Genomic DNA, 97,438 nt, shown 5'->3' on the forward strand with positions numbered 1-97,438 from the left:
CGCAGCAGATTGCCATCAGCCTGCATTTCAACGAGATCAAGCAGCGCCATCCTTTCATCGGTCATAGTTCTCCATGGTCGCTCGGACCGGTGGCGCGACATGGCACATTCCTCGTTCAGGTTACCGGCCCCGCAACCCGAACCGGCTTCGAAGATCGACGATGTCCGCCGGCGTCACGCCGGGGCCATGCGCTGTGCTGGGGACTCCGCGCATGGCCGTCTAGCCACCACTGGGGCAGGGACTTTCAGAAATACATTGAAAGACAATTGGATAAAAAGCGAACCCCCGGTCGGAAAGGCCGATGGAAGCGTGTCCGGTATGACTAGCGGCACTACAAACGCCACAACCGTATCAAGACCATGTTCGGCAGGCTCAAGGATTGGAGGCGTGTCGCAACCAGATACCACAGATGCACCATGGTCTTCATGTCAGCAGTTGGATCTGCCGCGACAGTGCTCTTCTGGTTCTGAAAACGATTAATTTGGACCCCGGCAGAGCCTGGCCACCACGTCGATTATTCTTTGTGTGACAGCCTTGAGGTTGGGGGATCGTAATATGGATGATGGCGGGTCTGAAGCCGGAAACGCCGCACAGGTCGGCGCCGGATTTCGCTATCCCCGATCAAATCAGGATTTGTTATCTGTTCCATAACGGGTGGCGCAGGTCGCGTTGCCTTGCGTCGATAGCGTGTTCAGCCGTTGCTGTAAGGCATCGCGTTTGCGTGCCTCGGATGCGGGATCAATCGGCACTCGTTTTCTGACGACATCGGTGCCGCCATAGCAGCCTCCATATCCGAAACCTGCGCCGTAATATCTGCCGCCGTAGCCTCCGGCACAAAAACTGATGCCACTGTTCCGGACCGGCTCGTTCTCCCAAGCGTAACCGCGAGCGATGTTATCCTCGACCTCTTGTAACAGTCGGGAAACATTTCGGTATTCCGCTGTGACCTGACCCTGACAGCGCTGTTCGGGGGTGCCGCAGGCAGTAAGGCCAATCAATGCGGAACAGACAGACACCAGCGCAATGCGGTTCATTCGGCTTCACCCTTTCGTATCCGTTGAGCCTAGCGCAGAAGCAAGCGGGCCGCGAGTCCGGATTGCGGTTCCCCTATCGCCTAGACGGGCGCTATCGTCACTTGCCGGTCAGGGAGTTCCGGCCTATCGGCGTTTGCCGCCGGGTTTTGTGGTCTTGTTGCCACGAGGACCGGTTTGGACCGGAGTATTGGATTGGTTTTCTTCGTACAGCTTGCGCCACCGTTCCAGTCGCGCCGGATCGAGGTTTCCCGCATCGACCGCCGCCTGTACCGCGCAACCGGGCTCGTGGGCGTGGGTGCAGTTTCTGAAGCGGCATTGCGGCGCGAGTTCGGCCACTTCGGCGAATAGCAGGTCCAGCCCGGCGGAAATATCGCTGACATGAAGCGTGCGGATACCGGGCGTATCGATCACCCAACCGCCATGCGGGATCGCGTGAAGCGAGCGGGACGTGGTCGTATGCCGCCCCTTCGCGTCGGATTCCCGGATGGTTCCGGTGAGTTGCGCATCCTTGTCCGATTTGTCGGCCAATGTATTCAGCAGCGAGGATTTGCCCACTCCGGACGACCCGACAAGTGCCACGGTCTGGCCCGCCCCGCACCAAGGCGACAGGATCCGGGCGGCCTCGGGGGATTTTGCGTTCAGCGAGACGACCTCAAGCCCGCGCTGCAAACCGGTCACCTGATTACGGAAAGGTTCCGCATTCTCGACCTTGTCGGCCTTGGTCAGGACGATCACGGGGCGGGTTCCGGCTTCGTTCGCCAACGCAAGATAGCGTTCGAGCCGCGCGGGATTCAGGTCGTCATTGCAGGACGAGACAATGAACAGCGTATCGACATTCGCCGCGATCAATTGTGGAACACGGCTGCCTTCGGTGCGGCGTTGCAGCAGGGTCTTGCGATCCAGCCGCCGTACGAGCAGGTGGCTGTCTGGTTCGGCCAGAACCCAATCGCCAACGGCGTATTCCGCTGTATTGGTCAGGTGGGGCAGGGTCAGCCGCACCGGACCATGTGCGGATTCCGCCGTCATTCTGGCTCGATGGACCGTCGCGATACGCATCCGGTCAAGGCGTGCCTCGTCCGGTTTCAGTTGGTCATCGAAGAACGCCGACCATCCAAGGGTTGTTTCAGGCATGGATGTTTGATCAGGTATATGTCTCACAATGGCCTGAATGGTCGCGCGCCACGTCTGATGCAAGCCTTTCCTGTCGCTGTCGGAAGCCCGGATGCAGAAAAACCCGAGAATTGGTGCGGCATCCCGTGTGGACGGCCGAAAAGGCCGTTGCTAATAGGGCCTCCATCCTGCAACGCGCGCAACAGATAAGATAGGGCATCACCATGCTATGGGGCATCCGCGAGCTTATGAAGCCCGCTTTATCGGTCATAGACATGATCCCGAATGTGCACCGGACGCCCGCATTTGCTGCCTTGCGCAAGGCGGCATTGGACGGACGGACCTCGGGTATGCGGCTGTCGGTCGAGGAAAAAGAACTGGCCTTTTACGACGGGCCGGTGCAACTGGTTTCTCCGATCGGCGCGCGCCTGCTTCGCGCCCTTTATCGGGAAGGCCGGATCAAGCTGAAGAAGCCTGCGGTCGCCAGATTGCCTGCGCTTGATGCCTATATCGCGACCGAGGCCGCATTCCGCGCCGAAGTGGCCCGAATTCTGCTGGATGAAGACCAGAAGCGTGAACGGCTTGCACTGATCATGCAAGACCCCTCTGTCGCGCGACCCGACGAGTTGACCCCCTATCTGGTGGACAAGGTCATCACGGTTCGGCTGGGTCATGGCGTTTACGGCAGTTTGCTGATCGCGGGCCTGATGTGTCACAAGGCGCTGATCCTTACGCCAGAGACGGAAAATCACCAGATTCGTGCCGAGGGTAGGGTGGTGTGTTGGTGGATGGATCAGGACGGCAATCGCCAGGGCGATCCCGAATAGATCCCCTTACGCGCCGATCTGGGCCACGGTCTCGCGATGGAGGGTCGCAAGCAGGTCGGCGGCAGGCATCACGCGGTGCATCGGCGCGCCTTGACCGGCCCATTGCGCGCCAAATCCGGTTTCTCCCTTGGCTTTGGCCGCAACATTCAGGGCTTTCCCCGCGTCATAGGCGATGGGGTAGTCGGGGCGGCCAAGGGCCGTTTCCTCGGCCCATGCGGTGAACCGGTTGCCAAGACAGCGCGCCGGTCGCCCCGAGATAGCGTCGGTCATGATCGTATGTGCTGCTCCGGTGCCTTTCAGTGCCGCGCGATAGGCCGCGTCGGCGCTGGATTCCGGACAGGCGATGAAGGCCGTGCCCAACTGTGCCGCGACGGCGCCCAGATCCAGCGCGGCCCGGATCCCAGACCCGTCCATCATCCCGCCCGCAGCGATCACCGGCAGGTTCTGATGCTGCACCAAAAGCTGTGTCAAAGCCGTTGTGCCCAGCTTGTCGTCGGGGCCGGCGGGGTCGAAGGTACCGCGATGCCCGCCCGCTTCATAGCCTTGCGCAACAATGGCATCGATTCCGGCGCTGGCGATGAGTTCGGCCTCGGGCAGACTGGTAGCTGTGGCCAAAAGCACGCAACCTGCGGCCTTCAATGCATTGATGCGGTCAGCGTCCGGTAAGCCGAAATGAAAGCTGACGATTGCCGGCGCCGTCTCGACCAGAAGTTCCAGCATGTCATCATCCTGTGCGAAGCTTTTATAGATGACATGCAGGTCTTGCGGAGGTTCGGCGTCGAATTCACGAAACAGGGGCCGCATCGCTTCAAGCCAGGCGGCTTCCTTGATCGGGTGGGATTGCGGTTCGGAATGGACGAAGACATTCACGTTGAAGGGCCGCGCGGTCAGCGCGCGCGTAGTCTCTATCATAGCCCGCGCGCCAGCAGCATCTGTTGCTCCCACGCCGATCGAGCCCAACCCACCGGCATCCGACACTGCCGCCGCAAGCGCCGGTGTCGCCACCCCCGCCATAGGGGCTTGAACGATGGGGATCCTTATGCCGAGTTGTTCGAGAAATGCCATGCGATGACGATAGCCTTGCAGTCCGGGGGCGACAAGGCGGCATTATCCAAGCTCATTGACATCAATCCGGCACGGCCCATTGGTGCGTCGCCCGGCTAGCCAGTTCGGGTTGGTCGCAGATCAGCACCAAGCGGTTGTGGTGGTCGGAATACTGAGTCAGCAGGGTGACACCGGCATCGGCCAAGGCCCGCGCTATCTCTCCCAATTGGCCCGGCGTGCCCTGCTTCAGCTTGCGGATCAAAGGGCTGCGCATTGCGATGACCCGAATGCCCGCAGCCTCGGCTGCCTGCATTGCGGCCCTGCCGTCGCGAAACAGATAATGCGCAACGGTGCGGTTGTCGGCCGTGAATACACCGCCACCTTCAAAGGGAATACCGGCGCGGCCCATCACCTCGCCCAGTTCGGCCAAGGCATCAGGACGGTTTTCCAGCGCGAATTCAAGATCGAACATCCTATGCCTTTCCTGTGTGGACCGCGCGGCTATCGACAGGTGCTTCGTCGCGGACACTCATGCCGTAGTCGCGAGAGACCTTGGCAATCCTCAGGCGGTAATCCACGAAGACATGATCGCGCCCTGCGGCCTGCGCAGCGCGATGTTCGGGCAGATTTCTCCATTGCGCGACTGCGGTCTCGTCACGCCAGAAGGATAGGGACAACAACTTGCCGGGTGTCGTGAGGCTTTGAAACCGTTCGATCGAGATGAAGCCGTCGATATTGGCAAGAAGCGGTCGCAGTCGTTCGGCCAGATCAAGATATTCGGGACGCCCGTCGGGGGAAATCTCGACCTCGAAAATCACGGCAATCATTGGCGCACCACTGGCGCAGGGGACAGTTGCCCGGCGGGAGGGTTCTTTCGGAAAATCATATCTTGGCCTTTCATTGTGCGGCACAGATAGAAGATTGGAGCAGCTTGATGGTTCGTCTAGCATCGAACCATGAAAGAGGGTCCGAATATTTCCCGCATCGCCGCGTTGGTTGGCGATCCCGCGCGAGGGTCGATGCTTCTTGCGCTGATGGACGGGCGTGCGCTGACGGCCACCGAACTGTCCGGTCTTGCCGGAATCACCAAACAGACCGCCAGCAGCCATCTGGCAAAACTCGTGGACGGAGAGGTGCTAGTCGTCGAGGCTCAGGGCCGTCACCGGTATTTCTGTCTGGCCGGACCCCATGTCGCGGCCTTGCTAGAGGCGCTCATGGTGTTTTCCAGCGATGCCGCTTTGCCTTTACGCACCGGTCCCAAAGAGCCTGCCTTGCGTAAGGCGCGCGTGTGCTACGACCATCTCGCCGGAGAGATGGGCGTCGCGTTATTCGGGCAGATGCAGGAGGATCACTGGCTGTCCGCTGATCTGGAGCTCACAAGCTGCGGTTGGGAACGTCTGGCTGCCATCGGTGTGACGCGGGATGGGTTGCCGCGCGGCAACCGGCCGCTTTGTCGGGCCTGTCTGGACTGGAGTCAGCGCCGGCATCATCTGGCAGGTGCCATCGGTAAGGCGGTTCTTGACCAGATTTTGGCGCTTGATTGGGCAAGACGATTGCCGATGTCGCGGGTTGTTTCCTTCACGCCCGAAGGTGAGCGGCGCTTCCGGCAGTGGCTGCGATGACGTCCGGGATCGCAAGTTCCGGATTGTCAGGCCCAATCTAGAAGCGGATGGGCGGACAGTTTCCTCCAAGGTCCAACACCGCCTGATCGGGTGTCTCGACGCCAGTCAGGCGAACGCTCAGGTCTAGCCAGCCCAGAATGGCATCGTTGCCTTCGATCCGGACGTCCAGTTTGCAGCGGAAGGTGCGGCCCATCATCGACCAGTCGAACCGGTCCTCGCCCTGCGCAAAATCGGTGATTGTCACCTCGCCCGACGTATTGGGCAGAAAACGGTCGGGACCCGCGCCTCCGCTCAGTGTCGTGGCCCCGCCGACCGCAGCGATAAGGGTATCCGCACCAACTCCTCCGTCCAGTGACCCCATACCTTCCAGATGGTCGTTGCCCGCGCCGCCAGATATCGAGTTGCGGCCTTCGGGATCAATCAGGACGTCGTTTCCGGCCCCGCCATCCAGACTGTCGTCTCCCCGATCGCCGAAAAGCCAGTCGTCGCCATCCTGTCCTTGGATACTATCATTGTCCGGACCGCCATAAAGCAGGTCGGGTCCGGCATGGCCGGCGATGCTGTCATTGCCCTGCATCCCGAATACCAGACCATGCGGGTTGCCGACATTGTTCGTCAGGCGATCCTGATCCGGACTTGCCGATGGCGAAACGGCGAGGGCGTCATTCCCGTCTGTTCCCCATGCCTCGGCTGACGGGGTCTGATCGAGTTTGCGGGACCAGCCCCAATGGGCAAAGGCCGCCGATTCAAGTTCGACGCTGTAACCGTCGCGCGCTCCCTGCCATTGCAGCAGGTCGCTGCCGCGTCCCGTCGGAGGCCACCACGTCCATCCGATACCCTGATCCGCAAACCAAGGCAGCACCCGTGCCATGTTGAAACTTGAAAGCGATCTTTTGGTCTTGCCCGAGGGCGAAAGCGATCCAGAGGCCGTATAAAGCTGGGATTCCGTGATCAGGATGTCGTCGCCGGGTTCGCGTAACATGCCAATGCGGGCACAGATTTGCTTGTCGAAGATCCTGCGTTGTGAATCGGGAAAGGCCGCAGCGACCCATTGCGGATACATATGCACGGACCAGATCAACGCATCGCCTGCCGCCTGCCGGATCAAGGCCTGATCCAGATCACCAAACTGCGCCGAAGCCCCCAACCCTCCGACCAGCAAGCGTTTACCTTGCCAATCAAGCGAACCGATCAGATCGGCAATATGCTGGCTGTAGATTTTTCCCGCTCGAGGGCCTTTGCCATAGGCGATGGGCTCGTTGATCAGTTCCCAGCCAGCGATGGCGTCCAGGATTGCGGTGTTTTCGGGCAACCGGAACCAATCCAGCATGATGCGCCAGTCCTCGCGTACGCGGTTGATTTTCCACGAACCGTCAGGCTGTTCCAATGCGTCGGCCGGACCGAGTTCGCTGGCCGGAAGAATGCGGAGCTTTGGATTCTGGCCGCTGACAAAGCCTCCAGCCAACTCGCCGTCCGAGTTCTGGACGATCAGCCTGTAACCCCGTGCGGCAGCGGCCCGCGCGAAATCCGCCCAGCTTCTTGCTGCCTCGGGGGATCGGGCGGTCGCTGCGTTGAAGTCAAGCCGCAAGACATTGACCTCGGGGAATGATCCCGAAAGCGCGTCCAGAATATCGGTTGTAGTTCCGCCATGCGCGATGGACAGGCCCGCCCCCGATCGCCAACTGACCATCTTGTTGAGACCCGCCCGTGGCGTTGATTTGTCGGGCAGCTCGATCATCAGCAGGCGACCGCTTGCATCGCGTGCGAGATTGCCGGTCAACGGGTCGCTTACAACCGCCAGTTCTTTGGCCCGCTGACGGTTCGGCAGGTTGGATCTGTCAGCCTCGGAAAGTGAATCCGCACGGTTCGAAAGTTTCTGCACGACAAAGCCGCGCGTGGTACTTGGCAGCCTGTGTCCGTCAAGCGTGGTGATCTGATCTGGATCGTTCACCACGCTGGCATATTCGGTCGCAAAAGAGACCGTGTTCCAGCCGGCCATTTCCGAAGCAAAGGCAAGATCGCTGCAGACCATCTGGAAGCATCCAACTTAGGAAGAACAATGCGCGTTGTGACACTAAACTTCAGATGGTCGCACATGTCACGGGCGCATTCTGACACGGTGCCGTGACGAAAAGACGGCTCGAAGCCCAAGTCTTTCCGCCGCGACCCGCAACCGGCGGCGCCAAGAGGTCAGTGTTGTTCCCATCCTGCCTACAGCATCAGATCAGGCGAACGTCCGCTTTCCTCAAGTTGCCAGTTCGCGCTCCATTTGTCGCCCTGGCGGTCCAATGTCAGGTAGTTGCGTTCGGCGACATAGCGCCCTGCCTGACCGGGAATCCGGTCGATACGGATGGGTTTTCCGGCGATGGGTGCATCGCCAAGCGTGGCCAGCGCGCCAAGGAAGCGTGCCCAAAGCCTTGGCGGTGGGCGATGGGCGATGCCCGACGCGACCAGTTGATGCAGCAGGGCATTGCCCTCGAGCGGCATGACGGCCCGCGTGGCCAAATGGATTTCTCCGGAAAGAACGACGACATTCTGACCCGCGCGGCTGATCCCGATCATCAATCGCAGCACCCGTTGCCATTCGTCGCGATGCGCGTGGCTTTGCCATTGATCGCGCAGATCGTCCTCGTATTTCTGCATGCGCGGGAATGTCATCATCAGCGTTTCCAGCAGCGAAAGCCTTGGTCCCAGCAATGGAACGCTGGACATCAGGAAATACCGATCCGTTGAGGATTGGGATGGCTGGCTTTGCATGAAATCCCATCCCAGCGGCCCCATGATCTGCGTTCGTGACCGTTCCGAGCGCAGGTCGGGGGCAACGATCCGGTATCCGGGCATTTCTACCGCCCAGCCCAGATGGCGACCCTGCGGGTCTGCGAAGCGCGCTGGCAAGTCGCCATCCGTTGCCGCTGCCTGAAAGATCAGGAAGGCTTCGCGCGCTGCGCTGAATATCGTCCGCCCCACCGCGGACTGGGTCGCCCTTGGCGGTAGCGAGCCCCATCCGTCGCAGATGTCGTGGTCGTCCCATTGCATGACCGAAGGTACCCGCGCGGCAAGCCATGCGAAATCCGGCGAGGCATACAGCGCGGCATAGCGCTGCAACAGGCGTTCGCGCAGATGGCGGTTCAGATCGTCAAGATTTTCGGGTTCGGTCTGGATATCGCGGGGCCAGTGATCGGTCAGCGGATGCCCGTCGGTCACTTCGTCGGCATAGACCTGATCGCCGCCATGCAGAAGCAGCGCGAAAGGTCGGTCACGGTGTTCAGCGCAAAGCCGCGCCCACATGACATTGCGTTCCGAGCCTTCGCGGTCAAGATCTCCGGTTTCCTCGCCATTACAGGCGACATAGGCAAGTCGCTGATCGTTCTCCAGATCCAGGTTCAGTGTGTAGTCCTGACCGTTCCAATGATATGTCGTCTGGCCGAACGTCACGGTAAATCGGGCACGGAACACGGTCGTGGCATCGTATTCGGCCAGCGGATGGCCGGAAACCGCTCCGGATGTTGTCGTCAGCACCGGAGGTTGCGATCCTTTTGGCAGGATGAACAGGGCGGCAAGGTGGGCCTGTTCGTCTTCGACATGATCCAGAAATAAAATCGGGCCGATGGGGGCGGCAGTGCGGGTCATGTCTTCCTTCCAAATCTGCGTTTGCCGGAGCGGTGTCCGTCATAAGACCCCGCCCGCCATGTCATCGCGGCAAGATCAGGGTGGTCGGACATGTAAGCCGGATTGGCGCCAGCGCAACTGCAAGCGGCATACCTATCGGGCTGACCAGTTGCTCGGGCAGGCGAAACCAGACCGGCGACCGGTTTTGCGGCATTGCGGCTGGAATGGAGGCGCCCGAAGCACGCCATTCTTGACCGGTCGGAAATCGGGACCTACCATCGGCATGTCTGAAACAGGTCAGGCTCGGGAAGGTTGGCCCGGCCCCCGGAAACGGGTCCTTCCGTTGCGTCGCAGCGGCCCAAGACTATCAGGGCGCAAGCATAGTGCGGGTGCCGATAGGAGGGTTTGGACATGAAGCCTGCCATTTCAGTTCTGACGCTTGGTGTCAGCGACCTTACGCAATCCTTGGCATTCTATCGCGATGGGCTTGGACTGCCGACAGAAGGGATCATCGGGCGCGAATTCGAACATGGCGCGGTCGCCTTCTTCGCGCTTTCCGGTGGTTTGAAACTGGCGATCTGGGCGCAGGACGACATCGCGCATGACACGGGATTGCCGAAAACCTCGGCCTGTCCGACCGCATTTACCATCGGGCATAATGTCATGCATCGGGGCGAGGTGGACGATGTGATGGCCACCGCCGAACGTGCCGGAGCCGAAATCGTCAAGAACCCTCAAGACACGTTTTACGGTGGATATGCGGGGTACTTCCGCGATCCGGACGGCCATCTTTGGGAGATCGTGTGGAATCCGGCCATGCTGCCCGACGATGTCTGAGCATTGGTGCGCCATTGGAAAAGGGGCACGTTCTGGTGCCCCTCTGAACTTCCTTTCCTGCGACCTATTTTGCCGCCAGAAGCTCCGGAACGGACAGCAGGATAAATTCGTTATTCGCGGCCTTGCCGATCTCGCGTCCACCCGAATATGGCAGGTTATTGTCATTGGCGACCATGATATGCGTGTCGTCTACCCGCGCCACGTCCTCGATGGTGAAGAAGGGGAAGGTGAAGTTGCCCTCGACGGGTTTCATTCCTTCCAGCGCCTTGCCCTCGGGGTCGGCAATGTCCAGCAGATCGATATGCCCGATCCGGCGGATGTAGCCTTCGGCGTCGATGCTTGAGGTGTCGACCAGTACGATGTTCTTCACCTTCGCGGGCTGCGGGTAACATTGCGACTGGTCTTTTGCGTCGGTCGCGCAGGCGTGTCGGGCATCGCCCTCGCCATTGTCGCGCTCGATGACCAACGCGCGGGTTTCGTCGATGAAGTTGAAATCGCCGATCGCTGTCGCGCCTTCGGCCAAATGGAAGCGGTAGCTGTCACCGGTCCAATCGGCCTTGGCAGTGTCAAAGGTCATCACGCGCAGGAAATTGCCCTCTGGTTGACCAGCCTCGGCCAGCAGGGGCTTTTCCAGCATGCCCCATAGCAGGTTGCTGCCCGGTTGCAGTGCCATGCCCTCGTAGCCGCCAGAGCGCTGAACCTGGAATTGTTTGCCCGGCTGGGCCGGAACGACGACTCCGGCGGTATCGGGGCCGTTCAGTACCTTGCCGTCCAGCTTTGTCTGATGCACCGAGACGATCTTGCCATCCCGGGCGACCCGCAGAATGTAGGGGCCGAACTCGTCGCCGATCCAGATCTCGCCGTCGAGATATTGGATGCTTTCGGGATCGAAATCCGCACCGGTCAGATGGCGGCTGTCGGTTGCCTCGTTGGCGATACGGAACGGAACCTTGTGGTCGGGATCGCGCAGGAAGACCGTTTCATGACGGATGACTTGACCCGTGGCAAAGTCGGGTAGCATGCGGTGGAAGAACAGCATCGCATCGGGGCTGTTGATCTTCGAGCCAAAGCCGTTATCCGTCAGCGTGAACCAACTGCCATCCTCGTCGCGGTTCATTGCAAAGCCGGACATTCCCTGCACGGGTTGGCCAAGGAACGGTACCGAGATTCCCGTTTTGTGGCTGCCATAGGTCTTGCCGACATCACCTTCGACCGACATCGGGGCGTCGTTGCGTTGCGGGCCCGTGAACTTGCCCGATACCCACAAATCCCGAGGAGCGTCCTGCGGCGGCGTAATCATGGTGAAGGCGGGCAGGAAGGCATGGCCGGCCAATGTCGCGGGGAATGTATCTTCGGCCAAAGCGGGCGAGGCCAGAACACAGGCAAGAAGGGCAGGGGAGAAACGCATGATCTATCCTTTGGGAAATTCATCCTGCTTCTGCTAAAGGTCGGAAATGACAAGCATGCTGCGAGTTGATGGCATGCGCGTGACAGCTATGCGGACCCGCGAACTTTGCGCGGTGCCGGATTTGCTACTTGATCTGGTAGGGCACCGTCATCCGTTGATGATGATCGACACCGATACGGCCCTTGATCGGGGGCCATGCCCGTATCGGACAATTGGCGCGCTCGCAGATGCGACACGAGACGCCGATCGGGTCGTATTGGACCGAAGGCGTATCCAGCAGATCGTCGGCATAAACGAAGGCTTCCGCGTTGCTGGTCTCGCAGCCGAATGCCAGGGCATAGGTGGTTTCCTGACCGCGGAACCCGCCCAGTCGCTTTGAAACCTGCAGCGCCAGCGACAGGTACTGCCCGCCATCCGGAGTTTCTGCCATTTGCCGGATGATCCGGCCCTGCGCCTCGAAAGCCTGATGCACGTTCCAGACCGGACAGGCCGCGCCGAAACGGGCGAATTGCAATTTGGTTGCGCTGTGCCGTTTGGTGATGTTGCCAGCCCGGTCAACCCGGGCAAAGAACATCGGGATTCCCTTGCGCCCGGGTCGTTGAAGCGTCGACAGGCGATGGCAGACCTGTTCGATCGAGGCGTTGAACTGCAATGCAAGCAATTCGACGTCGTGCCTGAGCTTTCGCGCTGCATCGGCAAATTCGCCGTAGGGCATCAGCAAAGCGCCAGCGAAATAGTTGTGCAGCCCGATCTTGCAGATCTCGTTGGCTTCGGGGGTGCGGAATCCGGCGGCGGCGCTGATCCGGTCGATGGTATCGCCCGCCTCGACCTGCGCCAGTTGCACGGCCATCTGGAACTGCTGGGTTTGCGCGGGCGCATATTTGTTCAGATGCAGCGTCGATGAGCGCGCGTCGAAGCGGCGCAGCGCGACTTCGTTTTCCTGATATCTGACGCTGATCCGGTGCTGCTGTTCAAGCTTGCGTCGTAGCGCGCCTAGAGGATCTTCGGGCAGTCCCATCTCGGTGGCCAACTGTTCTGCGGCAAGGTCTAGATCGTGGATGTAATTGTCGACGAAGTGGAAGTAGTCCCTGACCTCCTCATAGGGAGTGGCTTCCGACATGCCGCGGGCGAGTTCCTGATCGATGTCGGCTAATCGCTCGGTGCTGCGGCGATAGGCCTGATGGGCAAGGATCAGGGCATGTGCCACACTGGGCGCGTTCTGCACCACCAGTTTCAGATCCTGAGCCGTCGGGGACAGGCTTTCGAACAACGGGTCGGTGAGTGCCTCCGAGAAGGCCGATAGCAGCCGGTCGCCTTCACCGCCCGCGATCTCCGAAACCTTCAGTTGGAACTTGTCGACCAGCGCCAGAAGCACCGTGGCCGAGACGGGGCGGTTATTGCTTTCGATCTGGTTCAAATAGCTGGTCGAGATGCCAAGCCGTTCCGCGAATTGCGATTGGTTCCAATTGCGCGAAACCCGAAGCTCGCGCACAGTCTTACCTATAAAGAGCTTTCCATTTGCCATTTTGCAAATTCACAATTTCATATCCATAATTTTGTAAATTCCCTTGTATACATGTTCAACTCTTTTTGCCGCAAGGCTCAGTTCTTAGGATTCCCCGTGAAGGAGAGGACCAATGGATCGAATTCTTGAGCAACTGGAGCAGCGGCGCGGCGAAGCGCGGCTGGGCGGCGGCACGAAACGGATCGCGGCGCAGCACGCCAAGGGCAAGCTGACCGCGCGCGAGCGGATCGAGGTGCTGCTGGACGAGGGCTCCTTCGAGGAGTTCGACATGTATGTCACCCATCGCGCCACGGATTTCGGCATGGGCCAGCAGAAGGTCGCGGGCGATGGCGTCGTCACCGGCTGGGGCACGATCAACGGCCGTCAGGTCTATGTGTTTTCGCAGGATTTCACCGTTCTGGGCGGATCTCTGTCGGAAACCCACGCGCAAAAGATCTGCAAGATCATGGACATGGCCGTTCGCGTCGGCGCACCGGTGATCGGCCTGAACGATTCCGGCGGCGCGCGCATTCAGGAAGGCGTCGCCAGCCTTGCCGGTTATGCCGAGGTCTTCCGCCGCAATGCCGAGGCCTCGGGCGTGATCCCGCAGATCTCGGTCATCATGGGGCCTTGCGCGGGCGGCGCGGTCTATTCGCCGGCCATGACCGATTTCATCTTCATGGTGCGCGATTCCTCCTACATGTTCGTGACCGGCCCGGACGTGACCAAGACCGTCACGAATGAGATCGTCAGTGCCGAGGAACTGGGCGGCGCGCGCACCCATACGCAGAAATCCTCGGTCGCGGATGCGGCTTATGAAAACGACATCGAGGCGCTGGAAGCGGTGCGCCAGCTGTTCGATTTCCTGCCGCTGAACAACCGCGACAAGGCCCCGACCCGCCCGACGCATGACGATCCCACCCGGATCGAGGCCCGGCTGGACAGCCTGATCCCCGACAGCGCCAACAAGCCCTATGACATGAAGGAACTGATCCTCGCGCTGGCCGATGAGGGGGATTTCTTCGAGATTCAGGAAGCCTTTGCCCGCAATATCATCACCGGCTTTATCCGGCTTGAGGGGCAGACCGTGGGCGTCGTCGCGAACCAGCCGATGGTGCTGGCGGGCTGTCTGGATATCGACAGTTCGCGCAAGGCCGCGCGTTTCGTGCGTTTCTGCGACGCGTTCTCGATCCCGCTGCTGACGCTGGTCGATGTGCCGGGCTTCCTGCCGGGCACGGCGCAGGAATATGGCGGCGTCATCAAGCATGGCGCGAAGCTGCTTTTCGCCTATTCAGAGGCGACCGTGCCGATGGTCACGCTGATCACCCGCAAGGCCTATGGCGGGGCCTATGACGTCATGGCCTCGAAGCATATCGGGGCGGATATCAACTATGCTTGGCCCACCGCCGAGATCGCCGTGATGGGCGCGAAGGGCGCGACCGAGATCATCTACCGCTCGGAACTGGGCGACCCCGAAAAGATCGCCGCCCGCACCGCCGAATATGAGGAACGCTTCGCCAATCCCTTCGTCGCCGCCGAGCGCGGCTTCATCGACGAGGTGATCATGCCGCATTCCTCGCGCCGCCGGATCGCCCGCGCCTTTGCCTCGCTCCGGGGCAAGCAGGTCACGACCCATTGGAAAAAACACGACACGATTCCGCTGTGAGAGCAGGGCAGACCATGTTCAAGAAAATCCTGATCGCCAACCGGGGCGAGATCGCCTGCCGTGTCATCAAGACCGCGCGCCGCATGGGCATCCAGACCGTCGCCGTCTACTCCGACGCCGACCGCGAGGCCCTGCATGTCCGCATGGCGGATGAGGCGGTCCATATCGGCCCGGCGCCCTCGGCCCAGTCCTACATCGTGATCGACAGGATCATGGAGGCGGTCCGCCAGACTGGGGCAGATGCCGTCCATCCGGGCTACGGCTTCCTGTCGGAAAACCCGGCCTTCGCCGCCGCGCTGGAAAAGGCGGGCGTCGCCTTTATCGGGCCGCCGGTCAAGGCGATCGAGGCGATGGGCGACAAGATCACCTCGAAGAAAATCGCGGCCGAGGCGGGCGTCAGCACCGTCCCCGGCCACATGGGCCTGATCGAGGATGCAGACGAGGCGGTGCGGATCGCATCGCAGATCGGCTATCCGGTGATGATCAAGGCCTCGGCCGGTGGCGGCGGCAAGGGCATGCGGATCGCGTGGAACGACGTTGAGGCGCGCGAGGGCTTTCAGGCCTCGAAGAACGAGGCGAAGTCGTCCTTTGGCGATGACCGCATCTTCATCGAGAAATTCGTGACCGAGCCGCGCCATATCGAGATTCAGGTGCTGGCCGACCAGCATGGCACCACGCTTTATCTGGGAGAGCGCGAATGCTCGATCCAGCGCCGCAACCAGAAGGTCATCGAAGAAGCCCCCTCGCCCTTCCTTGATCCGGAAACCCGCAAGGCCATGGGCGAACAGGCGGTGGCACTGGCCAAGGCGGTCGGTTATTTCTCGGCAGGCACGGTCGAATTCATCGTCGATGGCAATCGCAATTTCTATTTCCTTGAAATGAACACGCGGCTGCAGGTCGAGCATCCGGTGACGGAACTCATCACCGGCATCGATCTGGTCGAGCAGATGATCCGCGTCGCTGCGGGCGAAAAGCTGGGCTTCGGGCAGGACGCCGTCAAGCTGAACGGCTGGGCCATCGAGTCCCGGCTTTACGCCGAAGACCCCTATCGCAACTTCCTGCCCTCGATCGGGCGGCTGACGCGCTATCGCCCCCCGGTCGAGGGGAAACGCGCCGATGGCTCGGTCGTGCGCAACGATACCGGCGTCTTTGAGGGCGGCGAGATCTCGATGTATTACGACCCGATGATCGCGAAGCTTTGCACATGGGCCGAGAGCCGCCCCAAGGCGATTGGCGCCATGGCCTCGGCGCTGGACGATTTCGAGGTCGAGGGCTGCGGCAACAACCTGCCCTTCCTGTCCGCCGTGATGCGGCAGGAGCGCTTCCAGTCGGGCCGCCTGACCACCGCCTATATCGCCGAGGAATTCCCCGAGGGGTTCAGCGGCGTCACGCCAGAAGCCGCCGAATACCGCAGCCTTGCGGCCGTCGCGGCGCTGATCAACCAGACCCTGCAATCTCGCGCAGCCGAGATCACCGGCAGGATGGGCCGCCGCAATCCCGGCAAGGACTGGGTCGTGAGCTTCCCCGATGCGGCGCTGGCCCTGACGCTGGAAACCGGAGCGGACGGGATGACCGCGACCTTCAAGGATGGCGAGCAGCTTTCGGTCGCAGGCCGTTGGCTGCCCGGCGACAGCCATGGCAGCTTCGTGGTGGGCAGCGCGCCGATGGGCGTCAAGGTGGACCTGATCGGCTCGGCCATCCGGCTGCGCTGGCAGGGGATCGACACCCGCGTTCATGTCCGCACGCCCCGCATCGCGGAACTTGCCCGGCTGATGCCGGTGAAACTGGCCCCTGACACCTCGAAGATGTTGCTTTGTCCGATGCCGGGGATCATCACCTCGGTCAACGTCACGGCGGGCGAAACGGTCGAAGTGGGTCAGACCCTTGCCACCGTCGAGGCGATGAAGATGGAAAACGCGCTGAAAGCCGAACGCAAGGGCATCGTCAAGCGCGTCGCCGTCAGCGCGGGGCAAAGCCTTGCGGTGGACGAACTGATCATGGAATTCGAATAAGACGGGAAGCAGGCCATGTCCGAAAAAACGCTGAAAGACTGGGAAGCGCTCGCCGCCAAGGAAATCAAGGCCGCGTCTGAGACGCTGAACTGGCAGACGCCCGAGGGGATCGAGGTCAAGCCGCTTTACACCGCCGCGGACCTTCAGGGCGTCGAGCATCTGGACAGCCTGCCCGGTTTCGCGCCCTTCCTGCGCGGTCCCCGCGCGACGATGTATGCGGGCCGACCTTGGACGATCCGGCAATATGCGGGCTTTTCCACCGCCGAGGAATCGAACGCCTTCTACCGGCGCAACCTTGCCGCCGGGCAAAAGGGCCTGTCGGTCGCCTTCGATCTGGCGACCCATCGCGGCTATGACAGCGACCATCCCCGCGTCGAGGGCGATGTCGGCAAGGCGGGCGTCGCCATCGACTCTGTCGAGGACATGAAGATCCTGTTCGACGGCATTCCGCTGAAGGACATGTCCGTGTCCATGACCATGAATGGCGCGGTCATCCCGATCCTTGCCAGCTTCATCGTCGCGGGCGAGGAGCAGGGCTGCCCGCGCGCCGCCCTGTCCGGGACCATCCAGAACGACATCCTCAAGGAGTTCATGGTCCGGAATACCTATATCTACCCGCCCGAGCCCTCGATGCGGATCGTGGCCGACATCATCGAATATACCGCGCGCGAGATGCCGCGTTTCAACTCGATCTCGATCTCTGGCTATCACATGCAGGAAGCGGGCGCGACGCTGGTGCAGGAACTGGCCTTTACCCTTGCCGACGGGCGCGAATATGTCCGCGCGGCCTTGGCCAAGGGGCTGAATGTCGACGAATTCGCGGGGCGGCTGTCGTTCTTCTTCGCCATCGGCATGAACTTCTTCATGGAGGCCGCGAAGCTGCGCGCCGCGCGCCTGCTGTGGTCGCGCATCATGGAAGAGTTCGCGCCGCAAAAGGCGTCCTCGCTGATGCTGCGGACGCATTGCCAGACCTCGGGTGTGTCGCTGCAGGAACAGGACCCCTATAACAATATCATCCGCACGGCTTACGAGGCGCTGTCGGCGGCCCTTGGCGGCACGCAATCGCTGCATACCAATGCGCTGGACGAGGCGATTGCGCTGCCCACCGATTTCTCGGCCCGGATCGCGCGGAACACGCAGCTGATCCTGCAACACGAGACCGGCGTGACCAAGGTGGTCGATCCGCTGGCCGGGTCCTATTACGTCGAAAGCCTGACCAACGAACTGGCCGAAAAGGCATGGGCGCTGATCGAGGAGGTGGAAACGCTGGGCGGCATGACCAAGGCCGTGACCGAGGGCCTGCCCAAGCGCCTGATCGAAGAAGCCGCGACCCGCCGCCAAGCCGCCGTGGACCGGGGCGAAGAAGTCATCGTCGGGGTGAACAAATACCGCCTTGATAACGAAGAACCGATCGACATCCTCGCCATCGACAATACCGCCGTACGCAAGGCGCAGGTCGCGCGCTTGCAGGATGTCCGCCGCCGTCGCGACGCGCTCAAGGTCGCGGAAACGCTGGCAGGACTGGCCGAGGTTGCGCGCAGCGGTCAGGGCAACCTGTTGGCCGCAGCGGTCGAGGCCGCCCGCGCCCGCGCCACGGTGGGCGAGATCTCGGACGCAATGCGCGGGGCCTTTGGCGATCACGCCGCCGTGCCGCAGGTCGTCGGCGGGATCTATGGCCCGGCCTATGACAAAGACCCGGAATATAGCACCGTCGTCAGCCGGCTTGACAGCTACAGCAGCGCCGCCGGAAAGCCCAAGGTGATGGTCGCGAAGCTCGGTCAGGACGGGCATGATCGCGGCGCCAAGGTGATCGCATCGGCCTTTGGCGACATTGGGTTCGACGTGGTCGCGGGCCCGCTGTTCCAGACCCCGGATGAGGCGGCAGAGCTTGCCATCCGCGAACAGGTGCAGGTGGTCGGCATGTCCTCGCTGGCGGCGGGACACAAGACGCTGGCCCCGCAACTGATCGAGGCCTTGAAGCGCAAGGGCGCGCCCAATGTCATCGTCGTGGTGGGCGGCGTCATCCCGCGTCAGGACTATGATTTTCTTCTGGAAAATGGCGTCTCGGCGGTCTTCGGCCCCGGCACCAATGTGCTCGACGCCGCCAACAAGGTGCTTGACCTTCTCGAAGGCAAGCGCCGTAACGACTGAGGACTATCATGATAAAGCGCGTCAACCACATCGCCATTGCGGTTCCCGATCTGGAACTCGCCGCCGAGACGTATCGCCGCCTTGGCGTTACCGTCTCGGAGCCACAGGTCTTGCCCGAACATGGGGTTCGTGTCGTTTTCCTTGAATTCGAGAATGTGAAGCTGGAACTGATCGAGACCTATGGCGAGAAATCTCCGGTCGCCAGTTTCATGCGGAAAAACCCGTCGGGCGGCATCCATCATGTCTGCTTCGATGTCGAGGATCTGCAATCTACATCCGAGACGTTGAAGGACGCGGGCATCCGGGTACTTGGCGATGGGCCACCCAAAATCGGCGCGCATGGCAATCCGGTCCTGTTTGCCCATCCCGCGGATCTGTTCGGCGTGCTGACCGAATTCGAGGAACCGCGCTGAGTTGGCCGATGCGCCGCGTTCCGTGTCGCAATGAACGGAACGCGGCGTTCATCCTTCAGGTCTTAGCAATCAACCCGTCCAGCGCGGCCCGCTGTTGCGGTGAGAACTCAAGGCTGGCCGCAGAGATATTGTCGCGCAGGTGTCCACGCGATGACGTGCCGGGAATGACCAGAATATTCGGGCTGCGTGCCAGCAGCCATGCAAGTGCAACCTGTTGCGGACTGGTTGCCATCTCGGCAGCGATTGCGTTCAATCCAGCCGATTGCAGCGGAGAGAAACCGCCAAGCGGGAAATAGGGCACATACGCAATGCCGTCATGTGCCAGCGCGTCGATCATCACGTCATCGGCCCGATGGACAAGGTTGTAATGGTTCTGGACGCAGACCACCGGCGCGATGTCGCGGGCGGTGGCGATCTGTGCCTCGGTCACGGTACTGATGCCGATATGGGCAAGTAGCCCCTGATCTTGCAAATCGCGCATGACCCGCATCGGGGCCGCGATGTCATCCTCGGGGCCTTCCATGCGAAGGTTGACGATCGGCATCCGGTCCAACCCGAGCCGTTCCAGATTTTGCTCGACTGAGCGGCGCAGGAAGTCGGGGCTGCGATCCAGTATCCAGTCCCCCTTGTCGTCCCGCCATGCGCCGATCTTGGTCACAAGAACCAGATCAGACGGGTAGGGATACAGCGCCTGCCGGATGATGCGGTTGGTGTGATAGGGACCGTAATAATCGCTGGTATCGATATGGTTGATTCCCAGTGCGATTGCTTCGCGCAAGACGGCGCGGGCTTCGTCCTCGTCCTTTGGTGGACCGAAAACATGCGGACCGGCAAGCTGCATCGCGCCGTATCCCATGCGGTTCACGGTCAGTTTTGTGCCCGTAAACGTGAACTGGCCAGCCGCCGCTGCCATGAAAGGCTCGGATTGCGTCATCGTGGGTTCCGTTTCCTGTAATCCTGAGAAAGCCAATCTGGCATTGCGGAAGCGATTTGATAATCCGGCCAATGCCGAATGGCGTGACCGGTCTGCCCGTCGATCCGCTATCCGCATCGCCTGAAGGCCTTTCAGTCAAGCAAGCTTGGTGGCCCGTTTTCGACAGAGCTACCAAGCTATTTTTCGAACCGCCGGAGGCTGCCGTCACCCCTTACGATACGTGACAGCCTGTGATGCGGATGCTGATCAGAACGTGTCGACGTGGCTGACGTTGGGCATGCCTGCAATCTGCCACCAGACTCCGCCAAGCACACCACCGATGATGGCCGGTACAAGCCATGCGAATCCGACTGATGACAGCGGCAGAGCATCATAAAACGCTTGCAGATGAGTCGGAACGACGATGCCCATCTTACCGGAAACGGACAGGATCAGATCAACGAAACCCATCAGGATCGCCATCAGCGTGGCACCCTTCCAGACACCGTCATTGGTGAAGAAGCAGGACAGGATGCCCAGAAGGACGATGCAGATGCCCGCCGGATAGAACAGCCGGAAGAAGGGCTCTGCCAGTGCAACGATATGGTCTACGCCGCCAAACGACTGGACCAGCGAGGTCAACGAAACGAACCACACGCCTGCGCGGTAGCTGACGCGGCCCCCGCTCCATTGGACGATGTATTTTGCCAGAACGGCTGTGGCTCCGACGGCTGTGGTCAAGCAGGCCAGAACGACCGCGATTGCCAGCGCGTTGGCCCCGAACCGTCCGGCAAGTTCCGCGACCAGACGGGTCAGGAGGTTGGCTTGCGTCACGTCCGAGCCCAGCACGCCGCTTCCGGTCGCGCCAAGATATTCCAGACCGCCATAGACGAACAAAAGGCCAAAAAACGTCACCACTGCCGCGCCGAACAGGACGGTCTTGAAGCCGGTCTTGTCCGTATAGCCGCGATCCCGGACAGCCTCGATGAAGATGATGCCGAACATCAGTCCGCCAAAAACGTCGCCGGTCTGGTAGCCGGTGATCAGCCCCATGCCGAAGGGGGCAGCGCCTGCCACTCCGGTATCGACCGGCGTACCCAGCGGAGCCAGCACCGACCAGATCACGATGATGCCCAGCAGGCCAAGAAGCAGCGGGGTCAGGATACGTCCGATCCGGTCAATGACATTCGAGCGGTCCAGCGCGAAATAGATCGTGACGGCAAAGAACAGCGGTATGAAGATCCAGACGCAGATATGCGCGTTCAGCGAAGGTGCGAGCGTCATGAATCCGGTCTCGAAGGCGACGCTGGCCGTCCTTGGGACCGCGATCATCCATGCCAGAAAAACCAGCGAGACAAATAGAAGCGCGGAACCGAACCAAGATGCGATCGGCGCGGTCAACCGCTCGACGCTGCCACCGCACAGACCCAGTGCGATCACCGTCAGCACCGGCAAAAGCATACCGGTCAACAGCAGACCACACAGGGCTTTTGCCCAACCTGCACCGGCCACGAAACCGATCTGCGGCGGGAAAATCAGATTCCCCGCACCGAAGAAGACCGCGAACATCGCGAAACCCACGATCAGGCAGTCGCGATAGATCGACCTCGTCCCGATGGTATTACTCATTCTAACCTCGTCAACTCGTCCCTGCTTTCGACAGCCAAGCCGGATGCACCCCAGGGTTGTTCGGGGTGCCGATTTCCGTTGCTGCGCTGCTGGAAACGCGCCTTTTCCTGTTTTGCCTTGCGTTTTGCAACTGTCTTTTGTCCACGCATCCGGCGTCCGCGCGGATTCGGGACGGGGCAAAGCCCTGCTTGTACTTCTGGTGTGATGGGGGCCGCCTGCTGGCCGCGCCTCATGCATATCCGAACTTGGATTTTCGACCCTGATGGATACGTCGCGTAACCTAAGCTGCGGTGGGTTTGTTTTGAACCGTTTAGTTTAGGACATATTGACGCGGAATAGACGGCCCCAAGATTTCTCTCGCCTCGGGCCGACCGATATTTCATCGAAACGTCACCGAACTCTCGTCCTAACGCCACAGTCCGGGCGCAAAGCCTGCGCGACTTCACAGGACGTCGCCACGCCATAATGCGAGAGGGAAAAATGCTAATCAATCGCCGCCATACGCTGGGCCTGTTCGGAGCCGCTGCCGGTTCGCTTATCCTGCCGCGTGGCTTGCGTGCCCAAGGCGCGCGCCGCGAAATCACCATCGCCGTGCAGAAGATCACCAATAACAATACGCTCGACATCTGGAACGAGCAGTCGAATGTCGGCGAGCGCGTCTTCTTCCCGAACCTGTGGGAAGGTCTGATCCTGCGCGACTGGATGGGCAATCAGGGTCCGGTTCCGGGTCTTGCGACCGAATGGAAGCGGCTGGACGATAAGACCATCGAACTGAAACTGCGCCAAGGCGTCCGCTTCCATAACGGCGACGAGCTGACCGCCGATGACGTGGTTTTCTCGTTCTCGGACGAACGTCTGTTCGCCGGCACCGAACCCGCAGGCGGCAAGACGCTTTACGAGGAAAACTTCAAGCCGCAATCCGCCAAGGAGCTGCCCGCGAACATCCCCGGTATCGCGCGTCGGTTGTGGCCCGCCTTGCGTGGCGTCGAGGCGGTCGACAAGTACACCGTGCGTTTCCACAACGCGACGCCGGACGTCACGTTGGAGGGCCGTCTTTATGCCTTTGGCTCGCAGATCGCCAACAAGCGTGCTTGGGACGAAGCCGCGAGCTATGCCGATTGGGCCGCCAAACCCGTCACCACCGGCCCCTATATGGTCGAGGATTATCGTCCCGATGTCTCGCTGACGCTGGTCGCCTTTGACGATTACTGGGGTGGCCGTCCGCCGCTGCAGCGCATCCGCTTTGTCGAAGTCCCCGAGGTCGCCAGTCGCGTGAACGGTCTTCTGTCGGGCGAATATGACTTTGCCTGCGACCTGCCGCCGGACCAGATCGCCACCATCGCGGCGGCTCCGGGGCTTGAGGTGCAATCCTCGACCATCTGGAACCACCGCATCTCGGTCTTCAACAAGCAGAACGAGATCATGGCCGATCCTCTGGTCCGTCGTGCCTTTACCCATTCGATCGACCGCAAGGCGATTGTCGATGCGCTTTGGGGCGGGCAGACCACCATTCCTGCGGGCATGCAGTTCGACTCGTTCAAGACCTCGGACATGTTTGTCGAAGGTTGGGCCGTGCCGGAATACAATCCCGATCTGGCCCGCGACCTGCTGAAGCAAGCGGGCTACAAGGGCGATGCGATCCCTTATCGGCTGTTGAACAACTACTACACCAACCAGACGCCTACCGCGCAAATTCTGGTCGAGATGTGGAAACAGGTCGGTCTGAACGTCGAGATCCAGATGAAGGAAAACTGGGCACAGATCCACGATCCTGAAGGCACCAAGGGCGTGCGCGACTGGTCGGCCTCGAACAACATCAACGATCCTATCACCCCTCTGGTCGTGCAGTTCGGTCCGAACGGCGAAGCACAGCAGAAGCGCGACTTCTGGAATGAGGAAGTGAACCAGCTTTCCGTCGTGCTGGAAACCTCGACCAATCACGGCGACCGCAAGAAAGCCATCGCGCGCATGCTGGAGATCTGCGAGCGCGAGGATCCGGCCTTTACCGTGCTGCACCAGAACGCGGTCTTTACCGGCATGAAGAAGGATCTGAACTGGAAAGCCGCGCCCGCCTTCGCGATGGATTTCCGCGCCACGAACTGGAACGTCTGATTTTCGAAAGGCAGGGCGGGTCAAAGCATCCGCCCTGCTGCATTTCTACCCAGCAAGACAGGAGGGAGCGATGGCATTTGTCTCCATCCGGGACCTGCGGGTCGCCTTTGATGGCGTCCGCGTCCTGCACGGAATTGATCTGGATATCGGCAAAGGCGAGGCTATCGGGCTGGTCGGGGAAAGCGGCTGCGGCAAGTCGGTCACATGGCTTGCGGCGCTTGGACTGTTGCCCGGCAAGGCGCGGGTCGAGGGCTCGGTCACGCTTGACGGCCAGCAGTTGATCGGCGCGCCACGCAGTCAACTGGAACAGATACGCGGTGCGCGTATCGCGATGATCTTTCAGGACCCGTCATCCTCGCTTAATCCGGTACAACGCGTCGGTCGGCAGATCGGCGAGAGCCTGCGCCTGCATCGCGGATTGCGCGGCGCGCAGGCCCGGACCGAGGTGTTGCGCTTGATGGACATGGTCGGCATTCCCGACGCCAAGCGGCGCATCGACCTGTATCCGCATGAGTTTTCAGGCGGCCAGTGCCAGCGCATCATGATCGCTATGGCGCTTGCCGGCCAGCCAGATCTGCTGATCGCGGATGAGCCGACGACCGCGCTGGACGCGACCATTCAGGCCCAGATCCTTGAACTACTGTCGGGTATCCGGCGCGAGACCGGCATGGCGCTGGTCTTTATCAGCCACGATCTGGGCGCGGTTTCGGCGGTGTGTGACCGTGCGGCGGTGATGTATGCCGGTCGGATCGTCGAGACGAACGATATCCGCAGCCTGTTCGCAGCACCCGCCCATCCCTATACGCAAGGCTTGCTGCGGGCCATTCCCGATATCGACGCCAGCCGCGCCCGACTTGTCCCGATCGAGGGCACCGTGCCCGACCCCGCCGCCTTGCCCACGGGTTGCGCCTTCGCGCCGCGATGCCCGCGCAATTCGCAGCTTTGCCAGAACTATGCACCTGACCTGAAGCCGCAATCTGCCGGAGGGGTCGTCTCGTGCTTCTATCCTGTCGAGGCGGATCAAACAGCCATGAGCCAACGGCAGGAGGTATGGGCATGAGCATTTTGCTGGATGTGCGCAATGTCGTCCAAACCTACACCACCGCCAGAACCATGTTCGGCAGAACCAGCGAAATTCGCGCGGTCGATGGCATCGACCTGACAGTCCGTGAAGGCGAGATTCTGGGTATCGTGGGCGAAAGTGGCTCGGGGAAATCGACCTTGGGCCGGATGCTTCTTGGGCTGGAAACCCCAAGCCGAGGCGAAGTGATCTATCGCGGCAATCCGATGCCGCCCCCGCATAGCGTCGAATGGCGCGCGCTGCGGGCCCACATGCAACTGATCTTTCAGGACCCGCTGGCGGCACTGGACCGCCGTATGACTATTGCGCGTCAAATCGCCGAACCGCTCGAGATCCACGGTCTGGCCAAGGGTGATGCCCTGCGCAACCGTGTCGCGGAACTGATGGCCAAGGTTGGTCTGCGCAAGGATCAGGCCAATCGCTATCCGCATGAGCTGTCGGGTGGCCAGCGCCAGCGCGTGGTGATTGCTCGCGCCTTGGCTAGCGCACCGCGTTTTCTGGTCTGCGATGAGCCGGTTTCGGCGTTGGATGTCTCGATCCAGGCTCAGGTCGTGAACCTGCTGCGCGACCTGCAAGAACGAGAGCGGCTGACCATGGTTTTCATCAGCCATGACCTGAAGGTGGTGCGCAATATCTGCGACCGCGTGGCGGTCATGTATCTGGGTCGCGTGGTCGAGGAAGCGCCCTCCGACCAGATCTTCTCGGATCCGCGCCACCCCTATACGCAGGCGCTGGTGTCCTCAATCCCTCGGCCGGGGCAGGGCCTGAGCGGACGGATCGTCCTGTCGGGCGAGCCTCCGAACCCGGCGAACCGACCGACGGGCTGTGCCTTTCATCCACGATGCCGCTTCGCGGATGCGCAATGCGCGGCGACCCAACCCGAACTGCAACGACATGACGGCCATCTGGCAGCCTGCCTGAAGTTCGTCCGCGCCCGGCAATTTGCCGCCTGAGGACCCAATGTTCCGATTCATACTTGCCAAGCTTGTCCGCGCCTTCCTGACAATCCTGCTGGTCGTGACATTCGCTTTCATCGTGCTGCGGATGTCGGGCGATCCGGCGCAGATCATGCTGGGACCGGACGCACCCCAAGACGCCGTTGACGCGTTCCGTGCGCGTTGGGGGTTGGATGATCCGCTGTGGCAGCAATATCTGGCCTATCTTCAGCAGATACTCAGCTTCGACTTCGGAGTCTCGATGCGGGATCAATCGCCCGCGATCAAACTTGTGCTGGAACGTATTCCCGCGACGTTGGCCCTGACTATACCCGCGCTGATCCTGAAACTATGCATCGGGATTCCGGCGGGGGTCTATGCGGCGCTGCACCGCCAATCGGTCGCGGATCGCGGTGTCATCATGGCCTCGATCTTTGGCTTTACCATACCATCATTCGTGTTGGGGTTGGTGCTGGTCCTGATCTTTGCCGTGACGCTGGACTGGCTACCATCGGGCGGTCAGGACAGTTGGCGGCACGCGATCCTGCCCATCGCAACGCTATCCATCGGCGGTATCGGCATTCTGGCCCGTTTCTCGCGCTCGGCCATGATCGAGGTGTTGGGCCAGCCCTATATCCGCACCGCCATGGCCAAGGGCCTGCCGTGGCGTGATGTGGTCTGGCGTCACGCCTTGCCCAACGCTGCCGTCCCGATCGTGACATTGGTCGGCTTCATGGTCGGTTCGCTGATCGCCGGCGCGGTTGTCGTGGAAAGCATCTTCTCATGGCCCGGAGTGGGGCGCCTGATCGTCGTCTCGGTGGCGAACCGCGATCTTGCCGTGGTGCAGTGCCTGCTGCTCGTCATCGCCGCCTCGATGGTGATGGCGAACCTGCTGGTCGATTTTGCCTATGGTCTGCTGGACCCGCGCCTGCGCGCGAAACCCGCCGCGCATTAAGGAGCCGATGATGAGTATTGCACCCGCTGTTCCTGCTCCGCGCATGATCACACGTATCCGCCTGAAAATGCCGATACTTGTCATCATCGCCGTGGGCTGGATCTCGCTGATGGTTCTGACCGCGATCTTCGCCGACCAACTGCGCCCCTACGAAATTACCCGCATGGATCTGATGGCGCGGCTCGCGCCAATGGGGACGCCCGGACATTGGCTGGGCACGGATGAACTGGGTCGCGATGTGCTGACGCGATTGATCCAGTCGATCCGCGTCTCGCTGATGATCGCGTTCGGCGCGACGATCCTGTCGGCGGTCTTCGGCACGACGCTGGGCTTTCTGGCCGCGCAGTTCCGCGGCTGGGTCGAGCATCTGGTCATGGCATTGGCCGATTTTCAGGCCGCGCTTCCCTTCATGATCATGTCGCTGGCCGTGCTGGCCTTTTTCGGCTCGTCGATGATCTTGCTGGTGTGCCTGATGGGTTTTTATGGGTGGGAGCGTTACGCCCGTATCGCGCGCGGGTTGGCCATCTCGGCTTCGGCGCAGGGCTATGCGGCGGCTGTCGTCCAGCTTGGGGCCTCGCCACGCCGGGTCTATCTGAAACATATCCTGCCCAATGTCGCCTCGACCCTGATCGTGTCGATGACGCTGACCTTCCCCGAGATCATCCTGATGGAATCCGGCCTTAGCTTTCTGGGACTGGGTGTGCAACCGCCCCAGACCTCGCTGGGAAACATGGTGGGTTTCGGGCGCGAGTATCTGACCCGTGCGCCGTGGATCATGCTGGCACCGTCCATCGTCATTGTGCTGACGACGCTGAGCATCTCTCTGCTGGGGGATTGGCTGCGCGACCGTCTTGACCCGACTATTCGCTGAAAAGGAAATATAATGTCCCAGATCATGGCCCATCGCGGTGCGCGCGACCTATGGGCGGAAAACTCGGCGCTCGGCTTCCGCGAGGTCGCAAAGCTCGATTTCGATGCCATCGAATTCGACCTTCATTTGACCGATGCCGGTGAGCTGGTGGTTATCCATGACGCCACGCTCGAGCGGACCACGAATGGCGCCGGACCGGTACGCAGCCTGACGCGCGACGGTCGCCGCGCGTTGCGCCTGAAAGGGCCTTCGGGCGCGTTGATTGACGAAGGCATCCCGAGTTTCGACGAGGTACTGGATATCCTTGGACCGCTTCGCGCCGACCTTTATGTCGAGCTGAAAGCCGATGAAAACGGGATGCCCTATCCCGATATGGTTGCGCTGGCTGCCGATGCCTTGCGCCAGCGCGGGTTGCAGGATCGCTCGGTCCTGCACAGTTTCGATATTTCGGTTGTACGTGAGATCAAGAACGTTGCGCCCGAGTTCCGGCGGCTGATCTCGGTCAATCGGGAATGGGCGGCGCGTCAGGGGGGCATCGCTGCGTTCCTTGCCGAAGTCAACGGGTTGGTCGATATCGTCGGCATCCATCACGAGCTTTACGAGGCCGAATTCGACCTGATCCGCAGTCTGCGCCCGCTTGAGGCAACCTCGGTCTGGACGGTCAACGAGCCTGAACTGATCCGCCGCTGGATTGCGCGTGGGCCGGGTTTCATCGTCTCGGATAATCCGGTGCTGCTGCGCGAGTTGATGACCGAAAGCTGCCCTGCATGAGCTATCAGGCAATCCTTTTCGACTGCGACGGCGTGCTTCTGGACAGCGAGCCGCTGGGCTGCGGCGCCTTGGCCGAAGCCCTGACCGCAGCTGGTCACGCCATGACCGCAACCGAGGCGGCGCGGATTTTCTCGGGTAACGGGGCTGCGCAAAGTCAGGCGTGGATGGCTGCGGCAGGGCTCGATGCGACGGTAGTCTTCGCCGATGCAGACCGCCGGTTGTTTGCCATGTTCGACGAACATATCCCGCATATTTCGGGCATCGAGCGTGTCCTGTGGGATTTCGACGTCGCGATGGCGGTCTGCTCGAATTCGGGGGTGGCTCGGCTCGATCGCTCGATTGCGCGGTCGCCGCTATCCCGCCGTTTCGGCCCGCATATCTATTCGGCGGAACATGTCGCCAGGGCCAAGCCCGCGCCCGATCTGGCCCTGTTTGCGGCCGCGCGTCTGGGCATCGCGCCAAAGCAGGCGATTTTCATCGATGACAATCCACACGGCATCCTGTGCGCCCGCGAGGCGGGCTGCCTTGCCGTTGGTTTCGTCGGTCCATCCGAGCATCGGGCGGGCCATGCCGAGCGCCTGCACGAGGCCGGTGCCGATCATGTCGTCCACGGTATGGACGAATTCCACGCGCTGCTTGGCGCATTCTCTCTTCCGGTTTTTGAACGAGCGGTTTGAACATGACTGACCTTCCCTTGCTTGGCGCGGCCCTGCCGGTCGCGGCACTTGAAACCTATCAGGACTTCATCCTGTCCGAGGATCGCGATCTTGAATTGCAGGACTTCGTCAATGCCGACCTTTTGAACGATGGCTGGCAGGCCGTAGCCGATCACGCCAGAACCCTGCTTCAGGGCTACAAGGGCAGGCTGGGGATTCATGGCCCTTTCTGGGGATTGAACATCGCCAATCCCGATGCCGACCTGAGGGCAGTGATTACGGGAAAATACCTTATGGGCTTGCAGGTTTGCGAACATCTGGGCGCGACGCAGATGGTGATCCACTCGCCCTATACGACATGGGACTTCAACAATCTGGACAATTTCGCAGATCGCGAAGCCTATGACCGCGTGCTGGAAAACTGCCACAAGACGCTAGAGCCCGTGGTCCGGCGCGCTGAACAGATCGGCGTGACCATGGTGGTCGAGAATATCGAGGACAAGGACCCGGACATCCGCCGCATTCTGGCCGACAGTTTCGGCTCGGCGGCGATGGCGGTTTCGGTCGATACCGGCCACGCACATTATGCCCATGGCTCGACCGGAGCACCACCGGTCGATTATTTCATCCGTCGCGCCGGTGATCGGTTGCATCATGTCCATCTGCAGGACGCCGACGGCCATGCCGATCGGCATTGGTCGATCGGCGAGGGCAATATCGGCTGGCATGGTGTCTTCCGCGCCCTTGGCGAATTGACCGTCACGCCGCGCCTGATCCTTGAGCTGCGTGACAAGGCGGGAATACTGCCATCGGTCGCGCGATTGAACCAGATGGGTCTTGCCCGCTAATCCGCTTTGGGTTCGACGATCTGACCTTCGCGCACCAGTTGGGCGAATAGCCCGTCCTGTTTCGCAAGCTCGTGGAACGTCCCGCGTTCGACAATGCATCCGCCATCCAGAACCAGAATCTGGTCGGCGGATGCGACCGTCGACAAGCGGTGGGCGATGATCAGCGTGGTGCGGTTGGCCCGCAGCTTGTCGATGGCGCGCTTGATCTTGGCCTCGGTTGCCGGATCAAGCGCCGAGGTCGCTTCGTCAAGGATCAGGATCGGAGCATTTTTCAGCACCGCCCGCGCAATCGCGATGCGCTGGCGTTCTCCTCCGGACAGGGCGTTGCCGCGTTCGCCGATGATGAACTCATAGCCACCCGGCTTGCGCAGGATGAAGCGGTGGGCCTCGGCCAGACGGGCGGCTTGCTCGACCTCGGCATCGCTGGCATCGGGTCGGCCGACGCGGATATTCTCGGCGATCGAGCGGTTGAACAGTCCTGCTTCCTGGAAGACGACGGCGATATTGTCCCGCAATGACGACAGCTTGACGTCGGCGATATCGCTGCCATCGACAAGGATCGCGCCCTGATCGGGTTGGCGCAGCCGTTGCAACAGGGCGAGCGTCGTCGTTTTTCCCGAGCCGGTCGGGCCGACCAGCGCGATGGTCTGGCCGGGCAGGGCGTCGAATGAAAGATCGAACACGCCCTGATCGCTTGCGGGAAAGCGGTAGGTTACGTTGCGATACTCGACCCGACCAAGCACGGGTCCGGCAAGGCTTTGGGCATCGGGTGTGTCGATGACTTCGGCAGGGGCGTCGATCAATTCGAAATAGCTGCGGATAACCGGTGTCGAGCGGAACACCATACCGACGAAATTCGACAGCCGGTCCAGTTGACCGACCATTAGCCCTGCAAAGGCCCCAAAGGATACGATTTCACCCACGGTAATCTCGCCGCGTTGGGCAAGGATCGCTCCGGCGGCAAAGATCACCACCATGGTCACAGTGGCGGCGGCTCGCGTCAGCACCGTCAGCAGGCCCCACCAGGTCAGAACAGGATATTGTGCGGCCAGTAAGCTGGCAGACATCTGGCGCATGGCCTGCATCTCGCGGGCGAAACGGGAATAGCTTTGCACCACGGTCACATTGCCCAGCACATCCCCGACGCGCCCGTAAAGCTTGCCGGAATGGGATTCGACCTGAGCTTGCCCCTCGCGGGTCTTGCGGATGACCAGAATGTTGATCGCAAGATAGATCACCCCTAGCACGGCAAGTATCGCAGCCATGCGCGGGTCGATGCTGATCGCGGTTGGGATCAGCATCAGGATTCCGGCGAGTGCCGTCAGCTGCTCGCGCAGGATGCCCAGCCACAGTCCGAACAGTGCATCGGTTCCGGCAAGGATCGCCCGCACGACCGAGCCGGTCCCTTTCGCCGCGTGATACGAGATCGGCAAGGTGATCGCGCGGCTATAGGCGCTGGCCATCGCAGCCAGCCGCGCCCGATGCGCCAACCGGTCCGAGGAGACCGCCGTGATCGCCGAGGCAAAAATCCCGAACAGCCCGAATGCGGCCCATGTCGCGATCAGGCTGAACGCATCGCTTCCTTTGGCCAGACTGTCGACCATGCGGCCAAAAAGGACCGGCTCGGCCAGTTGGACAACCGCGATGGCGACTCCGGTCGCGGACAGCAGGGCAGCAAGCCATTTCTCGCCGCCAAGCAGGGTGATCGTGCGCCGATAGACCTCGGCTGCGGTCATGCTGCCCTGTGACATCCGCGTTGCTCCTAAGGTTTCGCACGCAAGACTGCGGCAAGAAGCCAAAGGGTCAAGAGGGAATGCTGTCGCATGCGGTCATGGCCTGCCACGGGGATGCCAAGCCACCAGATTTCCAGAAGATCCAAGGTCGGTCCTTGGACAGGGAAAAGCAGCGGATCAGATGATCCGCGCGATCACCGCATCGAACCCGACTGTCGCTCCGGCCTCGGCGACCTGCTCGATCCGGCCCGCTTTCGGAGCCTCGATGCGGGTTTCCATCTTCATCGCCTCGATGACCGCGATGACGTCACCTTGGGCGACCTCGGCTCCGTTCTCGACCTGCCACAGGGTCAGCGTGCCTGCGACGGGGGCGGTGACGCTGTTTGCGTCGACTGCCGAACCCGCAGCTGGGGCTGCGACATCGCCAGTCGGCAGCGCCGAGAGCAGACCCTGCGGCAATCCCAGTTCGTGCCGTTTGCCGTCGATTTCGATGGCGACGCGCAGAAGGCTAGGGCTTTGGGCGGGCGTCACGCGGGGGTGCAGCGCCATTTCTTGCGCCAGCGTTTCGGCGAAATCCGTTTCGATCCAACGGGTATGTACGCGGAAACCATCGTCATCGGCGCGGAAATCGGGCTGCTTCAGCACAGCGCGATGGAAGGGGATGACGCTGGCCACACCTTCGACACAGAATTCGGCCAAGGCGCGGGCAGCACGAGAAATCGCCTCGTCACGGGTGGATCCGGTGACAATCAGCTTCGCCATCATCGAGTCGAAATTGGCCGCAACGATTCCGCCAGTGGCCACCCCGCTATCCATCCGCACCCCCGGTCCACTAGGGGCGTCCCACAAGGTGATGGGGCCGGGTGTGGGCAGAAACCCGCGCGCTGGATCTTCGGCATTGATGCGGAACTCGATCGAGTGACCGCGCGGCGCCGGAGTGCTGTCATCGGCCAGCCGAGCGCCCGTAGCGACGCGGATCATCGCGCGGACAAGGTCGATACCCGTGGTTTCCTCGGTCACGGGATGTTCGACCTGAAGGCGGGTGTTCACTTCAAGGAAAGACAACGTACCGTTTTCGGACAGAAGGAATTCGACGGTTCCCGCCCCGCTATAGCCGGCCTTCGCGCAGATATCGCGGGCGGATTCCAGAATGCGTTGCGTCTGCTCGGGCGACAGGAACGGAGCCGGAGCTTCCTCGACCAGTTTCTGGTTGCGGCGCTGCAATGAACAATCGCGCGTGCCCAGAACCTTGACCGTACCGTGACGGTCGGCCAGAACCTGAGCCTCGATATGTCGGGGGCGGTTCAGGAACTGCTCGACAAAACATTCGCCCCGACCGAAGGCCGAAACAGCTTCGCGCGTGGCGCTGTCGAACAGTTCTTCGACCTCTTCCAGACGCCATGCGACCTTCATGCCGCGTCCGCCACCGCCATGCGCGGCCTTGATCGCCATGGGCAGACCGTGTTCGCGGGCAAAGTCCAGTGCCTCGGGGCCGGTGACGGGGCCAGAACTGCCAGCGACCAATGGCGCGCCGACCGATTCCGCGATGCGCCGGGCCTCGATCTTGTCGCCAAGCGCGTCGATCACGGCGGGATCTGGACCGATCCAGATCAGGCCCGCATCCAGCACGGCTTGGGCGAAATCGGCGCGCTCGGACAGGAAACCATAGCCGGGATGGATCGCGTCCGCTCTGGTTCGGGCTGCGATGGCAAGGATTTTGGACGCGCTCAGATAGGTGTCTGCGGGTTTGTCGCCACCCAAGGCATGGGCTTCATCGGCGGCGCGGACAAACAAGGCATCTCGGTCCGCATCGGCATAGATCGCGATCGCCTCGATGCCTTCGTCGCGGCACGCACGAATGACGCGCAGCGCGATCTCGCCACGGTTGGCAATCAGGATGCGTCGGATAAGGCGCGGGGTCGCGCCGTCAAGAAACAGGGTCATGCGTCGGCCTCGGGAAAGATGGGGGCGAAGGGGGCGGCAGCGACAAAGCGGATGCGTGCGCCCGGAGGAATTTGCGCCGCAAGATCCAGTGCTTCGGGCAGCACGGTTGCGATGACGGGATAGCCACCGGTCAGCGGATGATCGGCAAGGAAGAAAACCGGCTGGCCGGAATGCGGGATCTGGATCGCACCCGTTTCCGTGCCTTCCGAGGGCAGTTCGCGGGTGTCACGGGTCAGCGGTCTGGGGCCTTCCAGCCGCATTCCCACGCGTGAGGATAGCGGCGAAACCGTCCATTCCTGCGTCAGGAACTGATCGACCGTTTCGGAGGGGAACCAATCGGTGCGCGGGCCAAGCCGGACCGGAATTTCGACCAGATCGCCATTCTCGGGCAGTTCTAGTTGCGGGGTAGGTTGGGCATCGACAGCCCCGACAACCGTATTGGCGAGCGGCAGGACCGCACCATTTGTCAGGGGCTCGGGGCCGATATGCGCCAATGTATCACGCGAGGCGCTGCCCATCACGGGGGGCACGTCGAAGCCACCGCGCACGGCCAGATAGCTGCGCATTCCTCGTTGCGGGGGCGGAAGGATCAGGACCTCGGATGCGTCCAGCGCAAAGGGGCGCGACAGGTCGACAGCGGTGTGAATTCCGTCCACCTCGATCTCGGCTCGGTCGGCAGCGCCTTCCAGTGCAATCGTCACCGGCCTGTCCGCGGTCAGCCGCGACGGGCCCAGCGTGATCTCCAGAACCGGCGTCCCCGAGGGGTTGCCGACACGGCGGTTGGCGCGACGCATGCTGCCGATGTCCAATGCCCCCGAGGCCGAAACCCCCTGTCCGCCCTGTCCGGGGCGGCCTTCATCCTGAACCGTGATCGGGAAGGCGGTGGACAGGATTTTCAGCCCCTGCGTGGCGGGCGTCGGTTTCGGTGCGACGGCGCGGGCAGGTGCTGCGGCCTCGACGAAGCGCACGCGCTGGCCCGGAGCAAGCAACGCTGCCGGATCGCGGGACAGGTCGAACATCGGGACATCCGTGCGACCGATCAACTGCCAGCCCCCCGGAGATTCCAGCGGATAGATCCCCGAGAACCGTCCGGCCAAGGCGACCGATCCGGCCGGAATCCGTGTTCGCGGCGACGACCGGCGGGCCACGTCAAAGCGCGGGTCGTCACAAGTCATATAGGCAAAGCCGGGAGCAAAGCCGCAGAACGCCACCTGCCATGTTGCGGCCTGATGCGCGGCAATGACTTCGGGAACGGAAAGCCGCATCAACTGCGCAACCTCGGCCAGATCCTCACCGTCATAGGTCACCGGAAGTTCGATGACGGGCGAGGTGTTCTGCGCGGGCACGGTCCCCGGAGGGGGGCGGCACTTGAGGATCTCGGCAGCCAGCCGTCCATCGGCAGGCGTGCCAAGCTCGGTGCGGACCATCAATGTCCGCGCCGCAGGAATGATTTCCGCGATGCCCGGCACGGGGTTTGCGTTCAGCGCGTCGAACAGAACAAGCGTCTCGGCCAGATCGGGCAGTTCGATCAGCAGGGTGCGCGGTCCGACAGGAAGGAAGGTGACTGTCATACGTGCCACCGGCTGTCGGGAATGTCCGTGACGAACATATGCCCCGGCGCATGCGTGATCGCAAAAGGCACGCGCGACGCCATAACAGCCGCTTGCGGGGTCACGCCGCAGGCCCAGAACACCGGAACCTCGCCGTCGCGGATTTCGACAGGATCGCCGAAATCGGGGCGTGCAAGGTCGGTGATGCCCAGCGAGGCCGGATCGCCGATATGGACCGGTGCGCCGTGGACTCCGGGATAGCGGCCGGTGATCGTGACCGCATCGGCCACGCGATCGGCAGGGATAGGACGCATCGACACGACCATCGGTCCTTGCAACCTGCCCGCCGGACGGCAGGCGCGATTGGTCGAATACATCGGCACGTTGCAGCCCTGCGTGATGTGGCGGATCTCGATTCCGGCTTCGAGAAGCGGAGTTTCGAAGGTAAAGGAGCAGCCGATCAGGAAGGTGACAAGGTCGGGATGCTCTGCCCAAGCGTCGGTGGCGTCGCTGACCTCTTCGGCCAGCTTGCCGTCGCGCCAGATCCGGTAGAGCGGCAGATCGGTGCGCAGATCAGCGCCGGACGCCAGCGCGGTGTCGAAGCGGCCGGCCTCGGTCACGTCAAGGACGGGGCAGGGTTTGGGGTTGCGTTGGGCGTAAAGCAGGAAATCCCACGCCCAGTCCTTGGGCAGCGAAATCATGTTGCATTGGGTGAAACCGGCAGCCATGCCAGCGGTCGGCGCGACCAACCCGTTGCGGCATTCAAGGCGGGCTTGCTGGGGCGTCATGCGAAGCTCCGGATTTCGACGCCGCCAGCCAGCAGAACCTCGCGGACACGGGCCGCCATGGCGACCGCTCCGGGGCTGTCGCCGTGGATGCAGATGCTTTGCGCGTCAAGCTGCAGGATCGAGCCGTCAATCGCCTCGATCACGCCATCGGTCGCAAGGCGCAGCATCCGTTGGGCGACAAGCTCGGGGTCGTGCAGCACGGCTCCTGCCTCGCGGCGCGATACCAGCGTGCCTTGGGGGGTATAGGCGCGGTCGGCGAATGCCTCGGCGACGACGGGCAGACCTGCTGCCTTGGCCCGTTCAAGGATCGGTGCGCCAGCCAGCCCCATCATCACCAGCGTGGGATCGACGGCCAGCATCCCCGCGATGACGGCATCGGCCTGCCGCGCATCACCCGCAATGGTGTTGTACAGCGCGCCATGCGGTTTGACATAGGTGACGCGGGTTCCTGCGGCCTTCGCAAGCCCTTGCAGTGCGCCGATCTGATAGATGACATCGGCGGTCAGTTCCGCCGAAGTCACGTCCATGTTGCGGCGCCCGAACCCGACCCGGTCAGGGTACGAAACATGCGCGCCCACCGCGACACCACGTTCCTTGGCCTGTCCGAGCGTGGTCAGGATGCCCAAGGCATCGCCCGCGTGATAGCCGCAGGCCACATTGGCCGAACTGACGAGTTCCAGCATCGTGGCGTCGTCACCCATGCGCCATGCGCCGTAACTTTCGCCCAGATCGCTGTTCAGGTCGATTTGTGGTGCCATGATGTTTTTCCTTACAGGCCGACGAAGGCGAAGATGGTGCCGATGGATTTATAGCCCATGAACCAGGTCAAGGCGCAGACGGCGGCATTCGCAATCAGCAGCGGCCGGTTATAGCGGTGTCCGCCCATCAGGTCCGCGCGGGCAAAGCCGACATAGGTAAAGATTGTCAGACCGATCGGCAGGATAAGACCGTTGAAACCGCCGACAAACACAAGAATGGCGGCCGGAGGCGTGGTCATGGCGATATAGACCGCCAGCGAAACGGTGATGAAAATGACCGTGGCGATGTCGCGCGCCCGGTCCGACATCGGCTTGAACACCGGCAGGAAACTGACCGAGGTATAGGCCGCCCCGATGACCGAGGTGATTGCCGCAGCCCAGAACACGATACCGAACACGCGCAAACCGATCTGGCCTGCGGCGGTGAAGAAGGCCTGCGCTGCGGGGTTGGCGGCTTTGCTGGACAGATCCAGAGTGACGCCTCCGGCGACGACGCCAAGGATGGCAAGGAACAGGACAAAGCGCATCACGCCGGTTACAGCGATGCCGGTCAGGGCGGCGCGGGTCACGGCGGCCAGATTCTCGGGGCCGGTCAGTCCCTTGTCGATCAGGCGGTGCGCGCCCGAATAGGTGATGTAGCCGCCGACAGTCCCGCCGACAATCGTGGTGATGGTCGCGAAATCGATGGTGTCGGGCAGGATCGTCTGGCGCAATGCCTCGCCGACCGGCGGGTTCGAGATCACCGCGACGAAAAGCGTCAGCGCGATCATGACAAAGCCCAGCACGATGATCATGCGGTCAAGCAGAACCCCCGCACGTTTCGAAAGAAAGATGCCGATCGCCATCAGCGCCGAAATCGCGCCGCCGATCTTCGGATCAAGGCCGATCATCGCGTTCAGGCCAAGTCCCGCGCCAGCGATGTTGCCGACGTTGAAGGCGAGCCCTCCGATAATGACCAGAATGGCCAGCAGGTAGCCTGCGCCGGGGATCGCGGCGTTCGCAGTCTCGGAGGCGCGTTTGCGGGTCAGCGCGGTGATGCGCCAGATATTCAACTGCACCACGAAGTCGATCAGCACCGAAGCAAGGATCGCGAAAGCAAATGCCGCGCCAAGCTTGGCGGTGAATGTGGCTGTCTGGGTGATGAAACCCGGCCCGATGGCCGAGGTCGCCATCAGGAAAATTGCTGCCATGAATGAACCGCGCATTGTCGCGGCACTGGCAGAAGGCAAGTCATTCTTCATCGAAACTCTCTCCCATCGAGGACATGCGGGTCGCAGATCCATGCGGCCACCTCCTCTGGTCCCGCAAGAAGTGAACCTACAGAAAGAACAACATTGTTCAACAATAATGTGGAGAATGTACAATCAAGCGACGCATTGCCGGAAATGGGGGCAGAATGGAATCTTCGGCCCCTTGGAATTAGAGCCTGCAAACGGCTATCTGCTTGGAACAAATTGAAGGATTAAGATGCGCGCCCTAGATTCAGCCACTGGACTAGCCGAACATGTCGCGCTGGCGTTGCGCGACCGGATCATCGGTGGCGCACTGGTTCCCGGACAGCGCCTTTCGGAAGCAAAACTTGCGGCCGAACTGGACATTTCGCGAAACACGTTGCGCGAGGTGTTCCGCTTGCTGACGCGTGACGGGCTTTTGCGGCACGAGCCGAACCGTGGCGTTTTCGTGGCAAGCCCTTCGATGGCGACGATCCTTGATATCTACCGCGTCCGTCGGCTGATCGAGATTCCGGCCCTGACGCAAGCCTGGCCCAAGCATGCTGCCGTGGACCGGATGGAGGCTGCGGTCAGGATTGCCGAGATTGCCCAGAACAAGCCCGACTGGCGCGAGGTGGGCAGCGCCAACATGGAATTTCACACCGCAATCGTCGCGCTGACCGACAGCCCGCGGCTGATGGATTTCTTTGCTCGGATCGTCGCCGAAATGCGCTTGGCTTTCGGCTTGCTCGGCAGTCCCGAAGAGTTGCACGCGCCCTATATCGGTCGCAATCGCGAGATCTTGCAACTGCTGCAAGACGGGCAGGGCGCAAAGGCTGCCGCCCTGCTTGACGATTACCTGACGATATCCGAACGCAACCTCATGTCGGCATTCGCGCGGATTTCACGTGATTGAGGTGTAAGCGGGTTAGGGCGCTGCGGTCGCGGATCGCTTAAGGCTTTGTACCAGACGGACCGCCCGCCGCAGCGCCGTCACCGCCGCGCCTACTGCGACGATCCAAAGGGCGATATGCAGAACCCCGCCATGCCCGGACCAAACCGGTTCGGCGATGCTGATCAAGGCAGCAGCAGTCACCACGGCCATGCGGTGCTGCTTCGCCATCGGACCCGAAAAATCGGCGGCGGTCCCGCAACTCACACCCAGTTGGCGGACATAGGCGGTCAGGAAGGCAAAGCTGACTGCAGCCCAGCCAAGCGCGGGTAAACCCAATCCCAGTCCCACGCCGATCAGGATCAGTAGATCGGCAACACGATCGGGAAACTCGTTCCAGAATCCACCGTCGGGCGAGGCGCGTCCGGCCTCGATCGCGACCATGCCGTCGAACAGATTGCACAGCAGTCGGGTCTGGGTGAAGGCGGCAGCCAAAACCAACAGGATGGCGCGTCCGAAGCCATGGGTTCCCCCTGCAAGCCAGAAACAGCCTCCGGCCAGAAACGCAGCCCCGATGCCCGCCATGGAAATCTGGTTCGGGGTGATCGGGGTCGAGGCCAGCCAGCGGGTGATCCTCGTGGCCCATCTGGTGTCGCGGCTGGCCAGAGGGCGGCGGTTTTTGGTGTCTGCCATGACTTAACCCACATTCCAGAAATAGCGCGTGACGTGAAAGAAGATCGGCGCGGCAAACAGGACCGAGTCCAGCCGGTCGATAAAGCCGCCGTGGCCCGCGATCGAATGCCCCCAATCCTTCACGCCACGGTCGCGTTTGATCGCGGACATGACCAGCCCTCCGGCAAAACCCATCTGGGTGATCAGCAGGCTCATTCCGGCAGCTTGCAGCGGGCTGAAGGGCGTCATCCACCATAGGCAGGTGCCGATCAGCGTGGCCGACAGGCAGCCGCCGATGAAGCCCTCGACCGTTTTGGACGGAGACAGCTTCGGCGCGATCTTGCGCCGACCGATCAGCTTTCCCCATATATATTGCAGGACGTCGCTAAGCTGCACCACGATCACCAGAAACGCGATCAGCAGCACGCCGCGTCCGGTGTAACCCGGAATGTTCAGGTTCAGCAGGGCGGGCACATACGAGACGCAATAGACGCAGATCATCAGCGCCCATTGCATTTCGGCGATGCGGACAAGGTAGTTGCGGGTCTCACCGGACAGGGCAGAGACGATGGGTAGCAGCAGGAAGACGTAGACGGGAATAAACACCGCCGCCAATCCGTACCATTGGGTCCAGACCAGCCAGAACTGGAACGGCAGCACCACGAAAAAGGCGACGGCCAGCGAGTTATGATCGGCGCGGGTGGCGTTGGTCAGTGTCATGAACTCGCGCAGCGCCGCAAACGAGCATAATGCGAACAGGGCGACCACGCCCAACCGCCCCCCCAGAAAGGCCAGCGAAATCGCGATGGTCATGATCCACCACGCGCGGATTCTGGCGTTCAGGTTCTCAATCGCGGAGTTTTCGCCATCGGGCGAATAGCGCCATTGCAAAAGCCATCCCACCAGAGAGGCAAAGACCAGCACACCCCCGATTCCGGCGATGACCGTTAACAGATCCGAACGGGCGTGATCCATCAGGAGGCCTCCGATCTGGGTCGCAGGGCAAGCAGGGCATCGCGCGAACGCATTAGGAATTCGTCCTTTGTCTCATCGTCTTGGACCTTCATCGGTGCGCCGAACACCACTTCGCACATCAGCGGCACGGGAATGAAGGCGCCTTTGGGCAGGACGCGGTTCAGGTTCTCGATCCAGACCGGCACGAACTCGGTCTGGGGCCGCAGACGGGCAAGGTGAAATATCCCGCTTTTGAACGGAAGAAGCGTTGCGTCCGTCAGGTTGCGCGTGCCTTCGGGGAAGATGATCAGCGATGCGCCTTCGTCCAGCGCTTTGGCCATCAGATCGACCGGAGTTTCGGCGCTCTGGGCTCCGCTGCGTTCGATCAGCAATGCGTTGAACACGTCCGAGCCGATATAGCTGCGCAATTTCCCCTTGCGCCAGTAATCGGCCCCCGCGACAGGGCGCGTGACCTGCCGCTGGCGGGGCGGCAAGACCGACCAAATCAAGATAAAATCGCCATGGCTTGCGTGGTTGGAAAAATAGACGCGCTGCTTCAGTGGTTTAGGGTCGAAACCCAGCCACATGGGCCGGACGGCGGTAACGGCATGGGCAAAAAAGGTGATCGCCCGCCCGCAGGCAAATGCCATGATGCTCCGCGCCCGTTGTATCGCCATTTCCTTGCCATTCCCTTCGGGCCGTTTGCCCGCCATTGGTCTATGAAGTGGGCGGGGTTGGTCAATCCTTCGTGCGCAATTTTGTGCCATGTTGGTCGGCCAGTCGCCGCGAACGCTTGGATTGCAGGGCTTTTCCGGTGAGGATTGCCCCGCGATCCGGCCGCGGTCAGGAATTGGTCAATGTGTATCGGACTCGCGCCGGGTTGCCTCTATCGCCGCATTGCTGCAAAGCACCGCTCAGACCATTCGCAGCCAGTCCGGTCCGGACCAAGCCAGCAACAATACAGCCGCAACAACGGTAGGGCTTCTGACGACATGGAACCAATCATCACCCGCCACCGCTTCGAGATCCGTCGTCGCACACTGACGGTGCTGGAAAAGACCTATCTCACGCCGAAGATGATCCGCTTTGTCTTGACCAGCGACGATCTGGCGGATTTCGAAAGTCTCGGGCATGACGACCACGTCAAGCTGTTCCTTGACGTTGGTGGCGAGCAGCCCGAGATGCGGGACTATACTCCGCGTGCGTTCGACCGCGAGGCCCGCACCCTCACGCTGGATTTCGCCGTTCACGTCGCGGGTCCGGCCACGCAATGGGCTATCGACGCTGAAACCGGCGATACGCTGAACATCGGCGGGCCGCGCGGTTCGGCGGTCGTGGCACCTGTCTTTGACTGGTGGCTGCTGATCGGGGACGAAACCGCGCTTCCCGCCATGGGGCGCTGGGTCGAGAACATGGTTTCCGGCACCAAGGTCACCACGCTTGGACTGGTGACCGACGCGGCCGAGGAACAGGTCTGGGTTACGGACGCCGATCATCACGCGAAATGGCTGCACCGCGCCGATGCCGCCGATCCCTCGCCAGTGCTAGACGCGGTTGCTGCCCTTGATCTGCCGCTAGGCAAGGGGTTCGTCTGGATCGCAGCCGAGGCGAATGTCGCCCGCGCGACGCGTGACCACTTCCAAATGGCCCGCAATCATCCTCGCGAATGGATCAAGGCCGCTGGCTACTGGCTGAAAGGCAAAGCCGACGCCCATGAGAGCCTTGACTAGGAACGCCTGATTGATGAACCGGCGGGCGCGGCCAACTGCGCCCGATTAGGGGCGCTGACCCGTGTACGGTGGTGCTTTATAAATCCTTCACCAGTCGCAACGCGTCATAGATTGCCGCATGAGTGTTGCGGGCGGCTACTGCATCCCCGATGCGGTACAGGCTGAAACCGCCTTCGGGATTGGTCGCGACGGTCTGGACTTGTCCCGAGACCAGCGCCTGATAATCCACCTCTCCCAAATTCGTAGATTGGGGTTTCAGGTCGAAATACAGATCATCCAAAGGCCGCGTTCCGTGGTTGACCACAACCTGATCGACAAGCCGTTCGTGCGTCGCGGTCCCGTAATCGCTGCCCAGCGTCGCGCAAAGGCGGTTGCCGTGTCGGGCAACGCCGGTTAGCCGCCATGTGACAGTGAAGGTCGCATCGCGGCTTTGCAACGACCGCATATACGGCACAAGGTTCATGGCCATGACCTCGGGGGCGAAGCTGCGATCGGGGGTGACGATCTCGACCCGCGACCCGCTGGCCGAGATCACGTCGGCGGCCTGCAGTCCCGCATGATCGCCGGCATCGTCGAAAACCAGCACGTCCTTGCCCGGCTTGACGTCGCCCGCAAGGATGTCCCAGGCCGAGCAGACCAGATCGTTGCCCGCATCCAGCACCTCGGTATGCGGCAGTCCACCCGTGGCAATGATGACAATGTCGGGCTGAAGCGCCAGCACCGCGTCCGGCTCGGCATAGGTGTTGAAGCGGAAATCCACGCCGCGTTTCAGGCATTGCTCGTGCCGCCACTGGATGATCGAGAGCATCTCGCGCCGTCGCTCCTGTCGGGCGGTCAGGCGGATCTGGCCTCCGGGTTGGTCGGCTGCCTCAAGGACCGTGACCTTATGCCCCCGTTCGGTGGCAACTCGGGCCGCTTCGATTCCAGCCGGACCGGCGCCGACGATGACCACCCGCTTGCGTGTCGATGCGGGTTGGATCTGCTGTGGCATCGACAGTTCGCGCCCCGTCGCGGGGTTGTGCAGGCACAGCGCCATGCCGCCTTGGTAGATCCGGTCGAGGCAGTAATTCGCGCCGACGCAGGGCCGGATATCTTCCTCGCGGCGTTCGATGATTTTGCGCAGCAGGTGCGGGTCTGCCATATGCGCGCGGGTCATGCCGACCATATCCAGCTTGCCGCTGGCAATGGCGTGCCTCGCCGTCGCGACATCGGGGATTTTGGCCGCGTGAAACGTCGGCATCCGCGTCAGGGCGCGGATCTCGCCCGCGAAATCAAGATGCGGCGCGTTGCGCATCCCTTGGATCGGGATCAGGTCGGTCAGACCCGGATCGGTGTCGATGTGTCCGCGCACGACATTGAGGAAGTCGACCATGCCGCAGTCACGCAACATCCGGCTGACCTCGAATCCTTCGCTCTGTCCCATGCCGCCGGTCATGCATTCATCGCCCGTATAGCGCAGGCCGACGATGAAATCCGCGCCGCAACGCGCCCTGATCGCGCTGAGAACGTCGAAGGTGAAGCGCAAGCGGTTTTCAAGTGATCCGCCATAAGGAGCATCCAGATCGTTTGTGACCGGAGACCAGAATTGCTGTAGCAGGTGGCCGTACGCCTCAAGCTCGATCCCGTCCACACCTGCCGCCTGCATCCGTTCCGCCGCATCGGCAAAATCGGCGATGATGCGGGCGATATCCCAATCCTCGATGCGTTTCGGGAAAGCGCGGTGCGCCGCTTCGCGCTCGTGGCTTGGGGCGACGACCGGCAGCCAATCGGCCTTATCCCAGCGGGTCCGGCGGCCAAGATGCGTCAGCTGGATCATCACCGCCGCGCCGTGGCCGTGGCATTCATCGACCAGTTGGCGCATCCAGCCGACAACTTCGTCCTTCCATGCAAGGATATTGTTGAATGCCGGAGGGCTGTCGCGCGCCACGCTCGCCGAACCTGCCGTCATCGTCAGTGCGACACCCGCCTTGGCCCGCTCGACATGATATGCCCGATACTGGTCCTTGGGCATGCCGTCTTCGGCATAGGCCGGCTCGTGGGCAGTGATCATGACGCGATTGCGCAACGTCAGATGCTTCAACTGGTAGGGTTGCAGAAGCGGGTCGCTGGACATCTTTGCCTCCTGTGCTGATCCGACGATTCCGGAAATGTTCATATGTGTCAAGTTTACATTCATAGGTGAACAATTTCTTGCCCTGCGGTGGTGACGACGCTAGGCTGGTGCAATGAAAACGAGCGATGAGCAGGATAGCGGTTGGCGCGGATCGCCCGAATTGTGGCTGGATGCGGCATATGAAATGCTGGTCGAAGGGGGGATAGATGCCGTCAAGATCCAGCCGCTGGCGAGCAGGCTTCGCCTGTCACGGACTTCCTTTTACTGGTTCTTCAAGGATCGCGATGCCCTGCTCGACGTGCTGGCGCGGATGTGGGTCCAGCGGACGACCGCGCCTCTGGTCGCCGCAACCCAAGCCTATGCCGCAACCCGATCCGAGGCGATGCTGAATGTACTTGCCTGCTTCCTGAGCGACGCGTTTGACTCGCGGCTGGAATTCGCGGTGCGCGGTTGGTCCCTGCGCGATGCAGCGATGCGAGAGCGGTTGCAGGTGGCCGATGCCGAGCGGCTAATGGCGCTGGCACAATTGCTGGTACACTGGGGCCATGATCCGGACGAGGCCGATGTGCGGGCGCGGACGATCTATCTGGTGCAGATCGGTTATATCTCGATGCAGACTCGGGAAAGTCTACAAACGCGGCTTGAGCGGATACCGAATTACGTCGAAATCTATACCGGAACGCGCCCGACCGAGGCCGAACTGGCCCGGTTTCGCGCAGGATTGGAGGGGTTGGCATGAAGATCGGAATTATCGGCGGGACCGGCTGGATAGGATCGGCGCTTGGTTGCGCGCTGATCGAGACCGAAATTTTGTCCGCCTCAGATTTGACGATCCTGAACCGCAGCGGTCCGCGTCCGGATTATTTTGGCCATGACGTCTACTGGGCAAAAGATTGTGGCGATCTGGTTGACAGATCCGAAATTGTCATCGTTTCGGTCAGGCCGCAGGACTGGGCCGATTTGGGGCTTGATCCAAAGGATCGCTTGGTCATCTCGGTCATGGCCGGAGTTCCGATTTCCGCAATCACACCAAGGACGATACGCGCGATCCCGAATGCCGCTGCCGAAATCCGCAAGTCCTACTCTCCATGGGTCGCAGGGCCGGATGTGACCCGTCAGGATCGGCAAACGGTCGGTCGGATCCTTGGGGCCATCGGGAATGCTGACGAATTGACCGACGAGGCCCAGCTTGACCTGATGACTGCACTTCCCGGTGCCGGTCCGGCCTATCCCGCATTGTTGGCGGTCGCGATGATCCGTTTTCTCGAGGACCGTGATGTGCCGAAACCGGTTGCCGAACGCGCGACCCAGGCGGTGATCTGCGAGGCCGCGCAACTACTGTCGGGACGGATGCCGGAGGTCGGCGATATCGTTCAGGCCTATTTGGACTATAATGGCACAACCGCCGCAGGTTTGCGGGAAGCCGAGCGCGCGGGCTTCTCGCGCGCCATCACGGCGGGGCTGAAGGCGGCGACCGAACGGGCCCGCAGTATCGGCACTTGAAACAGGCGCGCTTTGCGGGTGCCTCACCCCGGATAGGTTGGGAACAGTTTCAGCGCGATGGCGCGTTCGGTGATGGTCTTGATAAAGGACTGCACTTTCGGATTGGTGCGCCGCTCGGGTAGGACATAGATCCCCATCACTGCCTTGCGGTCGTCGGCGCTCGGACGGATCTCGATCTGGTGCAACCCCTGACCGGCGAAATAGTCACGCAAAACGGTGCTGTGGATCAGGACCGCGTCAGTCGCCGTGACGAATTCGAGACATGCTTCCAGTGAGTTCGACGTGAACGCATGTCCCAAACGGCTGGCATCGTAACCCTGTCCGCCCGAGACCAGCCGCTTCTGCCGGACATCGACCGGATAGGCCATCGAGGTCGGATAGGCCCGCACCTCGTCCAGATCGCGGATTTCGCCCAACAATGGATGGCCCGGACGGACGAAGTAGCCGTCGGTGGCCGTGCCAAGCGGAATGAAATCGACCTCTAGCCCTTCCTTGAGGCGGTCAATCCGGTGGCCGATGAACAGCGATGTGTCTCCGGCCAGAAGCTGGTCCATACAACGCATCATGTTGCCTATGCTGACATTGATCGGCGCGGCGGGATGGGCCCTGAAGTGCTCGATCACGTAATCCTTAAGCAGCAGAATCCATGTCGAATAGCCGGTGCCGACGCTGATGCCCTCGTCCAGTTCCGCCTTTTGGCGGGCAATGGTCGCCAATGCGTTCGAATGCAGGCGTTCGATAAATACGGCGCTGCTGTAAAGCGTCTCGCCATAGGGGGTCAGTTGCACCCCGCGCGACGAGCGATGGAACAAATCAACCCCAAGGGATTGCTCGAGCCGTTTCAGATTGTAGCTGAGCGCGGGTTGCGAGACATGCAGGACTTCTGCCGCCGCCATCAAGGAGCCTGCCTCGGCCACGGCCACGAATTGCTCAAGTGCCTTGTCCATCGCAACGATCCTTTCCATAAGTAAATTCGATAGAATGGGCAAAATATTGTAGTTGTCCATATGCATCTTGCTGGCTAATCATTCCGAAACGTGAATGGCGGATGGCCATCAGCGCTGCTGGCGTGGGGGCGCCGGTAAACGGAGGATGCAGATACGTCTTGCCCGTCAATGTTCACGAGGCATCCCGCGTATCGTTTTGGGAGGACGAACATGAACACGACCCTGATTGGTCGGCGCCGTTTCCTTGGCGCCGGGTTGGCTGCGGCCAGCCTGCCGCTTATCGCAGGCCCAGCATTTGCCCAAGCGACCAATAACATCCGGATGATCTGGTGGGGTGGCGATGAGCGCGCCCGCCGTACCAATGCGGCGATCGACCTGTTCAAGGCGGCAAATTCCGGCATCGCGATCGACGCCGAATTCATGGGCTGGGATGATTATTGGGCGCGACTGGCAACGCAGGTTGCCGGAGGCAATGCCCCCGATTTCATCCAGATGGATTACCGCTATATGTTCGAATACGCCCGTCGCGGCGCGATCCGGCCCTTGGACGAGTTCCTTGGCAAGGAATTGAACATCGCCGATTTCGGGCAGGTCAATCTGGACAGCTGTTCGGTGGATGGCAAGCTTTACGGCGGCAACGTCGGGGTCAACGCGTTCTCGGTCGTCTTTGACGGCATGGCATGGGAAGAAGCGGGGGTCGAGCCACCGGCATTCGGTACGACATGGGACGAGTTCACCGCAAAATGCGATGCATTCACTGCGGCGAACAAACGTCCCCGTGTCAACGCGACCGCGGATGGAAGCTGTCAGGAAGGCCTGTTCGAGGTCTGGCTGCGCACGCAAGGCAAGGCGCTTTACAATCCCGATGGAACGCTGGGTTATGACGCTGCGGATGCCGGACGCTGGTTTGCCTATTGGACCGAAATGCGCAAATCGAAAGCTTGCGTCTCGGCGGATGTGCAGGCGCTGTACAAGAACTCGCCCGAGACGTCGCCGATCGTCGGCGGGCGTTCGGCAACCGACTTCGCCCATTCCAACCAGTTCGAATCCTATCAGAAACTGATCGCCGCCGATCTGTCCGTGGTTGGTGCGCCGGTGTTGGAAGGTGGCAAGCCCGGCCAGTACCTGAAGCCGTCGCAGATGTTCTCGATCTCGTCGAGTTCGAAAAATCCCGCCCAGACCGCGCAGCTGATCAACTTCCTGATCCGCGAACCGGCTGGTGCGAAGCTGCTGGGTCTGGATCGCGGCGTTCCGGCATCTGCCGAGATCCGCGAGGCGTTGATGCCCGATCTGACCGATACCAGCCGCAAGGTGGTCGAGCTGATCTCGAACCTGACCCCCCATATCGGGCCGCTGCCGCCGTCGCCGCCCAAAGGCGCGGGCGAGATCAACGCGGTCCAGATCCGTATCAGTCAAGAAGTCGGCTTCGAGGCCGTCTCGCCCGAGCAGGGCGGCGCCAATATGGTGGATGAGGCCAACGCTATCCTGAAGCGGGGTTAAGGGATGGCGGCCTACGACACCATGTCCAAACCAGACACCCGCAAGCAGGGTGCGGCTGGCGGCTGGCTGGCGGGGGCGATCCGGCGCAACGGGGCGGGCTATCTGTTCCTTGCGCCTTGGCTCATCGGCTTTTTCTGCCTGACGCTGGGTCCGGCTCTGGCCTCGCTTTACCTGTCCTTCACCAATTTCGATCTGCTGTCCGCGCCCGAGTTCATCGGGGCGCAGAACTATGTCCGCATGGTCACGGCGGACCCGAGGTTCATTGCCTCGATCCGCGTGACGCTGGTTTATGTGGCGTTGTCGGTGCCCTTGAAGCTGGCCTTCGCGCTGGCGGTGGCAATGGTGCTGAATCGCGGGATGCGCGGATTGCCGTTCTATCGCGCGATCTTCTACCTGCCCTCGCTTCTGGGTACGTCGGTCGCCATTGCGGTTCTTTGGCGGCAGCTTTTCGCGGCGGATGGTCTGGTCAACAGTCTGCTCGCCCAGATCGGCATCGAGGGGCCAAGCTGGATCTCGAATCCGAACTACTCGCTTTACACGCTGGTGGTGCTGTCGGTCTGGCAGTTCGGCTCGCCCATGATCATCTTTCTGGCGGGGCTGCGGCAGATCCCGACCGACATGTACGAGGCCGCCAGTCTGGACGGCGCATCGCCGACGCGGCAATTCCTGCGCATCACCCTGCCACTGCTGTCTCCGGTGATCTTCTTCAACTTCGTGATCCAGACCATCGAGGCGTTCAAGGCCTTCACCCCCGCATTTGTTATCTCGGGCGGGTCCGGCGGGCCGATCAACTCGACGTTGTTCTACACGCTCTATCTGTATCAAGAGGCATTCAGCTACTTCCGCATGGGTTACGCCTCGGCGCTGGCATGGGTGCTGGTTGTGATCATCGCGATCTTTACCGCCTTCTCTTTCCTGACGACGAAATACTGGGTGCATTACGATGACTGACACCGTGCACGATATGCCGGGTCGGCGCTCGGCCTATCCCCGGCTGACCGGAGGATTGCGCCATGCCGTCCTGATCGCGATCTCGTTCGTGATGGTCTATCCGATCCTGTGGATGGTTTCGGGCTCTTTGCGCCCCGCGTCGGAGTTGTTTGGGGGCGATGCGGGCCTGATCCCTTCGCAGGTGACGGTGCAGGCCTATCGCGACGGCTGGTTCGGCTTGCAGGTCAATTTCGGGCGCTTCTTCGTCAACTCGTTGATCATCTCGGTGCTGGCGACGGTCGGCAATGTCATCGCGGCGTCTCTGGTCGCCTTTGCCTTTGCGCGGCTGCGTTTCTATGGCCAGAAGTTCTGGTTCGCGCTGATGCTGGGCACGCTGATGCTGCCCTATCACGTCACGCTGATCCCGCAATATGTGCTGTTTCGCGAGTTGGGCTGGGTGAACACCTGGTGGCCGCTGATCCTGCCGAAATATTTCGCCGTGGATGCGTTCTTCATCTTCCTGATGGTGCAGTTCTTCCGCGCGATCCCGCGCGAGCTTGACGAGGCTGCCCGTATGGACGGCTGTAGCGCGTGGCGGATCTATCGCAAGATCATCCTGCCGCTCTCGATGCCGGTGCTGGCCACCGCTGCGATCTTCTCGTTCATCTGGACATGGGAGGATTTCTTCGGCCCGCTGATCTATATCAGCGAGATGAGCCAATACACCGTCCAACTGGGTCTGCGCTCGTTCATCGACTCAAGCGGAACGTCCAGCTGGAACGCTCTTTTCGCGATGTCCGTGCTGTCACTGGTCCCGATCTTCCTGATCTTCCTTTTCTTCCAACGGCTGCTCATCGAGGGCATCGCCACCACCGGCATGAAACGCTGATGCTCTTTGGCCGGTCCGGACCCTCCCCGTCGTTTCGGGGCATGATCCGGACGGCCCAGAAAACCGGAAATGCGAATGGCAACCACTATTGAACTGAACAAGGTCGAAAAGCGCTATGGCGCGCACGACGTGATCCGGGGCATTGACCTGCAGATCAAACCGGGGGCTTTCACGGTCTTCGTCGGTCCGTCGGGCTGCGGAAAGTCCACGCTTCTGCGGATGATTGCCGGACTCGAGACGATTTCGGGTGGTGATCTGGTGATCGACGGTACGCGGGTCAACGACGTCGCCGCCTCGAAGCGCGGGATCGCGATGGTGTTCCAGTCCTATGCGCTTTACCCGCATATGAGCGTCTACAAGAACCTCGCCTTCGGTCTGGAAACGGCAGGCTACAAGCGGGATGAAATCGACCGACGCGTTCGGGCTGCCGCCGAAACATTGCAGATCAGCGACTACCTGCCACGCAAACCCAAGGCGCTATCGGGCGGCCAACGCCAGCGGGTTGCCATCGGACGTTCGATCGTGCGCGATCCCAAGATCTTCCTGTTCGACGAGCCGCTGTCCAACCTCGATGCCGAATTGCGGGTCCAGATGCGGGTCGAGATCACCAAGCTGCATGAGCGGCTGGGCAATACGATGATCTATGTGACCCACGATCAGGTCGAGGCGATGACGATGGCCGATCAGATCGTGGTCCTGCGCGCCGGTCAGGTCATGCAGGCCGGTTCTCCGCTTGAGCTTTACAATTCGCCGGCTAACCAGTTCGTCGCGGGCTTTATCGGCTCGCCCAAGATGAACTTCGTGCCGGTCCGGATCGGCGACGCGACCGGTATCAGCCTGAACGGCCAACGGCTTGACGCTACCCGCCCGCTGGCTGGTGCCATTGGCGATCCCCTGACACTTGGCATCCGCCCCGAGCATATCTCGATCAACGAAGGGGCTGGCCAATCGCTGGGCGAGGCCCATGTCGAACTGGTCGAACATCTTGGCGGCAGCACTGTCCTGCATGCGCGTCCGGCCTTCGGATCAGAGACGCTGACAGTCGTTCTGCCCGGTCAACAACCCTGCCGCAACGGCGACAAAGTCCCCCTTTGGATCGACCCCGCGCGTTGCCACTTCTTCACCCCCGATGGTCAGGCGCTGCGCGGCTAGTTTCGCGCGCTCCGATCCACTGCACCAACCGAAATCCCCGAAACCGGCAAGGTCTCGGCCAGACCAGCATGTCCCGTCGAAAATCAATGTCGCGCGGGCAAGATAACAGGAGAATGAGATGCGCAAGAAATACGCGCTTGTCGGGACCGGCTCCCGCGCCCGGATGTTCTACGAGGCCATCGCCAAGAATTACCGTGACAACGCCGAACTGGTGGCCCTGTGCGATACCAACCAGACGCGGATGGACTATACGAACAAGGTGCTGGAAGACGAATTCCACCTGTCCCGCCTGCCCACCTACAAGGCCGAGGATTTCGGCAAGATGCTGGACGACACCGGCGCCGAGGTCGTGATCGTGACCTCGATCGACCGCACCCATCACCTGTATATCATTGCTGCGCTTGAAGCGGGACGCGACGTCATCACCGAAAAGCCGATGACCACGGATACGGTGAAATGCCAGCAGATCATTGACGCTGTGAAGCGAACGGGGCGCTCGGTCCGGGTGACTTTCAACTACCGCTATGCGCCGCATAATTCGGCGGTTCGCGAGTTGATTTCCTCGGGCGCGATTGGCGAAGTTTTCTCGGTCCATTTCGAATGGCTGCTGGATACCAAGCACGGGGCGGATTATTTTCGGCGCTGGCATCGCGATAAGCGCAACAGCGGTGGCTTGATGGTCCATAAATCGACCCATCATTTCGATCTGGTGAACTTCTGGCTGGAAAGCCAACCCGAAACCGTCTTCGGCATGGGCGACCTGCGCTTCTACGGTCGCGCCAACGCCGAGGAGCGCGGCTTGTTCACGCCCTACACCCGCACCACGGGTGTTGCCGCGGCCAAAGACGATCCTTTCGCGATAGATCTGACCGCAAGCCCCGTGCAGAAAGCCCTTTATTGGGATGCCGAGCACGAGGATGGCTATCAGCGCGACCAGAACGTCTTCGGCGACGGTATCAGCATCGAAGACACGATGCAGGTCATGGTGCGCTACAAGAACCGCTCGGTCATGACCTATTCGCTGAATTCCTATGCCCCGTGGGAAGGCTTCAATGTCAGCTTCAACGGCTCGGGCGGGCGGATCGAACTGATGGTGCGCGAGACCTCTTATATCAATGGCGGGGGTGCCAAGGAACAAGAGGGCGCGGCCGAAGGCATCCAGCTTTATCACTTCCCGCTACATGGCACGCCGCGCGTCGTTCCGGTAGTAATGGGCGAGGGCGGACATGGCGGCGGTGACAACCGCATGTTGGCCGACATCTTCGGAAACTCGAATTCGGGCGGAGCCTATGCGGCGGGATATCGCGACGGCGCGATGTCGATCCTGACCGGCATCGCCGCGAACCGCTCGTTCCAGACCGGATTGCCGGTTCAGGTCTCGGATCTGGTTGATTTGTAAGGCCGGATAGTGGCGACGCCGTTCCTGGGGAGTGGCGTCGCTTGCGCGAAGGTTCGCTATTGACCCCGCACTGCTTGCTGCAATCAGTTTCGGCGATGGGCTAGAGACGGGCGTAAATCTATACTAGGTCCAGCGCTTCGGCAGCAAGTGAAGCACCATGATCCTATTCGAGCACGGACCGGACGGTCGTCCGGCGATCTTCCAAAACCCGCAGTCGGTCATTGTAGCCCGCAATCCGGACGAGGTTCTGTCGGCGCTTGGCCGGATCGAGGCCGCACGCCGGCGGGGATTATGGGTTGCGGGATGGATGGCTTACGAGGCGGGACTGGCGATGGAGCCTCGGCTCAAGCCTTTAGTCCGTCCGACCGATGATCCGCTTCTGGTTTTCGGTGTGTTTGACGGACCCGCTAAGCCCGAGCCTTACGACGTTGAGGATGTCCGGCTTGCCCCGCTCGTCCCAAGGATCAGCGAGGCGGATTATCGCGCTGCCTTTGATCGTGCGCAGGATTATATCGCAGCGGGTGATTGCTATCAGATCAACCTGACCTTTCCGGTTGATACCACGATTCTGACCGGAACGCCGCGCGACCTTTGGGCGGCGCTGACGAAACTGCAGCCCGTCGAATACGGCGCTTTTGCGGATATGGGAGTCGGTCCGGTGATCGTCTCGCGCTCGCCCGAGTTGTTCTTTTCACTCTCGGCGGATGGCCGGATCGAGGCCCGACCGATGAAAGGCACTGCCCCTCGTCACGCCGATCCGGTGCAAGATGTGGCCGCGGCGGCGGAACTGGCAGGTTCCGAAAAGAACCGCGCCGAGAACCTGATGATTGTCGATCTGCTGCGCAACGATATTGCACGGCATGCGCGTGTAGGCTCGGTCCGCGTCCCTGAACTGTTCACGGTGGAAAGCTATGCCACCGTGCATCAGATGACGTCGCGCATCACGGCCGAACTTGCCGATCCGGCAGATTTGGCCAAGCTGATGCAGGCGTTGTTTCCCTGTGGCTCGATCACCGGCGCGCCGAAAATTCGTGCGATGCAAATTATCCACGAATTAGAGCCATTTGCGCGTGGTATTTATTGTGGAACCTTGGGATGGATGGCCCCCGACGCGACGGCTGCCTTTTCGGTCGCCATCCGAACTTTGGCGATTCACGGTAATAACGTCACGTTGAACGTCGGAGGCGGCATCGTCAGCGATTCGACTGCCGAAAACGAATGGGAGGAAGCCCTGTGGAAAGCCCGCTACGTGACGCCGCTGACGGTGCCGACCTTGCCCTGATCGAAACGGCGCGTTGGGACGGCAGCGCCTGCCCGCTGCTGGACCTGCATCTGGCGCGCTTGCAAGCGGGCATACGGGCATTGGGCTGGCGGTTCGACGGCAGCTTCGCCGCCGCCTTCATCGGCCCGCAGGATCGTCCTGCCCGGCTGAGAGTCTTGGTCCGGCAAAACGGGATTGTGCCGACCGAAACATCCGATCTGCCGCCTGCGATCCCAATCTGGCGGGTCGGGATTGCCGAACAGCGTCTGGATTCTGCCGATCCGTGGTTGCGTATCAAATCCACGCGCCGCGCAACCTACGATCAGGCACGTCGAACTCTGTCGACCGGATTGCATGAGGTCATTTTGCTGAACGAGCGCCATGAGGTTTGTGACGGCTCGATTTCGACCGTGTTCTTCGATCGCGGCGAGGGATTGCGCACTCCGCCGCTGACATCAGGGCTATTGCCGGGCGTGTTGCGCGCAAAGTTGATGAGTGAAGGTGTGCCCGAGGAAGTCTTGCTGGCCCAGGACTTGCCCAAGGTGCGGTTGTGGGTCGGCAACGCGCTTCGCGGCCTGCACGAGGCCATTCTGGTACGTTGAACGGCTGGCGTCTGGGCGTCCTGGTGTGCTTGCTATTCGGCCAGTTCTGGTCGGAGGTCGCCTACCAATAGCCCAGAACTTTCCACCATAGCCCGCCAAGGATGGCGAAGATCAGCAACTCTCCGACGCACATCGCGAAGCCGACGCCCCACCATCGGCCCAACGTGACGTAGCCGCTGCCGAAGATGATGGGCGAGGTTCCGGTGGCGTAATGGGTCAGTGTCATCATGATGGCCGAGCCGGAGGCCATCATCAGGATGAACAGGCCATGATAATCGACTGGCACCAGCTGGACTCCGACCGTCAGGAAAGCCAGCATCATGGCCGAGATATGCGCGGTCGTGCTGGCGAAGAAATAGTGCGAGAACACAAAGACCAGCACCAGAAGCGTACCTGCCGCCTGCCAGCCCATACCCGAATTGACGATGGAATCGCGAAGCAGATCCGAGAACCATCCGATGACGCCGACCTTGTTCAACTGTTCGGCCATCATCACCAGCGCTCCGAACCAGATCAGGGTGTCCCATGCGCTTTTCTCGGACAGGACATCGTCCCAACTGATCGTCCCGGTGATCACCAGCGCGAACAGACCGATAAAAGCGGTCACGGTCGGGTCGATGCGGTAGGCCAAGCCGAGGATCATCGCGGGCACGTTGGCCCACAGGAACAGGAGCATGGCGAACACGCCGATCATGACCCACTCACCGCCCTTGAGAGGGCCCATGCGGTTCAGTTCGGATTGGGCAAACTCGACGGCCTCGGGTGTGCGCTTCAGTTCGGGCGGCGAAAGAACCGACAGCGCCAAGGGCATCAGCAACAGGCACACGATTCCGGGCACGAACATCGCCAGTGCCCAAGCGGTCCATGTCAGGTGCAAACTGCCCCCCGTCGCCTGCGAGATGTAATCGACCACCAGCGGGTTCGGAGCGGTCGCCGTGATGAACATGGCTGAAGTGATCGGATTGGAATGCATGTTCACCAGCGCGAGATACGTTCCGATCTTGCCTTGTGTGCCCTTTTCTGGGTCGGAATCGAAGGCCGAGGCGATTGATTTCATGACCGGATGGACGATGCCTCCGCCTCGGGCGGTGTTGCTGGGGGTAAAGGGGGCAAGGACCAGTTCGCAGACCGCCAGCCCGTATCCGATACCAATCGTTCGCCTCCCCAGCATCGCGATGAAGATCAAACCGATACGGCTGCCCAGGCCGGTCTTTTTCAACCCGCGCGAGATCAGGATCGCCACCACGATCAGCCAGATCAACGGGTTCGACAGGCTCGCTAATGCGTCCGAGATCGCTCCGTGCGAGCTGTCCGAGGTCACCTGCGACACGGCCACAAGAACGATCGCCATCAGCGCCATGACGCCGATCGGCATGACCTTGAGGATGATCGCAAGGATCGTGGTCATGAAAATCGCGACCAGTCCCCAGCCGTCTTCGGTCAGTCCTTCCGGACGTGGAAGCAGCAGCAGAACGAACAGGAAGGCGGTGGTGATTGCTGCGGGGATCAGACGAAACGGGATCGCTGTTCGGAAGTAGCGGATAATGGATTGGAAAATGGCGAACATTCTTAACTCGGCCTCCGGAAGACAAGTTCAGAAAAGTTGCCGCCAACTTGTCAGGTTGGCGTATCAGGACATATCGGTTTTTACGGTACGATCGAATTTTGCTGCCAAGACATGGCATTTAGGCCGCAAGCAGCCGGTTGAGCCGTTTTCGGCGTCAAAGCCGGATTCTAGCTGAAGCCCAATGCCGCCGACGCAGCGTGGCTGGCATCCAGCAGCAGCCGCACATATTCGGGTTTCCGGCTTTCATCGAAGCGCACAAGGGGAAAGGCGATGCTGATCGCGGCGACGGATTTTCCGGTATGATCCAGAACCGGCGCGGCCATGCAGCGGACACCTGCCTCGCTTTCCTCGAGTTCTTCGGCATAACCCAAAGCGCGGGCCTGACGAAGTTGGGCGAGCAGGTCTTCGGGATCGGTGATCGTCCGCGGGGCAAGCTTGCGCAGGTCCATTTTCTGCAGGCGTTCGCGGATTTCGTCCTCATCCCGAAAGGCCAGAAGCGCCTTGCCAAGCGAGGTCGAGTGCAGCGGGTTTCGTTTACCCAGAGTGGATTGCATCGACAGATTATAGGCCGAATCGTATTTGTGGATATAGGCGACGCGTTGGTCGAAATCGTCCATGACGCCAAGATTGATCGACTCGCCTGTGGCGCGGGACAGCTTGCCCATCTCGCGGTCGGCGGCGCGAAGCAGGTCTTCCTGACCGCGGAGGGTACGGGCCCCCAGTGCGAATAATTTGAGGGTCAGCCCGTATTTCTCGGTCTCGGGCTCCTGCTCGACATAGCCAAGATCGACCATCGTCTGCAAAAGCCGGTGGGCGGTTGTCTTGGAGGTCATCGCTTTCTGGGCGATGTCCGCAAGGCTTGCCCGCCGCTCGGCGGCAAGGGATTCCAATACGGAAAACACCTTCAGCACGGCGGCGGCGTTCTCGGTCTTTTGCGGGATGTTGGGCATGACGACCGTTCAATAAAATAAGGAACTACATTCTGAAATTATGCTGATGACCTGTCAAGCGGGTCTGGATATTTATGAAAATAACGTAATAATAATATATTATGGTAATTTTGATCATTCGTAACTACCCCATTGATTTTCGGAACGGACTATGTTTCCTTGATTTCCGAAACGCCGTTCCGAAAATTTGAACGGTTGGGAGGAGATCGCCATGCACCCGCTTCTGCGGCAGAAAGACCGCTTCATCGCCCGTGACGAAGTGACCGGCCTTATCGACCGTCTGGCCGACAACCTGATCAACATCACCGACGAGACCGGCGAGTTCCTGCTGCGCCTTGAAGACGGGCGCGTCATCGACACCAAAGGCTGGGCCGGTTGGGAATGGACCCACGGCATCGGTCTGTACGGGTTGCTGAAATACTGGCAACTGACCGGAAGCGACAAGGCCATGTCGATCATCCGCGATTGGTTCGATGCGCGTCTGCGCGAGGGGACGCCGACCAAGAATATCAATACCGTCGCGCCGTTCCTGACGCTTGCCTGCTTGTACGAGCGCGACCGCAACCCGCAATGGGAGCCCTATCTTGATGCATGGGCCGAATGGGTCATGCACGAGATGCCGCGCACCCGCGAAGGCGGCTTGCAGCATATCGTTTACAACAGCGTGAACGATCAGCAGCTTTGGGACGACACGCTGATGATGAGCGTGATGCCTTTGGCCAAGATCGGGGTTGTGCTGAACCGCCCGCATTATGTCGAGGAAGCCAAGTACCAGTTCCTGCTGCATGCGCAGTATCTGGCCGATACGACGACGGGCCTGTGGTACCACGGCTGGACCTTCGACGGGGACCACAACTTTGCCAAGGCGCTTTGGGCGCGCGGCAATAGCTGGATCACCATCGCGATCCCGGAATTCATCGAGTTGTTGGATCTGCCGGAAACCGATCCGGTCCGTCGGCATCTGCAATCGCTTCTGAACCGTCAGGCGGCGACCCTGCGCGACACGCAGGACGAAAGCGGGCTATGGCATACGCTGATTGACGATCCGTCAAGCTATCTGGAAAGCTCGGCCGCGGCCGGTTTTGCCTATGGTCTGCTGAAAGGCGTGCGCAAGCGCTACCTTCCGGCCGAGTTCGGCCCTGTGGCCGAGCGTGCTATTCGCGGCGTGATCGAAAATATCAGTCCCGAGGGCGAGTTACAGAACGTCTCGTTCGGCACGGCCATGGGCAGCGATCTGGACTACTACCGGCAGATCAAGCGTACCTCGATGCCTTACGGGCAGGCGATGGCGATGTTCGCGCTGGCCGAATATCTGCGGAGCTACATCTAGCCCGCGCAATGTCTTCTGGGGAGGTAAAGACATGAATGCACGAATGATCCTTGGCGGCGTCGCCGCAATCGCCTTGATGGCGGGCGCAGCGCATGCCGAGACCCTGCGTTTCGGCTATGCGCAAAACGCCACGCCCACCGTCGAGGCGATGCAGAAATTCGCCGAACTGGTCAGCGCCAAGACCAATGGCGATGTCACCGTCCAGTTTTTCCCGGACGGCCAGCTTGGCGGTGAACGCGAGATGGTCGAGATGGTGCAGGGCGGAGCCTTGGACATGACCAAGGTTTCGGGCGGGCTGCTGGAAAGTTTCGCGCCGATCTACGGCACGTTCACGCTGCCCTATCTGTTCGACGATCAGGTCCATTTCTACAAGGCGATGGACAATGCCGAGATCATGGGTCCGGTCTATGCCTCGACTAGCGACAAGAAGTTCGTTGGCCTGACCTATTTCAACTCGGGTGCGCGGAATTTCTACACCGTCAAGGCTCCGATCGAAAAGGTCGAGGATCTGAAGGGTCTGAAAATCCGCGTTCTGCAAAGTCCGACCGCGATCCGTACCGTCGAACTGCTGGGCGCTACACCGGTGGCGATGGGGCAGGCCGAGGTCTATACCTCGCTGCAACAGGGCGTGCTGGACGGGGCCGAGAACAACGAGTTCGCGCTGACCATCGCCCGTCACGCCGAGGTCGCCAAGCATTACAGCTATGACGGCCACACGCGCATTCCGGATATCCTGCTGATCGGGACCGCGACGCTGGACCGCCTGACCGATGAACAGCGCGCCGCGGTTCAGGAAGCTGCCAAAGAAGCGACCGAATTCCACAAAGGCGTGTGGGATATCTCGGTCGAGGATGCCCGCAAGCAATCCGCCGACCAGTTCGCCGTTCAGTTCCACCAGCCCGATATCGCGCCGTTCCGAGCTGCCGTCGCTCCGATCTATGACGAGCAGTCGCCCGAGGCCAAGGCTCTGGTCACGGCGATCCAGGGGGCCAAGTGATGCAATCATTGCGTCGCGGGCTGGACCTAGTGCTGGGTTTCGTCTGTTGCAGCCTTCTTGCCGGGCTGGTTCTTGTTCTGGCCTGGCAGGTCTTCAGCCGCTACGCAATGAACGCTCCCTCGTCCTATTCCGAGGAAGTCCTGCGCTACGGCGTGATCTGGATGTCGCTTCTGGGCGCGGCCTATGCCACAGGCAAAGGTAGCCATATGAGCGTCGATCTGTTGCGTGACCGCCTGTCCCTTCGGGGCAGGCTGCGGCTTGACGGGCTGATCTCGGTGGCGTTCGTGCTGTTTGCGGGTATCGTCCTTATCTGGGGCGGTATGCGCGGCGTGTCGATCGCCCATGCCCAGACCAGCGCCGTCATGCGTATTCCGATGAGCTGGGTCTATCTGTCGCTGCCGGTTTCCGGAGCCCTGATGGTTCTTTACAGCCTGCTGAACCTCGCCGACCTGAGCCAAGGCAGATCGCATCATGCCGATCTGGAGGCGCAGGCCGAGAAGATGGGAGAATAACCTATGGCCGGTCCTGCCAGCCTTATCCTGATTTCCGTCTTCGGCGTTCTGACCCTGCTGGGTATTCCGCTGGCGATTGCCATCACCGCCGCCGCACTGGCCGCCGTCATGCTGGTTGTGCCGCTGGACATGGCGCTGTTCACCTCGGCGCAAAAGATGCTGGCCAGCCTCGACAGCTTTTCGCTGCTTGCCGTGCCGTTTTTCATCCTGTCCGGGGTGATCATGAACTCGGGCGGGATTGCGGTCCGGTTGGTCGATTTCGCCAAACTGATCGCGGGGCGCATCCCCGGATCGCTGGCGCAGACCAATATCGCGGGCAACATGCTGTTCGGCTCGATCTCGGGCTCGGCCATCGCCGCCTCGACCTCGATCGGGGGCGTCATGGTCCCGATGCAGAAGCGCGAAGGCTATGATCCGGGCTTTGCCGCTGCCGTGAACATCGCCTCGGCCCCGACGGGGATGCTGATCCCGCCATCGACCGCGTTCATCATCTACTCGCTGATTTCCGGCGGCGCCTCGATCGCGGCGCTGTTTCTGGGCGGAGCCGTTGCCGGTGTCGTCTGGGGCGTATCCATGATGATACTTACCGGTTTCATCGCGAAGAAACGCGGCTGGCCCGTCGCCCCTCGGATCGGCCTGTCCGAAGCGATCCAAGTGGTCATCCGCGCCATCCCCAGCCTGATGCTGATCGTCTTTATTCTTGGCGGCATCATGATGGGCGTGGTCACGGCGGTCGAGGCGTCCGGCATCGCGGTGATCTACACCATGCTTCTGGCCTTCGTGATCCACCGCACCATGCCAATCAACGCCCTGCCGCGCTTCCTGATGGAGACGGTCCATATGACCGGAACCATCATGCTGTTGCTGGCGGCATCGGCGGCCCTGAGCTTCGCGATGGCCTTTACCGGCATTCCCGCCGCTGTCACCAGCCTGATCCTGTCGATCTCGGATGACCCGATCATGGTCATGCTGATCGTCAATATCCTGCTGCTGGTGGTTGGCTGCTTCATGGATATGGGGCCAGCGATCCTGATCTTTACCCCGATCCTGCTGCCGATTGCGCAAAAGGTCGGCTACGATCCGGTGCATTTCGGGATCATCATGATCTTCAACCTTGCCATCGGCACGATCACGCCTCCGGTCGGGACGGGGTTGTTCGTCGGCGCAGGTGTGGCGCGGGTCAGAGTGGAAACGGCCGTCAAGGCGCTGGGGCCGTTCTATCTGCTGTTGTTCGCGATCCTGATGCTTGTGACCTATTGGCCCGGTCTGACGATGTGGCTGCCCCGGTATTTCGGTCTGTGAACCAGATGCCCGAACCCCGTCAAGGGTTCGGGCGTTGCAATCTGTCGTCAAGCACCGAAGTTGCAATGGCCCACATCAGAGAACGGTCAGTGCCTTGCGCCGCAGCTTGCCGAAGCCGTCGCGTGGCAGGGCTTCGACAAAACGCCACTCCTTCGGAATCTCCTCGGGACTAAGGTGCTGGCGAGCGAAGGCGACCAGTTCGGTCTCGGCCAGACTTGTCCCGTCGCGGGGAACCACCGCTGCCGTGACCCGTTGGCCCCACTCGCGGTCATCGACGCCAAATACTGCCACATCCGTCAGTTGCGGGTGACGCAGTAAGGACGCCTCGATGGCTTCGGGGTGCAATTTGACGCCACCGCTGTTGATCACGTCATCGCAGCGCCCCGCCAGATACAGGTAGCCGTCCGCATCCAGCCAGCCGAAGTCCCCGATGCTTTGATAGCCGTCGGCATCGCGTCTCGGGGTCGGAGCATCGGGGCCGGTGTAATCGCTACGGCCCTGTGGATCGTCCGGACGCATGAAGATCTCGCCAGGGGTGCCTGTGGGCAGCAAACGGCCCTCGGGCGAGTAGATCCGGATATCTGTTTCGAAGCCTTGCCCGACCGTGCCTCGACGCTGCAACCATTCCGCGCCGCCGATGACCGTCTGGCCGGTATTCTCGCCCGAGCCATACATTTCCGAAACGCGGTCCGGCCCGACGCGGTCGATCCATGCCTGCTTGAGCCAAGCGGGACAGGGCGCGCCGGTATGGTAAAGCATGTGCAGGCTGGACATTGCCGCAGGTTTTTGTGTGTCCGTGTCCAGCATCCGCACCATCATCGTCGGAACCAGCATGACAAAGCCGACGCCATATTCATCAATGGCCCGCAAGGCGCGGTCAGCGTCGAATTTCTCCATCAGGACCAGCGTATTGCCCTCGAACAACCCGTTCTGCGCCCAGGTGAACGGGGCGTTGTGCGACATTGCCCCGCAGACCAGTTGCACCTGATCGGCGCGAAAGCCCAAAGCGGGGGCAATGTTTCCCCAGCTTCTCCCCGGTACCCGCATGAACGGGCGGCTGTCGCACATCAGCTTGGGCAAGCCGGTCGAGCCTCCGGACATGACGATCTTGCCGGGACACGGGATCAGGTCAGGCAGCAATGCAGCGTCCCCAACCTGACCCTGCTCTATCAGCCGTTGCAGAGATATATCCCCGATATCGTCATGTTGCCCGACGATCAACCGCGCCCCGCTGCGTGATTTCAGCGATGCGGCGGCTTGGAGGGTGATCGCGGGGTCCAAGACCAGCGTCGTCGCCCCAAGTCGCCAGATTGCCAATGCAAGGGCCAGATGCTCGACGACATTGCCAAGGGCAAAGCCCACGACCTCGCCTTGTCCGACGCGATGCGCTGACAGGGCGTGGGCAAGGGATTCGACCAGACCGTCCAGCTCGGCCCATGATACCGACCGTTCGGACCCGTCGCGGGCGAGGAAGCGGACGGCTTCGGCCGCGCCGCGCTTGGCGGCGAGGTCACGTAGACGCGCAGAGTAGCTGATCTGGTCGGCGGTCATCGAGGGCTCCTTGGGATCAGATTTCTTCGATCCGGATTTCTTGCGCACCTTCCCAAAGCACCTTGGGTCCGATGGCTGCAAGCTTGTCGAGGTTCGAGGTCAGCGTCATGAAGTGGTTGCCCGCCAATTGACCAAGTTTTGACGCGAAATGCACGCCGCCATAGGCCAGCAGGATCTCGGTTTCGCTGATGCCGCCGGGATAAAGGATGAAATGACCGGGGGCCGGATAGCTGGTGTGGTTTTCGTAGCCCAAGCCGAAATCCTCGTCGCCAAGGGGTACCCAGACGCCCTCGCCGCTCCAGCGGACATGGACCACCTTGCTGGTATAGGGCAGTTGCTTGCGGAAGGCGGCGACGGTTTTCGGAGCTGCGTCTTCGAACTTCGCGTCGAACTCGATACCCGCGATGGTAACTTTCAGATTGGCCATGATTTTTCCTTATTCGATTAGACCGAACATGCGCGGCAGGAACAGCGACACGTCCGAGATGTAGGTGACGGCGAGAAGTACGATGAACATTGCAAGCAGCGGCATCCCCAGCCTGCGGGTGACCTGCATCACTGTGCGGCCCGCCACGCTGGAGGCCACGAACAACGACACCCCGTAGGGCGGCGTCACCGTGCCGATGGCGAAGTTCATGATCACGACCAGCGAGAAGTGGATCGGATCAATCCCAAGCTGATTGGCAATCGGGGCGAGGACAGGGACAAGGATCAGGATTGCGGCAATGGTCTCCATGAACATGCCGACGAATAGCAGAAGCACGTTCACGATCAGCAGGAACACCACCGGACTGCTGGAAACCGAGATCAGCCATTCCCCCAGCATTTGCGGCACCTGAGCGTTGGCGATCAGCCATGAGAACACGCTGGCCGTGCCGATGATCAGCATTACGGCTGCCGAAAGCGAGACCGTCCGCAGGATCAGGGCCGGCAATTGTCTGGGCGTAAGTTCGCGGTAGACGAAGACGCCGATCAGTAGCCCGTAGAACGCCGAGACGGCGGCGGCTTCCGTGGGGGTGAAGGCTCCGCCAAGAATGCCGCCAAGGATCAGAACCGGCATGCCTGCGGCGGGCAGGGCTGCCCAACCGGTGCGGATCAGACGCGACACGGTGAACGGCTCGGTTTCGCGGTAGGTCTCGCCGCCCTTGCGGGCAAAGACATAGGCGCAGACCATCAGCAGGAAAATACACAGAAATCCCGGTACGATCCCCGCGACGAACAACGCGCCGATGGAAACATTCGAGACGACCGCAAGAATGACCATAGTCAGGCTGGGCGGAATGACTTGCGCCAGCGAGCCCGCACAGGCGATCAATGCCGCCCCGAAATCGACATCATAGCCACGGCGGCGCAATTGCGGTTGCATAATCGCCGAGATCGCTGCCGTATCCGCCGAACCAGAGCCGGAAATCGCCGCCAGACCGGCTGCGGCTACGCAGGACACCTGATATAGGCTGCCGACGATCCAACCGATCAGCGCCGAGGCAAAAGCCACGATCCGCCGCGAAATACCACCGGCATCCATAATGACGCCCGCGAAAACGAAGAACGGGATCGCCATCAGTGTAAAGGTGTTCAGTCCAGCGAAAACGCGTTGACTGACGATTGTGACCGGTACGTCGGTCGTCGTGACCAGCGCCAGAACCGCCGAGGCGCCCAGAACGAACACGACCGGCACGCCCATGGCCAACAGGGCGATGAATGCAACTGCAATGACCAGCATCAGATGGCCTCCTCGTCTGTTTCGGCCTGTGGCGGAGGAAAGGGATCGTCCCAGCGCTGGATCACCGACAGGATCAGTTCAAGAACCATGTAGGCCGCGCCGATCGGCAGGCAGGCATACATATATTTCATCGGCATCCGTAGGGACGGCGAGGTCTGGAATTCGCCCAGCTTGAGCAGCGGCAGGCTACCCCAAGCCAGAACCGCAAGGAACGTCCCCGAAACCAGCGCGATCCCGATCAGTGCGACGCGGGCGGCCGGCAAGGACAGTTTTGCGGGCAGGATGTCGATGGCGACATGCTGGCCACGCGACAGCGCGACGCCCGCACCCAGCAGCACCAGCCAGATCTGGCAGAAGGTCGCGATCTCGGCGGCCTGAGCGATCGAGAAGTTCAGAAAATAGCGGCCTGCCACCTGCACCAATACTGCCGCCAGCATCACCGAGAACAGCAAGACAACGAGGGCCGAGACAATGGTGCGCAGCACAAGACAGACGCGCTCAATCGCGGAAATCATGGGAAGCTCGCTTTCATGGCCCGGCAGCTTGCGCGACCGGGCCGATATCCGTGTGGGTTATTGAACCTTGCCGATCAGTTCGAAAAGCTGCTTCTGGGCATCGGACTGGACGTAGTTCTGCTTGATGCCCTCGGCGGCTTCGCGGAACGGTTTGTCATCGGGATGGCTGATGGTGACCCCTGCTGCTTCGATATCGGCGACACGGGCGGCATCGCTATCGCGGTAGGCTGCGCGCTGGAAGCGGCCGGCCTCGAGACCGGCGGCATCTACTGCGGCTTTCACGTCATCGGGTAGTTTCTGATAGGCTGCCTCACCCATGATGACCGGAGCAACCAGCTCCAGCCAACCGATCATGGTCCAGTCGGGAGCGACCTCGTAGAATTTCTGGGCGTAGAAGTTGGTATTCGCGGCTTCGGCCCCGTCGACGACGCCAGTTTCAAGCGCGCCGTAAAGTTCGGTATAGGCCATCGGCGTCGGGTTCGCGCCGAACGCCTTGAACGTATCGACATGCGCAGGGTTCTGCATGGTGCGGATCTTGAGACCATCCAGATCGGACATTTGCGCGATCGGTTTCTTGGTCATGATGTGGCGCGTTCCGGCCGAAAAGAACGTGACAAGGTGGAAGCCCTTGTCCTTCAGGATGTCCTGCACCTCGGCGACGACGGCAGGATCTTCCAGCGCGCGGTCCATTTGTTGCGCGTCCTTGAACAGGAAGGGAAGGCTGAACACCGACAGGTCGGGTGCGAAGTTGGCCAGCGTTTCATTGGCGGTCACTGCCAGATCGACCGTGCCGATTTGCGTGCCTTGAATGCTTTCCATCTCGTCGCCCAAGGTGGCGTTGTCAAAGACCTGTATCGTGGCCTTGCCGCCGCTTTTCTCTTTCAGCAGTTCGTCCATCTTGCGCATGCCGACGCCGTAAGGCTCGTCCGCATTGGCGTTATGGCTGGCTTTGAAGGTGATCTCCTGCGCAAAGGCGGGCGACAGCGGGGTTGCTGCAAGTGCAAGGCACAAAGCTAGGTTTGTCAGTTTCATGGTCGTCTTCCCTGTTGGTTGTTTTCTTGTTCAGTTCAGAAGCTTCAGATCGCCCAGAATGGCGCGAAGCCGGGTCTCGGCCGCTGCGGGCAGGGGCAGGCGTGGCGGGCGTGGATCGCCCATAGGGCGACCGATCATGCGCATCGCTGCCTTTGTCGCCGAAACATAAAGATCGCCCGCCAACGCGTTGATCAGGGGCAGGCTTTCGACATATAGTGCGCGGCCTTTGTCCGGATCGCCGTCAACTGTTTCGGAAAAGGTCCGCGCCGACAGTGCGGGCGCGATGTTCGACATGACCGAGCTGTAACCCTCGGCGCCGGCCAGATAGCTTTCCCACGGATAGTAGCCGGCAAAAACCGTCATCCGGCCCTGACACAGATCCAGCAGTTCGGTCACGCGATGGACGTTTTTCGAGGTGTCCTTGATGTAGCTGATATTGTCGACTTCGCTGAGTTTCGCGACCGTCGCCGCCGACAGATCGACATTGGCGGTGAAGGGGTTGTTGTACAGCATCACCGGGATCGAGATCGCCTCGGCGACCTTGGTGAAATGGCTGATCAACTCAGGCTCGGTCGGTGAGGAATAATAGGGCGGGACCAGCATCACACCGTCTGCGCCCAAAGCTTCGGCCTCTCGGCTGAGCGAGACAGCCTCATCGGTCCATTCGGCAGCCGTTCCGATCAGCACCGGCACACGTCCCGCGGTCTGGTCGATGACGGCTTCCGCGACAGCGGTCCGCTCGTCCCGCGTCAGGGACAGGAACTCTCCGGTGCTGCCCAGCGGGATCAGCCCGTGCACACCCTCGTCAATCTGCCAATCCACATAGCTGCGAAGCGCCGCCAGATCGACCTGACCCTGATCGTCAAAGGGCGTCACGCAGACGGTATAGCTGCCGCGAAATTTCATCCTGTTACCTTCCGGTCGCAATATATCCAAAATGGTTGATTTGAGATTTGATATGATCAGATAATGTGTCAACTGAAACCTGATAGATCGCATCCGCGCATTCAGCCCATAAGGAAGAACGTCATATGCCCTTCATCGAAATAACCGACTCTGGTCCGGCCCAGGAAATACGGGAAATTGCCACCCGGACCATGACCGATAGTCTGTGTCAGTCCTTTGCGATCAAGCCCGAAATCGTCACCTGCTATTATAATTCGGCCCCCGACTATTCCTACGGACATGCCGGAAAACACGGCAAATACGCCGATACTTTCCGCATTTTCATAAAAGTGCATGCCTTTGAGAGATCCGCCTCTGCCAAGGGACAGGCGGCGCGGTTAATGACCCAGGCTGTGGCTGAGGCTTATGGCATCGAGCCCAAGAACATCATCATCTACTTCATGGACCGCGCCCCGCAGGATGCCTTTCATGCCGGGATTCCGTCGGCCTGAGTAGCCGGTCAAGCAAGATCAATAATCGGATAATGGAGATAACATTGGATCAAATCATAACGGATGAGCAGCGCATGGTGCGCGACACCGCCCGCAAGCTCAGCGACGAGGTGATCGCACCCGTAGCCGCCCGAATCGACCATGATGACGTCTTCCCGCGCGACATCTATCTGGCCATGGCCGAATTGGGGCTGTTCGGGGTTGCCCTGCCCGAGGATGCTGGCGGCGCGGGCATGGATGCCGTGACCGCCTGCATCGTGATGGAGGAAATCGCGCGTGGTTCGGGCGCGGTCGGCAACGCCTTCGCCATTCCGGTCGAAGCAGCGCTGTTTCTGAACCATCACGGCTCCGAGCAGCATAAAAAGCTGATTCCCGGCATCCTTGATGGCAGCGTGATTTCGGCGACCGCAGTGACCGAACCCGATCATGGCTCGGATGTCGCCAGTATGAGAACGATTGCCCGACGCGAGGGTGATGAGTTTGTCATCACCGGATCAAAGGCATGGGTCACGTTCGGACAGGTCGCCGATGTGATCATGGTTTTTGCCAAGACCGATCCCGATGACGGTCACAAGGGTATTTCATGCATTCTGGTCGAAACCGATCGCGCTGGCGTACATCGCGGTAAATCCGAAGAATTGTTGGGGATGCACGGTCTGGCCGAATGCATGATCGCCTTTGACAATGTCCGCGTTCCGGTCGGCAATCTGATCGGTCCGGAAAACGGCGCATTCAAGATGGCGATGGAGAATTTCAACTTCTCGCGGCTGATGATGTCGTCGATGGCGCTTGGCATGGCGCAGGCCGCGATGGAGGACGCGATTTCCTACGCACATGACCGCAAGCAATTCGGCAAACCGATCTTCGAGTTTCAGGCCATCCAGTTCATGATTGCGGATATGGCCAAGGATATCGCCGCCGCCCGCTTGCTGATCCATCACGCCGCGAAGCTTTACGATCTGGGCCAGCCCATCGCGCTTGAGGCCGCGCAGGCCAAGTTGTTCACCACCGACATGGCGCAGGTGCATATCTCGAACGCATTGCAGATCCATGGAGGCAATGGCTACTCGCGCGAATTCCGCATCGAACGGCTTTTCCGTGACGTCCGCCTTAGCCAGATCTATGAAGGCACAAATCAGATCCAGCGCATGATCATCGCGCGGCAAGTCGGAAAGATGTACGCATGAACCTGTTTTATGAAGATGTTGAAACGGGTGCGAATTTCCGCACGGGAACGCATCGGATCACCAAGGACGATATCGTCGATTTCTGTCGCCTGACGCGCGATCACCACCCACTTCACACCGACGATGGTTATGCCCGTGAAGCTGGCTTTCCGGGTGTCATCGCGCATGGGCTTTATGGTTTGTCGCTGATGGAGGGGTTGAAGACCGAGTTGCATCTGTATGACGAAAGCTCGATCGCTTCGTTGGGATGGGACAAGGTGCGCTTTCTCAAGCCGCTGCTGGCCGGGGACGAGGTTCATGTCGAAATGGATTTCACGGCCAAGCGTGAAAGCAAGGGCCGCGGTGTGGTGACCGAAGCCATCCGCCTGATGCGCGGAACCGAGACGGTCATCGACGCCGAGCATGTTTCCCTGATCCGCAAGCGGGGTTGATATGGGTGAGCCGTTGGACGTTGCGGAAAACTCGGCCGATCAGGCGACCCGCCTGATCCGCGAAGCCATTCTGTCGGGGCAGATCAGCCCCGGCGAGCGCCTGAAAACGGCCGAACTCGCGCAGCGTCTGGGATTTTCGACCATGCCGCTGCGCGAGGCGTTGCGGAAACTGGAAGGGGAAGGTCTGGTCGAGATCGAACCGAACCGCGGCGCGACCGTACGCAAGCTGGATCGGGCCTATATCTCGGACCTGTTCGAGTTGAACACCGACCTGCGGATCTGCGCCGTCAAGCGTGCCATTCCCCTGCTGACGCTGGAACGCATCCGCTCGCTAGAGGCACTGGCTCAGGAATATCGCGATCATATCGCGGGTGGGCAGGATCTTGAAGCGATCCGCGTTAATCGCGATTTCAACGCCAAGCTGGTCGAATTTGGCGGCAACCGCGAGGCGCTTCGGGTCTTTCTGCGCGGCTGGGATATCATTTTCGCCTTCCGGCGGGGATATGGATACGGCACCGGTCGCCGGCGCGTCATGGCCGAAGAAATGCAGCTTCTGATCGAAGCACTCCGCCGCCACGATGCAGTGGCAGCGGAGGCAATCTTGCGGATGCAGAATGCGGCGATGATGGAGGATCTGGTCTCGCGGATCGCTCCCGAGGTCTAGGCGGTAAAGGCTGCGCTCAACCCGCGATCAATATATGTGCCGATGTCGGTCGTGCCGGTAATCGCGCCATTAGCCATGATGGTTTGGCCGCGCAGAATGGTTCGGACCGGCCAGCCGGTGACCTGCATTCCTTCATACGGGGTGTAGTCGCAGTCGTGATGCATCAGCGACTGCGAGATCGTCACCTGCCGCTGCGGGTCCCATAGGGTCAGGTCGGCATCCGCGCCAATCGCGATGGTGCCTTTTTGCGGATACATCCCGAACAGTTTTGCGGGGTTCGTCGCGGTCAACGCAACGAAGCGCTCGGGGGTGATCCGGCCCTTGACGATTCCTTCGGAAAACAGGATCGGCAGGCGGGTTTCTATTCCCGGTATCCCGTTCGGCACCCAGCGGAACGATGTGCGCGCGCCTTCGACCGATTTTCCCTTTGGATCATCGAAGCGGAAGGGGCAGTGGTCGGACGAGAAGATGTCGAATGTCCCGTCGCGCAGCCCTTCCCAGATGGCTTTCTGGCTGTCGGTATCGCGAGGCGGCGGCGAGCAGACATATTTCGCCCCCTCGAAATCCATGTTCAGACCTTTCAGGTTGTTCGCGGTCAGGGCGATATATTGAGGGCAGGTTTCGGCATATAGCTTGCGCCCGCGCCGTTTGGCCCATTGGATCTGTTCCATCGGCTCGCGACCCGAGACGTGGACGATCATGATCGGAACATCGGTCAATTCGGCATGGCTGATGGCGCGATGGGTGGCTTCGCGCTCGACGCTTTCGGGGCGGCTCTCGGCATGGAAATAGGGGGCGGTGTGACCGGCTTCCTCGAGACGGCGGGTCATATAGCGGATCGCGTCATAGCCTTCGGCATGGACCATGACCATGGCCTTTTCGCGCCGCGCCACATCGAAAACATCCAGAAGCTGGGCGTCGTTCAGAACCATGTCGTCATAGGTCATGAAGACCTTGAACGAAGTGTAGCCGGCTTTCACCAGTGCGGGAAGTTCCTGCCCCAGAACCTGCGGCGTCGGATCGGTGATGATGATATGGAACGAGCAATCGACATGGCATTTGTCCTTGGCTGCGGCATGGTACGCATCGACCACCTCGCGCAGCGACTGGCCTTTCTGCTGCAGGGCAAAGGGCATGACCGTCGTCGTGCCGCCCGCCGCAGCCGAGCGCGTGCCGCTTTCAAACCCGTCCGCCATCACGACATTCGGACCCTGCGGCTGTTCCAGATGAACATGGGCGTCGATACCGCCCGGCATCACCCATAGGCCGGTCGCGTCGATTTCTTCATGTGCGGGGCCGACATCCTCGGCGATGGTGATGATGCGTCCGTTCCGGATGCCGATTTGGGCGATATAGCGGTCGCCAGCGGTGATGATGGTCGCGTTGCGGATGGCCGTATCTAGCATGTGTCGTCCCTTCTGGATTGCGGCGCCCCCAAGATCGGGACGCCGCCATTGGCCTTATTCGGCGGTCATCGCTTTCAGCAAAGCCTGCTGGCCGTCCGTGGTCAGCTGGCTGGCATAAAGCGGCTTCGAGGCCTCGCGGAACGGAGCAGGATCGGGCTGGGTGATCTTGGCTCCGGCAGCCTTGAATTTGTCGACCAGCGGCTGTTCCTGTTCCTCGACAAAGCCCCGCTGCCATTGCGCGGCTTCCTTGCCGGATTCCATCAAAGCGGTCTGGATGTTTTCGGGCAACGCGTCGAAGGCAGATTTCTGCATGACGACGGGGGCCGTCATGTTCAGCCAGCCGACCAGCGCGAAATCCGGTGCGACCTCGTAGAATTTCATCCCGTCATATCCGGTCGAGGCTGCTTCGGCCCCGTCCACGACGCCTGATTGCAAAGCCCCGTAAAGCTCATTGTAGGACATCGGCGTCGGGTTCGCGCCATAGGCACGCCATGCTTCGACGTGGACCGGATTCTGCATCGTGCGGATCTTGAGCCCTGCCAGATCGTCAATCGTTTCGACCGGCTTTTTGGTCATCAGGTGGCGTATCCCCGAGGAATAGACGCCAAGCAATTGGAAACCCGCATTATTGGCCGAGGTCTCCATCATGTCCCAGTTCTGGTCCACTTTCTGGCCCAGCCCTTCGATGGTCGGGAACAGGAAGGGCATATCGAAGACTTTGTAATCCTCGACATAGTTGGACAAAAGCGAGTTCGAGGTCATCGACATATCGACGCTGCCCAGCATCACCCCCTCGATCAATTGGGATTCATCGCCAAGCTGACCGCCCGGAAAGATTTCCAGCGTGGCGGCGCCGCCCGTCTTTTCCTCCAGCAGTTCGCGCATCTTTTGCAGGCCCTTGTCCTGCACCTCGTCGGCGGCGTTGGTATGGCCGATCTTGAACGAGTATTCCTGCGCCGCAATCGGACCTGCGGCCAGTGCAGCAACGAGTGCGATCGAAACAAGCATTCTGTTGGACATCAGTTCTTCTTTCGTTTTCAGTTGATTATCGGATGAAAGTGTCAGGAAGCCACAGCGAGATGGCCGGGACGTAAGTGACCAGAAGTAGCACCGCCAGCATCGAGCCAAGCGGCAGCCAGATCCGGCGCGAGACCTGCTCGATCCGCCGTCCTGCCACGCTGGATGCGACGTAAAGGCAGATGCCATAGGGCGGCGTGATCAGCCCGATGGACAGGTTCAGCGACACGACGATGCCGAAATGGACCGGATCGATGCCGAAGCTTTGCGCGATCGGGCTAAGGATCGGCAGCAGGATCAGGACCGCCGAGATGCTCTCCATGAACATGCCGACGACCAGCAGAAGCAGGTTGACGATCAGAAGGAACACCCACGGGCTTTGGGTCAGGCCTGTCAGCCATGTCTTGAGCATCGCAGGCAGACCCGCCGTGGCGATCACCCATGTAAAGACGCTTGCGGTCGCGACGATGATCAGCACGGTCGCCGACAGGCTGATTGCGCGCAGCATGATGCGGGGCAGGTCGCTCAGGCCGATCTCGCGATAGATGAACATGGTGATGATCAGCGTCGCAAAAAGCGCGACGCAGGCGGCCTCGGTTGCGGTGAAAACGCCTCCGACGATGCCGCCGACCACGATCACCGGAATCAGCAGGCCGGGTCCCGCATCACGCAATCCGCGCCCTAGCCGCGCCAGCGTAAAGGCCTGGGCGTCGCGGTAGACCTCGCCCTGACGGCGACAATAGATCCAGCAGCCGATCATCAGGAAGGCCATGACCATCAGGCCCGGAACCACGCCGCCCAGAAACATAGCGCCGATGGATTGGTTCGAGGTAATGGCGATCACGATCATCACAATCGATGGCGGAATGATCGAGGCGAGAGCGCCCGACGCCGCGATGACCGAAGCCGCAAGGTCGATGTCATAGCGGCGTTTCTTCATCTCGGGGACCATGACGGCACTGATGGCCGCCGTATCCGCCGAGCCCGAGCCCGAAATTGCGGCCAGCCCCGTGCCGGTCACGACAGCGACCATGTAAAGGCTGCCGGTTATCCAGCCGACCAGAGCCTCGGCCAGTGCGACAAAGCGGCGGGCGATGCCGCCTGCCTCCATCAGCAGGCCCGATGCGACAAAAAACGGGATCGCCATCAACGTGAACGAACTGATTCCGCCATAGATCCGTTGGGCAACGATGGAAATCGGCGCATTGGTGGTCAGTTCGATCGCAAGCAGCCCTGCGATTCCAAGCGCCAATACGATCGGAATGCCCGAAACCAGCAACAGCAGAAAACCGGAAAAAGCGATGGCCATGATCAATCCTCCTGCGGTTGGGATGCGAGCGACGGGCGAACGATCCGCGGCAAGGTCGCGATGGCGAACTCGATCAGGAAATAGCCGAACCCGACCGGCAAGGCGGCGTAGGGGATCGCCATCGGCAAACGCAGGGCGGGTGATTTGACCATCAGTCCGATCGAGACCATCGACAGCGAGCCGATGACCACGACGCCCAAGAACCACGCACCCAGCAGGAATGCCGCGCCGTTGAAGATGCGCTGCACCGCCAATGGAGTTTTCAGGATCAGGAAATCGACGCCGACATGCTGGTTGTACCGCATTGCGACACCGGCCCCCAGCAAGGTCAGCCACACCTGCGCAAAGGTTGCTGTCTCTTCGCTGGAGGCGATGGAATAGTTGAAGAAGTAGCGCCCGATGACCTGCGCCAGAATGGCAAATGCCATATAGGCCAGAAGCAGCAGAACCGCGCCGTCAACGACACGTCGCAAGGTCCAAAGCGACAGACTGGCCAGTCGGATCAGACTATGCGGTCTGGAATCCGGGCGGAATGGATCGGTGATAGACGGATTGTGCATCCGGGGTTTCCTTCGACCTGTTGATGGATCGTGGCGCGTTCGCGCTCTGGTTCCTGGGTGCTAGGTTACCGGCAATGCGGGGTTCAAGGAGTCGGACGACTATAAAGAAACTGATAGTTAGTATTCATTGCGCCGTTTCAGCGAATAAACCCCAGATTTCAGTGCTAAGCTGGCTCATCGCAATCCAGCCATATGAGCAGCTTATGATCACGAGCCTGAAAAATGGGCAGAATGAAACCTCAATCGGGCCGATGATCGGAATCGGGCTGTGTATTCTGGGGCGCGCCGAGGCTGTGCCGCTTGCGCGTGGAGCCGGTTTCGATCTTGCGCTGGTCGATATGGAGCACGGAATGCTGGGACTTGAGGCGTTGGGCCAGATCGCAGCGGCTGGCCACATGGCGGGCTTTCCGGTCTGGGCGCGGGTGACCGGACCACGCTCGACCGATCTGGCGCGTGTGCTGGATTGTGGGGCAACCGGCTTGATCGTTCCCCATGTCGATAGTGCGGACGAGGCCCGCCACATCGTTCAGAAATGCCGTTTTGCCCCTTTGGGTGCGCGCAGCATTCCTGCACCGCTACCGACGCTGGATTATCGTCTGCTGCCAGCGGTCGAACTTTGTGAGCAAGCCGGACGGGGCATAACCCTTGCCGCAATGATCGAAAGCGCAGCAGGGCTGGACGAGGTCGAACAGATCGCCGCAGTCGAGGGGATCGATATGCTGGTGATCGGGACCAACGACCTCGCGGACGGGTTGGGGTTGCGCGGCATGTCCGATCACCCGACGGTTCTGGCGGCGTTCCGGCGCATCGCACGAGCGGTGGCAGATCACGGCAAAGCGCTGGGGGTGATGGGCTTGGCCGAGGAATTGGTTACCAGCCATGCCCCCGATGCGGCGCTGATCATTGCGACGAATGACACGAACTTGCTGGTCGAGGGCGGCGCGAAACTGGTCGGGCGGCTACGCCGTTAGTCGAGGGAATTCGACGCGGCGTGCATCTCGTCCAGCTGGGTCCGCACCCGATCCGAGAAAGCCTTGATGAACCTGCGGGATTGGCGTGACAGCGTTTTTGTCTTGAGCGTCACCGCGACAAGGTTGAACAAAAGCTTCGACTGGAAAGGCCGGACGGTCAGGCCGGGACGCAGCGCGGTATGGGCTGATAGTTCGTCCACCACCGCGACGCCCCAACCCTCGCCAACGATACGCGAGGCGGCGTTCATGAAGCGGGTCTCGATCGAGGGGCGATACTCCATGCCGCATTCGTGAAAGCTGTCGGCGATCATCATGCCGACACGATTTGCCGTACGCGGCCCGACCAGAGGATGGCCCGCCAGATCCTTGGGCGTCACCTGCTTCAACTGCGCAAGCGGGTGATCTTCGGGGCAGATGCAAACAGCGCGAAGTTCGGCCACCAGTTCGAAAGCCAGCGCCTGACGGTCATAGGCGGAAATGACGAAAGCCACATCGGCCAGCCCGTTCTCGACCGTTTGCAGCACGCTGTCCAGCGGACGGGTTTCCAGCGAGATCTGGATCTGCGGGTATTGCCGCGCGTAATCGGCGATGGTGCGGGGCAGCACCGCCTCGCTGATCTCGGCGGTCGAAGCGATCCGGACCCGTCCGATGCGACCCATGCGTAGATCGGCGGCGCGCTGGTTCACCGCATCGCGCAGCAGAAACAAGGGCTCGGATTCCTCGAGCAGGATCATCGCCTCTTCGGTCGGGACCAGCCGGTTCGACTGGCGCTCGAACAGGGGAAAACCTAGCACCGTTTCGATGTGACGGATCGTATTCGAGATCGACGGCTGGGACATGCCCAATTGCTCGGCCGCGCCGACGGTCGTGCGGAACTGCACGACGGCGCGCAAGATTTCCAGCTGTCGAAGATTCAGCATGTCGCCCGCGCGCCCCATGATTTCGGACCCTCAGCTACGCGTCAACCGGATCCGGTGAAAGTTTCGGACCTTGTCAGCAAAGGGCCCAAACCCTTTGATAGCGTTGAATTCGGGCGTTTCATAGACCTCGGGGCCGGTGATCGTGTAGATCGCGACATGGCGTGCCCCGCCTTCAAGGCATTTCTCGCGACGGGCATCCAGCCAGCCGGGGCAATCCAGAATCTGCGGCAGGTGGACATTGTCGTACCAGTCGTTGAACGCGGCCTCGTGTTCGGGCGCGATGTCGACAAAGACGATATGTGATTGCAATTCTTGGCTCATAGCGAAAGCTCCAGACAGGGGCGCAGCGCGGACATCAGCGCCGTGCGTTCGACAGGCGAAATCGCGGGCGTCGGCGCGCGGCAGGCGGCATGGGGGATGCGGCCCAGTTCGGCCAGACAGGCCTTGAGGCGGGCGGCTGCCAAATGGCCGGGCGCGGCATAGACCAGCTTGGCAAATTCGAACAAGGCGGTGTGGATTACCAATGCCTTGCGATGGCGCCCTTCGCGCACGGCATGATCCAACGCCACGATCAGTTCTGGCAGGACGGCGGCCAGACTGACCGCGCTGCCGTCGCTGCCGATCAGGAAACAGGGGAACAGATGCTCGTCCCCCGAGGCCATCACGGCAACGTCAGGGCGCATCTCGCGGGTGATGCGGCGCGTCAACTCATAGGCGCGGGTTTCCCAACTGCCTTCCTTGATGCCGACAACACGGTCGATTTCCAACAAAGCGCGCAGCACTTCGGGCGTGTAGGCCAGTTTTCCTGATCCGACCGCGCCTTGGAACAGATAAAGCGGGGCGTCGGTTGCTTCGGCCACGCCCTGATGATGCGCGATGATGGCACGCGGGTCTGCACCAAGCGCCCAAGAGAAGGGCGCAAAGACCATGATCCCGTCCGCCCCTGCTAGCACCGCCGCCCGAGCGTCGGCCGCAGCCTGCGATGTGGATTCTGCGCTGACCGCGGCAAGGATGCGGGCCTTTGGCGCGGTTTCGCGGGCAAGGCCGACCAGTCGGGCCTGCTCGTCGCGCGTCAGGAAGATCCCTTCGCCCGCATGTCCGTTCAATAGAACGCCGTGCAGACCGGGCGTCTGCAGGACATCGGCGAAATGCGCCTGTTGCGCCGCCATATCCAACTGGCCCGAGGCATCCATGGTGCAGATTGTCGCCGCGTAAATTCCGCCATGCATCAGATCACCTCGGCGGCGATAAGTGCTTTGCGCAGGTTCTCGACGATCTCGGCGGATTGCGGTAGCAAAGGTAGGCGCGGGGTCGAGTTCTTGATGACGCCCATCAACTGCAGCCCATCCTTCATGCGCGTGTGCATATCCACGACCGGCGAAGGGCCATAAATGGCACGAACTACGGGATAAAGGCGATCATTGGCCTCCCGCATCTTCGCAAGGTCCATATCTAGCGATGCCTTCCAGAGATCGGCCAAAAGATCGGGCACAAGACTTGCCAGACCCGATAGGATCCCGTCGCCGCCTAGGGCGATCTGTGCGAAGAACCAATGGAAATTCGAAGGCAGGATCGCGACATCCGGCGCAACCGCTTTGATCGCGCGGCGGTTCTCGTCATAGGCCAGCAGCGTGGCCGAACCTTCCTTGATCGCCACCACCTGCGGAATCTGTGCCATTTCGGCCAGAACCTGTGTCGAAAAACCAAAGCCGGACGCGATGGGAAACTGGAAGATCGAGAGCGGCATCTGCAACTCGTTCCCCAGCTTCTCGATGAACTTCACGCCCGCCGATGTGTTCGCGTTGCCGCCACCCAGCGCCTCGGCCGGGAAGATCACGGCGACATCGGCACCGGCTTCGCGTGCCGCCTCGGCCTGTACGATCGCGTCGGGATAGCCGGTCGGAACGACCCCCGCCAACAGGATGCGGTTTGGTCCGATATGGTCGCGGGTACGGCGGATCACCTCGGCGCGTTCGGTCGCGGTCAGGGCGGTCGCCTCTCCGGCATGGCCGTTCACGAAGACGCAATCGGTCGTTTCGGGGCGCGCGCAATGGTCCAGAACCGATGCATATCCGGCCCAGTCGATAGCGCCGGTTTCGTCAAAGGGAAGTACGGTGGCAACGGTAATACCGCCAAGATCCTTGCCGGAAATCATGCTGTGACTTTCTTTCTGGGGAATTTCAGGGTGGCGTCGGCCTTGAGCACTTCGGTGCCGTCTTCGTTTCGGGCGCTGGCCTGCCAGTCGACGGTGCGGTTTTCGGGGTCGATGCCCGAGATCCAGATATCGAAGGTCAAGGTATCGCCGTAGCGGACTGCGCCGGTGAACCAGAAGCAGTCGCGGATCGAGACCCCGACCGTGCCGACCAGTTCCGCTGTCAGGACCGAAGTGCAGATACCCGCAACCAGAATCCCCGGAGCCAGCCTTTCGCCAAAGCGTGTTGTCGAGGCATAGCCCTCATCGACATGGACCGGACCGAAATCTCCGGTCGCGGCGATATACATCGCGCCATCGGCCTCGGTTACGGTTTTCGCGACCGAGACACGGTCACCGACCTGAAACTCGTCGATATTGCGGATGTCATACATCGGTCGCACCCAACGGTATCAGTCGGGCCTTGCCGGAGATGACTTCGATCCCGTCGACCACGGCACTCAGATCGAACAGGATGGCATCCGGCCCGCTTGCGGTGACGGTTGCCGTCGCGGCAATCGAACTGCCGACGGGCAGGGCACGGTTAAACCCGATTTCCAGCCCGCCCAAGCGGTAATCAGGTCCGGCGAGCCTGCCGAAGGCGGTCGAAAACAGGCTCGCGGCGGCGAGTTCGAAAACGATCATGTCGGATTGGCCATTGGCCTTGGCATAGGCGCGATCGACATGGGCGCGGCCCATATTGCCCGAAATGCCGGTGAAAAAGCCTTGTTCGGCGACGGTCATGGTTTTGCGGAAAGTCATCGACTGGCCGATGGCGGGAAGTTCGCTCATGTCGGGGTTCCTTACAGGGTCAGGCCGCGCTTGATCACCGAACGGGCGATCAGCATGCGGTGGATTTCCGAAGTGCCGTCGTAAAGCCGCGTCACGCGGGCATCGCGGTAGATGCGTTCAAGCGGCAATTCCTTGGTGAAGCCGTAGCCACCGAAGACCTGAATGCCGCGATCCGCAACGCGGCCCAACATTTCGGAGGCCTGCACCTTGACCATGCTGACCTTGTCGCGCGGGTCCTTGCCGTGATCCTCCTCCCATGCGGTGTTCAGGACCATCATGCGGGTGGCAAATATCTCCATCGCGCTGTCGGCGATCATTTGCTGGACCATCTGGAAGTCGCCGATGGGCTGGCCGAATTGCTGGCGGGTGGCGGCGTGCTGGCGCATCAGTTCCAGCACGCGGCTGGCCATCCCGACGGCGCGGGCACCGATATGTCCAAGGCGAATGCCTCCGACATTTGCCATCATCACCTTGAAGCCGTCGCCCACGGGACCAAGGACATTGCCCTTGGGAATGCGGACATCGTCAAAGGTCAGCTCGGCATGGCCATAGCCGCGATGACCCATCATCGGCTGGTTGCGCGCGACGTTGAAACCCGGCGTGCCTTTGTCCACGATCAACAGGGAAATGCCGCCACGGGCCCTTTTCTCTGCGTCGGTCACCGCCATGACGATGACGTAATCGGCGATATCCCCGTCCGAGATGAAATGCTTGGTCCCGTTCAGCACCCACTCATCGCCGTCCAGATAGGCATTGGTCTTGATCGCCGCCGCATCCGAGCCCGCGCCCGGTTCGGTGATCGCCATGGCGCAGATCTTGTCGCCCTTGACCGTGGGATAAAGGTACTTGTCCCGCAGCGGTCCTTCGAAGCGTTCCAGCATCGGATAAACCTGCCCGAAGATGCGCCGGATCAGCGCGTCAGAGGTCTGGCCCAACTGTTCTTCGACCAGACACATATCGAGCACGCTCAGGCCGCCGCCGCCGACTTCTTCGGACATGTTCAGCGCGTAAAAGCCCAAAGCCTGAGCCTCGGCTTTGACCGCAGCCAATTTGTCCGCGGGGATGCAGGCGTTTTCTTCGGTCTCTTGCTCGAGCGGTTGAACTTTTTCGCGCACAAAACGCGAGATGGCGTCGGTCACCATCTTCATCTCATCGGAAATCGTGAAATCCATGGCTCAGCCTCGCATCTTGTCGGTTTGGACGACCGCGCCACAGTCGAACAGCGCGTCGATTTCCTGCGGGTGAAGTCCGGCCTCGGTCAGGACATCGCGGGTTTGACCACCAAGTGGTTGCGGCGCGAGCCGGACCGCGGGGACTGCGCCGTCATAGCGGATCGGATGGGATAGCAGGGTCATGTCCGATCCACCCTGCGTTTTGGCGTCGATGAAGACACCCAGATGCCGTGCCTGAGGATTTTCCCGCAAGCTGTCGTAATCCCGAACCAATTCGTGCCACACACCCGCTGCTGCAAGGCGCGTCAGCGCCTGATCGGCCGTCAGCGAAGCCATCCCATCGGCCACCATGCGCGAGATTTCGGCCCGTTTGTCGAAACCGTCTTTTTCGGTGAAATCGGCGAGTTGGGGCAGGGCCAGTGCCTCGGCCAGATCGGCGGGTTTCGACATCGAGATCATCACATGCCCGTCCTTGACCGCGTAGATGCCGTAAGGCGCGGGGCTGAACCAATTGGCCATGCCCGCTTGGCCGCGCGGGCCGTTCCGCTCGGCTCCGTTCATCCATGCCGTGACCGATTCACCCTGAAGATCCAGCGCGGCTTGCAGCATGTTCACTTCGATCCGCTTGCCCTTGCCGGTGCGCTCGCGTTCGAACAGGGCGGCAAGGATGCCCGCCACCGTCAGCGCGGCGGCGTGGTGGTCGATCGGAACCGAGCCGATGGCGACCGGACCGCTCTCCATGCTGCCGGTATGTGCCGCAAGTCCCGACATGGCTTGCAGCAGGACGTCCTGACCGGGTCGGTCGCGATAGGGCCCGTCACCGCCATAACCGGTCGTCGCCGCGTATATCAGCTTCGGATTGATCTGACGCATCTCGGCTTCGGACAGACCCAGCTTGTCCAGGGTGCCGGGACGGAAGTTCTCCATCACGACATCCGCCTTTGCGATCAGCCGCCGAACGACCGCCAACCCCTCGGGTGATTTCAGATCAACCGCGATCGAGCGCTTGTTTCGGCCCGTTGTCATGTGGTTGACGCTGGTATCGTCGACAAACCGGTTGCCGACTGCCCAGTTTCTCTGGAAAGCGCCGCCAAGCGGTTCGACCGCGATGACGTCCGCGCCGATATCGCCCAGAAACTGTGCCGCTGCCGGTCCCGACAAAAAGTGATTGAAGCTGAGGACCGTAACCCCGTCCAACGCGCCCATGGTGTTTCCCTGTTGGTTTGATTGCCGACAGGCTACGCCATGCGAAGGGCAGGGTGGAATATAGCTAACTATGATAATCTAGGGTGAGATAATTTGCAGAATGATTACTCGCCCATGATGAGTTTCCGACGCAGCCAGCCGGACAGGCTGTCCATGGCCATTACGGTCAGCACGATCAGGACCATGTAATAGGCCACGTCTTCCCAGTCCTTCTGGGTCTGGATCGCCTGCGTCAGCAACAGGCCGATACCGCCGCCGACGATGGCGCCGATGACAGTGGCGCCGCGGGTATTCGATTCCAGAAAATATAGCACCTGACTGAGCAGCACAGGCATGACCTGCGGCAGTACCCCGAAGCGCGCGCGTTGCAGGCCGTTGGCTCCGGTCGAGCGGATGCCCTCGACCTGCTTCTCGTCGATATTCTCGAAGGCTTCCGAGAACATCTTTCCGAAGCTGCCGGTATCGGTCAGCATGATCGCCAGCGATCCGGTCATCGGGCCGGGGCCAAAGGCGCGGGCCAGAACGATGGTCCAGATCAGCCCGTCAACGCCGCGGATGAAGTCAAAGACGCGACGCAGAGCAAAGCGCAGCGGACCAAAAGGCATCATGTTGCGCGCCGCCATGAAGCCCAGCGGCAGGGCAATCAGTGCCGCGCCGAAAGTGCCCAGAAAGGCCATCAGCACGGTCTCGAACATGGCCCAGATGACATCGCCATGCCGCCACATCGGATTGTTCCAGAAATCCTGCGCCATTGCGACGATGTTGGGCATCGACGGATCAACCCTGTCGCCCCAAAGTGCCGAGGCGGCAATCTGCGGCCAGCTCATGTAGTGAAACGGGCTGTCCAGCGCAAAGAAGAACAAGGCCCAGCCCGGCTGGTAGCGGAATGTCTCGGCCTTGGCACGGGTATAGGCGAAGCGCCCGGCATCGGTGGTCACGCTGACGCGCGTATCCGAGGCGTTGATCCAGTCGGGCAAGGGCTGTGGTGCGGTCAACTGTACGCCGTCAGCGCCCTCGCGGATGTCGATCACGCCATAGTCCGGCACGTCATAGCGCGCTCCGCCCGGCAGGTAAGTGACCAGATGCCCGTCGCCAAGGTCGATGGTCGTGGTCTGACCGTCGCGGGCGATCCAGTCTGGCAGGCGGTCGGCGGGATAGGTGCCCTTGGCCTCACCGTCGATGGCGACGCTTAGCGCGCCGGTGCGGTTCTGGCGGGTGACATGGGTCTTGTGCAGCCAGAAATCCGACAGCAGCACCGAGGCATTGTCCATCCGCGCCCGACCCGCCAGTCCGGCCAGATCGAACGAGATCGCGGCATAGACCAGATAGGCCAGCACCAGCGCGGGAATGCCCAGCGACAGGAGGCGGCGGCGGGCAAAGCGGGTGGCGACGGCATCGCTTAGTGCGGGGGAAAGGTCGATGGCGCTCATGGGATCAGCCTTTCACCAGACGGTTGCGCAGATGGTCCGACAGGCGGTCGATCAGGACGATGGCCATGAACAGCAGCAGGAAAATCCCGACCACTTGATCATAGCGGCCCATGCCCCATTGCATCGCGATCTTGAGGTCATAGCCGATGCCGCCCTCGCCGACGAAGCCAAGGATGGCGCTGGCGCGGACGTTGATCTCGAAGCGCAGCAGGGCATAGGACAGCCAGTTAGGCGCGACCTGCGGAATGACGCCCAGCCACATCTGCTGCGACCATGTCGCGCCGACCGAGGACAGCCCTTCGACCGGCTTGCGGTCGGCATTCTCGGCAGCTTCCGAGAAAAGCTTGCCAAGTGCGCCCGCCGTATGCAGCGAAATGGCGATCACCGCCGGAACCGGCCCGCCGCCAAGGATGTAGATCAGCAAAAGCGCGATGACGATTTCGGGGATGGCGCGGAACATGTCCATCAGCCGCCGGAACAACCCGGTCAGCCGGGGCCAGCGCGCCAACCCTCGGGTCGAAAGCAGCGCCAAAATCATCGCCGCGATCCCGCCCAGTAGGGTCGAGACCGCGGCGATGTTCAAGGTCTCAATCAATGAAGGAAAGTGCTCGATGAAAATTCCGGGCAGGGCGGCGCGTTTTTCCCATGCTTCGGCCACCACCTCGGCGGGGAAGGCCAGCAGCATCGGAAGCCCGTCGATGAAACCGCCCGCATTGCGGCTTTCGGCCAAGCGGAAGCCCGAGACCATCAGTGCCACGAACAGGATCAGCAGGATGCCGCCATAAAGCCTGCGTCGGCGCAGCAGCTCAAAATAGGCGTGGCTGGTCGCGGCCATGTCGGGACGCGAGGTGGCGGGGATGGCGCTGTCGGGCATGTCGGGTTCCTGCAAGGGGTGCGCCGCGCCCCGGTCGGGCGCGGCGCGGGTCAGCTCGGTTCAGGCGATCAGCTGTTCGATTCCTGCAGCTTGCGCGCGGCGACGACGCCTTCGTATTCGGCATGGGTCACCGGCACGAAATCCTTGGCCTCGCCATGGGCGACGCCGTAAGCGCAGGCCTTGTCGGTTTCATGCAGGTCGGCGGTCAGCTTGGTGATCTTGTCCTTGACGTCCTGCGGCAGGACATTGCGGACGACCATCGGGCCTTCCGGGATCAGCTTCGATTGCCAGATCTGGACCAGATCGTTCATGTCGATCAGACCGGCATCGGCGGCCTTGCGGAAGGCGCCGGAATTGTAGCCGTCTTCCCATTCGCCCAGCCCGTCGGCCCAAGTGACGCCCGCGGCCACATCGCCATTGGCGACGGCGACGATCGACTGTTCATGCCCGCCCGAGAAGCGCACTTCCGAGAAGAAATCCTCAAGCTTGCCGAATTTCTCGGTCAGCTCGGCGCCGGGGACCAGATAGCCCGAGGTCGAGTTCGGATCGGCAAAGGCAAAGCTTTTGCCCTTGGCTTGCTCGACCGAGGTGATGCCGCTGTCCTTGCGGGCAAAGCCAAAGGCGTAATAGCCGGTCGAGCCGTCCATGTTCTGCTTGGTCAGGACAGGAACCACCGCATTCGGATCGGTCAGGTAGATCTTGGCATAGCCCGAGGCCCCCAGCCACGCCATGTCCAGCGTGCCGCCCAGCAGGCCCTGGATCACGCCGTCATAGTCGGCGGGGGTGAATATCTTGACCGGAACGCCCAGCTCGGCCTCGATGGCGGCGCGGTAGCATTCGTTCGAGGTCATGCGGTCCCGGGCGTTTTCGCCGCCCATGATGCCGATGTTGAATTGCTTGATCTCGTCGGCCTGAGCGAGCGGCGCGAAGGCGGTAGTTGCGGCAAGTGCGAAGGCAAGGGTCTTCATGGTCACTCCGTGGATTTGGCCCCGATCGGCATGATCGTCCGGGCCGGTGGGGTCTGGTCAGGCAAGCATCCGGTCCGCATAGCTGCGGTCGGGTTCGTGATCGGTCGGGATGGCGGTCGAGGTCGCGGCCTCGTTGAAGCCAGCATCCGCGCCGTAGATGTCGCGGGCGACGCCGGTCGAAAGCTGCTCGGGGGTTCCGTCAAAGACGATGCGCCCGTCGCGCATTCCGATCACCCGGTCGCAATAGCGCCGCGCCGTGTCCAGCGTGTGCAGGTTGGCGATGACCATGCGGCCATCCTCGACATTGATGCGTTTCAGCGTGTCCATGACGATCTGCGCATTCATCGGGTCGAGGCTGGCGATGGGCTCGTCCGCCAGAATGATGCGCGGGTCCTGCATCAGCGCGCGGGCGATGGCGACGCGCTGCTGCTGGCCGCCCGACAGTGCCTCGGCGCGCTTGGGGGCCTGTTCGGCGATGCCCAGTCGGTCAAGGATCTGCAGCGCCCGTTCGATATCGGTGCGCGGCCACAGGTTGAACATCGTGGCCAGGGTTGAGCGCCGGTTCAGCAGCCCGTGCAGCACGTTCGAGGCCACGTCCATGCGCGGCACAAGGTTGAACTGCTGAAAGATCATCGCGCATTGGCTTTGCCATGCCCGCCGGTCAGCCCCGCGCAGCGCCAGCACGTCGCGCCCGTCAACCAGCATCTGCCCGGCGGATGCATCGGTCAGCCGGTTCAGCATCCGCAGAAAGGTCGATTTCCCCGCCCCCGACCTGCCGATGATCCCGACAAAGGCGGGGCGGTCGATCGCAAAGCTGATATTGTCGACGGCGGCACGGCTGCCGAAGACGCGCGTCACATTCCGAACTTCCAGCATGATCGCCCTCGGTTACGTTGTCTGGGGGCGTGATAGAGGCCGAGTGTGACAGTTATCCCCGGTCTTCCTGAAACTTATGTGAAACCGGAAAATTATTTGTTTTCAATATTTTGGTTCTTGGAAACATGTTTTGGCCCCCGGCGCTGGCAGCGCCGGAGACCTGTTTTGACCAATGTTATTCGGGGGTTGCGGGACGCGCGCCTCAGGCGACGCGGCGGCCTGCGACCCATGTTTCGCGGATGACCGGCATGCCCTGGATGCGGGCCACGCGGATCAGGTCGGCGCGCAGGCCAAGGCCCAGCCGCCCGCGATCGCTTAGCCCGGCCGAGCGGGCGGGCGCTGCGGTGACCGTGGCAAAGCCGCGCGCCAGATCGTCCCACAGATCGCCCAGCAGCACCGCCGAACTCAGCAACGCCGCGGGCACGTAGTCCGAGGACACGATGTCCAGCAGCCCGGCCTGCGCCAGTTCCCCCGCCGAGACATTGCCGGAATGCGAGCCACCCCGGATCAGGTTCGGCGCGCCCATGATCGTGGCGATGCCATGCTTGCGGCAGGCTTGCGCCGCCTCGACCGTGGTCGGGAATTCGGCCAGCTTGATGCCATATGCGGCCGAGGTCGCGACATGATCCGCCGTGGTGTCGTCATGGCTGGCCAGCACCGCGCCCCAGTCCCGCGCCGCCTGCACGGTCGCGGCCTCATGCGCCTCGCCAAAGCGGGCGCGCAATTCGGCCAGACCGGCGACATGGGCCTCGAATTCCAGATCCGACATGCCCTGCTTGCCCTTGACGTATTGGGCTAGCTTGGACAGGTCGCGGAACTGGCGCTGGCCGGGGGTGTGGTCCATCAGGCTGACGATGCCGATGCGATCCGCCCGCCCGAATTCGGCCAGCTCCTCGATCAGCGTTTCCGAGCAGACCTCGGCCCGCAGGTGGATGCGGTGGCTGATGCGCAGGTTCGGGCGGGCGGCAAGGATCTCATCCGCCAGACCGCGCGCATATTTGGCATAGGAATTGTCGCGGTTGATCGAACCCACGCGCAGCGCGTCAAAGACGGTGGTGATCCCGCATCCGGCCAGTTCGGCGTCATGGGCAATGATCGCCGCCCCATGCGGCCAGTTCACGCCGGGGCGCGGCTGGATGTGGCGTTCCAGATTGTCGGTATGCAATTCGATCAGGCCCGGCGCGATCAGGTCGCCGGCGCAATCTATGCCGGTGACGCTGGCGCTGCCGATCTCGGCGATGACGCCGTCGCGGATCACGATGGCGCCGTGGCGGATTTCATCGGGCAGGACAAGGGTGGCGTTGGTGAAGACAGTTTCCGTCATGGTCCTACCTGCGGGTCTGGGTCGGGGATTGGGCGCATCGTCAAGTGCGGCCAGCAGGGCCGAGACGCCCTGCGCGATGGTGCCGTCATTAACGATGGTAGTAACGGGCAAGCCTGCGGGCAGGGGCGCGCGGCGGGCCAGCCTTGCGGCGATGTCCTTAGCGCTCTCGCGCCCACGGCTGGCCAGCCGCTGCGCCAGAACAGGGGCCGAGGCGGTGACCTCGATCACCCGCAAGCCGGGGAATGCCAGTGCTGCCTGTTCAAGCATCCGGCGCGAGCAGTTGAACAGCGTGATGCCCCCGGTCGGTGCCGGGGGGACGCCGTAAGCCAGCCCATGCGCGCGCCATGACAGGGCGAAGTTTCCCGCAGCCTCGCGGCGCAGGAATTCGGCCTCGGAGATACCCTCGAAGGGTTCGCCCCCCGCCGATTCCGGGCGGGTGATGCAGCGGCGCAGCGCAATGATGTCGGGACGCGCGGCCAAGGCCGCCGCGATCAAGGTATCCTTGCCCGCGCCCGACGGCCCGACAATGGCAAAGACGCTCATGCCGCGAACCTCGCCATGTCGATCATGCGGTCGCAGACCCGGTCGCGGGCGGCCTCGTCGTGAAAGATGCCGACGATGGCGGTGCCGCGCGCCTTGGCTTCCCCGATCAGCGACAGCACGGTTTCGCGGTTGGCCGCGTCAAGGCTGGCGGTGGGTTCGTCTAGAAGCATCACCGGCACCTGCCGGATGAAACCACGGGCGATGTTCACCCGCTGCTGTTCCCCGCCCGAGAAGGTGGTGGGCGACAGCTGCCACAGCCGTTCGGGGATGCGCAGCCGGGCCAGCAGGGCGGCGGCGCGGTCGCGGGCCTGATCCTCGGGCGTACCGGTCAGCAGTAGCGGCTCGGCCACGACCTCGATGGTGGGGACGCGGGGGACGACGCGCAGAAACTGGCTGACATAGGCCATCCGTTCGCGCCGCAGGGCCAGGATCTCGCGCGGTTCGGCGCGGGCGACATCGGTGCCCGCCACGGTGATGCGGCCGGATGCGGCAAGGTAATTGCCCCAGATCATCCGCATCAGGGTGGATTTTCCCGCGCCCGAGGCCCCAAGCAGGCCCACGCATTCACCGGGCGCCACCGACAGGGTGACATCCGACATGACCGGGATGACCGCCGCGCCCTGATTATGCAGGGTGAAGGTCTTGGACACGTTCGACAGTTCGATCACATTCATCGTCACACCTGCAGGACCGAGGACACAAGAAGCTGGGTATAGGCGTGCTGGGGATCGTCCAGAACCTGATCGGTCAGACCGGTTTCGACGCATTCGCCGCCCTTCATCACCATCAGCCGGTCGGCCAGCAACCGGACCACGGCCAGATCGTGGGTGACGATGATCGCCGACAGCCCCATGCGCCGCACCAGCCCGCGCAGCAGGTCCAGCAGACGCGCCTGCACGCTGACATCAAGGCCCCCGGTCGGTTCGTCCATGAAGACCAGCCTTGGCCCGGTGACCAGATTGCGCGCGATCTGCAGACGTTGTTGCATCCCTCCGGAAAAGGCCGAGGGGCGGTCGTCGATGCGATCAGAGGCGATTTCGACGCGGCCCAGCCAATCGGTCGCGGTTTCGCGGATGTCGCCGTAATGGCGCGCGCCGACCGCCATCAGGCGTTCACCGACATTGCCGCCAGCGCTGACCGCCATGCGCAGCCCATCGCGGGGGTTCTGGTGGACAAAGGCCCAGTCGGTACGCGCCAGCATCCGGCGCTCGGGTTCGGACATGGCCAGCACGTCGCGGCCGTCATAGATCACCTCGCCGCGGTCGGGGGGCAGATGACCGGCAAGGCAGGACAGCAGCGTCGATTTCCCCGAGCCGCTTTCGCCGACAATGCCCATGACCTCGCCCGGCCACAGGTCGAAACCGATGCCGGTGCAGCCGATGCGCGCGCCATAGCGCTTTTCCAGCCCACGGACGGAAAACAGCGGGGTCATTGGCGGTCCTCCTGACGCGAGCGGCAGAATGCGGTGTCCGAGCAGACGAATATTCGCCCGCCCTGATCGTCGGTGATCACCTCGTCCAGATAGCTTTCGGTCGCGCCGCAGATGTCGCAGGCGTGGTCGGCCTTGCTGGCGACAAAGGGATGGTCGTCGAAATCAAGGCTTTCGACGCGGGTATATGGCGGCAGGGCATAGATGCGCTGCTCGCGCCCGGCGCCGAACAGCATTAAGGCCGGGCTGTCATCCAGTTTCGGATTGTCGAATTTCGGGATGGGCGAAGGGTCCATGACATAGCGCCCCTCGACCCTGACCGGATAGGCATAGGCGGTGGCGATCCTGCCGTGGCGGGCGATGTCCTCATACAGCTTGACCTGCATCAGCCCGTAATCGGCCAAGGCATGCATCCGCCGTGTCTCGGTCTCGCGCGGTTCAAGGAAGCGCAGGGGTTCCGGGATCGGCACCTGAAAGACCATGATCTGCCTTTCCTGCAAGGGGGCCTCGGGGATACGGTGGCGGGTCTGGATGATGGTCGCGTCCTCGGTTTCCTCGGTCACCTCGACCCCGGCCGTGCGCTGAAAGAAGCGCCGGATCGACACGGCATTGGTGGTGTCATCCGCGCCCTGATCAATGACCTTCAGCCGGTCGTCTGGCGTCAGGCAGGCCGCCGTCACCTGCACGCCACCGGTGCCCCAGCCATAGGGCATCGGCATTTCGCGGCTGGCGAAGGGCACCTGATAGCCGGGGATCGCCACGGCCTTCAGCAGCGCGCGGCGGATCATGCGTTTCGTGTCCTCGTCCAGATAGGCGAAGTTATAGGCATCCATGGCGGTCATTCCGCGGCCTCCCTGCTGGCGAATGCGGCGGCGCGGACGCTGCGGATCAGCTCCAGCTCGGCCTGAAAATCGACGTAATGCGGCAGCTTGATATGTTCGAGAAAACCCGTGGCCTGAATGTTGTCGCAATGGGACAGCACGAATTCCTCGTCCTGCGCGGGGGCTCCGGTGAAGTCCTCGCCCAACTCGCGCCAGCGCAGGGCACGGTCCACCAGCGCCATGCTGATCGCCTTGCGCTCGGTCTGGCCAAAGGTCAGGCCATAGCCGCGGGTGAATTGCGGGGGCTGGGATTTCGACCCGGTGAACTGGTTCACCGTCTCGCATTCGGTCAACTCGATCTCGCCGATTTCGACGGCGAAGCCCAGTTCCGGGATATCGACTTCGACCGGACAGGTGCCGATGCGCAATTCGCCAACAAAGGCATGGTTGCGCCCGTAACCGCGCTGGGTCGAATAGGCGAGGCCAAGGACAAACCCCTCATCCCCGCGCGTCAGGGCTTGCAGTCGCAAGGCGCGGTCGGCGGGCAATTCCAGCGGCGCGCGGGTCAGGTCGGGCGGAATCTCATCCGAGGGCGCGGCCCTTTCGATCAACCCGTCGCGGTCCAGAAAGCTCAGGATATGCGGCATGTCCTGCGCGGGGCCGGTCAGCGCGGTCGGGGCGGGCGGGACCTCGCCCTCGGCCAGCAGCGCGAAATCCAGCAGGCGGTGCGTATAGTCGAAGGTCGGGCCAAGGATCTGCCCCCCCGGTGCATCCTTGAAGGTCGCGGAAATCCGACGGGTCACCGCCATTACCGCCGTATCGACGGGCGTCGAGGCCATCAGCCGCGGCAATGTGGTGCGATAGGCGCGGATCAGGAAGATCGCCTCGATCAGGTCGCCGCGCGCCTGCTTGATCGCCAGCGCGGCCAGATCGGGGTCGTAAAGCGAGCCCTCGGCCATGACGCGGTTGACGGCCAGCGCCATCTGCTCGCGGATCTGGGCGGTGGACAATTCAGGGACGTCCGGATCGCCGCGACGTTCCTTGGCCAGCCACGCATGGGCGTTTTCGATGGCACGTTCGCCCCCTTTGACGGCTACATACATCAGAGAAACTCCACTTCGGTACTGCGTGGCAAAGCCGAAATCCGCTCGCCCATCGTCATGATCAGGTCCAATCCCAGCGGAAAATCTGTCGGTCGGTTTCCTGGGACAAAGGCCAATGTTTTCGTTTTGATGCCGGGTCCGGTCAGACGGGCGTTTTCTTGGGGCCAATCGTGCAATTCGACGATCAGCGTTGACGAGCGATCAGGATATTCGGGGCTGCCGATGCGGAACCGGTCCAGGGGTTCCAGGTCGTGCCAATGCCCTATCGCCAAATCCGCTTCGTCGGCGGGGACTAGCGGTGCTCCGGTGTGGAAGGTGATCCATTGCCGCAACGCATCGCAGTCGAAAACTCCAGCTAGATGGACCGGAGTATTGCTATCGGCCAGTGTCAGAATGGCGGTTCCTGCTGCGATGGATAGAGGCGCGGGCGGCTTCGCTCCTGACAGGACTGCCGTTTTTCCGGGCCGCGACATGACCTCTAGCACGGAGCGGAAAGCCGTTGCCGATTGGCGGGGTGCATCCGAGAATCCGCCGGAAATCGGTTGGATATTCATCAATCCACTCCTCGGACCATCGTGAAGAATTCAACCTTGGTTGCTGCCGCTTTCGAGGCGATGGCGGCTTTTCGGACGTTCTCGTCTAAAAGCAGAGGCGAGACGATGCGCGCGAAAATGTCGTTTGCGTCAGGGCCTTGCATCTGCGCATCGACGATTGCGGCGCGGATCGCATGGGCCTTGTCACGGCCCTGAACATAGGCGTGGCCGATCAACCCGTCTTCAAGCTGCAACGTGCAGCGGGTCACGGTCATTTCGCCCAGATTGAACGGCGCACCCGTTGCGCCGGCACGTCCCCGTACCATGACTGCGCCGATTTCCGGATTGCGCAGAATGCTGTGTTGCGGGGTCGCGCCAAGCAAATGCGCCAGTCGGGCGGGTGCGGAACGGGCAAGTACGCCCATCCAGTCGCGGCGGGTGATCGTCGTCATTGGACACCTTGTCGGGTTGTCTATTTATCTATACAACTAGACAAATATCTATTCGCCCGATCCGAGTCGGGCAAGCATGCAGATGGTGAAATTTTGATGACAGGTCCGAAATGAGCCGCACTCCGGTCTGGACGACCATCGCCCACCAGATCTCGATCGAGATCGTCAGCGGCCAGAGACGTCCCGGCGACAAGTTGCCCACCGAGGCCGAACTGTCGTCGCGCTTCGGGGTCAATCGCCACACCATCCGTCGTGCTTTGGCCGATCTGGCGGATCGTGGCATGGTCCATGCGCGTCGTGGCGCGGGGGTTTTTGTCCAAAGCAAGCCCGTCGACTACCCTCTGGCGCGGCGGACTCGGTTTTCAACCAACCTTGCCGCCATGGGGCTCGAACCGGGGCGCGAAGTGCTGAGTATCGAAACCCGCCATGCCAACGATCCCGAGGCGCAGGCCCTTGGGCTTGCACCGGATGCGAGGGTGCATGTGATCGAAGGGATCAGCACCGCCGACAGCCAGCCCATCGCCTATTTCCAGTCGGTATTTCCCGCCGAACGCTTTCCTGATCTTTGTGCGACCCTGCGGACCGAGAATTCGATCACCCGCGCTTTGGCTGAACACGGTGTGTCGGATTACACCCGATCCGAAACCCGACTGACCGCCAAGCGCGCCAATGCCGTTGTGGCCCTGCACCTGCGCGTGCGCGAGGGCGATCCGATCTTGCGGACGATCAGCACCAATATCGACCTTGATGGCCGCCCCGTCGAATACGGCCGGACATGGTTCGCAGGTGATCGCGTTACATTGACCGTGAAACCCGCGAACGTAGCCGAGTAGCGAGGTCGGTCACGGAATATCCGGATGCAGGCGTGCTGTCGCGAAAACTCGCGTCATGCTTCGGGAGTAGGCCCTTGGCATTCCATGGTTTTCTGCGGCAGTCGGCGAGGGGGCAGTCGCGAGATCAGGACCGGTTCAGTGGCCGCCTTCCGCAGAGCCTAGCCCGTGACGCGCGATAGCAGGATGTTCCCGTAACGCTCGCGGCTGCCTTCCAGATGGGCGCGCATGGACTTGCGGGCGTCCTCGGCATCGCCGCGCAGGATAGCGTTCACAATCCGGCCATGTTCCTGCTGAAGATTTTCGTTCGGAACCAGCGCGGCCTGTGTCGCAATCGTCGAGCGATCTGGTCCGGTCGACACCATGCCCGCCTTGCACAGCACCATCAGGTCCGAGAAGCAGCGGTTCTGCGTCGCCTCGGCGATCCGCAGATGGAACATGTAATCCGCGAAACGCGTGGACGTCCCTTCGGCCAATGCGTCGCCGATCTGTTCATGGGCGGCAATGATCGCCTCCATCTGCGCCGCCGAACGCCGCATGGCCGCCAAGGATGCCGCCTCGGTTTCGAACCCGAGGCGCAATTCGATCAATTCGATGACCGAGGTGACGCGGTCGCGCGAAAGTCCGGCAAAGGGTGCCTGTTCGGTCACCGGCTCAAGGACAAATGCTCCGACGCCTCGCCTGACGTTCAGGACGCCCTCCGAGCGAAGTACCGCAATGGCCTCGCGGACGACTGCGCGGCTGACGGAATGTTCGCGCGCCAGATCGGTTTCGCTGCCGATGCGGTCCCCCGGCTTGACACTGCCTTGTTCGATGTCAGCCCGCAAACCCTGAATAACCTTTGCGACAAGCGGCCGCGCCTCGCCAGAGAACGATCCGCTTTCGATCAATTCCGCCATATTTCACGCCTCCTTGCGGCGAAGCTCATGGCTCAGTGTTAGCCGCGGCGATCCGCCTGCGCAAGCCATTCTGGTAGGACAGGATATCGAATATGGCAAATTTTATGCTTTACTTGTCCTACTGCAGATTCAATTCTGACTCTCGTTGCGGCAGATTCGGTCGACTCTGCCTGAGAAACTGTCAGGGATCGGAATATGAAAATCGTCGATGCGCGGGTGCGTACCTTTTGGCACACAACAAATCTGGCCAAGGACAGCGATGGGCATGATCATCCCGGACCGGAGAAACGTGTGCGTAAATCTCTTCTTACGCTGACGGCCGAAGACGGAACCGAAGGGCACGCTTTTGGCAGTCCCGAACAGATCCGGCCGCATCTACTAGAGCAATACATCCGTCCCGTTGTTGTAGGACAAGATGCATTCGCGCGTGAAATGCTGTGGCAGGATCTAGCCCATTGGCAGCGTGGCAGCGGTGGACAGCTGAGCGACCGGACATTGGCGGTTGTCGATGTCGCGCTTTGGGATCTCGCGGCCAAGCTCGCAGGCCTGCCGGCCTACAAGATGGCGGGTTCGTATCGCGACAAGGTTCCGGCCTATGGCTCGATCATGTGCGGAGACGAAATCGAAGGCGGTCTAGCCACCCCAGAGGATTACGGCCGTTTCGCTGAATGGCTGGTCAAGCGGGGTTATCGCGCCATCAAGCTGCATACTTGGATGCCTCCGGTCAGTTGGTCGCCCAACATCCAGATGGATCTGAAGGCCTGCGCCGCGGTGCGCGAGGCGGTCGGGCCGAATTTTCCGCTGATGCTCGATGCCTATCACTGGTATTCACGCGAAGAGGCCTACGAACTCGGCAAGGGTCTGGAGAAGCTGAACTTCACCTGGATCGAGGAGGTCATGGACGAGCAATCCATGTCGTCTTACGCGTGGCTCGCAGCAGAGTTGAAGATTCCGGTGATCGGTCCCGAGTCCATGGGCGGAAAATACATGCACCGGGCGGAATGGATCAAGGCGGGGGCCTGCGATATCCTGCGCACCGGTGTCGAGGATGTCGGAGGGATCTCTCCCGCGCTCAAGACGATGCATCTTGCGGAAAGCTTCGGGCTGAATTGCGAGGTTCACGGGCATGGCGCGGAAAACCTGCTCATCTCGGCGGTCAGCAAGAACTGTCGCTGGTATGAACGCGGGTTGCTGCACCCGATGCTCGATTACGACGCCTGTCCGGATTACCTGAACAAGATCGACGACCCGATGGATCAGGAAGGGTTCGTCTGGCTTTCGCAAGAGCCGGGGGTCGGGGTCGACATCAATCTTGATTACATCGACGCCAATCTCGCTGGTTGAGGAGCCAGCGGGACTATCGATAAATGGGAGGAACTCATGAAACGACGTCATTTTCTGGGGACTGCGGCAGCGCTGGCGATGTTTGTCGCCATGCCTGGCGCGTCCGTTGCCGAAACGCCCGCCGATCAACTGGTCATCGGCTTTTCGATGGCGAATGTGCTGACGCTCGATCCGGCGGGTGCGGGAAGCAAGGAAAAGGTCCAGATCACGACCAATGTCTATGATTGCCTTGTCGGGATCGACCCCGTGGATCGAGCCAAAGTGGTGCCGGAGCTTGCCGAAAGCTGGGAGGTTTCCGAAGATTCGTCATCCATCCGTCTCCACTTGCGGCCTGATCTACGTTTCGCCTCGGGGAATGCGCTGACCAGCGAGGACGTCGTCTGGTCGCTCAAGCGGGTCATCACGCTCAATCTGGCGCAGGCTACGAACTTCAAGCTGCGGGGCTACACGGCCGAGAATGCCGCGCAGAACCTTATCGCTGTGGATGATCGCACGGTCGAAATCCGCATCCCCGAAAGGACCGATCCCCAGATCATCCTCATGACCCTTTCGTTGGCCGGATCGGGGGCAATTCTGGACCGCAAGGTCGTATTGGAGCACGAGAAAGACGGTGATCTTGGTACGGCATGGCTTGCGACGAATACCGCCGGTTCGGGGGCGTTCTCGGTCCAGCGCATGTTGCCAAATGACATGGTTATTCTTGCCAGAAACGAGAATTACTGGGGAAATCCTGTCGACATGAAGCGCGTGATCATGCGCCACGTCCCCGAGTCTCAGACCCAGCGACTGCTGCTGACGAAGGGTGATCTCGATATTGCCTATACGTTGAGCGCACCCGATCTGACCTCGCTTGAAGGCAATCCCGATATCAAGGTCACGAGCGAATTGGGCAACGGGCTTTACTATCTGGCGATGAGCCTCAAGGACCCTGTGCTGCAGAAGCGCGAAATACGCCAAGCCATCGTCAAGCTGCTGGATTTCCAAGGGATTAACGATGCTGTCATGCGCTACTATGGCGTCAAGCATCTTTCGCCCATCCAGATCGGTCTAGGCGGAACCAAAGCCGGAGAGACCGCGCCTGATATTGCGGGTGCCAAGGCGCTATTGGCGCAGGCAGGCTATCCGGACGGCCTGAAACTGTCGCTGCGCGCTCTTTCCGAACCCCCGTTCGATAACTTGGCCGTGGCTATTCAGGGCGCATTGGCGCAAGGCGGGATCACCGCGGAAATCATTACGGGTGGTGGCGAAACTGTCTATGGTGCCATGCGGCAGCGCGATTTCCAGTTGATCGTCGGTCGCAGCGGCGGGCAGGTCTCGCATCCGGATGGCGATCTGCGCAGTATCCTGTACAATCCAGACAACAGCGATGGTGCCAATCTGAGCGGATTGCTGAGCTGGCGGGTCTCCTATCACGACGACAAGGTTAACAAACTGATCGACGACGCCTTGTTGCTAACGGGGCCATCACAGCACGAAGCCTATGTTGCGTTGGAGCGCCAATATGCCGAAAGCGCGCCTGCCATCCAGCCCGTATCCCAAGTGACGGATTCCGTCGCAATGCGCGCGGATGTCGAGGGGCTTCGGATCAGTCCGGTCTGGCAGACCAAGTTGGCTTCGGTTGGCAAGCGCCGTTGAGCGTCTATCACGATCCGGCCGGCAGACTGCACTCGTGGCAGAACGTGGCCGGATCGTGCTCATGCTGAAGCAGTGGATTAGAACCACGACACTGAGCCGGGCGTGCGATCTTAGCTAGAGAAACCATGGCAGTAGTTCTTCTTGTGGCATACCCGCGCCGGCGCGCGGAGCGGTCGCATGCGTCCGGCAAAACTTCCGGGAGCGCCCTTGGACGCGCTAGCCCAGATGCGACTTTGGTTGGCGGGAAAGTTTTGCGCGCCGGTGGCCTCGGCCAAGAAGGTTGGCCTTGAACACCTCGGCGGGGGTGCGGAAACCGAGGCATTTGCGGGGTGTGGCGTTCAATCCGGCGCAGAGCAGACGGAGATCCTCCTGTGACAGGCTGTTCGGATCGGTGTCGCGGCCGAGCCAGCGCCGCAGCCGTTTGTTGGCGTTCTCAACCGCACCTTTTTGCCACGGCGACTGAGCTTCACAAAACCATGTCTGGGCGCCGACCTCGGCCTGCACATGCGGCCAGTCGACGAATTCGGAGCCGCGATCGAATGTCACCGAGCGGCAGGCATGCCGGGGCAGGGGCATCAGCGCCCGGGCGATCTGAGCCATGATCGGCTTGGCACGCTTATCCTCGTTTTTCAGCACCTCGAGGAAACGGCTCGTACGTTCGATCATTGTGGTGACATTGGCTGGTCCGTACTTCTGCCTAAACAGAACGAGGTCACCTTCCCAGTGACCGAACTCTTTCCGATGCGCGATCACGTCAGGGCGGAACAGGATGCTGAGTTCAGGAGCAAATTTCGGCGGCGGACGCTTGCGCAGCAGGTCAGCCGCGCCGTCGTCTGCGGCCCGAGGGCAGGTGACGTCAGAGTTGGGCCTGACGTCCTTCCCCGGAATAGACATGGCGGTACATGGTCTCGTGGCAGACCGAGGCGGGCGCGCGCTCATAGCGCATACGCCCGGCGATCTGCTCGGGCGTCCAGCCTGCGCGCAGGCAGCGCTCGACCTGGTCGCGCAAGCCGGAATCGCGGACCAGCTTGCGTCGACGGGTCCGGCGCGCATCGCAGCGGCTCTGCGCCACGACGCACCAGTAGCCGCTGAGCTTCGGGCTCTCGCTGTCGTGGAAATGGTTGCGCTTGAGTTCGCGC

General features: G+C 61.4%; 93 protein-coding genes and 2 pseudogenes. 39 read left to right on the top strand and 56 right to left on the bottom strand.

All coding sequences use genetic code 11. From position 1 onward, the window contains the following. Positions 1–246: 246 nt before the first annotated feature. Positions 247–470, top strand: a pseudogene (locus GL286_RS14930) (IS5/IS1182 family transposase); the annotation flags it as partial. A 156-nt stretch (positions 471–626) separates the two neighbouring features. On the opposite strand, the gene GL286_RS14935 reads toward GL286_RS14930, so the two are convergent. Both GL286_RS14935 and rsgA read right to left on the bottom strand, forming a co-directional pair. After that, positions 627–1,034, bottom strand: a complete 408-nt coding sequence (locus GL286_RS14935; protein WP_155096381.1) for a hypothetical protein — start codon at positions 1,032–1,034, stop codon at positions 627–629. A 123-nt stretch (positions 1,035–1,157) separates the two neighbouring features. Then, the gene (rsgA, locus tag GL286_RS14940; protein WP_155096382.1) at positions 1,158–2,165 is read right to left on the bottom strand and encodes a ribosome small subunit-dependent GTPase A; all 1,008 of its coding nucleotides are present in this window, start codon (positions 2,163–2,165) and stop codon (positions 1,158–1,160) included. Positions 2,166–2,368: 203 nt separating this feature from the next. Here rsgA and GL286_RS14945 point away from each other — a divergent pair, with 203 nt between their 5' ends. Further along, complete coding sequence (locus GL286_RS14945) at positions 2,369–2,971, top strand: hypothetical protein (protein WP_155096383.1); 603 nt, start codon at positions 2,369–2,371, stop codon at positions 2,969–2,971. 6 nt (positions 2,972–2,977) lie between these two features. Here the strand turns inward: GL286_RS14945 and GL286_RS14950 are convergent, their stop codons facing one another. From GL286_RS14950 to GL286_RS14960, 3 genes are all read right to left on the bottom strand, one after another. Next, positions 2,978–4,036 carry an NAD(P)H-dependent flavin oxidoreductase gene (locus GL286_RS14950; RefSeq protein WP_155096384.1) on the bottom strand — a complete coding sequence of 353 codons (1,059 nt, stop codon included), beginning with the start codon at positions 4,034–4,036 and terminating at the stop codon, positions 2,978–2,980. 61 nt (positions 4,037–4,097) lie between these two features. Then, entirely contained in the window at positions 4,098–4,487 is a 390-nt protein-coding gene (locus GL286_RS14955) for an amino acid-binding ACT domain-containing protein (protein ID WP_155096385.1), read from the bottom strand. A 1-nt stretch (position 4,488) separates the two neighbouring features. Continuing rightward, positions 4,489–4,842, bottom strand: coding sequence for an antibiotic biosynthesis monooxygenase family protein (locus tag GL286_RS14960; protein WP_155096386.1), 354 nt, complete (start codon positions 4,840–4,842; stop codon positions 4,489–4,491). Positions 4,843–4,971: 129 nt separating this feature from the next. On the opposite strand from GL286_RS14960, the gene GL286_RS14965 reads away from it, so the two are divergent. Beyond that, positions 4,972–5,637, top strand: a complete 666-nt coding sequence (locus GL286_RS14965; RefSeq protein WP_155096387.1) for an ArsR/SmtB family transcription factor — start codon at positions 4,972–4,974, stop codon at positions 5,635–5,637. Positions 5,638–5,674: 37 nt separating this feature from the next. On the opposite strand, the gene GL286_RS14970 is transcribed toward GL286_RS14965, so the two are convergent. Together GL286_RS14970 and GL286_RS14975 are read right to left on the bottom strand one after the other, a co-directional pair. Then, positions 5,675–7,669, bottom strand: a complete 1,995-nt coding sequence (locus GL286_RS14970; protein WP_155096388.1) for a calcium-binding protein — start codon at positions 7,667–7,669, stop codon at positions 5,675–5,677. A 179-nt stretch (positions 7,670–7,848) separates the two neighbouring features. Further along, positions 7,849–9,267: an alkaline phosphatase D family protein gene (locus tag GL286_RS14975; protein WP_155096389.1), complete on the bottom strand. Its 1,419-nt coding sequence runs from the start codon at positions 9,265–9,267 to the stop codon at positions 7,849–7,851. Positions 9,268–9,657: 390 nt separating this feature from the next. Between GL286_RS14975 and GL286_RS14980 the strand changes: the two genes are divergently transcribed. Continuing rightward, positions 9,658–10,083: a VOC family protein gene (locus GL286_RS14980; protein WP_155096390.1), complete on the top strand. Its 426-nt coding sequence runs from the start codon at positions 9,658–9,660 to the stop codon at positions 10,081–10,083. 64 nt (positions 10,084–10,147) lie between these two features. Here GL286_RS14980 and GL286_RS14985 read toward each other — a convergent pair whose 3' ends face one another. Further along, entirely contained in the window at positions 10,148–11,491 is a 1,344-nt protein-coding gene (locus GL286_RS14985) for an esterase-like activity of phytase family protein (RefSeq protein WP_155096391.1), read from the bottom strand. 124 nt (positions 11,492–11,615) lie between these two features. Next, positions 11,616–12,983, bottom strand: a complete 1,368-nt coding sequence (locus GL286_RS14990; protein WP_343038907.1) for a helix-turn-helix domain-containing protein — start codon at positions 12,981–12,983, stop codon at positions 11,616–11,618. A 145-nt stretch (positions 12,984–13,128) separates the two neighbouring features. Here GL286_RS14990 and GL286_RS14995 point away from each other — a divergent pair, with 145 nt between their 5' ends. Genes GL286_RS14995 through mce form a run of 4 tightly spaced genes read left to right on the top strand, consistent with a single transcriptional unit; the run spans position 13,129 to position 19,237 of the window. After that, a complete protein-coding gene (locus tag GL286_RS14995; RefSeq protein WP_155096393.1) occupies positions 13,129–14,661 on the top strand; it encodes an acyl-CoA carboxylase subunit beta in 1,533 nt (510 codons plus the stop codon). Positions 14,662–14,675: 14 nt separating this feature from the next. Further along, positions 14,676–16,673, top strand: coding sequence for an acetyl-CoA carboxylase biotin carboxylase subunit (locus tag GL286_RS15000; protein ID WP_155096394.1), 1,998 nt, complete (start codon positions 14,676–14,678; stop codon positions 16,671–16,673). A 15-nt stretch (positions 16,674–16,688) separates the two neighbouring features. Beyond that, the gene (gene scpA / locus GL286_RS15005; RefSeq protein ID WP_155096395.1) at positions 16,689–18,824 is read left to right on the top strand and encodes a methylmalonyl-CoA mutase; all 2,136 of its coding nucleotides are present in this window, start codon (positions 16,689–16,691) and stop codon (positions 18,822–18,824) included. 8 nt (positions 18,825–18,832) lie between these two features. Further along, a complete protein-coding gene (mce, locus tag GL286_RS15010) occupies positions 18,833–19,237 on the top strand; it encodes a methylmalonyl-CoA epimerase (protein ID WP_155096396.1) in 405 nt (134 codons plus the stop codon). 55 nt (positions 19,238–19,292) lie between these two features. Here mce and GL286_RS15015 read toward each other — a convergent pair whose 3' ends face one another. After that, complete coding sequence (locus GL286_RS15015; protein ID WP_155096397.1) at positions 19,293–20,171, bottom strand: oxidoreductase; 879 nt, start codon at positions 20,169–20,171, stop codon at positions 19,293–19,295. 246 nt (positions 20,172–20,417) lie between these two features. Then, entirely contained in the window at positions 20,418–21,779 is a 1,362-nt protein-coding gene (brnQ, locus tag GL286_RS15020) for a branched-chain amino acid transport system II carrier protein (protein WP_170295220.1), read from the bottom strand. 480 nt (positions 21,780–22,259) lie between these two features. Between brnQ and GL286_RS15025 the strand changes: the two genes are divergently transcribed. From GL286_RS15025 to GL286_RS15060, 8 genes are all read left to right on the top strand, one after another. After that, a complete protein-coding gene (locus GL286_RS15025; RefSeq protein WP_155096399.1) occupies positions 22,260–23,891 on the top strand; it encodes an ABC transporter substrate-binding protein in 1,632 nt (543 codons plus the stop codon). A gap of 70 nt (positions 23,892–23,961) precedes the next feature. Continuing rightward, positions 23,962–24,951: an ABC transporter ATP-binding protein gene (locus GL286_RS15030; RefSeq protein ID WP_155096400.1), complete on the top strand. Its 990-nt coding sequence runs from the start codon at positions 23,962–23,964 to the stop codon at positions 24,949–24,951. Continuing rightward, on the top strand, positions 24,948–25,925 hold the full coding sequence (locus GL286_RS15035) for an ABC transporter ATP-binding protein (protein ID WP_155096401.1): 978 nt from the start codon (positions 24,948–24,950) through the stop codon (positions 25,923–25,925). The genes GL286_RS15030 and GL286_RS15035 overlap by 4 nt, the downstream gene beginning before the upstream one ends. A 7-nt stretch (positions 25,926–25,932) precedes the next feature. Beyond that, complete coding sequence (locus GL286_RS15040) at positions 25,933–26,862, top strand: ABC transporter permease (RefSeq protein ID WP_155096402.1); 930 nt, start codon at positions 25,933–25,935, stop codon at positions 26,860–26,862. Positions 26,863–26,872: 10 nt separating this feature from the next. Beyond that, positions 26,873–27,733, top strand: coding sequence for an ABC transporter permease (locus GL286_RS15045; RefSeq protein ID WP_170295221.1), 861 nt, complete (start codon positions 26,873–26,875; stop codon positions 27,731–27,733). A 12-nt stretch (positions 27,734–27,745) separates the two neighbouring features. Further along, positions 27,746–28,504 carry a glycerophosphodiester phosphodiesterase family protein gene (locus tag GL286_RS15050; RefSeq protein ID WP_155096404.1) on the top strand — a complete coding sequence of 253 codons (759 nt, stop codon included), beginning with the start codon at positions 27,746–27,748 and terminating at the stop codon, positions 28,502–28,504. After that, on the top strand, positions 28,501–29,181 hold the full coding sequence (locus GL286_RS15055; protein WP_155096405.1) for an HAD family hydrolase: 681 nt from the start codon (positions 28,501–28,503) through the stop codon (positions 29,179–29,181). The genes GL286_RS15050 and GL286_RS15055 overlap by 4 nt, the downstream gene beginning before the upstream one ends. A gap of 2 nt (positions 29,182–29,183) precedes the next feature. Continuing rightward, positions 29,184–30,008 carry a sugar phosphate isomerase/epimerase family protein gene (locus GL286_RS15060; protein WP_155096406.1) on the top strand — a complete coding sequence of 275 codons (825 nt, stop codon included), beginning with the start codon at positions 29,184–29,186 and terminating at the stop codon, positions 30,006–30,008. Here GL286_RS15060 and GL286_RS15065 read toward each other — a convergent pair. The 6 genes from GL286_RS15065 to GL286_RS15090 form a co-directional block, all read right to left on the bottom strand. Next, positions 30,005–31,759, bottom strand: coding sequence for a glucan ABC transporter ATP-binding protein/ permease (locus tag GL286_RS15065; RefSeq protein WP_211596358.1), 1,755 nt, complete (start codon positions 31,757–31,759; stop codon positions 30,005–30,007). The genes GL286_RS15060 and GL286_RS15065 overlap by 4 nt on opposite strands. Positions 31,760–31,918: 159 nt before the next feature. Next, on the bottom strand, positions 31,919–33,685 hold the full coding sequence (locus tag GL286_RS15070; RefSeq protein ID WP_155096407.1) for an acetyl/propionyl/methylcrotonyl-CoA carboxylase subunit alpha: 1,767 nt from the start codon (positions 33,683–33,685) through the stop codon (positions 31,919–31,921). Then, positions 33,682–35,256: a 5-oxoprolinase subunit B/C family protein gene (locus tag GL286_RS15075; protein ID WP_155096408.1), complete on the bottom strand. Its 1,575-nt coding sequence runs from the start codon at positions 35,254–35,256 to the stop codon at positions 33,682–33,684. The genes GL286_RS15070 and GL286_RS15075 overlap by 4 nt, the downstream gene beginning before the upstream one ends. Beyond that, positions 35,253–36,023 (bottom strand): putative hydro-lyase, encoded by a 771-nt coding sequence (locus GL286_RS15080; protein WP_155096409.1) that lies wholly within the window; start codon positions 36,021–36,023, stop codon positions 35,253–35,255. Before GL286_RS15080 ends, GL286_RS15075 begins: the two co-directional genes overlap by 4 nt. Then, positions 36,020–36,781 (bottom strand): LamB/YcsF family protein, encoded by a 762-nt coding sequence (locus GL286_RS15085; RefSeq protein WP_155096410.1) that lies wholly within the window; start codon positions 36,779–36,781, stop codon positions 36,020–36,022. The genes GL286_RS15080 and GL286_RS15085 overlap by 4 nt, the downstream gene beginning before the upstream one ends. A gap of 11 nt (positions 36,782–36,792) precedes the next feature. Next, complete coding sequence (locus tag GL286_RS15090) at positions 36,793–38,022, bottom strand: NRAMP family divalent metal transporter (protein ID WP_155096411.1); 1,230 nt, start codon at positions 38,020–38,022, stop codon at positions 36,793–36,795. Positions 38,023–38,248: 226 nt separating this feature from the next. Here GL286_RS15090 and GL286_RS15095 point away from each other — a divergent pair, with 226 nt between their 5' ends. Further along, on the top strand, positions 38,249–38,908 hold the full coding sequence (locus GL286_RS15095) for a GntR family transcriptional regulator (protein WP_155096412.1): 660 nt from the start codon (positions 38,249–38,251) through the stop codon (positions 38,906–38,908). A gap of 12 nt (positions 38,909–38,920) precedes the next feature. On the opposite strand, the gene GL286_RS15100 is transcribed toward GL286_RS15095, so the two are convergent. From GL286_RS15100 to GL286_RS15110, 3 genes are read right to left on the bottom strand one after another with little or no spacing between them, the layout of a single operon-like run. Next, positions 38,921–39,577 carry a CDP-alcohol phosphatidyltransferase family protein gene (locus tag GL286_RS15100; RefSeq protein ID WP_155096413.1) on the bottom strand — a complete coding sequence of 219 codons (657 nt, stop codon included), beginning with the start codon at positions 39,575–39,577 and terminating at the stop codon, positions 38,921–38,923. Between the two features lie 3 nt (positions 39,578–39,580). Then, positions 39,581–40,531, bottom strand: a complete 951-nt coding sequence (locus tag GL286_RS15105; RefSeq protein ID WP_155096414.1) for a phosphatidate cytidylyltransferase — start codon at positions 40,529–40,531, stop codon at positions 39,581–39,583. Further along, a complete protein-coding gene (locus GL286_RS15110) occupies positions 40,531–41,160 on the bottom strand; it encodes a lysophospholipid acyltransferase family protein (RefSeq protein WP_155096415.1) in 630 nt (209 codons plus the stop codon). Before GL286_RS15110 ends, GL286_RS15105 begins: the two co-directional genes overlap by 1 nt. A gap of 342 nt (positions 41,161–41,502) precedes the next feature. Here GL286_RS15110 and GL286_RS15115 point away from each other — a divergent pair, with 342 nt between their 5' ends. Continuing rightward, entirely contained in the window at positions 41,503–42,240 is a 738-nt protein-coding gene (locus tag GL286_RS15115; RefSeq protein WP_155096416.1) for a siderophore-interacting protein, read from the top strand. 76 nt (positions 42,241–42,316) lie between these two features. On the opposite strand, the gene GL286_RS15120 is transcribed toward GL286_RS15115, so the two are convergent. Beyond that, a complete protein-coding gene (locus GL286_RS15120; RefSeq protein WP_155096417.1) occupies positions 42,317–44,353 on the bottom strand; it encodes an NADH:flavin oxidoreductase in 2,037 nt (678 codons plus the stop codon). A gap of 112 nt (positions 44,354–44,465) precedes the next feature. Here GL286_RS15120 and GL286_RS15125 point away from each other — a divergent pair, with 112 nt between their 5' ends. Both GL286_RS15125 and GL286_RS15130 read left to right on the top strand, forming a co-directional pair. After that, on the top strand, positions 44,466–45,092 hold the full coding sequence (locus GL286_RS15125) for a TetR/AcrR family transcriptional regulator (protein WP_155096418.1): 627 nt from the start codon (positions 44,466–44,468) through the stop codon (positions 45,090–45,092). Beyond that, positions 45,089–45,856, top strand: coding sequence for a pyrroline-5-carboxylate reductase family protein (locus tag GL286_RS15130; protein ID WP_155096419.1), 768 nt, complete (start codon positions 45,089–45,091; stop codon positions 45,854–45,856). Before GL286_RS15125 ends, GL286_RS15130 begins: the two co-directional genes overlap by 4 nt. 23 nt (positions 45,857–45,879) lie before the next feature. Here GL286_RS15130 and GL286_RS15135 read toward each other — a convergent pair whose 3' ends face one another. Further along, positions 45,880–46,803 (bottom strand): LysR family transcriptional regulator, encoded by a 924-nt coding sequence (locus tag GL286_RS15135; protein ID WP_170295222.1) that lies wholly within the window; start codon positions 46,801–46,803, stop codon positions 45,880–45,882. Positions 46,804–47,013: 210 nt separating this feature from the next. Between GL286_RS15135 and GL286_RS15140 the strand changes: the two genes are divergently transcribed. The 7 genes from GL286_RS15140 (at position 47,014) to GL286_RS15170 (ending at position 54,536) form a co-directional block, all read left to right on the top strand. Further along, entirely contained in the window at positions 47,014–48,303 is a 1,290-nt protein-coding gene (locus GL286_RS15140; RefSeq protein ID WP_155096421.1) for an ABC transporter substrate-binding protein, read from the top strand. 3 nt (positions 48,304–48,306) lie between these two features. Next, positions 48,307–49,254, top strand: coding sequence for a carbohydrate ABC transporter permease (locus GL286_RS15145; RefSeq protein ID WP_246184973.1), 948 nt, complete (start codon positions 48,307–48,309; stop codon positions 49,252–49,254). Further along, on the top strand, positions 49,247–50,122 hold the full coding sequence (locus GL286_RS15150; RefSeq protein WP_155096422.1) for a carbohydrate ABC transporter permease: 876 nt from the start codon (positions 49,247–49,249) through the stop codon (positions 50,120–50,122). The genes GL286_RS15145 and GL286_RS15150 overlap by 8 nt, the downstream gene beginning before the upstream one ends. 75 nt (positions 50,123–50,197) lie before the next feature. Next, positions 50,198–51,274 carry an ABC transporter ATP-binding protein gene (locus GL286_RS15155; RefSeq protein ID WP_155096423.1) on the top strand — a complete coding sequence of 359 codons (1,077 nt, stop codon included), beginning with the start codon at positions 50,198–50,200 and terminating at the stop codon, positions 51,272–51,274. Between the two features lie 118 nt (positions 51,275–51,392). Then, entirely contained in the window at positions 51,393–52,673 is a 1,281-nt protein-coding gene (locus GL286_RS15160; RefSeq protein WP_155096424.1) for a Gfo/Idh/MocA family oxidoreductase, read from the top strand. A gap of 157 nt (positions 52,674–52,830) precedes the next feature. Beyond that, positions 52,831–53,955, top strand: coding sequence for an aminodeoxychorismate synthase component I (locus GL286_RS15165; RefSeq protein ID WP_155096425.1), 1,125 nt, complete (start codon positions 52,831–52,833; stop codon positions 53,953–53,955). After that, positions 53,907–54,536 (top strand): aminotransferase class IV, encoded by a 630-nt coding sequence (locus tag GL286_RS15170; protein ID WP_170295223.1) that lies wholly within the window; start codon positions 53,907–53,909, stop codon positions 54,534–54,536. Before GL286_RS15165 ends, GL286_RS15170 begins: the two co-directional genes overlap by 49 nt. A gap of 61 nt (positions 54,537–54,597) precedes the next feature. On the opposite strand, the gene GL286_RS15175 is transcribed toward GL286_RS15170, so the two are convergent. Both GL286_RS15175 and kdgR read right to left on the bottom strand, forming a co-directional pair. Next, the gene (locus tag GL286_RS15175) at positions 54,598–56,103 is read right to left on the bottom strand and encodes a DASS family sodium-coupled anion symporter (RefSeq protein ID WP_155096427.1); all 1,506 of its coding nucleotides are present in this window, start codon (positions 56,101–56,103) and stop codon (positions 54,598–54,600) included. A 167-nt stretch (positions 56,104–56,270) separates the two neighbouring features. Then, positions 56,271–57,053 carry a DNA-binding transcriptional regulator KdgR gene (gene kdgR / locus GL286_RS15180; RefSeq protein WP_155096428.1) on the bottom strand — a complete coding sequence of 261 codons (783 nt, stop codon included), beginning with the start codon at positions 57,051–57,053 and terminating at the stop codon, positions 56,271–56,273. Positions 57,054–57,264: 211 nt separating this feature from the next. Between kdgR and bglB the strand changes: the two genes are divergently transcribed. From bglB to GL286_RS15200, 4 genes are read left to right on the top strand one after another with little or no spacing between them, the layout of a single operon-like run. Continuing rightward, a complete protein-coding gene (bglB, locus tag GL286_RS15185; RefSeq protein WP_155096429.1) occupies positions 57,265–58,383 on the top strand; it encodes a beta-galactosidase BglB in 1,119 nt (372 codons plus the stop codon). Positions 58,384–58,414: 31 nt separating this feature from the next. Beyond that, entirely contained in the window at positions 58,415–59,380 is a 966-nt protein-coding gene (locus GL286_RS15190) for a TRAP transporter substrate-binding protein (RefSeq protein ID WP_155096430.1), read from the top strand. After that, positions 59,380–59,892: a TRAP transporter small permease gene (locus tag GL286_RS15195; protein WP_155096431.1), complete on the top strand. Its 513-nt coding sequence runs from the start codon at positions 59,380–59,382 to the stop codon at positions 59,890–59,892. The genes GL286_RS15190 and GL286_RS15195 overlap by 1 nt, the downstream gene beginning before the upstream one ends. A gap of 3 nt (positions 59,893–59,895) precedes the next feature. Then, positions 59,896–61,194, top strand: coding sequence for a TRAP transporter large permease (locus GL286_RS15200; RefSeq protein ID WP_155096432.1), 1,299 nt, complete (start codon positions 59,896–59,898; stop codon positions 61,192–61,194). Between the two features lie 75 nt (positions 61,195–61,269). Here the strand turns inward: GL286_RS15200 and GL286_RS15205 are convergent, their stop codons facing one another. From GL286_RS15205 to dapA, 6 genes are read right to left on the bottom strand one after another with little or no spacing between them, the layout of a single operon-like run. Further along, positions 61,270–62,745, bottom strand: a complete 1,476-nt coding sequence (locus GL286_RS15205; protein ID WP_155096433.1) for a class I adenylate-forming enzyme family protein — start codon at positions 62,743–62,745, stop codon at positions 61,270–61,272. 16 nt (positions 62,746–62,761) lie between these two features. Then, the gene (locus GL286_RS15210; RefSeq protein ID WP_155096434.1) at positions 62,762–63,172 is read right to left on the bottom strand and encodes a DUF3830 family protein; all 411 of its coding nucleotides are present in this window, start codon (positions 63,170–63,172) and stop codon (positions 62,762–62,764) included. A 9-nt stretch (positions 63,173–63,181) separates the two neighbouring features. Further along, complete coding sequence (locus tag GL286_RS15215; RefSeq protein ID WP_155096435.1) at positions 63,182–64,468, bottom strand: TRAP transporter large permease; 1,287 nt, start codon at positions 64,466–64,468, stop codon at positions 63,182–63,184. Next, complete coding sequence (locus GL286_RS15220; RefSeq protein ID WP_155096436.1) at positions 64,468–64,983, bottom strand: TRAP transporter small permease; 516 nt, start codon at positions 64,981–64,983, stop codon at positions 64,468–64,470. Before GL286_RS15220 ends, GL286_RS15215 begins: the two co-directional genes overlap by 1 nt. 57 nt (positions 64,984–65,040) lie before the next feature. Further along, positions 65,041–66,015 carry a TRAP transporter substrate-binding protein gene (locus GL286_RS15225; RefSeq protein WP_155096437.1) on the bottom strand — a complete coding sequence of 325 codons (975 nt, stop codon included), beginning with the start codon at positions 66,013–66,015 and terminating at the stop codon, positions 65,041–65,043. 30 nt (positions 66,016–66,045) lie between these two features. Continuing rightward, the gene (dapA, locus tag GL286_RS15230) at positions 66,046–66,921 is read right to left on the bottom strand and encodes a 4-hydroxy-tetrahydrodipicolinate synthase (RefSeq protein WP_155096438.1); all 876 of its coding nucleotides are present in this window, start codon (positions 66,919–66,921) and stop codon (positions 66,046–66,048) included. A 125-nt stretch (positions 66,922–67,046) separates the two neighbouring features. Here dapA and GL286_RS15235 point away from each other — a divergent pair, with 125 nt between their 5' ends. The 4 genes from GL286_RS15235 to GL286_RS15250 are packed head-to-tail and all read left to right on the top strand — an operon-like array spanning position 67,047 to position 69,694. After that, on the top strand, positions 67,047–67,412 hold the full coding sequence (locus GL286_RS15235) for a hypothetical protein (RefSeq protein ID WP_155096439.1): 366 nt from the start codon (positions 67,047–67,049) through the stop codon (positions 67,410–67,412). A 44-nt stretch (positions 67,413–67,456) separates the two neighbouring features. After that, positions 67,457–68,599, top strand: a complete 1,143-nt coding sequence (locus GL286_RS15240; protein ID WP_155096440.1) for an acyl-CoA dehydrogenase family protein — start codon at positions 67,457–67,459, stop codon at positions 68,597–68,599. Beyond that, entirely contained in the window at positions 68,596–69,030 is a 435-nt protein-coding gene (locus GL286_RS15245; RefSeq protein ID WP_155096441.1) for a MaoC family dehydratase, read from the top strand. The genes GL286_RS15240 and GL286_RS15245 overlap by 4 nt, the downstream gene beginning before the upstream one ends. Position 69,031: 1 nt before the next feature. Beyond that, positions 69,032–69,694 carry a GntR family transcriptional regulator gene (locus tag GL286_RS15250; protein ID WP_155096442.1) on the top strand — a complete coding sequence of 221 codons (663 nt, stop codon included), beginning with the start codon at positions 69,032–69,034 and terminating at the stop codon, positions 69,692–69,694. On the opposite strand, the gene hydA is transcribed toward GL286_RS15250, so the two are convergent. From hydA to GL286_RS15270, 4 genes are read right to left on the bottom strand one after another with little or no spacing between them, the layout of a single operon-like run. Continuing rightward, complete coding sequence (gene hydA, locus GL286_RS15255; RefSeq protein ID WP_155096443.1) at positions 69,691–71,100, bottom strand: dihydropyrimidinase; 1,410 nt, start codon at positions 71,098–71,100, stop codon at positions 69,691–69,693. The two genes, GL286_RS15250 and hydA, sit on opposite strands and share 4 nt — an antisense overlap. Before the next feature lie 54 nt (positions 71,101–71,154). Beyond that, complete coding sequence (locus GL286_RS15260) at positions 71,155–72,120, bottom strand: TRAP transporter substrate-binding protein (protein ID WP_155096444.1); 966 nt, start codon at positions 72,118–72,120, stop codon at positions 71,155–71,157. 25 nt (positions 72,121–72,145) lie between these two features. Beyond that, entirely contained in the window at positions 72,146–73,426 is a 1,281-nt protein-coding gene (locus tag GL286_RS15265; RefSeq protein WP_155096445.1) for a TRAP transporter large permease, read from the bottom strand. 2 nt (positions 73,427–73,428) lie between these two features. Continuing rightward, positions 73,429–73,986 (bottom strand): TRAP transporter small permease, encoded by a 558-nt coding sequence (locus tag GL286_RS15270; RefSeq protein WP_155096446.1) that lies wholly within the window; start codon positions 73,984–73,986, stop codon positions 73,429–73,431. Between the two features lie 203 nt (positions 73,987–74,189). Between GL286_RS15270 and GL286_RS15275 the strand changes: the two genes are divergently transcribed. Next, positions 74,190–74,957 carry an HpcH/HpaI aldolase family protein gene (locus GL286_RS15275; protein WP_246184974.1) on the top strand — a complete coding sequence of 256 codons (768 nt, stop codon included), beginning with the start codon at positions 74,190–74,192 and terminating at the stop codon, positions 74,955–74,957. Here GL286_RS15275 and GL286_RS15280 read toward each other — a convergent pair. The 19 genes from GL286_RS15280 to phnG form a co-directional block, all read right to left on the bottom strand. Continuing rightward, a complete protein-coding gene (locus tag GL286_RS15280; protein WP_246184975.1) occupies positions 74,954–75,877 on the bottom strand; it encodes a LysR family transcriptional regulator in 924 nt (307 codons plus the stop codon). The genes GL286_RS15275 and GL286_RS15280 overlap by 4 nt on opposite strands. Before the next feature lie 30 nt (positions 75,878–75,907). Beyond that, positions 75,908–76,198, bottom strand: a complete 291-nt coding sequence (locus GL286_RS15285) for a DUF4286 family protein (RefSeq protein ID WP_155096448.1) — start codon at positions 76,196–76,198, stop codon at positions 75,908–75,910. Beyond that, positions 76,195–77,106, bottom strand: a complete 912-nt coding sequence (locus GL286_RS15290) for a dihydrodipicolinate synthase family protein (protein ID WP_155096449.1) — start codon at positions 77,104–77,106, stop codon at positions 76,195–76,197. Before GL286_RS15290 ends, GL286_RS15285 begins: the two co-directional genes overlap by 4 nt. After that, entirely contained in the window at positions 77,106–78,032 is a 927-nt protein-coding gene (locus GL286_RS15295; RefSeq protein ID WP_155096450.1) for a dihydrodipicolinate synthase family protein, read from the bottom strand. The genes GL286_RS15290 and GL286_RS15295 overlap by 1 nt, the downstream gene beginning before the upstream one ends. Further along, on the bottom strand, positions 78,029–78,463 hold the full coding sequence (locus GL286_RS15300) for a MaoC family dehydratase (protein ID WP_155096451.1): 435 nt from the start codon (positions 78,461–78,463) through the stop codon (positions 78,029–78,031). Before GL286_RS15300 ends, GL286_RS15295 begins: the two co-directional genes overlap by 4 nt. Further along, positions 78,456–78,860 (bottom strand): hotdog family protein, encoded by a 405-nt coding sequence (locus tag GL286_RS15305; RefSeq protein WP_155096452.1) that lies wholly within the window; start codon positions 78,858–78,860, stop codon positions 78,456–78,458. Before GL286_RS15305 ends, GL286_RS15300 begins: the two co-directional genes overlap by 8 nt. Positions 78,861–78,871: 11 nt before the next feature. Beyond that, on the bottom strand, positions 78,872–80,032 hold the full coding sequence (locus tag GL286_RS15310; protein ID WP_155096453.1) for an acyl-CoA dehydrogenase family protein: 1,161 nt from the start codon (positions 80,030–80,032) through the stop codon (positions 78,872–78,874). Positions 80,033–80,035: 3 nt separating this feature from the next. Beyond that, positions 80,036–81,238 carry a CaiB/BaiF CoA transferase family protein gene (locus GL286_RS15315; protein WP_155096454.1) on the bottom strand — a complete coding sequence of 401 codons (1,203 nt, stop codon included), beginning with the start codon at positions 81,236–81,238 and terminating at the stop codon, positions 80,036–80,038. A gap of 104 nt (positions 81,239–81,342) precedes the next feature. Beyond that, positions 81,343–82,668 carry a phosphonate ABC transporter, permease protein PhnE gene (gene phnE, locus GL286_RS15320; protein ID WP_155096455.1) on the bottom strand — a complete coding sequence of 442 codons (1,326 nt, stop codon included), beginning with the start codon at positions 82,666–82,668 and terminating at the stop codon, positions 81,343–81,345. Between the two features lie 4 nt (positions 82,669–82,672). Then, on the bottom strand, positions 82,673–83,542 hold the full coding sequence (gene phnE / locus GL286_RS15325) for a phosphonate ABC transporter, permease protein PhnE (RefSeq protein WP_155096456.1): 870 nt from the start codon (positions 83,540–83,542) through the stop codon (positions 82,673–82,675). A gap of 68 nt (positions 83,543–83,610) precedes the next feature. Continuing rightward, entirely contained in the window at positions 83,611–84,510 is a 900-nt protein-coding gene (gene phnD, locus GL286_RS15330) for a phosphonate ABC transporter substrate-binding protein (protein WP_155096457.1), read from the bottom strand. Between the two features lie 57 nt (positions 84,511–84,567). Then, on the bottom strand, positions 84,568–85,386 hold the full coding sequence (gene phnC, locus GL286_RS15335) for a phosphonate ABC transporter ATP-binding protein (protein WP_155096458.1): 819 nt from the start codon (positions 85,384–85,386) through the stop codon (positions 84,568–84,570). Positions 85,387–85,588: 202 nt separating this feature from the next. Next, positions 85,589–86,710, bottom strand: a complete 1,122-nt coding sequence (locus GL286_RS15340) for an alpha-D-ribose 1-methylphosphonate 5-triphosphate diphosphatase (protein ID WP_155096472.1) — start codon at positions 86,708–86,710, stop codon at positions 85,589–85,591. A gap of 539 nt (positions 86,711–87,249) precedes the next feature. Continuing rightward, positions 87,250–87,921 carry a phosphonate C-P lyase system protein PhnL gene (gene phnL, locus GL286_RS15345; RefSeq protein ID WP_170295227.1) on the bottom strand — a complete coding sequence of 224 codons (672 nt, stop codon included), beginning with the start codon at positions 87,919–87,921 and terminating at the stop codon, positions 87,250–87,252. Positions 87,922–87,929: 8 nt separating this feature from the next. Beyond that, positions 87,930–88,685, bottom strand: a complete 756-nt coding sequence (gene phnK, locus GL286_RS15350) for a phosphonate C-P lyase system protein PhnK (RefSeq protein WP_155096460.1) — start codon at positions 88,683–88,685, stop codon at positions 87,930–87,932. Next, entirely contained in the window at positions 88,682–89,515 is an 834-nt protein-coding gene (locus GL286_RS15355) for an alpha-D-ribose 1-methylphosphonate 5-phosphate C-P-lyase PhnJ (RefSeq protein WP_211596371.1), read from the bottom strand. The genes phnK and GL286_RS15355 overlap by 4 nt, the downstream gene beginning before the upstream one ends. Before the next feature lie 5 nt (positions 89,516–89,520). Beyond that, positions 89,521–90,606, bottom strand: a complete 1,086-nt coding sequence (locus GL286_RS15360; protein WP_155096462.1) for a carbon-phosphorus lyase complex subunit — start codon at positions 90,604–90,606, stop codon at positions 89,521–89,523. After that, a complete protein-coding gene (gene phnH, locus GL286_RS15365) occupies positions 90,606–91,160 on the bottom strand; it encodes a phosphonate C-P lyase system protein PhnH (protein ID WP_155096463.1) in 555 nt (184 codons plus the stop codon). The genes GL286_RS15360 and phnH overlap by 1 nt, the downstream gene beginning before the upstream one ends. Beyond that, positions 91,160–91,591 (bottom strand): phosphonate C-P lyase system protein PhnG, encoded by a 432-nt coding sequence (gene phnG / locus GL286_RS15370; protein WP_155096464.1) that lies wholly within the window; start codon positions 91,589–91,591, stop codon positions 91,160–91,162. The genes phnH and phnG overlap by 1 nt, the downstream gene beginning before the upstream one ends. Before the next feature lie 110 nt (positions 91,592–91,701). Between phnG and phnF the strand changes: the two genes are divergently transcribed. Further along, positions 91,702–92,424 carry a phosphonate metabolism transcriptional regulator PhnF gene (phnF, locus tag GL286_RS15375; protein WP_155096465.1) on the top strand — a complete coding sequence of 241 codons (723 nt, stop codon included), beginning with the start codon at positions 91,702–91,704 and terminating at the stop codon, positions 92,422–92,424. A gap of 158 nt (positions 92,425–92,582) precedes the next feature. Here the strand turns inward: phnF and GL286_RS15380 are convergent, their stop codons facing one another. Further along, positions 92,583–93,320, bottom strand: a complete 738-nt coding sequence (locus tag GL286_RS15380) for a FadR/GntR family transcriptional regulator (protein ID WP_155096466.1) — start codon at positions 93,318–93,320, stop codon at positions 92,583–92,585. Between the two features lie 291 nt (positions 93,321–93,611). Between GL286_RS15380 and GL286_RS15385 the strand changes: the two genes are divergently transcribed. Next, complete coding sequence (locus GL286_RS15385) at positions 93,612–94,664, top strand: enolase C-terminal domain-like protein (protein ID WP_343038911.1); 1,053 nt, start codon at positions 93,612–93,614, stop codon at positions 94,662–94,664. 36 nt (positions 94,665–94,700) lie between these two features. Beyond that, complete coding sequence (locus tag GL286_RS15390) at positions 94,701–96,299, top strand: ABC transporter substrate-binding protein (RefSeq protein ID WP_211596363.1); 1,599 nt, start codon at positions 94,701–94,703, stop codon at positions 96,297–96,299. A 216-nt stretch (positions 96,300–96,515) separates the two neighbouring features. On the opposite strand, the gene GL286_RS15395 is transcribed toward GL286_RS15390, so the two are convergent. Beyond that, positions 96,516–97,193, bottom strand: a complete 678-nt coding sequence (locus tag GL286_RS15395) for an IS30 family transposase (RefSeq protein ID WP_170295224.1) — start codon at positions 97,191–97,193, stop codon at positions 96,516–96,518. Beyond that, positions 97,156–97,438, bottom strand: a pseudogene (locus GL286_RS22185) (IS30 family transposase); the annotation flags it as partial. The pseudogene GL286_RS22185 and the gene GL286_RS15395, both read right to left, overlap by 38 nt.

The organism is Paracoccus aestuariivivens (assembly GCF_009711225.1).
GTDB lineage: Bacteria > Pseudomonadota > Alphaproteobacteria > Rhodobacterales > Rhodobacteraceae > Paracoccus > Paracoccus aestuariivivens.

What these genes read in the sequence shown, in the direction of transcription:
- phnG (WP_155096464.1), bottom strand. Translation starts at nt 91,591, where the DNA reads ATGACGACGATCACCCGCCGCGACTGGATGGGCGTACTTGCCCGTTCC.
- GL286_RS15360 (WP_155096462.1), bottom strand. Translation starts at nt 90,606, where the DNA reads ATGTATGTAGCCGTCAAAGGGGGCGAACGTGCCATCGAAAACGCCCAT.
- GL286_RS15175 (WP_155096427.1), bottom strand. Translation starts at nt 56,103, where the DNA reads ATGTTCGCCATTTTCCAATCCATTATCCGCTACTTCCGAACAGCGATC.
- GL286_RS15095 (WP_155096412.1), top strand. Translation starts at nt 38,249, where the DNA reads ATGCGCGCCCTAGATTCAGCCACTGGACTAGCCGAACATGTCGCGCTG.
- dapA (WP_155096438.1), bottom strand. Translation starts at nt 66,921, where the DNA reads ATGAAATTTCGCGGCAGCTATACCGTCTGCGTGACGCCCTTTGACGAT.
- GL286_RS15355 (WP_211596371.1), bottom strand. Translation starts at nt 89,515, where the DNA reads ATGGATGCCTATAACTTCGCCTATCTGGACGAGGACACGAAACGCATG.
- phnF (WP_155096465.1), top strand. Translation starts at nt 91,702, where the DNA reads ATGAGCCGCACTCCGGTCTGGACGACCATCGCCCACCAGATCTCGATC.
- phnK (WP_155096460.1), bottom strand. Translation starts at nt 88,685, where the DNA reads ATGACCCCGCTGTTTTCCGTCCGTGGGCTGGAAAAGCGCTATGGCGCG.
- kdgR (WP_155096428.1), bottom strand. Translation starts at nt 57,053, where the DNA reads ATGCCCAACATCCCGCAAAAGACCGAGAACGCCGCCGCCGTGCTGAAG.
- GL286_RS15275 (WP_246184974.1), top strand. Translation starts at nt 74,190, where the DNA reads ATGATCACGAGCCTGAAAAATGGGCAGAATGAAACCTCAATCGGGCCG.
- GL286_RS15140 (WP_155096421.1), top strand. Translation starts at nt 47,014, where the DNA reads ATGAACACGACCCTGATTGGTCGGCGCCGTTTCCTTGGCGCCGGGTTG.
- phnD (WP_155096457.1), bottom strand. Translation starts at nt 84,510, where the DNA reads ATGAAGACCCTTGCCTTCGCACTTGCCGCAACTACCGCCTTCGCGCCG.
- GL286_RS15115 (WP_155096416.1), top strand. Translation starts at nt 41,503, where the DNA reads ATGGAACCAATCATCACCCGCCACCGCTTCGAGATCCGTCGTCGCACA.
- GL286_RS15215 (WP_155096435.1), bottom strand. Translation starts at nt 64,468, where the DNA reads ATGCTGGTCATTGCAGTTGCATTCATCGCCCTGTTGGCCATGGGCGTG.
- GL286_RS15260 (WP_155096444.1), bottom strand. Translation starts at nt 72,120, where the DNA reads ATGTCCAACAGAATGCTTGTTTCGATCGCACTCGTTGCTGCACTGGCC.
- GL286_RS15265 (WP_155096445.1), bottom strand. Translation starts at nt 73,426, where the DNA reads ATGGCCATCGCTTTTTCCGGTTTTCTGCTGTTGCTGGTTTCGGGCATT.
- GL286_RS15210 (WP_155096434.1), bottom strand. Translation starts at nt 63,172, where the DNA reads ATGGCCAATCTGAAAGTTACCATCGCGGGTATCGAGTTCGACGCGAAG.
- GL286_RS15150 (WP_155096422.1), top strand. Translation starts at nt 49,247, where the DNA reads ATGACTGACACCGTGCACGATATGCCGGGTCGGCGCTCGGCCTATCCC.
- GL286_RS15085 (WP_155096410.1), bottom strand. Translation starts at nt 36,781, where the DNA reads ATGGCACCACAAATCGACCTGAACAGCGATCTGGGCGAAAGTTACGGC.
- GL286_RS15055 (WP_155096405.1), top strand. Translation starts at nt 28,501, where the DNA reads ATGAGCTATCAGGCAATCCTTTTCGACTGCGACGGCGTGCTTCTGGAC.
- GL286_RS15380 (WP_155096466.1), bottom strand. Translation starts at nt 93,320, where the DNA reads ATGGCGGAATTGATCGAAAGCGGATCGTTCTCTGGCGAGGCGCGGCCG.
- GL286_RS15080 (WP_155096409.1), bottom strand. Translation starts at nt 36,023, where the DNA reads ATGACGCCCCAGCAAGCCCGCCTTGAATGCCGCAACGGGTTGGTCGCG.
- GL286_RS15200 (WP_155096432.1), top strand. Translation starts at nt 59,896, where the DNA reads ATGGCCGGTCCTGCCAGCCTTATCCTGATTTCCGTCTTCGGCGTTCTG.
- brnQ (WP_170295220.1), bottom strand. Translation starts at nt 21,779, where the DNA reads ATGAGTAATACCATCGGGACGAGGTCGATCTATCGCGACTGCCTGATC.
- GL286_RS14950 (WP_155096384.1), bottom strand. Translation starts at nt 4,036, where the DNA reads ATGGCATTTCTCGAACAACTCGGCATAAGGATCCCCATCGTTCAAGCC.
- GL286_RS15160 (WP_155096424.1), top strand. Translation starts at nt 51,393, where the DNA reads ATGCGCAAGAAATACGCGCTTGTCGGGACCGGCTCCCGCGCCCGGATG.
- GL286_RS15100 (WP_155096413.1), bottom strand. Translation starts at nt 39,577, where the DNA reads ATGGCAGACACCAAAAACCGCCGCCCTCTGGCCAGCCGCGACACCAGA.
- GL286_RS15195 (WP_155096431.1), top strand. Translation starts at nt 59,380, where the DNA reads ATGCAATCATTGCGTCGCGGGCTGGACCTAGTGCTGGGTTTCGTCTGT.
- GL286_RS15090 (WP_155096411.1), bottom strand. Translation starts at nt 38,022, where the DNA reads ATGAAGAATGACTTGCCTTCTGCCAGTGCCGCGACAATGCGCGGTTCA.
- GL286_RS15155 (WP_155096423.1), top strand. Translation starts at nt 50,198, where the DNA reads ATGGCAACCACTATTGAACTGAACAAGGTCGAAAAGCGCTATGGCGCG.
- GL286_RS15070 (WP_155096407.1), bottom strand. Translation starts at nt 33,685, where the DNA reads ATGACCCTGTTTCTTGACGGCGCGACCCCGCGCCTTATCCGACGCATC.
- GL286_RS15065 (WP_211596358.1), bottom strand. Translation starts at nt 31,759, where the DNA reads ATGTCACAGGGCAGCATGACCGCAGCCGAGGTCTATCGGCGCACGATC.
- GL286_RS14975 (WP_155096389.1), bottom strand. Translation starts at nt 9,267, where the DNA reads ATGACCCGCACTGCCGCCCCCATCGGCCCGATTTTATTTCTGGATCAT.
- GL286_RS15285 (WP_155096448.1), bottom strand. Translation starts at nt 76,198, where the DNA reads ATGAGCCAAGAATTGCAATCACATATCGTCTTTGTCGACATCGCGCCC.
- GL286_RS15225 (WP_155096437.1), bottom strand. Translation starts at nt 66,015, where the DNA reads ATGAAACTGACAAACCTAGCTTTGTGCCTTGCACTTGCAGCAACCCCG.
- GL286_RS15245 (WP_155096441.1), top strand. Translation starts at nt 68,596, where the DNA reads ATGAACCTGTTTTATGAAGATGTTGAAACGGGTGCGAATTTCCGCACG.
- rsgA (WP_155096382.1), bottom strand. Translation starts at nt 2,165, where the DNA reads ATGCCTGAAACAACCCTTGGATGGTCGGCGTTCTTCGATGACCAACTG.
- GL286_RS15305 (WP_155096452.1), bottom strand. Translation starts at nt 78,860, where the DNA reads ATGAGCGAACTTCCCGCCATCGGCCAGTCGATGACTTTCCGCAAAACC.
- GL286_RS14970 (WP_155096388.1), bottom strand. Translation starts at nt 7,669, where the DNA reads ATGGTCTGCAGCGATCTTGCCTTTGCTTCGGAAATGGCCGGCTGGAAC.
- GL286_RS15060 (WP_155096406.1), top strand. Translation starts at nt 29,184, where the DNA reads ATGACTGACCTTCCCTTGCTTGGCGCGGCCCTGCCGGTCGCGGCACTT.
- GL286_RS15205 (WP_155096433.1), bottom strand. Translation starts at nt 62,745, where the DNA reads ATGACCGCCGACCAGATCAGCTACTCTGCGCGTCTACGTGACCTCGCC.
- GL286_RS15025 (WP_155096399.1), top strand. Translation starts at nt 22,260, where the DNA reads ATGCTAATCAATCGCCGCCATACGCTGGGCCTGTTCGGAGCCGCTGCC.
- GL286_RS15130 (WP_155096419.1), top strand. Translation starts at nt 45,089, where the DNA reads ATGAAGATCGGAATTATCGGCGGGACCGGCTGGATAGGATCGGCGCTT.
- GL286_RS14960 (WP_155096386.1), bottom strand. Translation starts at nt 4,842, where the DNA reads ATGATTGCCGTGATTTTCGAGGTCGAGATTTCCCCCGACGGGCGTCCC.
- GL286_RS15300 (WP_155096451.1), bottom strand. Translation starts at nt 78,463, where the DNA reads ATGTATGACATCCGCAATATCGACGAGTTTCAGGTCGGTGACCGTGTC.
- GL286_RS15000 (WP_155096394.1), top strand. Translation starts at nt 14,676, where the DNA reads ATGTTCAAGAAAATCCTGATCGCCAACCGGGGCGAGATCGCCTGCCGT.
- GL286_RS15235 (WP_155096439.1), top strand. Translation starts at nt 67,047, where the DNA reads ATGCCCTTCATCGAAATAACCGACTCTGGTCCGGCCCAGGAAATACGG.
- GL286_RS15390 (WP_211596363.1), top strand. Translation starts at nt 94,701, where the DNA reads ATGAAACGACGTCATTTTCTGGGGACTGCGGCAGCGCTGGCGATGTTT.
- GL286_RS14935 (WP_155096381.1), bottom strand. Translation starts at nt 1,034, where the DNA reads ATGAACCGCATTGCGCTGGTGTCTGTCTGTTCCGCATTGATTGGCCTT.
- GL286_RS15220 (WP_155096436.1), bottom strand. Translation starts at nt 64,983, where the DNA reads ATGATTTCCGCGATTGAGCGCGTCTGTCTTGTGCTGCGCACCATTGTC.
- GL286_RS14985 (WP_155096391.1), bottom strand. Translation starts at nt 11,491, where the DNA reads ATGCGTTTCTCCCCTGCCCTTCTTGCCTGTGTTCTGGCCTCGCCCGCT.
- GL286_RS15125 (WP_155096418.1), top strand. Translation starts at nt 44,466, where the DNA reads ATGAAAACGAGCGATGAGCAGGATAGCGGTTGGCGCGGATCGCCCGAA.
- GL286_RS15120 (WP_155096417.1), bottom strand. Translation starts at nt 44,353, where the DNA reads ATGTCCAGCGACCCGCTTCTGCAACCCTACCAGTTGAAGCATCTGACG.
- hydA (WP_155096443.1), bottom strand. Translation starts at nt 71,100, where the DNA reads ATGCTAGATACGGCCATCCGCAACGCGACCATCATCACCGCTGGCGAC.
- bglB (WP_155096429.1), top strand. Translation starts at nt 57,265, where the DNA reads ATGCACCCGCTTCTGCGGCAGAAAGACCGCTTCATCGCCCGTGACGAA.
- GL286_RS15165 (WP_155096425.1), top strand. Translation starts at nt 52,831, where the DNA reads ATGATCCTATTCGAGCACGGACCGGACGGTCGTCCGGCGATCTTCCAA.
- GL286_RS15035 (WP_155096401.1), top strand. Translation starts at nt 24,948, where the DNA reads ATGAGCATTTTGCTGGATGTGCGCAATGTCGTCCAAACCTACACCACC.
- GL286_RS15015 (WP_155096397.1), bottom strand. Translation starts at nt 20,171, where the DNA reads ATGACGCAATCCGAGCCTTTCATGGCAGCGGCGGCTGGCCAGTTCACG.
- GL286_RS15280 (WP_246184975.1), bottom strand. Translation starts at nt 75,877, where the DNA reads ATGCTGAATCTTCGACAGCTGGAAATCTTGCGCGCCGTCGTGCAGTTC.
- scpA (WP_155096395.1), top strand. Translation starts at nt 16,689, where the DNA reads ATGTCCGAAAAAACGCTGAAAGACTGGGAAGCGCTCGCCGCCAAGGAA.
- GL286_RS15110 (WP_155096415.1), bottom strand. Translation starts at nt 41,160, where the DNA reads ATGGCATTTGCCTGCGGGCGGGCGATCACCTTTTTTGCCCATGCCGTT.
- mce (WP_155096396.1), top strand. Translation starts at nt 18,833, where the DNA reads ATGATAAAGCGCGTCAACCACATCGCCATTGCGGTTCCCGATCTGGAA.
- GL286_RS15315 (WP_155096454.1), bottom strand. Translation starts at nt 81,238, where the DNA reads ATGGGCGCGTTGGACGGGGTTACGGTCCTCAGCTTCAATCACTTTTTG.
- GL286_RS15030 (WP_155096400.1), top strand. Translation starts at nt 23,962, where the DNA reads ATGGCATTTGTCTCCATCCGGGACCTGCGGGTCGCCTTTGATGGCGTC.
- GL286_RS15045 (WP_170295221.1), top strand. Translation starts at nt 26,873, where the DNA reads ATGAGTATTGCACCCGCTGTTCCTGCTCCGCGCATGATCACACGTATC.
- GL286_RS14945 (WP_155096383.1), top strand. Translation starts at nt 2,369, where the DNA reads ATGCTATGGGGCATCCGCGAGCTTATGAAGCCCGCTTTATCGGTCATA.
- GL286_RS14965 (WP_155096387.1), top strand. Translation starts at nt 4,972, where the DNA reads ATGAAAGAGGGTCCGAATATTTCCCGCATCGCCGCGTTGGTTGGCGAT.
- phnE (WP_155096455.1), bottom strand. Translation starts at nt 82,668, where the DNA reads ATGAGCGCCATCGACCTTTCCCCCGCACTAAGCGATGCCGTCGCCACC.
- phnH (WP_155096463.1), bottom strand. Translation starts at nt 91,160, where the DNA reads ATGAATATCCAACCGATTTCCGGCGGATTCTCGGATGCACCCCGCCAA.
- GL286_RS15040 (WP_155096402.1), top strand. Translation starts at nt 25,933, where the DNA reads ATGTTCCGATTCATACTTGCCAAGCTTGTCCGCGCCTTCCTGACAATC.
- GL286_RS15105 (WP_155096414.1), bottom strand. Translation starts at nt 40,531, where the DNA reads ATGGATCACGCCCGTTCGGATCTGTTAACGGTCATCGCCGGAATCGGG.
- GL286_RS15135 (WP_170295222.1), bottom strand. Translation starts at nt 46,803, where the DNA reads ATGGACAAGGCACTTGAGCAATTCGTGGCCGTGGCCGAGGCAGGCTCC.
- GL286_RS15310 (WP_155096453.1), bottom strand. Translation starts at nt 80,032, where the DNA reads ATGGATTTCACGATTTCCGATGAGATGAAGATGGTGACCGACGCCATC.
- phnC (WP_155096458.1), bottom strand. Translation starts at nt 85,386, where the DNA reads ATGCTGGAAGTTCGGAATGTGACGCGCGTCTTCGGCAGCCGTGCCGCC.
- GL286_RS15290 (WP_155096449.1), bottom strand. Translation starts at nt 77,106, where the DNA reads ATGCATGGCGGAATTTACGCGGCGACAATCTGCACCATGGATGCCTCG.
- GL286_RS14995 (WP_155096393.1), top strand. Translation starts at nt 13,129, where the DNA reads ATGGATCGAATTCTTGAGCAACTGGAGCAGCGGCGCGGCGAAGCGCGG.
- phnE (WP_155096456.1), bottom strand. Translation starts at nt 83,542, where the DNA reads ATGCCCGACAGCGCCATCCCCGCCACCTCGCGTCCCGACATGGCCGCG.
- GL286_RS15295 (WP_155096450.1), bottom strand. Translation starts at nt 78,032, where the DNA reads ATGATTTCCGGCAAGGATCTTGGCGGTATTACCGTTGCCACCGTACTT.
- GL286_RS15270 (WP_155096446.1), bottom strand. Translation starts at nt 73,986, where the DNA reads ATGCACAATCCGTCTATCACCGATCCATTCCGCCCGGATTCCAGACCG.
- GL286_RS14980 (WP_155096390.1), top strand. Translation starts at nt 9,658, where the DNA reads ATGAAGCCTGCCATTTCAGTTCTGACGCTTGGTGTCAGCGACCTTACG.
- GL286_RS15250 (WP_155096442.1), top strand. Translation starts at nt 69,032, where the DNA reads ATGGGTGAGCCGTTGGACGTTGCGGAAAACTCGGCCGATCAGGCGACC.
- GL286_RS14955 (WP_155096385.1), bottom strand. Translation starts at nt 4,487, where the DNA reads ATGTTCGATCTTGAATTCGCGCTGGAAAACCGTCCTGATGCCTTGGCC.
- GL286_RS15395 (WP_170295224.1), bottom strand. Translation starts at nt 97,193, where the DNA reads ATGTCTATTCCGGGGAAGGACGTCAGGCCCAACTCTGACGTCACCTGC.
- GL286_RS15145 (WP_246184973.1), top strand. Translation starts at nt 48,307, where the DNA reads ATGGCGGCCTACGACACCATGTCCAAACCAGACACCCGCAAGCAGGGT.
- GL286_RS15190 (WP_155096430.1), top strand. Translation starts at nt 58,415, where the DNA reads ATGAATGCACGAATGATCCTTGGCGGCGTCGCCGCAATCGCCTTGATG.
- GL286_RS15075 (WP_155096408.1), bottom strand. Translation starts at nt 35,256, where the DNA reads ATGACAGTCACCTTCCTTCCTGTCGGACCGCGCACCCTGCTGATCGAA.
- GL286_RS15050 (WP_155096404.1), top strand. Translation starts at nt 27,746, where the DNA reads ATGTCCCAGATCATGGCCCATCGCGGTGCGCGCGACCTATGGGCGGAA.
- GL286_RS15340 (WP_155096472.1), bottom strand. Translation starts at nt 86,710, where the DNA reads ATGACGGAAACTGTCTTCACCAACGCCACCCTTGTCCTGCCCGATGAA.